Origin of the sequence: Cognatishimia sp. MH4019, from assembly GCF_020177595.1 — a bacterium.
Taxonomy (GTDB): Bacteria; Pseudomonadota; Alphaproteobacteria; order Rhodobacterales; family Rhodobacteraceae; genus JAHTBL01.
The window spans coordinates 221,451-334,210 of sequence record NZ_JAHTBL010000003.1 but is presented as its reverse complement, the minus strand read 5'-3'; the positions used below and the strand labels follow the sequence as shown (position 1 = coordinate 334,210).

Here is a 112,760-nt window from a genome sequence, read left to right as displayed (position 1 = left end):
CTTTTTTCTTTGAGCCGGGTTTATTCGCTGCGAAACCCGTCAAAACATCGCAAAACACCGCGCTTTTGTGACCTGACATCAGTCTCGGGCCATGGTATCTGCCCCCAACATGTAACCACCTTTGGAGACATACGTTGTCTAAAATCACGACCCTCCCGCTGATCGCTCTTCTGGCTTTGTCCGGCCCTGCCTTTGCGCAAGAGGCCACGACCGACACCACCACCGAAGAGGCCACCCCTCCTGCGGAGGACAGCGCAGACGCCCCTGCTGCGGAAGAGGCTCCGACAGACGCTCCGGAGACGGACGGTCTGTCTCTTGGCCAAGAAGTCACCGAAGGCCCCCAGCCCGGCGACACCTACACCCGGTCAGAGCATGGCGATTGGGAGATTCGCTGCGTGAAGATGCAAGAAGGTGAGAACGATCCCTGCCAGCTTTACCAACTGCTGGAAGATGGCCAAGGCAACTCCGTGGCCGAGGTGAACCTCTTTGGTCTGGAAGGTGGTGGCGAGGTTGTGGCGGGCGCCAATATCGTGACCCCGTTGGAGACCCTCCTGACCGAGCAGATGACCCTGCGCATCGACGGCTCGAACCCGCGCCGCTATCCCTTCACCTTCTGCGCACCGATTGGCTGTGTGTCGCGCATCGGGCTGACCGAAACCGATGTCAGCGCTTTCAAGCGCGGCAATGAAGCGGTGGTCAGCATCGTGCCTCTGGGCGCGCCGGACCAGCGGGTCAATCTGAGCATGTCGCTGACAGGTTTCACTGATGGCTACGACACCATCGTGAGCATTGGCGGCACAGTATCTGCTGAATGATATCAAAGACTTGGCGCGCGCTTTTAAAGCGCGCGCCTAGACCTTTCCAAGCGCCAGAACGGCGTTCAGGCCACCAAAGGCAAACGCATTAGAGACGACCACGTCGACCTTTGCATCGCGGGCTTCATTGGGCACCACATCCAAAGCACATTCCGGGTCAGGCTCGTCATATCCAATGGTGGGCGCGATCACCCCGTCGCGCAGCGCCATGACACAGGCCAGCAGTTCGACCGCGCCCGTGCCACCAATCAGATGCCCATGCATCGACTTGGTGGACGAGATCATCAGATTGTCCGCATGCGCCCCGAACACATCCGCCACCGCCGCGCATTCGGTCTTGTCATTGGCCGCCGTCCCGGTGCCATGAGCGTTGATATAGCCGACCCGCTCTTTCGCGATCTGGCCGTCCTTCAACGCGCCCTCAATGGCCCGCGCGGCCCCTTGTTTGGAGGGCATCACGATGTCGGACGCGTCGGAGGTCATGGCAAAGCCGATTACCTCGGCCAGAATGTCTGCGCCGCGGGCGCGTGCGTGCTCGTATTCCTCGAACACGAACACCGCCGCGCCCTCGCCCTGCACCATGCCATTGCGATTGGCCGAGAACGGGCGGCAGACGTCTTTCGACATCACCCGCAGCCCTTCCCACGCTTTCACACCGCCAAAGCACAGCATCGATTCCGACCCGCCGGTGACCATGACATCGCCCATGCCAGAACGGATCATCATATAGGCCTGCCCCATCGCGTGGTTTGAAGACGCGCAGGCCGTGGCCACGGTGAAGGACGGGCCTTTGAGGTTATATTCCATCGAGACATGGCTTGCCGCAGCGTTGTTCATCAACTTTGGCACCACAAACGGATGCACGCGGTTTTTGCCGTCCTCATAGACCGAGCGGTAATTATCATCCCATGTGTTCACCCCGCCCCCGGCGGTGCCAAGAATGACGCCCGCGCGGGCCGAAAGCTCGCCCGCAAAGGTCAGGCCGGATTGGCTTAAAGCCTCTTTCGCGGCGAGAAGCGTGAATTGGGTGAAGCGGTCATACAGAACGATTTGCTGGCGGTTGAAATGCGTGTGCTCATCATAGCCGTGCACCTGCCCGCCGATCTGGACGCCCAGACGGTCCACATCGCGGATTTCCAACGGGCCAATTCCGCACACACCTTCGCGCATCGCGGTCAGGGTCTGCGACACATTATGTCCGAGCGCATTGATTGTGCCTGCGCCGGTAATAACAACGCGTTTCACGACTGCTCTGCCACCAGCTTTTCGACCGCTTTCACGATGCTGTCGACGGACGAGATATCGAACTCGCTTTCGGAAGGGTCATTGGCGTTGAACGGGACCGAGATATCAAAGGCCTCTTCAATGGCGAAAATGCTTTCCACCAGACCCATACTGTCGACACCAAGACTGTCCAGCGTGCTGTCCGGCGTCACGTCCTCGACGTCGAGAACGGCCTGCTCGGCGATGATTTGAATGACGGTGTCTTTGACGCTCATCTTTTCGGCCCTCATCGTGACGTTGCCGATGATTTAGTCCCTCTGATCGCGGTTTAAAACAGCTTTCTTCAGGTCAGCCACATCTCGGAAAAGCCGGGGCAGACGACGCAGGCCCTTATAAGCCTCGACATGGGTGTCCATCTTCATCGCCGGGTAGCCCAGCAAAACACGCCCCTTGGGCGCATTGGTGAAAATCTTGGTCGCCCCGCCAGCGATCACATCGTCGCCCACAAAGATATTGTCGTTCACCCCGCATTGGCCGGCCATGACAACACGGTCCCCGATACGCGCGGAGCCTGCGATGCCCACTTGTCCACAGATCAGGCAATCGCAGCCAATCTGGACGTTATGGCCAATATGCACGAGGTTATCGAGCTTTGTGCCATTGCCAATCGAGGTGTCGCGGATTGTGCCACGGTCGATGGCGACATTCGCGCCAAGCTCCACATCATCACCGATCTGCACCGACCCGAGAGAGTGAATGCGCGTCCAGCTTTGGGCTTTCGCATCGCCTTGATCGCCAAGAGTTTCGCGCACGGCCTCAACCCCGGATTTTTCAGGCGTGACGAAAGAAAAGCCATCGCTTCCGACCACAGCTCCGGGCTGGGCAATGAAGCGATCACCGACGCGCACCCGCGCGCCGATGCGTACCCCCTGACAGAGCAGCGCATCCACGCCAATCACGGCCCCTTCTGCGATGCTGACATGAGAGGCGATCCGTGCGTTTGCGCCGATCTGCGCGCCCCGCCCGATCACCACGAATGGCCCGATGGCGGCCCCTGCACCGATCTGGGCCTCCGGGTGGATCACCGCAGTGGCATGCACGCCTGGCTCGATCTCGGGACCAGGATCCATCAGCGCGGTCAGGCCGCTCATCGCGTAGCGCGGGCGCGGCACGAAAATCGCGGCCTCCAGCCCCAACGCTTCCCAATCAGCCCCGTCCCACAGGATCGCGGCACGGGCTTGGCCTTGCGCCAGACCCTCGCCGTATTTGGGATCCATCGCAAGAGCCAGCTCGCGCGGGCCAGCGGCGGCGGGTTCGGACGCCGCGTCGATCAAAAGATCAACGGCGCCAAAGGCTTGAGCCCCGAGCGCCGTTGCAATGTCTTGAACTGAATAGGCCATGCACCCTCCGCGTGTTGCGGCAGGATTACCCCTGAACAGCGCGCAATGCCACCCCCTCGCGGGCCAAAGCATTCCAGATCTTGGCGTCACGCCCATAGATGTCGCGACGGAACTGGGTGTGGCCTTTGGCGGTGGTGAAAGCCGTGCGGTAAATGATGTGCACCGGCACCGGCTTTTTGAGGTTCACATAGCTTTCCTGCCCTGTGGCCAGCTTGCCCTGAAAGAACGCTTCGGGGTTGGAAACCTCCTTAGCGAGCAGCGCATAGGCAAAATCAAACGGGTCGTTCAGGCGGATACACCCGTGGCTATAAGCGCGGACTTCGCGGCTGAAGAGGTTCTTTGCGGGCGTGTCATGCAGGTAGATGTTGTACTTGTTCGGGAACATGAACTTCACCAGACCAAGCGCGTTACCGCGGCTGGGGGGCTGGCGCATGTTATAAGGAAAGCTGCGCGCCGTATAACTGGCGAAATTGACATTCGCGCGGTTCACCCTGCGGCCCTTGCTGTCGGTGATCTCAAGATGGCTGACGGCGTTACGGTTCTTGCGCAGCATCGGCAGGTATTCCTTGGTCGCGATGGAGCGCGGGACATACCAGCTTGGGTTGATGACCATGAACTCCATCACATCGGAAAACTCAGGGCTGCGACGCTCGCTGTCATTCTTACCGATCACCGAGCGTGTCTCGAACGTGACCTTGCCGTTATCGACGATCTTGGCGGTGAAGTCCGTGAGATTGACCAGAACGTGGCGCTTGCCGCGCTCGCGGTTGACCCAACGCTCGCGCTCCATCGCGACCATGATCGCTTGCAGGCGTGTCTCAAGCGGTTTGTTAACCTCGGCGATGGTGCCCGGGCCTGCGACGCCGTCAGGGGTCAGCCCGTGGGCCAGCTGGAACTGCTGGACGGCTTTCTGAAGCTCGGCGTCATAGGATTGCGAGGCGCTGCGCTTGGCAAAACCCAGCACTTGCAGCCTGTCGCGCAACTGCACGACCGCGCCGCCGCTTTCACCGGGTTTGAGCGCTTTGACCTGCACTTTGGGGCCATAACCGCCACGGGCAAGCTGCTTTTCCATGTCCATCTTGACCTTCATCAGACGCACATATTCGGGCGTCTGGGGTTGCAGCTTCTTGAGCCATGCAGCCGGGGTCGAGCGGGAGAACGTGTCAATCAGCGCGAGGCGGTCACGATAGGGAACTTGCCGAACGATGCCTCTGTCCACTTGCGAGGGCACAAGAACGCCCGTCTGGATGTCGCGGGAATATGCGAGGAAGGCTTTCGACAGCGCCACCTCTACCAGACCGCGGTCACGGGCTGACTTGGCCGCTTTCATCTGTGCTTTGAGAGCATTCGGGTCATACTGGCCCATCGGCAGACCATGGGCAGGTGCCTGATCGAGCGCTTTGAAGAAGGCAGTACGGCGCTTGCGGTCTTTATTCCCTTTGCCCGTCCAGATCGGCTGATAATCGCGCGATTTGTAGAATTTGGCGAGCGCATCATCGCGCGCGGCGGCTTCTGCCACGGCTTGCTTGAACGCGGTAACCTGCGCAAAAGCGGGCTGCGGCGCAGTAAAAAGCGCGACCAATCCCATCATCAGGATCGCGAAAAACGTGGATCTACGTGTCAGAACGGCCATCTTACACCTCGAAAATGCCTGCATTTTTATCAAATCAGCTCAGACAGTCTCGCATCAGCCACAGCCTGTCTACTCACAATTTCGACGCATTAGCCCAGATGTGGTGGCAATGCGACAGGTATTCTCAAAATCTGGAATTTTGCCCCTTTTGCCACGGTGAGCAAATTTTTGCCCAAATTTCTTGTCTTAATGCATTTGAACTAAAACGGACTTGGTTGGCGATTCGACATGTGTCATAGTTGCGATAACTGGGGAAAAAATAGGCAGACGGCACTGTGAAAACACAGGTCAAAACAGGTTTCAGCGACGGGACGACGCAGAGCATGACCGATATTTCGAGCGAGGGATTTACCCGTCGAGGCATTCTTGCTGCATTCGCAGCAACAGCGGTGACAGCCGCACCCACCTACTCCAATGCAGCAGGATTTCTACGTGGTGGTGGCGATATTCGCCGCATCCACATGTATTCGGGCCGCACCGGTGAGACCATCGACATGATCTACTGGATCGATGGCAAATACATCAAGGACGGGCTGCGCGAAGTGAACTACTTCATGCGCGATTGGCGTCAGGATGCCGCCACCAACATGGATACGCGCACCATTGATATCATGGCCGCCGCCCATAACCAGTTGAACACATCCGAGCCGTATCTGCTTTTGTCGGGCTACCGCACTGCCAAGACGAACAACATGCTGCGTGCCCGCTCTGGTGGTGTCGCCAAGAAATCCCTCCATATGAAGGGCCAGGCGGCCGATCTGCGGCTCAAATCGCGCTCTGTCGACCAGATCGCACGGGCCGCCGCCGCCTGTCGCGCTGGTGGTGTCGGGCGCTATTCGTCTTCGAACTTCGTGCATATGGATTGCGGTGCTGTGCGCACATGGGGCCGCTAGGGCCAGAAACGATCCGAAGAATTCGAAACAGGGCGCCATCCGAGGCGCCTTTTTTCATGCCCAGATGCAAAACGATCTGTTCCAAACTGCCAAAATCGGTGAACGTGCTTCGATAGCCGAAAACGGAGCCGATCATGCACAGCCAGCCTCTCTCCAGCGATCCCGATGTCGCCGCCATGACGCGATGGCTGTCCAAGCGACCCGAGACCGAGAGCGTCGCCGCGTTCCACCCCGGCCCCGGCATTCAGAGACTGGCCTTGCGCTTTGACATCGACAAACTGCGGAAGGCGCTGGGCGAATGTCTGGCGCGGATGGACTATCAGGGCGACATGCAGGATCAAGGTTTCGCCGCCCTGCCCCTGACCCAGCGCCCGGGCCAGACCGAGTGGACTTCGAATGACTTATCGGGCCGCTATTGGCTGCGCGGCGATGACCGCTATGTGGAGGAACCGCGGGAGGATCTTGTGCCAGAGCGCCAGTTCTCGGAATTTAATCCCGCATTCAAAAGCACCTATTTCGAATATGTCCACGCAGAGCTGGCCAAACGGTTTCCCATCGGGCGCATGCGGGTGCTGTCGAAAGGGCTATATAACTGCAATTCGTGGCACAGGGATCCCGAGCCGCGCTTGCATATTCCGATCACGACCAATCCGGGCTCGCTTTTCATCGTGAACCACCATGTCACGCATCTGCCTGCGGACGGGTCCGTCTATTTTACCGACACGCGCGGATATCACACTGCCCTGAACGGCGGGGAAACCGCGCGCGTCCATATCGTGGCCGCGTTGGCCTATGAACAGGTGACCAAATGAGTAATGAAGTTTTGTGCGATTTTCGCAGCGACACGCTGACCAAGCCCTGCGCGGGCATGCGCGCCGCGATGGCTGAGGCAGAGGTGGGCGATGACGTCTATGGCGAAGACCCCACGGTGCTGCGGTTGCAGGACCGACTGGCGGGGATACTGGGCAAAGACGCAGCGTTGCTCTTTCCGTCCGGCACCCAAAGCAATCTGGCCGCTTTGCTGGCCCATTGCGGGCGCGGAGAAGAGATTATCGTGGGCGCGCCATACCATACCTACGTCTACGAGGCAGCGGGTGCATCGGTGCTGGGCGGGGTCGCGCTTTACCCGGTGCCGGTGGAGGAAGGTCGCCATATCGCGCCCGATACGGTGACAGCGGCGGTTAAGGAGGACGACAATCATTATGCGATCAGCCGCCTTCTGGCTTGCGAGAACACCGTCAGCGGGCGGGTCATCCCGCTTGATGTTATTGAGGCAAGCACACGCCGCGCGCGCGATCATGGGCTTAACTGCCATCTCGACGGCGCGCGCTTTTTCAATGCGGTGACCGGCTTAGGCATTGATCCGGCGGCCCTCGCGGCTCCGTTTGATACGGTCTCGATCTGTCTGTCCAAAGGGCTTGGCACGCCGATTGGCAGCGTTCTGGTGGGCAATCGCGATCTGATCGCCAAGGCGCATCGGCTGCGCAAGATGCTGGGCGGCGGCATGCGGCAAGCAGGCGTTCTGGCCGCCGCCGGACTTTATGCGCTGGATCACAACGTCGCCCGTCTGGCCGAAGATCACGCCCGCGCCGAAGAACTGGCCGCTTTTCTGCGCGCCCAAGGCGCGACAGGCGTGGTGCAGGACACGAACATGGTTTTCATGGCGGGCAATGACCCGTCGCTCGACGACAAGATGCGCCGCGACGGGATCGAGATCGGCGGGCCCTATGCGACCCGCCGTCTGGTGCTGCACAAAGACATCACCGAGGCGGGATTGGTCGCCGCGATGCAGGCGTTCGGGCGGCACCTCTAGTCGGGTTATTCAGCGGCAAGGCGGATGGCCGTTGCCGGTGGTGTGCCCGACGCCTGCGAGGGGGTTGGTTTTCGGCGATATAGCAGCCGAAACATCGGGGGTGTGAAATAGAACGACACCACCGCAGACAGCAGCACACCGCCCGCAATGGCCACCGCAAAGGGAGGCCAGAAGCCGCCACCACCGAGGATCAAGGGCAGGAACCCTCCGAATGTAGTGATCGTGGTCGAGAAGATGTGGCGGCTTGAGCGGCTCACCACATCGGTCATCGCGGCTTCATCGCCCGCAACGGCGTCGGGGTCGGCCTTGAGGCCGGTCAGAATGATGATCGCCGCGTTGATCGACACGCCGATGGAGCCGATGACCCCTATGATTGCGTTGATCCCGAACGGATATTGCAGCACCGCCAGCGACAGCATCGACAGCCCGGCCGATAGCCCGCAGACAATCAGCGCGATGCCCGTCAGCCGGAACGAGTTGAAGGTCAGCGCGATGGTCGCAATGGTCAGCGTGACGATCAATCCGATGGAGGCCAACAGGTTGCCAACCGTGCTGGAGCGCGCATCGCTGTCGCCGCCCAGTTCGATCCGGTAGCCTGCGGGCAGCGTGAAATCGGCCGCATCAAAGGCGGCAAGCACGGATTGCAGCGCCTCTTCGGGCAGCACATCGGGGACGATAAAGGCCTGCACAGTATTCACCCGCTCGCCATTGCGGCGGTTGATGACGCTTTCGGCGGGCTCCAGGTCTGCTTGCGCGAGTTCGGATAGCGGCACCGCAGGGAAAACTCCGGTGGCCGAGAGAGACGCGGCGCCCGGCAGCAAGACCGGCAGATCGGCAAGCGCGCCGAGATCGGTATAGGCGTCGCGGTCAAAGCGCACGCGGACGGGCAACTGATCGGTGCCTTCCACAAGGCTGCCACCCGTCACGCCGACCATGCCGTTTTCAAGCTGGGCGGCGATATCGGTAATGTTCAGGCCCAGCAGGCGGGCGGCGGTTTCATCTATGTTGAAGCGCACTTGCGGCGCGCCACCCGAAACTTGCGTGCGCACTTGGGTCACGATAGGCACATCAGCCATAAGCGCGCGAGCCTGATCGCCATAGTCGCGCAGCACGTTCAGATCGGGGCCAACAAGGCGGACCTCAACCGGGGCGTCCACGGGTGGGCCTTGCACAAGCCCCCGGACAATGATTGTGGCTTGGGGGAAATTCGCGTCAAGATCAGCCTGCACTTGCGGGACCAGACGGGCGGCATCTTCGGCGGTGTCGGTCTTGATCATGGCGATGGCGTAGGTCGGCTCTTGCGCGCGCCCGCCGGTGATATTGTAATAAAAGGCCGGGCCGGATTGGCCGACGGACCAGTAGATCTGGTCGATCCCGTCGCGCGACAGTAAGTCGGTATCAATGGCGCGGGTGACGGCAGCTGTCTGTTGCAGAGCGGTGCCGGGGGGCATCTCGACCTCCAGATAGAACTGGTCGCGGTCCACGCCCGGAAAGAACTGCGCGGTGAGTGTCGGGAAGGCGGCAAAGCCCATCACCGGCAAGATCAGCGCGAGCGCGATGGATTTCACGGGATTGCCTACAGACCAGCGGATCGAAGCCGTGAAGGCGCGGGCCAGCGGCCCGATGGACAGACCGCCCCGCCCGCCCGGTTTGATAAACCAACCGGCAAAGGCAGGCGTCACGGTCAGCGCGATGAAAAGCGACCAGATCAGCATGATCACCACGGCAATCGCGATAGAGCCGACGAAATCGCCCGCAGGACCGGGCAGCAGAATCATCGGAGTAAAGGACAACGCTGTCGTCACGGTCGAGGCCAGCAACGGCGCGGACAGGCGGCGGATCGCGTCGCCCACAGCATCCTCGCGGGACATGCCGCGCGCCAGCCGTTGGCGGACCTCGTCCACCATGACGATGGCCGCGTCGACCAGCAAACCCAGCGCCACGATCAGCCCTGTGACCGACATCTGATGGATCGGCAGGCCGATGAAATTCATCGTCGCGATCGTCGCCAGCGATACCACTGGCAAGACCAACGCGACGATGGCGGCGGCGCGCAGGCCAAGGGTGATAAAGAGCACGCCCACCACAAGGGCGACACCGATGGCCATGTTCGTGCCAACCTCGGTCAGACGATCGGCGGTGTAGGTGGATTGATCAAAGATCAGCACCTCGCTCAGACCTTGGGGAATTTGCGCTTGGCCCGTCTCCAAATCGTCATGCACGAACCCCATCCAGCGGTCGATCTGCACACCGTCCTGAGCCAACACGCCCACTAGGACGGCGGGGCGACCATTGGCATAGGCAAGCTCGGTCGACGGCGCGCGGGGGCCGCGCGAAATCTCGGCAATGTCGGCAAGGGTCACGGTTGCCCCCTGCCCGCCTTCGCGCACGACAACACGCGAGAGCCGGTCAAGGGCTGCGATCTCTCCTGAAACATTGATGGTTAGGCCAGTTTCGGTGCCGTCAAGACGCCCCGCCTGCACTTTGCCGTCCGCGGCTGAAATCCGTTGCGAAATCTCGGCGGCGGTCAGACCAAGGGCGGCGGCGGCGTGAGGATCAATCTCGACCACAACCTCTTCATCGGGTTCGCCAAAAAGATCCACTGCGCGGGTCGAGGGGATCGCGCGAAGACGATCTGCGAGGCTTTCGGCATAGGCATGGATCAGCGTCTGCGGCACGCCGTCATGATCGGCGGTGATGGCGATCACGGCCGAATAGGCCGAGATGCCTTCCGCATCGAACTCTGGCGCCAAAACACCCTCGGGGAAATTGCGACGGGCGTCTTCGACCGCATCACGGGCTTCGGACCAGACCTGTTCGATTGTGGTCTCGTCCAACGTCTCCAAAAGCTCGACCGAGACGACCGACACGCCGGTGCGCGAGACGGAGGTGACGGTGTCGACCTCTGCGATCTCGCGCAACTCTTCTTCGATTTCCGTCGTGACAAGTGCTTCGACCCGCGCAGGATCTGCGCCCGGAAAGGTCGTTGTCACGGTCGCAAAGATGTTGGTGATCGTCGGGTCTTCCTGCCGCCCGATGGACAGGAAGGCGGACATGCCTGCCGATATCAACACCAAGAGAATCAGGGCAACGACGCGCGGCTGGCGGAACGGAAGCGTGACCATGGGGTTACTCCGCCTCTGCCAGAACGCGGACCTGCTGGCCCGGCACGACCCGGTGTGCGCCAGCGTCAATCATCTGGGTGCCGGGCTGGAACGTGCCGCGCACATAAGCGCGCGCCGCGTCGGCATAAAGCACTTCGACCATGGCGGACCGCACAACGCCCTCGTCCACAACCAGAACGGTCCAGACGCCGCCCACCCCTTCCTGCAAAGCATCAAGCGGCAGCCAGGTGCCGGGCAGCGCGACCCTGTCTTCAAGGATCAAAGTGGCCGTTTGACCAAAGGTCGGCGCATTCGGGGCCTCTATCGCGAAGATCGCGGTGCGGGTGCGGGTCACGGGATCAATATCGGGGCGCACATGCAAAAGGCGTGCGGGATATGTCGCGCCATTCACTGCGATCTCTGCATTGTCCAGGTCATTCAGATCAACGGAGAGCGGCAAGCCCACGCGAACCTGCGGCGTCGCTGTTTCGATCAACGTCAGAACGGGGGCACCCGCCGACAATGTCTCGCCCCCGTCTACATTTCGCAGGCCCACCTGACCGGCAAAAGGCGCAAAAAGCTCGGATTTTTCGAGGTTGATCGCGACGGAGGCGATCAGCGCGTCAGTCTCGCGGATGCGGTTTTGCAACTCGTCGCGTGTGGCGCGGGTCTGATCGACGGCCTCTTCGCTGGCAAAGCCGTCTTCGCGCAAGGCCAAGGCTCGCACAAGGCGGCTTTCGGCCAGTTCCAGCTGCGCGGTTGTGGCCGCGCGGGCGGCGTCAAGCCGGGACCGTTCCGCCAGAAGGAGCGCGGTGTCGAGACGGGCAAGCAATTGGCCTTCGTCAACTTGTGCGCCCTCCTCCACCAAAAGCTCTGACAAGCGGCCGCCAAGTTCAAAGGACAACGCAACCGTCGCAGCGGCTTCAACCTGCCCCACGAATTGGCGCGGCAAGGTGTAGCCGTCAGACAAGGTCAGCTCGGTGACCGTCACGGGAAGGCGCTCTGCCGTGTTGGCGCTTACGCTGGCCTCGGCCCTGTTGGCCAACATCTCGGAACCAAAAACCACGGCGAACCCGGCCGCACCGACAACGCTCAGAGTGAGCGCGGTGTTCAATACCATGCGCGCGGCGCGGCGGCCTGCGCTGGGCTTCTTCGGTTCATCGGCCATGGGTCACCTCTTTGAAGTTAGCATCACTAACATATGTTAGAATCTCTCACTTTGACAAGTTCTACGAAGTCTGAAAGCAATTGGATCATGAAAAAACCAACAGACACCGCCCCGCGCGACAGCTACCACCACGGCGACCTGCGCGCGCAACTGATTGAGGCCACGCGGTTTCTGATCGAGGAAAAAGGCCCTGATCATCTGTCTGTTTCCGAGGCCTGCCGCCGGGCAGGTGTGTCGACGGCGGCCCCTTACAAGCACTTCAAAGATAAGGATGAATTGCTACGTGCCGTCGCCTTTGAAGGCATGCAACGGCAATACGCCCAGATGATCGACGCGCTCGCCCCCCTGCCTGAACGCAGCCTTGCGCGAATATCAGCGCTGGGCCGGGTCTATGTGACATTCGCCCAGACGGAACCGGCGGTCTTTCGCCTGATGTTCGGGCTGTCGAAAGATCACGACACCGATGATGCGCTGGTGGAAAAGGGCGAAGACACGTTCAGTCTGGTCAAGGGCGAGGTCGCGGCCTATCGCGGCAGTGCGCTTGTCGAGGAGATTGACGAGCGCTGCGCCTTTCAGCTGTGGAGCTTCGTTCACGGGCTGAGTTTTCTGTTGATCGACGGCAAGCTCGCGCAGATGGAACTGCCCCTCGATCTGGACGCGATGCTGGATGATATCGGGCGGCGTGTGTTGGCGGAGCTTCCGGCGCACTAGGCGCGAAACGAAAAAAGCGATATGGAAACCCCATATCGCCCTTGTTTTACTGGCGGTCCCTAGAGGATTCGAACCTCTGGCCTCTGCCTTCGGAGGGCAGCGCTCTATCCAGCTGAGCTAAGGGACCTTTCAGCGTTCTATAGCCGCGCGGGTTTCACGCCGCAACGGGCAAATCACGCAAAAAGATCGTGGCAAAGCTCCAGCGCATCGACGAGCGCATCAACGTCGTCGGTGGTGTTATACATCGCAAACGAAGCACGGCAGGTCGCGGGGATGCCCATATGCTCCATCAGCGGCTGGGCGCAATGCTGGCCTGCGCGGACAGCAACGCCCTTCTTATCGAGCACGGTCGAGATGTCATGCGCATGGGCAGCGCCCTGCAAGGTGAACGAGAAAATAGCAGCTTTATCAGCGCTTTGCCCTTGGACATTCAACCAGTTAAGACCGTCTAGCTTGCTGCGCGCATAGTCGCGCAGGCTGTCCTCATAGGCGGCGATATTCGCCATGCCGAGGCTCATAATATATTCCAGCGCGACGCCCAGACCGATGGTCTGCACGATGCCGGGAGTGCCAGCTTCGAACTTCATCGGGGCGTCGTTATAGATCACCTCATCGCGGTGCACATCGCGGATCATGTCGCCGCCACCAATGAACGGGCGCATTTCGGCCATCCGGTCCTTACGGACATAAATCGCGCCAGAGCCGCTTGGTCCATAAAGCTTGTGACCCGTGATCGCGTAGAAATCCACGCCAAGATCCTGCACATCCACAGGCATGTGAACGGCCGACTGAGAGCCGTCGACCAGCACCGGAACACCCTTTTCATGGGCAGCTTGGGTGATGGATTTCACATCAACTTTGGTTCCCAACACATTGGAAAGATGTGTGATTGCAACCAGTTTTGTCTTTGGACCAATGGCGTCAATCACCTTTTGCGGGTCCAGATCGCCGTTGGCATCCACATCAACCCATTTGATCACGATGCCCTGACGTTCGCGCAAAAAATGCCACGGGACGATATTGGCGTGATGCTCCATGATCGAAAGCACGATCTCGTCGCCCGCTTCCATGCGGGGCATGGCCCAACCATAGGCGACCATGTTGATGCCTTCGGTGGTGCCCGAGTTCAAAACGATCTCGTCCTCGGAGCCTGCATTCAGGAACTTTGCAATAACGCCGCGGACGCTTTCGTATTTCTCGGTCGCGACATTAGAAAGGTAATGCAAGCCCCTGTGAACATTTGAATATTCGTATGAATAGGCGTAACTGATCGCATCAATCACCACTTGCGGCTTTTGTGCGGACGCGCCGCTGTCAAGATAGACGAGCGGTTTGCCATTCACTTCACGAGACAGGATCGGAAAATCGGCGCGGACCGCCTGAACGTCAAAACTCATACCGGGCCTCCTCCGGGTACGGCGATGCCGAGGATGGAAAAGATCATGCCCAAGCCAAGGGACAGGCCGACGAGCGTGAGAAGCAACAACACGGCTGCGCGCGTGCGCGAGCCGAAACTGTGGAGCACATCAATGAAATTGATCATCAGCCAAAGGGTGTAGCCAAAGGCCAGCAGGAAGACGATCCCGACAGCTGAGGGCGCGACCAGCAAGACGATATTTTGCACAGCTTGGATCAGCAGCAACACAACTTGCAGCCAGACCATCAACAGGATGGCATCGGGCAAACGCCCCGATCCACCGAATGCACGCCCTGCATAATGCAGGCCTATCGCGGTGCCCAAGATGACGCCGCCAATGGTTAACGCCACGATGCCCGGAGGGGGTCCTGCGGCGGTTGTTCCCGGGATCAGCAACTGAAAGATGCCTGCCATCAGCGCGCTTAGAACGGCAACGATGGCGACCATCAGCATCAGCGCCGATTTCGGGATGCCAAGGCTGAGCACGGCATAGGCCCCCTCCCGCGCGTCGCGGAAGGTCAGGCGCAGCAGCGCGGAGATTGTGTTGAGTGAAAAATCCATAACCGTGACTTAGGGCGTCGCCGCGTCCCGCTCAACCGCAGATTCCGCAACCCGCAAATTGATGAACCAGAAAGCGCCAAAAACGAGCACCCAAAGCAGGCCGACGATCTGCAACTCGAAGCCGGGGCCAACAAAGCCTGCGACCAAACCATTGAGCAACATCAACGGGCTAGCCGACAAAAAGGACCAAAAGAGCGCCAGGCGTGCGCCATACCAAGTGCCTTTGCCTCCCAGTACTTTCGCGACGATATGCGACACTGCGGCGATCCCGTAAAAGATCAGCGGCAGAAAGAAAAGACAGGCGAAAAGCGTATTGGCCATAAGACCGGTCAGGTCTTCGCCTTGTAGATGCGATTGGCGCGAGAGCCTTGGCAATTGAAACAGAAAAGCCAGCAACGCGCCCCCCATGAGGATCGCGAGCGCACGGTCTTCGCGCTGCCCATCAGCCAACAACCGGCGCATCACCTGCGCCGGTCTGCGGTAGCTTTCACGGATATCGCGGGTGACCGGCAATGGTTAACCGCGCCGCCGTGCAAGCCATGCTTCAAGACGGCTCAGGATATCGTCGGCGATGGCCTCATCCTCGATCTCGTCGATGGCTTCAGCAAGGAAAGACAGCACCAACAGATCTGTTGCAGGCCCCTCAGGCACGCCCCGCGAGCGCAAATAGAAAAGCGCGTCCTCGTCAATCGCACCGGAGGTAGAGCCATGGGAACAGGCGACATCGTCGGCGTAAATCTCAAGCTCGGGCTTGGCGAGGAACTGGCTGTCATCGTCCAGAAGCAGGGATTGGCTGATCTGGTAGCCGTCCGTTTTCTGGGCGTCCGGCTGAACCAAAATCTTGCCTTGGAACACGCCCACAGCCCCATTGCGCAGCACCTTCTTGAAGACCTGGCGGCTTTCGCAATTCACAGCGTCATGGGTGATGAACACGGTGTCATCATGGTGAAAATCACCATCACCAAGGGCGGCACCGGCCACATGGGCCTGCGCGTCGTCGCCCAGCAATTCCAGCACGACCTCGTTGCGGGTCAGACGGCCATTAGCGGTCAGCGTGAAGCTCTTGAAGACTGATTCCGTGCCGAGACGCCCGTACAGATGCGTGTTCGCACGACGCTCGTGATCGCGGCCCTGGGCACGGACGTGATGAAACGCGCCTTTGTCGGCGACATCGACCTCCATGACCTTATTGAAGCGTGCAGCAGCCGGGCCGTTTTCCAGAACGGTTACGTCCGCCCCTTCCTCCACGCGGATGACATGATGCAGGATCGCATCGGATGTGGTGCTTTCGTGGCGATAAATCAGCGCGATGGGTTTGGCGACCTGGCCTGTGGCGCGGATCACCAGACCATCCGTCGCATAGGCCGTGTTGAGCGCCGCCATGGGGCGTTCAACCGGCTTCTGCCCCCGGGTTTCCAGCACGCCGTAAAGATCCTTGGCCCAGTGGATATCCATCTGAGAGACCTCGGCCAGACGCTCAATCTCGACGCCCTCAAGGGTCAGATCATCGCTGGCCTCGGCATCGAAGACACCGTCAACAAAGACGACCTTCAGCCGGTCGATCCCGTCATAGAGCGGCACCGCATCATTTTCATGGAGCGCAGCTTCGGGCGCTTCTCTGGCGACAAGGCTGGCCGGGTTTGTGTATTTCCAATATTCGTCACGCGCGGAAGGCAGCCCCATAGCCGTCACCCGCGAGAGCGCGTCTTCGCGCGCCGTTTTGGCCCAGACGCCGCTTTCGGGCAGCGTCATGGACGCCAAACGGGCGTCGGTTGCGTCTTGTTTCTGGGCGGGCAAAGCCATTAGGCGACCTCCTCCAGAATGTCGGCATAGCCGTTGTTTTCAACTTCCAGCGCCAGTTCGGGGCCGCCGGATTTCACGATGCGCCCGTCTGCCATGATGTGCACGACATCCGGTTTGATGTGGTCCAGCAGGCGCTGATAATGCGTGATGACAAGAAACGACCGGCCTTCACCGCGCAGGGCGTTCACACCGTCGGAGACGAGCTTCATCGCGTCCACGTCAAGGCCGGAATCGGTTTCATCCAAGATACACATTTTCGGCTCAAGCATGGCCATCTGCATGATTTCATTACGCTTTTTCTCACCACCCGAGAAGCCCACATTGACCGGGCGTTTCAGCATATCGGCATTGATCTTGAGGCTCTTGGCCTTCTCGCGAACGATCTTGAGGAAGTCACCGGCAGAAAGCTCCTCCTCGCCGCGCGCTTTGCGCTGCGCGTTCACTGCGGTGCGCAGGAACGTCATATTGCCGACGCCGGGGATCTCAACAGGATATTGAAACGCCAGAAAGAGGCCCGCAGCGGCCCGCTCTTCCGGCTCAAGATCAAGGATATCCTCGCCTTCGAGCGTGGCAGAACCGTCGGTCACCTCATAGCCATCACGGCCAGACAGCACGTAAGACAGCGTTGACTTACCAGAGCCATTAGGCCCCATGATCGCGTGGACCTTGCCCGCCTCAAGCGTCAGGTCGACACCTTTGAGGATTTGCTTGTCCTCTTCTTCAAGTTTGACGTGCAGGTTCTTGATTTCCAACATTTTTCTTCGCTCCTTAGACGGTGACAGCAGTGCCGGAGGCCGACACCATCAACATCGAATTTCCAACAACTTCATAATCCAGATCGACACCCACCACGGCGTTGGCACCCTTTTCGCGGGCGCGGTCTTCCAGTTCTGCAAGGGCCGTGTCGCGAGCGTCTTGCAGCTTGCTTTCATAAACGCCCGAGCGACCGCCCACGATATCGGTGATCGACGCGAAAACATCGCGGACCACGTTGGCGCCCATGATCGCTTCGCCCACGACGATGCCGTGATAGCTGGCGATGGGCTTGCCTTCGATTGTGTTCGTCGTTGTGACGATCATTTCTTACTCCATAGGATTGAGGCCAGCAGGCTGCCCAGAAACCCCGATACTCCGCTGACGAGCAAAACCGCCAGACCTGAAAACTCCACCGCAATCAGCTGGATGCCGTAGGCAAATGCGGCGCAAAAGCCCCCTGTTGTGAGGGCGGATATAAATGCTGCGCGGCCCATCTCATCCCACCTTGCGGCGTCTCACCAAGGCCCCCGCGACCATCAAGCCGACGACCCCCATCGCGATCCCGAAAACACATGCGGCCAGAAAGCCGATCTGCCCCAAAAGCTGCATGAAGACAGCCCCGGCGGTCAGCACGAAGCCTAGCACCAGCGCCACCGCAAGGCCGAGCAGCTTATAACCCAGCGGTGCAGTTAGCCCGTCTTGCAGCAGCCGGCTCATTCGGACGGCCCTTCTTGGCGGGCCGCATTTTTGACCACGTCCAGCAACCGCACTGTCAAAGCGCCCCAGCACAGGAAAAGCACAAACCCGATCAACAGCTCGCACCGCTCCGCAAAACCTGCAAGAAACCAGCCATCGGCAACCATTTCCGCCACGATCTCGTCGTGCGACATCGCGATCAAAAACACGATCAGATGCGCCAGAATCAGCAACGTCACACGCCGGGTATCCGGGTCCATCCGCGAGGGATGGCCGAAGCGCGGCGGAAGCACGTTTGGCTTCTTATTGCTGACGGCCGCCGCCATTAACCAACAGAGCCTTCCAGCGAAATCGCGACAAGGGCTTGGGCTTCCATCGCAAACTCCATCGGCAGGGCTTGCAGCACTTCCTTACAGAAACCGTTGACCACCAAAGCGACCGCCTCTTCCTCGTCCATGCCACGCGAGCGGCAGTAGAACATCTGGTCGTCATCCACCTTGGATGTCGTCGCCTCGTGCTCCACGCGAGAGGAATTGTTCTTCACCTCGATATACGGCACCGTATGCGCCCCGCATTTATCGCCGATCAAAAGGCTGTCACATTGGGTATAATTGCGGCTGTCCTTGGCTTTCGGGTGCATCGAGACAAGGCCGCGATAGGTGTTCTGCGCCTTGCCTGCGCTGATGCCTTTCGAGACAATCCGCGACTTGGTGTTCTTGCCCAGATGCACCATCTTCGTGCCGGTATCGGCCTGCTGATAGTTGTTGGCGATCGCGATCGAATAGAACTCCCCTTGCGTATCATCACCGCGCAGGATGCAGGACGGATATTTCCACGTCACGGCCGATCCGGTTTCGACCTGCGTCCACATCACCTTGGCACGGTCGCCACGGCAATCGGCGCGTTTGGTCACGAAATTATAGATACCGCCTTTGCCGTTCTCGTCACCGGGGTACCAGTTCTGAACGGTGGAGTATTTCACCTCGGCGTCTTCTTCGATGATGATCTCGACCACTGCCGCGTGCAGCTGTGCGATATCGCGCTGGGGGGCCGTGCAGCCTTCCAGATAGGACACATAAGAGCCCTTGTCCGCGATGATCAACGTCCGCTCGAACTGGCCGGTGTTTTCGGCGTTGATGCGGAAATACGTGCTCAGCTCCATCGGGCAGCGCACACCGGGCGGCACGTAGACGAAGGATCCGTCCGAGAACACGGCCGAGTTCAGCGTCGCATAGTAGTTGTCGGACACAGGCACGACCGAGCCGAGGTATTTCTTGACCAGTTCAGGATGCTCTTTGATCGCTTCCGAGATGGAGCAGAAGATCACGCCCGCTTTTTTCAGCTCTTCCTGAAAGGTCGTGCCAACAGAAACGGAATCAAAGACCGCATCCACGGCAACCTTACGCTCTTCCTCGGGCATCTCGACACCGGCAAGCATCGCCTGCTCTTTCAGCGGAATGCCCAGCTTTTCGTAAGTCGCCAGCAACTTGGGATCGACCTCGTCCAGGGATTTCGGCTTCTCGACCATGCTTTTCGGACGGGCGTAGTAATACTGGTCCTGAAAGTCGATCTCAGGATAGTCGACCATCGCCCATTTCGGCTCGGTCAGCTTGCCCCAACGCTCGAACGCCTGCAGACGCCATTCGGTCATCCACTCTGGCTCTTCATTCTTCTCAGAGATCAGCTTGACGATATCGGTGTTCAGGCCCTTGGGCGCATATTCCATCTCGATATCGGTGTTCCAGCCGTGCTTGTAGGTGCCGGAAAGTTCCTTGACCGCCTCGACCGTTTCCTGATCGACGCCTTCTTTGACTTCCACATTATCCAACGCAGCCATTCCGGTCTCTCCTCATCTACGCCGCTTGAGGCGCTGTTATCGATGTCACGCGGCTCGCGCGCGAAACTTGTTGTAATGGCGCAGCCAGATCTCGCAGAACCGCTCCACATCGTCCTTTGTCGTCTCCACCCCCAGCGACACGCGGATCGCGCTGCTGGCTGTGGCCTCGTCATATCCCATGGCGCGCAATACGCGGCTGGCGCGGACCTTGCCGCTGGAGCAGGCCGAGCCTGCAGAAATCGCCACACCGGCCAAGTCCATCTGCATCACCTGCGTTTCCCCTTTCCAGCCGGGAACGGCGAAGCAACTGGTGTTTGGAAGGCGACGCGCACCTTTCCCGACAAAAATAGTCGATTTCGCAGACTCTTCTAGAGTTATTTCTAGAATATTTCTAAATTCTTCGATCTGGTCCCATTTTCCAGCCGCCAGATCGCGTGCAGCTACATGAGCTGCGGCCCCGAACCCCGCGATTGCAATGACATTTTCGGTGCCAGAGCGGCGGCCCATCTCTTGTCCTCCACCTTTGATCTGCGCGGCCAAATCCGTGCCGCGCGGCATCACGAGGGCCCCAATTCCCTTTGGACCGCCCAGTTTATGCGCCGAAATCAGCCCCATTCCGACGCCAGACCAATCGAAAGCGAGCGGGATTTTCCCGAACGCCTGAGTCATATCGCTGACCGCAAGGCCCTGCGGCAGGTCCTGCAAGATGCCGGTTTCACTATTGGCCATCTGCAAGGCGGTTTGCTCAGGCGCCGCGACCGAAACTGCGCCCTCCGCGGAAACCGGCAAAGACGGATCAATCCAGGCCGCAACGGCGTCATGCTCGATATCACCGCCGTGGAGGCCCCGCCCGGCACACGCCAATGCCGCAGCTTCGGTGGCCCCGGACGTGAAGACGATATCCGCCGCCATCGCGCCCATCGCCTCGGCAATCTGGCCGCGCGCTTTTTCGACAATGCTTTTCGCGGCACGCCCTTCGGCATGGACGCTGGACGGGTTTCCCACCGCATCCATCGCCGCAATCATCGTGGCGCGCGCCTCGGCCCGCAAAGGCGCGGTGGCGTTATGATCCAAATAGATGCGGGACACGGGCTCAGGTATCGACAATCTCGAACAGGTTCGGCACCGCCGGACAGGGCGTCAGGTCATTGGTGATGACATCCGACAGGCGCGTCTGATGCAGGAACACATAGACATGGGCGCTAAGCCCTTCCCAAAGCCGGTTCGTCATGGATTGCGCCCGGCTGCCCGACAGCGCCCCCGAGGCCCCGGCCCCTTTCTGCATCGCGTCCACCGACTCGTCGACCGCGCTCATGATATCGACCACACGGATCTGCGACGGTTCCCGGCTAAGCCGATACCCACCGCCCGGCCCGCGCACAGACTCGACAAGCTCGGCACGGCGCAGCTTGACGAAAAGCTGCTCAAGATACGGCAGTGAGATATCCTGCCGTTTGCTGATCTCGGCCAGTGTCACAAGATCATCGCCGGGCTGCAGCGCGATATCGGCCAAAGCGACCATGGCGTAGCGCCCTTTCGTGCCAAGTTTCATAGGCCTGCCCCCAAAGTTGATCTGCGCAAATTCATTGACGTTTCACACCTGCCACATTAACTGCACAGCACCGCCGAATGGCCTGCCTGCCGCAATCTTAGAACAATTCTAAGTCTACAGCCAATTCCCGTCAAGCGCCGCGACAGGGCGCAAGGCGCAACAGATAACAAGGGACACCCATGCCCGAAGTGATTTTCCCCGGCCCCGAGGGCCGCCTCGAAGGCCGTTACCACCCCCAAAAGGAAAAAGACGCCCCCATCGCCATCGTGCTGCATCCGCATCCGCAGTTTGGCGGAACGATGAACAATCGTGTGGTGTATAACCTGCACTACGCCTTCTACAATATGGGCTTCACCGTGCTGCGTTTCAATTTCCGCGGCGTGGGGCGGTCGCAGGGCGAATATGATCAGGGCATTGGTGAGCTGTCGGATGCGGCCTCTGCTTTGGACTACCTGCAATCGATGAACAACAACTCCAAGCATTGCTGGGTCGCGGGCTTCTCCTTCGGCGCATGGATCGGGATGCAGTTGCTGATGCGCCGTCCTGAGATTACCGGCTTCATCTCGGTCTCGCCCCCCGCGAATATGTATGACTTCAGCTTTCTGGCGCCCTGCCCCAGTTCTGGCCTGATCATCAACGGCACCGGCGACCGCGTCGCCCCCCCGGCGGATACACATACGCTTGTCAACAAACTGCACGAGCAAAAGGGCATCACGATCACCCATCAGGAACTGGAAGGTGCCGGGCACTTCTTTGAAGACCCGCATATGGACACGATGATCGGTAATGTGACCGATTACGTCCAACGCCGCCTGACAGAAAACACCCGATGAGCGCACGGCTTGAGCAGCAACTGGCCTTTCTGACAGAGGTCGACAAGCTCAAGTCCGTCAACCGTGGCAATATCCTGACCGACCGATCTCGCCCCGAGAACTCGGCAGAGCATAGCTGGCATGTGGCGCTCTTTGCGCTGGTCATGGCAGATCAGGCCGATGCGCGTGTCGATCTCGCCCGCGTCATCCAGATGCTGTTGATTCACGACATTGTCGAGATTGATGCAGGCGATAATCCGATCTTTGATGTGCCTGCCGTCAACGATATCGAAGCCGAAGAGAAGGCCGCCGCGGATCGGCTTTTCGGGATGCTTCCGAAAGATCAGGCCCAGACATTCCGCGCCTTGTGGGATGAATTTGAAGCCGCAGCCACCCCTGACGCAGTCTTCGCCAAAGCCATCGACCGCGCTTTGCCGCCTGTTCTGAACCTCGCCTCGAACGGCGGAACTTGGGCCAAATACAATGTCACCGAGGACCGGGTGGACCAGATGGTCGGCACCAAAGTCGCGCGCGGCGCCCCTGCCCTGTGGGATCATCTAAAAGGTCGCATCCACACCTATTTCCAAAACGCCTCCTAGGCTTCATCTTTGCAAAAATACTCACTCCGTCGGAGATCCCATGTCCAAGATCAAAGTAGAGAACCCTGTCGTTGAACTCGACGGCGACGAGATGACCCGTATCATCTGGGACTTCATCAAAACCAAGCTGATCCTCCCCTATCTCGACATTGATCTGTTGTACTACGATCTGGGGATTGAGGAACGCGACCGCACCAACGACCAGATTACCATTGATGCCGCCGAAAAGATCAAGGAGATCGGCGTTGGCGTCAAATGCGCAACGATCACACCCGATGAACAACGGGTTGAGGAGTTTGGCCTCAAGCAGATGTGGCGCTCTCCCAATGGCACAATCCGCAATATCCTCGGCGGCGTCGTCTTCCGCGCGCCGATCATCTGCAAGAACGTCCCACGCCTCGTGCCCGGCTGGACCCGGCCCATCGTGATCGGGCGGCATGCCTACGGCGATCAATACCGCGCGACGGATATGAAATTCCCCGGCCCCGGTAAGCTGTCGATGAAATTCGTGGGCGAAGACGGGCAAGCGATCGAGCATGAGGTGTTCGACGCCCCCTCCTCGGGCGTCTATATGGGCATGTATAACCTCGACAAAAGCATCGAGGATTTCGCGCGGGCCTCCCTGAATTACGGTTTGAACCTCGGCTGGCCGGTGTATCTCTCGACCAAGAACACGATCCTAAAGCAATATGACGGCCAGTTCCTGCAGATCTTCCAGCGCATCTACGAGGAAGAATTTGAAGCGCAGTTCAAAGAGGCTGGGATCGAATACCAGCACCGCCTGATCGACGACATGGTCGCTTGCGCGATGAAATGGAACGGCGGGTTTGTCTGGGCCACCAAGAACTACGATGGCGACGTGCAATCTGACACGGTCGCGCAGGGTTTCGGCTCGCTGGGTCTGATGACCTCGCAACTGATGACGCCCGACGGCAAAATCGTGGAGGCGGAGGCCGCCCACGGCACCGTCACGCGCCACTACCGCCAGCACCAGAAGGGCGAGGCGACGTCGACCAACTCCATCGCGTCAATTTTTGCGTGGACCGGCGGCCTGAAGCATCGTGCGAAGCTGGACGACAATACCCAACTCACCGCGTTCGCCGAAACCTTGGAAAAGGTCATCGTGGACACGGTCGAAAGCGGTCACATGACCAAGGACCTCGCCCTGCTGGTCGGCCCGGATCAAAGCTGGCTGACGACCGAAGGCTTCCTGGAAAAGATTGACGAGAACCTGAACGCAGCCATGTAAAGAAGGGCTGGTAAGGTCAGCCTTTCTGCCATAAATACGAATTTATGCCAGCACGCGTTCCCTTTCCCGACCCCAAAGCGGTCAGACACAGCCCCTTGGAAGATGCCCAAGGCCTCTCCACGGGCGTGTTTTTCTGCGCTCTGGGGCTGACGATTCTGACCCATCTAGGGCTGATCACCGGGCAGATGGCAGGCATTGCGGTGATCCTCTCCTATTTGACGGGCTATAGCTTCGGGTTGGTATTCCTGCTGATCAACCTTCCGTTTTACTGGCTCGCTTGGACCCGCATGGGCCGCGCGTTCACGCTGAAATCCCTCGGCTGCGTTGCCGCCCTTGCGCTTTTGACCGAACTGATCCCGATGGGTCTGGTCTTTGAGCAGCTGGAGCCTGCACTGGGCGCGCTGATCTTCGGGCTTGTCACCGGCACGGGCCTGTTGGTGATCTTCCGCCATGGCGGCTCCATGGGCGGGCTGGGCGTTGTTGCTCTGCTCATTCAGGATCGCACCAACTTCCCCGCAGGCTGGATGCAATTGGGCGTCGATCTGGTGATCTTCGGCGTAGCCTTCATCCTGTTCCCCGCATCGGTCGTGCTTTATTCGCTGCTGGGGGCTGTGGTGATCAATGTGCTGATCGCGATCAATCATCGCAAAGACCGCTATCTGGGCAGCTAGGGCATTTCAGTCACGCCCACACGGCACACGCCTTTCCCCCTAGCCAATGCTGCATGTGCAGTGTATGCGGCGCGCAACTCCCTTATGAAGGCTGACCCAATGGACCTGCGCAACATCGCAATCATCGCTCACGTGGACCACGGCAAGACGACGCTGGTGGACGAGCTTCTCAAGCAATCCGGCACCTATCGCGAGAACCAGGCGACCACCGAACGCGCCATGGACAGCAACGATCTGGAGCGCGAACGCGGCATCACGATCCTTGCCAAAGCCACTTCGGTTGAGTGGAACAACACCCGCATCAACATCGTCGACACCCCCGGCCACGCCGATTTCGGCGGCGAGGTGGAGCGTATCCTGAGCATGGTCGACGGCGTTGTTTTGCTGGTCGATGCGGCCGAAGGCCCGATGCCCCAGACGAAATTCGTGACCTCCAAAGCGCTGGCCTTGGGTCTGCGCCCGATTGTGGTTCTGAACAAGGTCGACAAGCCCGACGCCGAACCCGACCGCGCGCTGGACGAGGTGTTCGATCTCTTCGCCAACCTCGATGCCAATGAAGAGCAGCTGGATTTCCCCGCGCTCTACGCCTCTGGCCGCAACGGCTGGTGCGACGCTGAACTGGATGGCCCGCGCAAGGACCTCTCTGCGCTCTTTGATCTTGTTGTCGATCACGTCCCCGCGCCCGCGCAAATCCAGCGTCAGGCTGAGCCGTTTACCATGCTCGTCACCACGCTGGGGTCCGACCCGTTCATCGGCCGTCTGCTGACAGGTCGCGTGGAAAGCGGAACGCTGAAAACAGGCGAAACCGTCAAAGCGCTGTCGCGCGAAGGCGACAAGATCGAACAGTTCCGCGTGACCAAGATCATGGCGTTTCGCGGTCTGGCGCAATCGCCCATCGACGTGGCCGAAGCCGGCGATATCGTCAGCCTCGCCGGGATGACCAAAGCCACCGTGGCCGATACGATCTGCGCGCCCGAAGTGGATACGCCGCTCGACGCCCAGCCCATTGACCCACCCACGATCACCGTCACTTTTGGCATCAACGACAGCCCTTTGTCGGGCCGCGACGGCAAGAAGGTCCAATCCCGCGTGATCCGCGAACGTCTGATGAAGGAAGCCGAATCCAACGTCGCCATCCGCATCACCGACACACCGGGCGGCGAAGCCTTCGAAGTGGCCGGGCGCGGCGAATTGCAGATGGGCGTTCTGATCGAAAACATGCGCCGCGAGGGGTTCGAACTGTCAATCTCGCGCCCGCAGGTGCTGTTCCAAGAGATCGACGGTCAGCGCCATGAGCCGATCGAGGAAGTCACGATTGATGTCGATGATGAATATTCCGGCTCGGTCATCGAAAAGATCACTGGCGCGCGCAAAGGCGAGCTGGTCGAGATGAAGCAAAACAGTGGCAAAACCCGCATCATCGCCCATGTCCCGTCGCGCGGCCTGATCGGTTATCACGGCGAGTTTCTGACCGACACGCGCGGCACAGGCGTCCTGAACCGCGTCTTCCACGACTGGGCCCCGCATAAAGGCCCGATCCCCGGCCGTCGCGCAGGCGTGCTGATCTCGATGGAGAACGGGGTGTCCGTGGCCTATGCGATCTTCAATCTTGAGGACCGCGGCAAGTTCTTCATCGGCGCGCAAGAAGACGTCTATCAGGGCATGATTATCGGTGAACACAGCCGCGAAAACGATCTTGAGGTGAACCCGCTCAAGGGCAAGAAGCTGACCAACGTCCGGGCCTCTGGCACCGACGAAAACGTCCGCCTCACGACCCCTGTAAAAATGTCGCTGGAAGAGGCGATTGCCTATATCGACGATGACGAACTGGTCGAAGTGACGCCCAACGCGATCCGCCTGCGCAAGCGCTATCTGGACCCGCATGAGCGCAAGCGCCAAGCCCGCGCAAGCTGATATGAAAAGGGCGCCCGTTGCGGCGCCCTTTACCTATTCCAGTTCTTCAAGGATCATCAGATCCCGTTCGGACGCGCCTTTGGCGTAACTCAACGCCTCTTGATAAGCGTCCGAATGGTAGCAGTCATGAGCCGCCTGAAGGCTTTCGAACCGTGCCACGACATTGCGCGGGCGGTCCCTGCCCTCTAGCTGTTCGTACTTGCCGCCGCGCGCCAGAAACACGCCACCATGCTCAGCAATCGCAACGGTCGCGCGTTTCGCATATTCAGCGTAAGCCGCCTCGTCCGTCACCGTCACATGTGCAATCCACAAAGCACCCATCTTATCCTCCAATGACAGCTTCCGCCGCCTTGATTGCGGCATCTGCGTTGGCGGCGTTCTTACCGCCACCCTGCGCCATGTCAGGCCGGCCACCGCCGCCTTTACCGCCAAGTTCAACCACAGCGGCCTTTACCAGATCGACCGCCGAGACGGTGTCGGTCAGGTCCTTCGTCACACCCGCGGCTACGGCTGCTTTGCCGTCCGCATCCGCAATCAACAACACCGCGCCGCTTTCCAGTTGCGCCTTGTGCTCATCCACGAGCGCAGGCAAATCCTTGCCAGTCACACCAGAAAGCACTTGAGCTATGAACGCCACGCCATTGATATCTTTGGCCTTTACCTCAGCCTGACAACCACCGGACATCGCCAATTCGCGGCGCAACTGAGCGACCTCATTGGCCAGTGCCTTACGCTCGTCCATCAGTGCCTTGACGCGGTCGCCGACCTCCTCAGGCCGTGCCTTGAGCGCCAACGCGACGTCGGACAAACGATGATCCTGATCGCTGAGATAGCGAAACGCCGCCTCTCCAGTCAGCGCTTCGACCCGGCGCACACCCGCACTGGAGGCGCTGTCCCCCAGCGTTACGAAGACACCGATATCGCCGGTTTGCCGCACATGGGTGCCCCCGCAAAGCTCAAGCGAATAGGTCGCCCCGTCGCTGCCTTTGCCCGATCCAACCTCACGCCCCATCGACACGACGCGCACCTCGTCGCCGTACTTCTCACCAAAGAGCGCCTGCGCTCCGAGCTCGCGCGCATCATCGGGCGTCATGATCCGCGTCTCAACCGGCGCGTTCTGACGAATATAGGCATTCACCTCTTCCTCGATGCCCTTCAGTTCAGCGGCTGTCAGCGCCTTGCCATGACTGAAATCGAACCGCAGGCGATCCTCGGCATTCAGCGATCCGCGCTGTGCAACGTGATCGCCAAGCGCCTTGCGCAGCGCTTCATGCAGCAAATGCGTCGCCGAGTGGTTGGCGCGGATCGCGGTGCGGCGACCGTGATCAACCTCCAGTTCCGCGCCCTGCCCTTTGACGACCTCTCCCTCAGCCACTTCACCGATATGAATGAAGACCCCCGCAACTTTGCGCGTATCCGTAATCGTCACGCGACCGGTGTCCGTTTTCAGCACGCCGCTGTCACCAACCTGACCACCGCTCTCTGCATAGAACGGCGTCTGGTTCAGAACGACCTGCACCGATTGACCCGCTTTAGCTGTCTCGACCTCAGCCGCATCCTGCACCAAAGCCACTATCTGACCTTCCGCCACTTCGGTGTCGTAGCCCAGAAAATCCGTTGTCCCGGACGTATCGGCAATATCGAACCATACCGTCGCATCTGCCGTCTCGCCCGAGCCTGACCACGCCGCACGCGCCTTGGCCTTTTGCTCGGCCATGGCGGCATCAAAGCCGTCGGTATCGACCGAACGTCCCTTTTCGCGCAGGGCATCCTGCGTCAAATCCAGCGGGAAGCCGTAGGTATCATAAAGCTTGAAAGCCGCCTCGCCCGGCAACGCCGCCTCTTCTGGCAAGCCGTCCAATTCGTCATCCAGCAAGCGCAGCCCGCGCTCCAATGTTTGTTTGAAACGGGTCTCTTCCAGCTTCAACGTCTCTTCAATCAACGCCTGCGCCTGACCCAATTCAGGATAGGCCGCCCCCATCTGGCCGACCAGCGCAGGGACAAGCCGATACATCAGCGGGTCTTTTACACCCAGCAAATGCGCATGCCGCATCGCGCGCCGCATGATCCGGCGAAGCACATAGCCGCGCCCGTCATTGCTGGGCATCACACCATCAGCAATCAGGAAAGAGGTCGAGCGGAGGTGATCGGCGATCACCCGGTGATGGGTCTTGCCGGGGCCATCCGGATCGGTGGAGGACGCGTTGGCCGATGCCTCGATCAGGCTGCGCATCAGATCCGTCGCGTAATTGTCATTCGTGCCTTGCAACAGCGCCGCGACCCGTTCGATCCCCATCCCCGTATCAATCGACTGATTGGGAAGTGGGTAGCGCGTGCCATCCTCGAACTGCTCATACTGCATGAAGACGAGGTTCCAGATTTCGACAAACCGGTCGCCATCTTCCTCGGGCGAGCCCGGAGGACCGCCCCAGATATGATCGCCGTGATCAAAGAAAATCTCAGAAGACGGGCCACAAGGTCCGGTTGGCCCCATCATCCAGAAATTGTCATCCGTGGCGATGCGAATGATCCGGTCATCGCTGAACCCGGCAACCTTCTTCCAAATATCGGCGGCCTCATCATCATCGTGGTAAACAGTAACGACCAACTTTTCCTTAGGAATATCAAGCTCTTTGGTAATCACGTCCCACGCAAACGGGATCGCCTGGTTCTTGAAATAATCGCCAAACGAAAAGTTGCCCATCATCTCGAAAAACGTGTGGTGCCGCATCGTGTAGCCCACATTGTCGAGGTCATTATGCTTGCCGCCCGCGCGCACGCATTTCTGTGCAGTGGTCGCGCGGGTGTAGTCGCGATGCTCCAACCCGGTAAACAGGTTCTTGAACTGAACCATACCCGAATTGGCGAACATCAAGGTTGGATCGTTGCGCGGCACAAGCGGGCTTGACGGGACGATCCTATGCCCTTGTTTTTCAAAGTAATTCAGAAAGGTCGAACGGATATCATTCAGCGTAGGCATGGGCTTCTTTCGCGGCGGGTCTCGGACCTCCCTGAGATAGCCCTGCTGATGGGGAGTGTCCACAACAAGAAAAGGGCTGGCGCGTGGCCAGCCCTTTCATCATTCATTATGTCACGATCAGCTTTCCAGCACGTCCCCGTCACCGTCCAGGCCTTCGCCCTTGGCTTCTTCCGGGGGCATCTCGAAATCGAGGCCGTGGGCGGCGCGGATTTTGTCTTCGATCTCCAGCGCGGTGCGGCTGTTTTCCTTCAGGAAGGTTTTTGCGTTCTCACGCCCCTGCCCGATCCGCTCGTCCCCATAGGAGAACCACGCGCCCGACTTCTCGACAATCCCGGCCTTGACGCCCAGATCCAGCAACTCGCCCATTTTCGAGATGCCTTCGCCATACATGATGTCAAATTCGACCTGCTTGAAGGGTGGCGCGACCTTGTTTTTGACGATCTTGACACGGGTGGCGTTGCCGACCACTTCGTCACGATCTTTCAGGGCACCAATCCGACGGATATCCAAACGGACCGAACTGTAGAATTTCAGCGCGTTGCCTCCCGTCGTTGTCTCAGGGCTGCCAAACATCACACCGATCTTCATGCGAATCTGGTTGATGAAAATCACCATGCAATTCGAGCGCGCGATCGATCCGGTCAGTTTGCGCATCGCCTGGCTCATCAAGCGCGCATGCACACCGACCGAGCTGTCGCCCATATCGCCTTCCAATTCGGATTTCGGCGTCAGGGCGGCCACCGAATCCACGACGACCATGTTCACCGCACCCGAGCGGACAAGCGTGTCGACAATCTCCAAAGCCTGCTCACCAGTGTCAGGCTGCGAGATCAGCAATTCCTCAAGGTTAACGCCCAGCTTCTTGGCGTATTGCGGGTCCAGCGCGTGTTCCGCATCAACAAAGGCGCACACACCGCCTTTTTTCTGTTCTTCGGCCACACAATGCAGGGTCAGCGTCGTCTTGCCCGAGCTTTCGGGGCCATAAATCTCAACAATGCGGCCCTTGGGCAGACCACCTATGCCCAGAGCGATATCAAGGCCCAGCGAGCCGGTCGATGTCGCCTCAATCTCCTGAATGGCTTGGCCCGCGCCAAGCTTCATGATCGAGCCCTTGCCGAACTGACGTTCGATCTGGGCCAACGCGCTGTCGAGCGCCTTTTGTTTGTCGGTCGCTTTTTTATCGGTCATGCCGGAAATATCTGCCATTGCCATTGGGTTGCCATCCTTATTTCATACCGCCATTGGGGCGGCAATCTTTGCTTTTGTTCGCCTCTTGTTCTCACTCCTTATGAGATCAAAAAGAGAACATTTCAACAATAAATTTACGCAATGACTTTCGCGCGAAGCGGTTAACAGGTAGTTTACGGACCAGATCAACGCGCAGAAAAACTGTGGAGAGCAGACCTAAATGCTTGTTTTCTGGAAAGAAAAACTTGCCTTCCTGGCAACCCCGAAAACTGGCAGCACCGCCTATCAGGAAGCTTTGCGGGAACGCGCGGATATTGTCGTGTCGGATCCGACGACGCTGAAGCACACAACGATCCAGCGCTATAACCGATTTTTTCGCCCGATGTTCAGGGTCGCAGGGGCCGATGACATCGAAACACTGGCCGTTATGCGAGAGCCGATTGAGTGGTTGGGCAGCTGGTATCGCTTTCGCAGCCGACCCTTTCTGGACGGCAACCCGAACAGTACCGCCGAAATCAGTTTCGATGAGTTTGCGCTGGCCTATTGTCAGGGCAACCGCCCTTCTTTCGCAGCCGTCGGATCACAAGCGAGATTTCTTACTGGTGCGAAAGGAGCGGACAGTGTCGATCATCTGTTTCGATACAACGATCAAGACGTGTTGATTGCCTTTCTGAAAGAAAGACTTCAGGTCGATTTCGCTTTGGATCGCCGCAACGTGTCCCCGAAGAAAGAGCTGTCACTCGAACCCAAGACCGAGCGAAAGCTGCGGCGCAAGCTCTCCTCCGAATATGACCTTTGGGAAAGTCTTTCGAACTGAGTTCCGGTGACGTTCCGCTGCCAAACTTTCGCGCGCCGCATCAGTGCAGTTGGTGATGCACTGTCGTGGTCAAATCCGTCAGCGAGAATGGCTTTGGCAGGAAGACCGAATTCGGGATGCTCGCCTGATTGTCCGCGATCGAATCCTCGGCATAGCCGGACACAAAAACCACCCGGACGTCAGGGCGGTCTTCCAGCGCTTTCTTGACCCAGCTCGGGCCGTCCATACCGGGCATGATGACGTCTGTGACAAAGACATCGACCTCAAGATCCTTGTCTGTCAGCAAGTCCAATGCCGCCTCTGCACAATCCGCCTCTATCACCGTGAACCCTTTGAGTTGCAGGGCGCGCGATGCGAATGCACGCACCGGCGCTTCGTCTTCCACCAGCAAAACCACACCATCCGCCCGCGCCCGGAGCGGTTCGACCACAGGTGCCGGGATCGCGCGAGCGGTCAGTTCAGAATGCTCGCGCACGGGAAAATACAGGCTGAAGGTCGTGCCGACCGATGCCACGGAATCGACAAAAATGAATCCGCCAGTCTGTTTGATGATGCCGTAAACTGTCGAAAGGCCAAGGCCCGTCCCTTCGCCGGTTCGCTTGGTCGTATAGAAGGGCTCGAATATCTTGGTCAGCTTGTCCGCGGGAATGCCAATACCTTGGTCATGCACCCGCACGATGGAATATCGCCCCGCCGGCACTGTCGCGCGATCACGGCTCAGGTCGTCTTGAAGAACGACCGCTTCGGTTTCGATCCTGATCTCACCGCCCTGCTCCATCGCGTCGCGGGCGTTCACGACGAGGTTCATCATGACCTGTTCAAGTTGACGCTTGTCAGCGCGGATCGGCATCAGACTGGGATCATGAGAGAACGAGAGCGTTGTCTTCTCTCCCACAAGACGGTTCAACAGATGCGTCAGATCTGCCAACGTATCCCGCAGGTCCATTGTTTGAGGTTGCAGGTTTTGTTTGCGCGAGAAGGCCAGCAGCTGGCCCACAAGAGAGGCCGCGCGATTGGCGTTCTGACTGATTTGCGTCAGATCGCCAAAATCCTCGTCGCCTTGATCGTGGCGCAAAAGCAGCAAGTCGCAATGACCCGAAATCGCAGTCAGAAGATTGTTGAAATCATGCGCCACCCCGCCTGCAAGCTGGCCGATCGCCTGCATCTTCTGGCTTTGCACAAATTGCGCCTCTAGCGTTTTCAGCTCGGTGGCATCGGTCAGCAAGGCGACAAGAGACGCCGTGCCGTCATCCACAACCTTCGTCAGCGTGACTTGCAAAAACACCTCGGGCGAGGCGTTTTTGACGCGCAGGAAAACGGCTTGGCGGCGGGCGCGGCCTTCAAACGCCTCTTGCAGCCATTCCCGCACAGAGCGGCCGAGGCCATCGACAAGGTCCCACATCATACGGTCCGAGACATTCTGACCGTCAAAAATATCGCGCACAAGACGGTTGCAGGCCGTGACCGCCCCGCTTTCATTGATCCGCAGCAGTGGAACGGGAATGTCCTCGAACACGCTGGCCGGGTCTGACATTGCAGCGGAGGAACCTGCATGATCCCCCGGCAGAAGATAGATTTCCTGGCGGTCGGTTGCACCCGGAATAACAGCGACCCGCGCTTTCAGGGTGCCCTTCTCTGTATCGACTTCATGCACTTCGCCTGACACCAAAGGCAACTGGCGAAAGACACGGTCCAAGGATTTGACGCGACCGCCCAGCAATCTGCGGCTCGCCTCGTTCATAAAGAGAATGGTGCCGGATCTGCTGGCCGTCAGCATGGGCAGATTGATACCATCGGCCCCACGCGCACTGGCCGGGCGATCCGCGATATCTTCAAGCCGCCACAAAAAATCTGCGTCCCCGACACGGTGAACGACCAGCCGGACATGCCCCCGCCGGGTCACGATATCTTCGCGCGCGCTGCCGAACCCTTCGGCCTTGTTTTGCATGCGCGAAATCACATTGGCGGGCGTGGTGATCACATTCGCCAACTTACCCGCGACCGTTTCAGACGAGGCGGTAAAACGATCCATCGCGGCCCGGTTGGAGACGTGAACAACCCCTTCGCGATCCGACAGAAGGCTGGGGGCAGGATCTTTGTCGATCAGAACCGCCAAACCATCCTTCAAACTGCCTATCGTGCGCGTGTGGCGCCAGGCGATCAGGCGGATACCTGCGAAGATTACGATCATCGTCATCCCCGCGCCGAGAGCAATCAGGCCAATGAGATTGTTAAGTGCATAAGACGCGGCCACCACCAAAAATCCAATGACGCCCAAAAATGCGGCGCGTGGAGACAGCATCACGGCTGTGCGGGAAATCATGCCCGTTGAGATATCGGTCTGACCCACGTCCAGCCTCCAAATAGAATCATGCCCTTTGTTATCGGGCAGGAAGTGTTAACGCGGCCTTAAGCCGGGTCTTTCAACCTTAGCGGTATTAAGTGCAATTATAAGATGATTTATCTTGGATGCGCGGCATTGCCGCGCCGGGCTTTTGCCACGGATGGCGCTTTGGTCGGCACCCTCGTGCTTTCAACGCACGTTAAAAACTGTCGCGTGAAGCAGTGACACCTCAACAGCCTCGCAATCCCAGCTCACAAAATCAATCCCTTAGAAGAACTGCGCAGTAGAAACCATCACCGCCATTCAAAGGCGTGAACTGCTGTTCGAAAGACATCGAAAATTCCGGGTGCTGCGCCAGAAAGGCCGCGATCTGATCCTGGTTTTCAGCCGCCAACAAGGAGCAGGTTGCATAGACCAGATGCCCCTGCGGTCTGACCAGAGCGGCAGTGGTTTCAAGAATATCTCTCTGAATGCGGATCGTTTGATCCAGTTTTTTGCGCGTCAGGAGCCATTTGCCTTGGGGATCACGGCGCCACGACCCACTGCCCGAACATGGGGCATCAACCAGCACCGTGTCAAAAGGAGCGATCAGGCCCAGCTCAGCCGAGGACACGCGCTTGATGGCGGCCCCTGCCCGGTCGGCCCGTGCAGGCAGATCGTTCATCCTGCGCGGCTCGGCGTCATGCGCGACGAAAACACCGGTAACCCGCCCGGCAATGGCAAGGGTTTTGCCGCCCCCTCCGGCACAGAAATCCAGAAGGGTCTGACCCGGCTTGAGCGGAACCAGATCGGAAACGGCCTGGGATGACGCATCCTGCAGCTCGACCATACCATCCAGATACGCTTTTGCATTTTTGACTTTCCGAGCCCCCTCCACGATCTCGATCGCCGTGGGAGAGAGCGGGTGCGGACGCCCTTCAATACCTTGCTCGGACAAGATGCGGATGGCGCGGTCGCGGGTCAGTTTGGTCAGATTGACCCGAAGATGGATCGGCGCGCGCTTTTGCATCTCGCCTGCGATCTGCTGCGTTCGCGGCCCCAAAGAGGCCTGCAAATCAGGCCAGAGCCATTCGGGAATGTCGGCCTCTTCCGCAGTCCCTTCCGCGGGCAGATGGCCTGCGGATCGCTCGGCCTCTGTCAGCGGATCAGGTGCGTAACGGCCCACCCCAAAGACGGTCTCTGGATCCTGTTCCAAGTCCCGCAGATAGCCCAGCATCAACGCGCGACCATCCGCACCGCCACCACGCGCGGCCAGACTGCGCTTTCGTCTCAGAACGTCATAGATGATGTCGGCAATCGCAGCCCGATCCTTGGACCCGGCATATCGGTTCCTGCGCTCCCACTCGGTTAGAACACGGCTGGCAAGCGCGCCGGTTTGGATGCGGTCCAGCACTTCAATCGCGGCATTGATACGCGCAGCCGGGGTCACGGTCGTTCACTCAATGTCATCACGTCTCACTCTGGTGCAGATCCCGCATCCATCGCTGTTTCTGCCACCAAGTTCAAACGCTGTCTTCCGCTTTACGATCGCGCGACACGCCTTTGGCGTCGCGCTACCCAAATCGCGCCCCGAAACGGACGGCTCAGCTTTGCTCTAACGCCTCTACAGCCTTTGAAATCGCATGCTTCGTCATGTCCAGATCGGCGTCAGTAACGGCCAGCGACGGGTAGAGTTTGCCCGGAGACTTGAAAACCCCGTGGGCGCGCAACGCAGTGTTGTAAACGGCATTCCGGTTCGGATCATCGTGATGAGCCGAGCGGTAGTCCCGACAGGGGGTGGCCGTGAAGAAGATGTCAAAAAGCGTCTCATCACCACAGATTTGATGCGGGATACCGGCGGCGTTCAACGCATCGGATTGCATTTTCTGCAATGCCTGCCCTGTCTCTCGCAGTTGCCCGTAAGCACCGGGCCGGGCCAGCACCTCCATCGTTTTGAGGCCTGCTGCTGCAGCCACAGGATTGCCGGATAAGGTGCCAAGCTGCATCAACCATTTGTCACCGCCCACCACGCCTTTGTCGAAATGGCGCATGATGTCGGCGCTGGCCCCAAGGGCGGCCAAAGGAAAGCCACCGCCGATGATCTTGCCCAGCGTACAGATATCAGGCGTCACACCATAGCGCTCCTGCGCGCCGCCATAGGCAAGACGGAACCCGGTGACGATTTCGTCGAAGATCAACAGGACGTGGTGCTTGTCGCACAGATCACGAAGAGCTTGCAGAAAGCCGGGTTCAGGCGGAACGATGCGCTGCAAAGGCTCTGCGATGATCGCGGCAATGTCGCTATGTTCGGACAAAAGCGCCTCGACCGCGGCAAGATCATTGAACGGCGCGATCAGCATTTGATCAGCGACACTTTGAGGAATACCTGCACTGTCCGGTACGGCTTGCGGGAAATTCACGCGCTTTTCGGGAGCAAGGCTCATCTGGGCCTCGGCACTCATCCCGTGATAGCCACCTTCGAATTTCAGGATTTTGTCGCGGCCCGTATAGGCGCGCGCCAGACGGATCGCATACATATCCGCTTCACCGCCCGAAGCCACAAAGCGCACCTGCTCGCAGCAGGGTACGGCCTCCACGATGGCTTCGGCCAGTTCGATCCCTTTGGCGTTATTGGCAAAAAACGTCATACCAAGGGGAAGCTGCTCCAGAACGGCTTCCATCACTTCGGGATGGCCATGGCCCAACAGCATGGGGCCAGAGCCAATGAGGTAGTCGACATATTCGGTGCCATCCTCATCCCAAACGCGGCTACCCTCGCCTCGTGCGATGATAATGCCGGGATCAAAATTCCCGAATCCGCCAGCAGGCAGAACGGCTTGTGCGCGGGTGATCCATTCGGTTTGCGATGTCATCTTTTGCATCGGTCAGCTTAGCTCCAGCAATGGGCGTCCTAGGACGTCTTTATCAGGTATCACGCCCAGACCGGGGCCTTCGGGCGGCGCAATGCGCCCCTGCGAACGGGTTGGGGCATCCCGGCACAGACGTGGTGCCACATAAGACGACAGATCGCAGGTGTTGAGCAATGCCCCTCGGGGCGTTGAGGCCGCAAAATGAAGGGATGCCGCCGTCACGATATCCGACCCCCATGTGCATTCGGCACAGATTTGCGCGCCCAGATGCACAGTCAGGTCCCGCGCGCGGCGCATGGCAGACAGTCCGCCGAACTTCGACAGTTTCAGCGCAACCGCGTCAAGGCAGCCCAGATCATTGGCCTGTAGAAGCGACGCAAGATCGAAGACCAATTCGTCAATTTTCATCGGCAAGCTGGTCGCTTGGCGCACGGCCGCGCATTCGGGCAATGTCTTGCAGGGCTGTTCGAGCATGATATCGAGATCGCACACAGCGCGCCCGGTACGTGTGGCCTGCAATTTGGATGCGCCGCAATTCCAGTCACCATAGACGATCGGCCCCTCGCCCACAGCCTCACGTACCTTGATAAGCCGTTCGGCATCTGCCTGCCAATCCGCATCCGCACCAAGTTTGACCTGAAACTGGCGAATGCCGGTCGCAAAAGCCTCGCGGGCGATGCGGGCCATCTCGTCCGGGGCGACACAGGTGATAGAATGGTAAAGCGGCATGTCCTTGCGCGTGCGCCCGCCCAGAAGCGTATAGAGCGGTTGATCGGTAGCGCGGCCAAACAAATCCCAAAAGGCCATGTCGACAATAGATTTCGCAGCGCTGTGACCTGGAAGATATCCATCAAGTTTGCGCATCGGAGCATCGACACCAAAGGGCGAGACGCCCAAGATTTCCGGAGCCATTTCCGTGAGCGCGCTGGGGATGCCATCGGCAAATGCGGGCAGATAATGCGGGATCGGGCAGACCTCGCCCCAACCGCGCAGGCCGGTATCGGTCTCAAGACACAGCACATGGGTTTTGACCGTTGCGCATGTCTTCCCGTCGGCCATGTAGTAGGTCTCGTGACTGCTCAGATCGACGGACCAAAGGGTGATCTTGGCGACTTTCATGAATAGACCGCGACCGGATCGCCAAGCGCGTCTTCATCGGGATGCACGCCAAGGCCGGGGCTTTCGGGCAGATGCAGGTGGCCATCAATGTTGCGTGGTCCCCGGCCGCCTGCAATCTCGGTTGTGATCATGTCCTGACAGGCCCAAACCGCGTGGCAATGCGCATCAGGGATCGTGGCCGCAAGATGGAGCGCTTCGGTATCGGCCAACACCGTGCCACCGGTCGCCATCACGAACATGTCGATGCCATGGGCCAGCGCCACATCGCGAAGCCGCGCGGCCTTGGTAAGCCCACCGACCCGATTGAGTTTGATGCCGAACACTTCGGCCAACCCGTCGCGAGCGATCCGGGCAGCGTCTTGCAAGGTGACAAGGCTTTCATCGACGCTGACGGGGGCTGCGTGTTTGCCCGAGATGGCGGCGATATCATCAAGGGTCTCGCAAGGTTGCTCGAACATCACCGTCAGGTCTTGCGTGGCAGAGATGACTTGCAAGGCCTGCGCCCGGCTCCAGCCCCGATTGACGTCATAAAGCACAATCTCGCCATCGCGGCGGATCGCTTCAACGTCGCGGATGCGGGCGATATCGCGGGCCACATCGCCGCCAATCTTGACTGAATGCGCGACATAGCCGCGCTGGCGATAGCGCTCAATCACCGCGCGGGTGTCCGCGACTGTCCTGGCCCCGACAGAAGATGCTATGGGACGCGGTGTGCGTGATCCACCGCCCATCAGATCAGCGATGGGCAGACCAGCAGCTTGGCCCGCGATATCCCAGCAGGCCATGTCGAGAGGGCTTTTTGCATAAAGATGGCCGGGCAGCGCGAGATCCATCGCGCGTTCCACATCCAGCACGCGCCGCGGGTCCAGCCCCAATACGAAAGGCGCCATAGTCTCGATCCCTGCGCGGATGCCGGGACCGTGGGCAGGCACATAGGTATGACCCCAGGGCGTGCCTTCGCCCCAGCCGATCAAACCCGCATCTGTCTCCATCTTCACGAATGTCGCGTCGAGCACTTCATGTTTAAGCCGCCCACCGGAGATCCAGTAAGGATGCTCCAATGGAAGATCGACATGGTAGACCGAAAGACGCGTGATCTTCATCGTGCACACTCCGCTGCAGGCGTGCCGCGGGCTTCAAAATCACGAATATCTGGCACGCGAAGCTGGCCATTGTGCCGCTTCGCCCCATGGGCGGCAGAGATGCCGCCGAGGATCACGGCGTCACCACGATATTGCCGGTATGGGTCTTGGCGATAAACGCCGCTTGAGCCTCGCGAAGATCGGTCAGCTTGTAGGTCGCGGCCAACGCGGGTCTGATCTCTCCCGCTTCGATATAGCGGATCAGGTTCGGCATGACCTCAGGCGGGATCACGGTGGAGCCCAGAAAGCTGAGATCGCGCAAATAGAAAGTGCGCAGATCAAGCGTGACCATAGGCCCCGCAATCGCACCCGAGCACGTGTAACGCCCACCGCGTTCGAGAATGTCGATCAATTTGGGCCAATACGGCCCGCCGACAATATCGGCAACCACGGTGATCTGTTCGCCTTTCAGGGCGGCGCGCAGGTCGTCTGGCGCGCGGGGCAGCAACATGTCGGGACCGAAAGCGGCAACCTGCGCATGTTTTACCTCGGACGCCATGGCGATAACGCGCGCGCCGCGGCGTTTGGCAAGTTGCACCAGCGCGCCGCCAACCCCGCCGGACGCACCGGGAACAAGAACGGTATCTTTCGCGGTGACCTTGGCGCGGGTCAGCATCCCTTCGGCCGTCGAGTAAGAGCATGAAAAAGTCGCAAGCTCGACATCAGTCATCTGCGAGCGGACCGCAAGCGCGTTGCGCGCGGGGATCGTGGTGAACTCTGCAAAGCCACCGTCGCGCTCAGAGCCGAAATAGCCTGTTTTGCCAAGATCATCCGGCGCGTCCGCGTCGCGCAGCCAGTTATCGGTGATGACCCGTTCGCCCACGCGCGCGGGATTGACCCCCGCACCCACAGCGACGATCACGCCGCAGACATCCGCACCCTGAATGCGCGGAAAACTGATCGGCGCACCACCCCATGTGGGGTCATCTTCACCAACCTCATCGAAAGCTCCGCCGGTTGTGGCCTCGGTCACCGTCTTGGAATACCAGCCGGACCGGGTGTTCACGTCAGTGTTGTTCAGCCCGCAGGCGCCGACGCGGATCAGCACTTCACCAGATGCAGGGGTCGGGCGCGGCCAGTCGGTGTGCAGCACGATCTGGTCAAGATCGCCATGACCCATCGTGACCATGGCCGTCATGGTGTCCGGCACGCTCATGCCAGCACCGTCGCATCGACCCGCGGCTTGAGACCTTGAGGGTCATAGGCCGGCTCTGCGAGAACCCGCGCAGGGCGCGGGGTGCCGTGGATCACAACCTCCAAAGCGGTGCCGGGCTTTGCGGCGTGCGGCTTGATATAGGCAAAGGCAAGGATCTTGCCGACGGTCGGGCCATAAGCCACAGACGCGGTAGAGCCGACGACGTCGCCCTCCATCAGCACCGCTTCGCCGCCATGGCCATCGGCCTTCCCGTCAGGCTCGATTTCGAGATAGGCGCAGACCCAAGGCAGGTCGGTGTTCAGCGTCTTGTCCTTGCCCAGATAGGTCTTGTCGCTGCGCGCAAAGCGCAAGACATCAGCCTCGGCAAGCGTCACTTCATTGGTCAACTCGCCTGCGCCTTTAAAGCCTTTCTCCATCCGCATGACATTCATTGCGAAAGAGCCGTAGTCGATCAGCCCGTGCGATTGCCCCGCGGCCCAGAGCGCGTTGTAGACGTCAAGACAGGCGACGTTGGGCATGTGAAACTCCCATCCCAACTCGCCCGCATAGGACATCCGAAAGGCCCAGATATCATGGCCTGCAACAGTGATTTCCTGCGCCGAAAGCCAGCGAAACCCGGCATTGCTCAAGTCCGCATCGGTGCAGACCTCAAGAATATCGCGGGCGTTCGGGCCATTCAGTGCAAGGGCCGCCCATTCGGCAGAGCGCGCGGTGATGGTAACCGCATCCCCGTCGCGCTGGGTGTCCAGATGATCCAGCAGGCGTTGCTCGAAAAAGGCAGCGCAGACCAGATAGAACTGATCATCGGCCATCCGCACAATCGTGGTTTCCAGCTCGATCCGGCCCGCGCGGTTGAGCATATGGGTCAGCGTGATTGAGCCTTGCTTTTGGGGCATCCGATTAGCGGTGAGCCGGTCGAGCAGCGCATAGGCGTCAGGGCCTTCGACAAGAACCTTGGTAAAGGCGGTCACGTCAATCAGGCCGGCCTTTTCGCGCACGGCTTTGACCTCTGCCGCGACGATGGCGTCCACAATGGTGCGGTTGAAGGAATAGTGATCCTCTTGCGGCACGCCTCCTTTGGCAAACCAGCGCGGGCGTTCGAACCCGTAAACCTCTTCATACACGGCGCCCTTCGATTTGAGCACCTCATGAAGGGGCGACGGTTTGATCGGGCGACCTGCAAGGCGGTTGAAATGCGGAAACGGGATTTCGTGACGCAGGCAGTAGTCTTCTCGCGCCTTCACGACCTGCCAGTCCTTTGTCGCATAGCTGCCAAACCGGCGTGGATCGTATTCGCGCATAGAGATATCGGCGGCCCCGTGGACCATCCAGCGGGCCAGCTCACGGGTCAGCCCCGGCCCCCAGCCAATGCCGATTTGCGTGCCGCAGCAGCACCAGTAATTGCGCACCCCCGGTGCGGGGCCGATCAGCGGGTTGCCATCGGGCGGATGACTGATCGCGCCATGAACCTCGCGCTGGATGCCCAGTTCGGCAAAGATCGGCATGCGGTTCAGGCTTTCCTCAAGATACGGCATGACCCGGTCATAATCGGCGTCAAAGAGCCAGTTTTCATAGTCCCACGGACAATGATCGTGCCAGACAGAGTTTGGATTCTCTTTCTCGTAGATGCCGATCAATCCGCGCTTTTGCTCCATGCGGATGTAACCCGAGACTTTCTTGTCATCGCGGATCACCGGCAGTTCCGTGCCGAGCGCTTCAAACTCCGGCACCGGCTCGGTGACGAAGTAGTGATGCGTCATCGACGTCATTGGCAGTTGCAGCCCCGACCATTCGCCCATCTGACGCGCATAGGTTCCACCTGCGTTGACGACATGTTCACATGTGATCGTGCCTTTCGGGGTCTCGACCTGCCAATCGCCCGACGGCAGCTGCGTAATGTTCGTGGCGCGACATTGGCGGATGATCCTCACGCCGTTCTGGCGCGCACCTGCAGCCATCGCCATGGTGACATTCGTCGGATCGACATGGCCGTCATCAGGCGTGTGCAGCGCACCCAAGACGCCGTCGAGATTGTAGAACGGATGCATCTGAGCCACGCGCTCAGGCCCGACCAGGTCGATATTGAACCCAAGGGCACGACCGACCGAAAGCGTATGGCGCAGCCAGTCCATCTCGTCCTCGGTATAGGCAAGCCGAAACGAACCGCAGCCATGCCATGTGACGGGCTGGCCCGTCTCGGCCTCCAGGCCGCCAGAATAAAGACCGATGTTATAGTCGACGCATTTGCCCAGCCCGAAGTTGGACGTGGAATGCGTGATCTGCCCCGCCGCGTGCCATGTGCTGCCGCTGGTCAGCTCTGCCTTCTCCAGCAGAACTGTCTCGGCTCCCCACCCTTCGTGGCCAAGATGGTAGGCAAGGCCGACGCCCATGACACCGCCACCGACAATGACGACACGAGCCTGCGTGGGGAAATCCTGGGGCACGGGGCGACCCTCCTTTTTCGAGTCGATTTTCTCTCGACACGGTAAGCAAACAAAAATACCATCGTCAATCATGAATGGGACAAATGTATCAAATACGATTCTGGAGCGGTTGGCGGGCGAGTTGTCGGTCCTGACCCCCGAAGCACGCAAAGCCGCCACCTACGTCTTGGAAAACCCCCGCGATGTCGGTGTGTCGACCGTGCGCGAGATTGCCGAAGCCGCCAACGTGAAGCCGAACACCGTCGTGCGCATGGCGCGGCAAGTGGGCTTCGACGGCTACGAGGATTTCCGCGCCCCCTTCCGTGACGCAATCCGGCGCGGGGCGGCGGATTTTCCCGATCGTGCACGCTGGCTGCAAGACATCCGCAAATCCGGCGATCTGGGCGGGCTTTATGCCGACATGGTGCAAGCCACCCTGCGCAATATCGAAGAGACGTTTGCGGGCATCTCGGCTGATGATCTGAAATGCGCTGCGGAAACGATCTGGAACTCGGAAAATGTGTTCACGCTGGGGGTCGGCGTGAACAATTCCAGCGCCCGCAACTTCACCTATCTGGCGTCAACGGGCATGGTTCGGTTTCATGCGATCCCGAAAGCGGGATCAAATGCGATTGATGATCTGGCCTGGGCCGACGGCAAAGACGTGCTGATCGCCATCACCTGCCGCCCCTACCGCGCCGAAGTGGTCGAGGCCGTGAACCGCGCAAAAGCGCAAGGGATGCGGGTGGTCGCGATTTCCGACAGCCCGGCCAGCCCGATCATTCGGTTGGCTGATCATGGCTTTGTCATCACCTGCGACACACCGCAGTTCTTTCCATCATCCGTGACAACCGTCGCCCTTCTGGAAACGCTGCTCTCTTTCGTCATTTCCGTGGCGAGCGATGAGATCGTTGAACGGGTCGAGACATTTCACAAAAGAAGACATCAGCTTGGCATGTATCACGAGGACAACACATGACCGCTCCGCTGCGCTCTCTAGAGGCCCGGTACTATACCGACCCACAGATGTTTCAGATCGAACGGCACGGGCTTTTGGCAAAGACCTGGCAGTTTGGCTGCCATATGTCCGAACTGGCCAAGACCGGCGATTATGCAACTTTCGAGATCGCGGGCGAAAGCCTGTTCGCGATCCGGGGGCGCGACGACAAGGTGCGCGTTTTCTACAATGTCTGCCAACACCGCGCGCATCAGCTTGTCAGCGGCACAGGCACCACTCGCGTGGTCGTTTGCCCTTATCACGCGTGGACCTATGAGTTGACCGGACAGCTTCGCGCCGGACCGAACCTGAAGGCTGTGGAAGGGTTCGACAAATCTTCTGTCTGCCTCACCGAAGTGCGCGCAGAGGCCTTTCTGGGATTTCTTTTCGTCAATCTGGACCCGGAGGCCGCTCCCATGGATGATTGGTTTCCCGGCACGCGGGCCGAGCTTGAAGACTGGGTGCCCAACTGGGCGGATCTGGCCCCGCTGGAATGGGTGGAAATCGAAGAGAACTGCAATTGGAAAGTCTCGGTCGAGAATTATTCCGAATGCTATCATTGCGCGCTAAACCACCCGACATTCGCCAATGGCGTCGTCAAGCCCGAGACCTACGACATCCAGCCTCAAGGCATGTGCCTGCGCCACACGACACAATGCCAAAGCCTTGATGACATGACCTATGACATCCGCTCGGGCTTTGCGCATTTTGACGAATATTCCAGTTGGTTCCTGTGGCCGATGTTCTCGTTTCAGGTCTATCCGGGCAATGTGCTGAACACCTATCACTGGCGCGCGGTCGATGCGGAAAACGTGGTCGTCTGGCGGGGCTGGTATTCGCTGCAAGGGGCCGATGACGAGAAGGTGCGCCGCTTGGCGGTGCAGGACCGCGCCACAACCGTCGAGGAAGATATCTCTCTGGTCGAAAGCGTGCAGCGCGGGCTTGGCTCGCGCGGATACCGGCCCGGGCCTTTGGTGGTTGATCCGAAAGGCGGTGTGAATTCCGAACATCCGGTCATGCATCTGCAACGCTGGATGCGGGAGGCGATTGATGGCTGAGATAAAGCCGTATTGGCAAAACTACATTGACGGCGCCTGGGGCGACGGCGGCGCAGGGCGGATTGACGTAATCAACCCCGCCACAGGCGCGCGGCTGGCCACGCAGGCACTGGCAGACTCCGCGGATGTCGACCGCGCCGTGCAAGCCGCAAAGCGGGTGCATGTGTCAGGCGCGTTGTCGGACCTGCGCCCGGTAGAGCGGGGCCGCATGGTGCAAGCGATGGGGCGCTATCTGCTGGACCATATCGACGCCATTGCCGAGGTGCTGACGCTGGAGCAAGGCAAGCCGCTTTGGGAGGCGCGGATCGAGATCGAAGGCGCTGCGCGGTATTTCGAGTATTACGGCAATCAGGCAGAAACGGTCGAGGGGCGCTCGATCCCGTTGGGAAAGGGCTATTTCGATTTTACAACCTACGAGCCATTCGGCGTATCGGCGCAGATTATCCCGTGGAACTACCCGATTGAAATGACGGCGCGGTCGCTGTCGGCGGCTTTGGCCACCGGCAATGCCTGCGTGATCAAAACGCCGGAGCTGACCCCGCTCAGCACGGCATGGCTCGCCCAAGCTGCAGAAGCGGCGGGTTTGCCAGACGGCGCCGTCAATATCCTGTGCGGATTGGGGAAAGAGGCCGGTGCCGCCCTCTCGGCCCATCGGGATGTGAACCAGATCGTCTTTACCGGATCCGTGCCCACGGGGATCGCCATCGCCACGGCGGCTGCGCAGAACGTGGTGCCTTGCGTGCTGGAACTGGGCGGTAAATCCGCAGCGATTGTCCATGATGACGCCGATCTTGAGGCGTTCGAGAATGACGTGCGTTGGGGCATTTACTTCAACGCGGGGCAAGTCTGCTCGGCCATGAGCCGGGTCATCGTGCATGACAGCATCCATGACGCGCTGGTCGAGCGGATGGTGGGCGTGGCGAAATCGCTGAGCGTGAAACCGGGCATTGAGCAGCCGGAGTTTGGCGCAACCATGGGCGCGATGGTGTCAGAGGCGCAGCGCGACCGCGCGGCCGCCATGGTCGGCCAGGCCCAAACCGACGGGGCGCGCGTGGCAACCGGCGGACGCAAGCCAAACATTTCCGGCGCGTTTCTGGAGCCCACGATTATCACCGATGTGACGCCGGATATGGCCATCGCAAGTGAAGAGGTGTTCGGGCCTGTGCTGTCGGTGCTGAGGTTTTCCTCGGATGACGAGGCGATCGGGATGGCCAACGGCACATCTTACGGGCTGGTCGGCGGTGTTTTCACGCGTGATCTTGACCGGGCCACCCGTGCCGCCCGTCAGCTGCGCGCAGGTCAGGTCTTTGTGAACGAATGGTATGCGGGCGGTGTGGAAACCCCCTTCGGCGGTTACGGCAAATCAGGCTATGGTCGCGAGAAAGGCCGTGAGGCCTTGTGGAATTACGTGCAGACGAAAAACGTCGCAATCAAGCTGGGAGCGTAGCGCATGAGCACTTTTGACGAAGACCTGTTTCTCAAGGGTCTGGAACAGCGCAAGGCGACGCTTGGCGCTGAATATGTCGAGAAGAACCTGGCCAAGGCCGATGACTTCACCCGCCCCTTTCAAGAAGCGATGACAGCGTGGTGCTGGGGGTTTGGCTGGGGCGATGATGTGATCGACGCCAAGACGCGCTCAATGATGAACCTGTCGATGATCGGCGCTTTGGGTAAAATGGCAGAATGGGAAACCCATTGCCGCGGCGCGATCAATAACGGCGTCAGCCAGGACGAGATCCGCGCGATCATCCATGTGATCGGCATCTATTGCGGGGTGCCGCAAGCGCTGGAATGCTTTCGCGTGGCGCGCAAGGTGATCGAGGACAGCTAACCACCCTGGAATCTGCATAAAGATCGCCCTGTAAAGTCCTAAGATCCCCGGTAATTCGGGCTTTCGCGGGTGATCTGCACATCGTGGACATGGCTTTCTTTCAGCCCGGCCCCGGTGATCTTCACGAACTCGCATTTGGTGCGCATCTCTTCGACAGTGGCGCAGCCAGTATAGCCCATGGCGGCACGCAGGCCGCCGACGAGTTGGTGAATGACCGCCCCGGCAGAGCCTTTATACGGCACCTGCCCTTCGATCCCTTCCGGCACCAGCTTGTCGCTGGCCGCATCCTTCTGAAAATACCGATCCGCCGAGCCGCGCGCCATCGCACCAAGTGAACCCATGCCACGATAGGATTTGAACGACCGACCCTGATAAAGGATCACCTCGCCTGGGCTTTCATCCGTGCCCGCGATCATCGAGCCAACCATGGCGCAATGGGCGCCTGCTGCTATGGCCTTGGCGAAGTCCCCGGAAAACTTGATCCCACCATCGGCAATCACGGGTGTGCCTGTCGCAGAGGCCGCCTCGGCGCAATCTGAAATTGCGGTGAGTTGCGGAACGCCCACCCCCGCCACCATGCGCGTTGTGCAGATGGAACCGGGACCAATGCCCACTTTGATCGCGTCTGCACCAGCGCCGATCAGCGCGCGGGTCGCCTCGCCCGTGGCGACATTACCTGCCACGATCTGCACTTCATTGGACAGCGACTTGGCACGCTCCACCGCGGCGGCAACGCCTTCGGAATGGCCGTGCGCGGTGTCTATTACCAACAGGTCGACGCCTGCATCCACCAACGCCTCAGACCGCTCAAAGCCCGCATCACCCACAGTAGAGGCCGCCGCCACGCGCAACCGGCCCAGACTGTCCTTGCAGGCTTGGGGGTTCAGCACCGCTTGTTCGATGTCCTTGATGGTCAGCAGACCGGTCAGCTTGCCCGCCGCGTCCGTCACCAGAACCTTCTCGATCCGGCGCTCGCGCATCAGAGATTTCGCATCCTCAAGCGAGGCAGGCTCTTGCAGGATCGCCAGATTGTCAGAGGTCATCATGACGGCCACGGGTGTATCGTCATCCGTGGCAAAACGCATATCGCGATTGGTCACGATGCCCAGCACGCGGCCATCGCTATTCACGACCGGAAAACCGGTGATCTTGTAGCGCTCTTGCAGGGCTTTGGCATCGGCCAGGGTCTGATCGGGGGTCAGGGTGATCGGGTTATAGACGATCCCGGATTCAAAGCGTTTGACACGGCGGACCTGGCGGGCCTGTTCTTCGACATCAAGATTACGGTGGATCACGCCCATGCCGCCTGCTTGCGCCATGGCAATCGCCATGCGCCCTTCGGTCACCGTGTCCATCGCCGAGCTGAGCAGCGGGATGTTCATCCCGATTGTGCGGGTCACCATTGTGGCCGTGTTGGCGGTCGATGGCAGCACATTGGAGGCCGCCGGAACCAGTAGGACATCATCGAATGTGAGGGCCTCGCGAATGTGCATGGGGGGTCTCCTTGGCGCGTTCGTTTGGCAAGGCCATATCTCATGGATATTCGCCTCGTGAAAGAGCAAAAGCGCGCCTTGCGTCTTGCCGGGTCGAAATATTCGGACCAGACTTCCCGCATGAGCATAAAAGAGCCACCGCGCACCCGCCTTGATCTGCCTTTCGTCGGCATCGCCACGTTCGGCAAACGCCCCTATGTGGCCGATTGGACCGCGATTGACGCCGATGCCGCGATCCTTGGCGCGCCGTTTGATTGCGGCACGCAGTATCGCCCCGGCGCACGGTTCGGACCGCGCGCGATCCGGGAGGCCTCGACCCTGTTCAGCTTTGGCCATGCGGGCGCCTATGACCATGAAGATGACGTCACCTATCTGGGCGGCGATGTGCGGATCGTAGATATGGGCGATGCGGATATCGTGCACACCGATACCGACGCCGGCCATGCCGCGATTGAGGCGGGCGTGCGCGCGATCACAGCCGCCGGTGCCTTGCCAGTGGTGCTGGGCGGCGATCATTCGGTGAATATCCCGTGCGTAAGGGCGCTGGACGATCAGGGGCCGTTCCACATTCTGCAAATCGACGCCCATCTGGATTTTGTCGATGAGCGGTTCGGCGTGCGAAATGGCCATGGCAACCCCATGCGCCGCGCGGTGGAGCAGCCTTATGTCACCGGGATTTCACAAGTGGGCATTCGCAATATCTCCTCGACCCACCGGGAGGGGTATGAGGATGCGCGGGCGCATGGCACGCATATCTTCTCGGTCCGGCAGATGCGGGACAAGGGGCGTGCGGCGGTTCTGGAAACGATCCCGAAGGGCGCAAAGATCTATATCACGATTGATATCGACGGGTTTGATCCGTCGATTGCGCCGGGCACCGGCACGCCGAGCCATGGCGGGTTCCTCTATTACGAGGTGTTGGAACTGCTCCAAGAGGCGGTGCAGCACCACGAAGTTGTGGGGATTGATCTGGTGGAGGTCGCCCCGGATTACGACCCAACTGGCAGCACGGGCATTCTGGCCGCGCAGGTGCTTTTGAACACGTTGGGCTTTATCTTTCACGCCCGCGCATCTGACTAAGGGCGGATGCCTCCGGCGGAGGTATTTGGAGACAAAAGAAAGCGGCGCGCCTGATCTCTCCAACGCGCCGCGTTCTCGTTGGAGTGCCCGTTAGTTCCAGATCATGATCGAGAGCAGATCGGCGAAGTCGTCCGTCCAGATGCGTTTGCCGTCGCTTTGCAAAGGCTCCCAACGGGGGTCGCTGGTCAGCGTGCCAAAGGCGCCCTCGTTGCGGGCCATCATCACGACGAGCGAACGGGTGTCACCAGCTTCGGGCTCCTCACCCGGGTTATAATCCTGAATATAGGCTTTCAGACCCAGCGCTTCGGCGGCGCGGCCCAAGGGCAGCGACACGTCGTAATAGCGGTTTGAGATATGGAAGACGAGGACACCATTGTAATCAAGCCGGTCCAGATAGACCTCAAGCGCTTCAAGCGTGGTCAGGTGAACCGGCACTGAATCCGAGCTGTAGGCGTCGATCACCAGCGTGTCGAAGCGGTGGTCCTGCTGCTCCAGCACGATGCGGGCGTCGCCCAGATGTGTGGGCGCATTTGGCGTGCAGGTCGTCACGAAGCTGAAAAGCTCAGGCGTGCGCGCGATCTGATCGACGGTTGGGTCGATCTCGTAGAAATGCCAGTCCTGGCTGGGCTGCGCATAGCACGCAAGCGCTCCAATGCCGAGGCCGACGATGCCGACGCTATGGCCCTCGCCTGCGCGCGGCGCGGTCAGCACCTGCGCCATAGGGCCGTTCTGGTGGTAATAGAACAGCGGACGCGGACGCTCTGCCCCGATATCTTCGACGAATTGTGCGCCATGCACGGTGGTGCCGTTGGCGTATAGGCGCATCTCGTCGCCGTTGAAAATACGGTGCGTGCCGAAGAAGGAGCGGTCCCGGTGGATCGCATCGCCTTGCGTGTGCAGCGATCCGACGATGGTGACGCTGACCAATGCGACGGTGATCGCCAGCGGTGTGCGGCGCAGCAGGACCAGCGATGCGATCAGCAGGATCACGGTCAGCATGCCCAAAGTCTCGGGCGTCATCTGGACATAGGTTTTCGAGCCGATCAGCGGCAGCAGCACAATCAGAGCCGCGCCGAGGCCGATATAGCCATGGCGTGGGGAGAGACGCGCACCGCCCACAAAAAGAAGCGCCGCGGCGATCAAAACGGTCACGCGGCCTTCCTGAATTTGATCGAAAAGCGCAGGTGCGAGGATCGAGTTGAAGAGCCCTCCCAAAGCGCCGCCCACGGACATGATCACATAGAAGAGCGTCAGGCCAGAGCTGTCCGGGCGCGTCTCATAAAGTTTGCGGTGGGCGTAGGTTGCCACGACGAAAAAGGCCAACAGGAGCAGGCCAGAGAGCGTCCATGTCATGGCTGGGGCTGCAAGGCCCGAGAAGGCGGCGGCGATCAGCGCGAGGCTTGCCAGAAACGCCACTTTCAGCGTTGACGGTCCGACGATCATTTTGTCACGGAACGCCACGACGAAGGTCACCAGATAAAGCGACAAGGGCAGCACCCAGATCAGCGGGACGGAGCCGAGGTCCTGGCTGAGTTTTGTGGTGAGTGCCAGCATCAGCGAGGATGGCACGAAGGCCAGCGCAAGCCACCATGCGATGGATTTGGACGATGGCACGGTGAAAGTCTTGGAGGAGCGCACGGGCACCTCGCCTCGGGCGGTCAGGCCGGAGATCAGAAGGCCTGCGCCCAGCACAACAAAGCCCATGGCCCAGCCCCACCCGATGGTGGACGCGCCGACAAGTGGCTCTGCCACAAGGGGGAATGCCAAAAGGGCGATCAGCGAACCGAGGTTTGAGGCGCCGTAAAGGAAATAAGGGTCATCCGCCGAAGGGCCGCCGGACTTGGCATACCACGACTGGATGAGCGGCGCGTTGGCTGACAGAACCGCGAAAGGCAGACCGACACCGAGGGCGAACAGGATCAGGGTTTGCAAGGCTGGGGACGCGTTAGGATCATAGCTCCACGTGTCAGGAACAGAGAGCGGCAGGAAAAAGAGCGCCAGTGCCCAGAGCGCCAGATGCAGACCGATTTGCGCCTTTACAGGCAGGTATTTCGTCGACAGATGCGCATACAGATAGCCCGCGATCAGCACGGTTTGAAAAAACAACATCGCCGTGGTCCAGACCGCCGGTGCGCCGCCGATATGGGGCAGCACAAGCTTTGCAAACAAGGGCTGCACGAAGAACAGCAAGGACGCGCTGAGAAAGATCGTGGAGGTGAAAAGGACCGGGATCAGCCAGCGCCATTGCGCTGCGGGTTTATCTGACTGGTTTTTATCTGCCTGTGCGAACATCTTTGATCGTCCTACCTGTCGAAATCTGTCCAGAGTTATTGTCTCTGATCCGTAATCAATCAGGCGGAATTAGGGCGAACTGATGGTGGAAAATGCTCAAATATTGCGCGTTTGGTGCGATTAACGAAAAATGAGCGCCCCGTGACGGACGCTCATTGCAGAGAACTGACTAAAAATCAGGCGTCTTGCGGGATGCGCAGAACCTGACCGGGATAGATTTTGTCGGGGTGCGACAGCATCGGTTTGTTGGCCTCAAAGATCGCGTGATACTTGTTAGCCGAGCCCATCGTCTTGAGGGCAATCGCAGACAGCGTGTCGCCTTTTTCAACGGTATGAAAGACGGCCTCGTCCTCCACTTCGGCCTCGACCGAGGCGACGCCGGCGACGTTGCCGACGGCAAGGATGATCTTCTCTTTCATCGACTGGGTCACGCCAGCGGCGTTCACTTTGACCTTGTCGCCATCGACTTCGATATCGACACCCTCGGCGTCCAGACCCAGATCAGCGACTTCCTTTTTCAGCGCGTCTGCATCGGGCGCGTCATCACCGCCGAACAGTTTCTTGCCGCTGTCTTTCATGAAACTCCACAAACCCATAACCAATCTCCTTTTCTGGTTATCCGCAGCCTTCCTTGCCCGCCCCATGTCTGCAAGGGGAAAAATCCCGATTTAAACGCTGCGCGCGAGATCGCGCAGAGAGGCGGCAAGGCTGGTCACGTCGCTGCCCATGCCGAGGAAACCGGCGCCCATGTCGAGGTAACGCGGGAAATCATCGGGGTTAAAGAGGACGATCCCGGCAACCTTGCCAGCCGCACGGATGCGGCTGATGGCGTGGGCGATAACCTCTTCGACCTCAGGCGCATCGAGCTGGCCGAGATAGCCCATATCCGCACTCAGATCGGCCGGACCGATAAAGACGACATCGACACCCTCTGTCCCTGCGATCGCGTCGATATTGTCGATGGCCGCGCGGCTTTCGGCTTGCACCATGACGCAAATCTGGTCGTTGGAAGTGGTGGGGTAATCGGAGATTGCGTTGTAGCCGGACGCCCGCGCGAGCGCCGAGCCAAGGCCACGTATGCCGTGGGGCGGATAGCGGCAGGCCGCGACGGCTTTGGCGGCCTCTTCGCCGGTGTCGATCATCGGGATCAGCACGTTTTGCGCGCCCAGATCGAGCACTTGTTTCAGCATCCAATCCTCGGCCACCGGGACACGGACCACGGGGGCCGCAGGCGCGCCGTTCATCGCTTGAAGCTGGTTTTGGATGCTCAGCAGATCGTTCGGCCCATGTTCGGCGTCAATCAGGCACCAATCAAACCCGGCATGGGAGGCAAGCTCGGCCACGGTGGGGCTGGCTAGCCCCATCCACAGGCCTTTTTGGACCGCGCCCTGCAACAGGGCTTCTTTCAATTTATTGGCAGGTGCTGGCATTTTAATCTCTCCCTCACCCGCACCCTGCCCCGCACCAAAGCCATTCGCAAGAACGGCTGGACACTTTTGTCGCAGGCGTTAGGGTTTGGCTCAAGGGCCGGTGAGGCCCGTATCAAACGCCTCGACCCGAGGCCATCTGGGAGGATGCTATGAACAAACTATTGGGCCGCACGGCCATTGCTGCACTGTCGCTTGCCTTTGCTGGCGAGGCTTTGGCCACCGAGTGGAACGTCTCGCTTTGGGGCAAGCAACGCGCCTTTACCGAGCATGTGGAAAAGCTGGCCGAGCTGGTCAGCGAAAAGACCGGCGGTGAGTTTACCCTGAACATCAGCTATGGCGGTCTGTCCAACAACCGCGAGAACCTTGATGGCATTTCCATCGGCGCGTTCGAGATGGCGCAGTTCTGCGCGGGCTATCACCGCGACAAGAACCCCTCGATCACAGTGCTGGAGCTGCCGTTTCTGGGCGTGACCTCGCTGGAGCAGGAACGCAAAATCTCGCAGGCTGTTTATGCGCACCCTGCCGTGCAGGCGGATCTGGCGCGCTGGAACGCGACGCTGCTGATGCCCTCGCCCCTGCCCCAGTATAACCTTGTCGGTGTCGGCGACGCGCCCACAACGCTGGCCGATTTCGAAGGCATGAGCGTGCGCGCAACCGGCGGCATTGGTGCGGCGATGGAGACCGTGGGCGCTGTGCCGACGTCTATGTCGGCCACCGAAGTGCGTCAGGCGCTGGACAGCGGCGTTGTGCAAGCGGTCAGCTTTGCGCCTCACGCGCATATGTCCTTCGGCACGGTTGAGAACGCCACCTACTGGACGACCAACCTGAACCCCGGCACCGTGAACTGCCCCGTTGTGGCCAACACCGATGCGCTGGACGCGCTGAGTGATGAGCACCGCGAGGCGCTGCTGGGTTCCATCGACGAGGCGCTGGATCACTACGTCGAATATTACGAAAACCAGACCATGGCCGCGTGGGGTCCGCTGCTGGAGGAAAAAGGCATTACGCAAGTGACCTTCACCGATGAAGAGATCGCCGCTTTCCGCGAAGCCGCTGCCGCCCCTGCCGCAGCTGCCTGGATCGAGCAGAACACAGCTGCCGGTCTGCCTGCGCAAGAGCTCTATGATCTTGTGACCGGAATGGTTGCCGAAGGCATGTAAGCCCTCTCGCCGCTCCGGGGTTTCTCGGGGCGGCGCTTCTATCTAGGATATCGCCATGGCCGGATCGGCAAGCGTTCTTGAGGATGGCTCAACACTCAGCCGCCTCGACCGCACCCTTTTCAAACTAGAGACGTTTTTTGCACTGCTCAGCGGATTGGCCATCTTTGGACTGATGTTGCTGGCTGTGGTGTCTGTTGGCGGGCGCAATCTTCTGGGCCAGCCCGTGCCGGGCTATGTCGACTGGATCGAACAGGCGATGCCGCTGATCGCGTTTATGGGCGTGGCCTATACCCAGCGGCTGGGCGGGCATATCCGCATGGATATTCTTGTGGGCCAGTTGAAAGGCCGCGCTTTGTGGCTGGCTGAGTTTACCACGGCCTTCTTCATGTTGCTTTTGATGATCCTGCTGGTGTGGGGCACGTGGGCGCATTTCGAACGCTCATTCGACTTCGCCGCCCCGCTGTGGAGCCGCGACAGTTCGATGGATATTGCCTTGCCAATCTGGCCTGCGAAACTGCTGGCGCCGGTCGCGTTCTCGGTCTTGTGTCTGCGCTTGGTGCTGCAATTGGTGGCTTACGGGCGCGCGATTGTGTTGGGGCTTGAGGCCCCTGTCGCCGTACCGCTGATCGAGAGCGCCGCAGAGCAAGCCGCGCGCGAAGCCGAAGCCATGCAGGGAGCCGACTGATGGATCCGATTGAGATCGGCCTGTGGGTGTCGGGCGGTTTGCTGGTGATGGTTGTGCTGGGCATGCGGGTTGCCTTTGCCGCCGCTTTGGCGGGCATGATAGGGCTGATCTGGATCTTCTGGGCGCGCAAGGGCATGGCGGGGGACGAGTTCTGGTGGGCTTTAACAGTGGCCACCAAGACCGCCGGGCAGGTGCCGCATTCGAAGGTGGCCTCCCAAGCGTTGTCCCTGATCCCGACCTTCATTCTGATCGGATATCTGGCGTATTACGCCAAGCTGACACAGGCTTTGTTCGAGGCCGCCAAGCGCTGGATCGCATGGGTGCCGGGGGGCCTTGCCGTCTCGACGGTCTTTGCGACGGCGGGCTTTGCCGCCGTGTCGGGCGCTTCCGTGGCGACGGCGGCTGTCTTTGCCCGGATCGCGATACCGGAGATGCTGAAGATCGGGTATGACAAGCGCTTCGCAGCGGGTGTCGTTGCGGCAGGCGGCACGCTGGCCTCGCTGATCCCGCCGTCGGCCATCCTTGTGATCTACGCGATCATCGTCGAACAGGACGTGGGCAAGCTGCTTCTGGCGGGCTTCATCCCCGGTGTCTTCTCCGCCTTTATCTACGGGCTGTTGATCATTGGAATGGCGCTCAGCTTCAAGAATTTCGGACCACCGGTGGGCGGCTTCACTTGGGGCCAGCGCTTCACCTCGCTGATCCCGGCCTTGCCTATCGTGCTGGTCGTGCTGATCATCATCCTGTTCGTCTACAACCCCTTTGGCGGCGACGCGTGGGGCACGCCCACGGAAGGCGGTGCCATCGGCGCGTTCATCGTGTTCTGTGTGGCGCTGGCCCGCGGGATGCGGTGGGCCGAGTTGAAATCAGCGCTGCTGGAAACGGCCAAGCTGACGGTGATGATCTTCACCATCATCTGGGGCGTGTTGATCTATGTGCGGTTTCTGGGCTTTGCAGACCTGCCCGGAGCATTTTCGGACTGGATCACATCGCTTGAGATGTCGCCGATGCTGATCCTTGTGTGCATCCTGCTGGCCTATGCCGTGCTGGGCATGTTCATGGACGCCATCGGGATGCTGCTGCTGACCCTGCCCGTGGTCTACCCCGCCGTGATGGCCCTGAACGGCGGTGAATTCGTTTCCGCCGCCGATTCAGCTTTCGGCATGTCCGGCCCGATGTGCGCGATCTGGTTTGGTATCTTGGTGGTCAAGATGGCCGAGTTCTGCCTGATCACCCCTCCCATCGGCCTGAACTGCTTTGTGGTCGCGGGCGTGCGGGACGATCTGAGCGTGCAGGACGTCTTTAAGGGCGTCACGCCGTTCTTTATCGCAGACGGGATCACCATCGCCCTGCTGGTCGCGTTCCCGATGATTGTGCTGTGGCTGCCTTCGCTGGCGTAGCAAAGCCCCTATATGATCAAAGTCAGGCTAAAGGAGACCCCATGCCCATCTTGATCGTTTTGTTCCTCGCAGGGCTTGCCCTGAGCATTTTTGGCCAAGGCTGGGTGCGCTATGCCGGGATCGGCGTAACGCTGGCCGTGGCGGCTCTGGCATTCCTGTTTCTCGGAATGAGCCCCAGCGGGATGGAGCAGCCCGGCAACTAGACCTCGCCGGTATACTCGCCACGCGCGGGGTAATTGGCCTTGATCGCAAAATCCAATGCGCCGACCAGCTCGCTGAAATGCGGGCGCACGAAGGGCATGGTCTGGACCGAGCCGTAGTAAAGCGTCTGTTCGGGCGTCACCATGAAAAGGCCGGGTTCGGAAAAGAGCGCAGGTTCTTCGATGCCAATGGACGTCGTGCCGCGCGAGGTGGAGATATAGAGCCCCCATTCGCGGGCCTTTGCCAGCGGCAAGTCATAGGCGAACCGCAGGGTGTCCGCACCGATCTTGTCGGCCATGGCGCGGGTGCGCTCTTCGCCGTCCGAAGAAACGGCAACTGTCTTCACACCGCGCTCAGCAAAATCCGCGACGCGCTTTTGGAATTCGGTCAGATAGGTCGCGCAGATCGGGCAATGCAGACCGCGATAAAAGCAGATCACCGTGCCGCGCTCGCTGCCATCGGTGGTCAGGTCAAAATCGCCATGATCCAGCGTGGGCAATTGCAGGTCGGGGGTTTTCTGGCGGGGCATCAGCATTGGGGTCGTCCTTCTGGGTCGCATTGATATGGCGTGACCCTACGCCCCTGCCTTGCAGTGTCACCTGCATTTCACTCGGGACACGCGCACGTGAGCGACGCAAACGAAAGGCCCCGCGTTTCCGCGAGGCCCCGCACTCTTGAACCCGTCTTACCGTCTACCGGTACAAAAGCGATTTGCCTTCATGGAAGACCTGGATCTTGTCAGCGGGCGCATTCAGCTTGACCAGATTGCCGCGCAGATCGCCATGGATGCCCGGCAGCTTGCCGATCACGGGGTCAACGCCGTCCGCTTCGGGGGCAAAATATAGAATCGTCACTTCGCCCAAGGCTTCGGTGATGTTCACCTTGCCTTCGTAAAGATAATCGCCCGTCGTCTCGATCAAATCCTCTGGGCGCACGCCGATATTGACCTTCATGCCTTTGTCGGCGGTTTGCGTAGGTACGGCTGAGACCGCTGTCCCGCCGCCGTCTAGCTTTACGGTGGTCTGCTTGCCGGTCTTCTCAATCACGCCGGGCAGCAGGTTCATCGACGGGGAGCCGATGAACTGCGCGACAAATTCATTCTCGGGACGCTCGTAAAGCTCAAGCGGGCTGCCCACCTGCGCGATGCCTTTATTGGCGAGCACCACGATGCGGGAGGCGAGCGTCATGGCTTCGACCTGATCGTGGGTCACGTAGATCATGGTGCTTTCCGGCATCGCCTCTTTCAGCTGGGCGATCTCGATCCGGGTGGCGACGCGGAGCGAGGCGTCGAGGTTCGAGAGCGGTTCGTCAAAGAGATACACTTTCGGGTCGCGCACAATCGCGCGGCCGATGGCGACACGCTGGCGCTGACCGCCAGAAAGCGCCTTTGGCAAGCGGTCGAGGTATTCGTCGAGTTGCAGCACCTTGGCGGCGCGATCCACGGCGGCGTCAATCTCGGACTGGCTTTTCTTGGCCAGCTTCAGCGCGAACGCCATGTTATCGCGCACTGTCATATGCGGATAAAGCGCGTAGCTTTGGAACACCATCGCGATGCCGCGCTGTGCGGGCGGCATGTCGTTCATGCGCACGCCGTCGATTTCCAGCGTGCCGCCGGTGATCTTTTCCAGCCCTGCGATCATCCGCAAAAGCGTGGACTTGCCGCAACCAGAGGGGCCAACGAACACGATCAGTTCGCCCTGTTTGATATCGAGGTTGATGTTCTTGAGAACATCCACCGTGCCGCCATAGGTCTTGGCGACATCTGTCAGTTTGAGATCAGCCATGGGTCCCTCCTCCCGTGATTTTTATTGCTTGAGCGCGAGGCACGGCTGCCACGGCCCAAGATGCATTTTGCCGTCCGCCATCGGTCCGGCGCTTCCCAGCTCGGCCCCGATGGGCAACCAGTTGCCCGCAGGCAATGCGCAGATGCTGGGCGTGTCGCTGAGATTGAACGCGCAGAAGATCGTCTGACCTTCGTGAACGCGTGTAAATCGGATGATGTCGCCCTCGGCGCGCACATCCTCATGGGCGCCTTTGGACAGCGCGGGATGCGTGCGCCGGAACGCGATGGCGCGGCGGTAATGGTGCAGCAATGCGGCGGGGTCGTCTTCTTGCGCGGCGACCGAGCTTTGCAGATGCTCATGGCTGACGGGCAGCCACGGGTTGCCTGCGGTGAAGCCGCCATTTTGATTGCTGGGCTCCCAGACCATCGGGGTGCGGCAGCCGTCGCGGCCTTTGAATTCGGGCCAGAACTCAATCCCATAGGGGTCTTGCAGATCCTCGAACGGCACATCGGCCTCGTGAAAGCCCAGCTCTTCGCCTTGATAGAGGCAGACAGAACCGCGCAGACACAGGATCAGCGTCGCCAGGCAGCGCGTGGCAGCAGGCGTGAGGTTCCAGCGTGTCGTGTGACGCATGACGTCGTGATTGGAGAACGCCCAGCAGGCCCAGCCTTCGCCCGCGACCTCGTCGAGCTTGTTCATGACGTCGGAGATGCGCGTCGCGGTCAGCTTGTCTTTTGCGAGGAACTCGAAGGCATAGCACATCTGCACGCCGTCCTCGCCTTTGGTGTATTGGCCCAAAAGCTCTAGCCCGAACTGGGCGTCGCCGACCTCGCCCACGGCAGCGGCGCCGGGGTATTCTTCCAGCAGGGACCGGAAGCGTTTGAGAAAGTCGAGGTTCTCGGGTTGATTCTTGGAATAGAGGTGGCGCTGGTGGTTATAGGGGTTCACCGAAGGCGCAATATTGGCGTTGCGTTCTTCAATGGGCAGCGCGGGGTTATCGCGCAGTTGGGCATCGGCGAAGTAGAAGTTGATCGTGTCGAGGCGGAAGCCGTCCACGCCGCGATCCAGCCAGAAGCGGGTGACATCAAGCAGCGCGTTTTGCACCGCGTCGCTGTGAAAGTTCAGATCGGGCTGAGAGCTGAGGAAGTTGTGCAGGTAATACTGCTCGCGCCGGGCATCCCAATGCCAGGCCGGCCCGCCAAAGATCGACAGCCAGTTGTTGGGGGGCGTGCCATCGGGCTTGGGGTCGGCCCAGACATACCAGTCGGACTTGGCATTGTCGCGGCTGGCGCGGCTTTCCGTAAACCAAGGATGCTGATCGGAGGTGTGGCTGAGCACCAGATCAATCATGACCCGCACGCCCAACTGGTGTGCCGTGTCGATCAGCGCGTCGAAATCAGCCAAGCTGCCGAACATCGGATCGACGTCGCAATAGTCGCTGACGTCATAGCCGAAGTCTTTCATGGGCGAGGTGAAGAAGGGCGAAATCCAGATCGCATCCACGCCGAGCGACGCGATATAGGGCAGCCGCTGAACGATGCCCAGCAGGTCGCCAATCCCGTCGCCATTGCTGTCCTGAAAGCTGCGCGGATAGATCTGATAGATCACGGCTCCGCGCCACCAATCCTTATCGGCCTCAAGACCCTTGAGGGTCTGCATATCTGTGACTGCGTTCATAGTCGCCCTTACTTGACCGAGCCGGCCAACAGGCCGCGCACGAGGTAGCGTTGCATTGTGAAGAAAACGACGAGCGGCACGGCGATCGACACGAAAGCCGCCGTCGCGAGGATGCCCCAGTCGCCACCGCGCGAACCCAGCAGGTCGTCCGCAATCTTGACGGTCATCACCTTTGAGGCGTCGTCAGAGGGCAGGAAGACCTTGGCCACCAGCAGATCGTTCCAAGTCCAAAGGAATTGGAAGATCGCGAAAGAGGCCAGTGCGGGGAAGCTAAGCGGCAGGACGATTTTGACGAAGACCTGAAAGTCTGTTGCACCGTCCACCTTGGCGGACTCGATGATGTCGCGCGGCAGGCCGACCATGTAGTTGCGTAAGAGATATATCGCGAGCGGTAGCCCGAAGCCCGTATGAGCAAGCCAGATGCCCACGAAGCTCTGCCCGATGCCCACTTGGTTGTGCAGGTTCAGCAGTGGCACGAGGGCCAGTTGCAACGGCACCACCAAAAGGCCGACCACAGCTGCGATTAAAAGCCCCCTGCCCGGGAAATCCATCCATGCCAGCGCATAGGCCGCAAAGGCCGCGATCAGGATCGGAATAACCGTCGCCGGGATCGTCACGGTCAGCGTGTTGATAAAGGCCACGTCCATATTGTCGGATGTCAGGACGGTTTCATAATTGCCCAGACTGAACTCTGGCGGTGTCTCAGAGGCGAAATAGATGCGCGGATCGCGACTGAACTCCGCCGGGGAGGTAAAGGTGTAGCTGCCATCCTCCAGCACCGACAGGGTGCGGTCGCGGCTGAGTTCAGCCACTTCACCCGGCGCAAACGCCGTGGGCGCGGCACGGGTGCCACCGAACGCGGCAACGGGAGGCGTTTCACTACCGAAGGCTGAGGCGATGTCTTCGTCCTCATAGACGTTGCCTTCGATGACAAACAGATCGCCTTGCGGCACCGCATCGTCACCGGACGCACGGATGGAGAAGTTCTGCTCTACCGGGAAAGGCGAGAGCCACCAACCGCTGGCGCTGATCTGGTCGCGGTCCCGGAAGGACGACACAAGCAGGCCAATCGTCGGGATCAGCCACAGAAGGACCAGCACCACGACGGTGATGTTCATCACCCAGGAAAGGCTCGTTTTGGTTCCAGCAATATTGTCCATCGGTCCCCTCCTCAGCGCATTTCTTTGCGCGCTTGCGCGATGTTCCAGATCATCACAGGCAGCACGATCAACATGATGACAAAGGCTACCGCTGTGGCGCGCCCGTCATCGCGGAACATGTATGACATCATGTAACTGGGCAGAATTTCAGTGCCGAAATTGCCCCCTGTCATGGTGTAGACAATGTCGAAGACCTTCAGGACCAGAATGGTAATCGTGGTCCAGACCACCACGATGGTGCCCATGATCTGTGGCACTTTGATCTTGAAGAAAATCTGAAACGGGTTTGCGCCGTCGATGATCGCGGCCTCGACCGTTTCTTCGGGAATGCCGCGCAAGGCCGCCGACAGGATCACCATGGCAAAGCCGGTTTGGATCCAGATTAGAATGACCATAAGGAAGAAGTTGTTCCAGAACGGCAATTGCAGCACATCCACCGGGGCCAAGCCGAAGACATCGCGCACCGCGTTGATCATCCCGATATCGGGGTTGTTGGCGTATACGAACTTCCAGATCAGCGACGCGCCCACGAACGAGATCGCCATCGGCATGAAGATCAGCGATTTGGCGATATTGCCCCATTTCATCCGGTCCGTCAGTTGCGCAACCAGCAGGCCAAAGAACGTGGCTGCGGCAGGCACAACGAGGACCCACAGGAAGTTATTGAAAAGCGAGATACGGAACTGGTCATCACCGAACATGGTGATGTAGTTGCCAAACCCGATGAATTCGTCGCCCGCGCGATTGAAGAGCGAGCGCCAGAACGAGCCGATCACCGGATAGACCAGATAAAGCCCCAGCGCGAGGATCGCAGGCAGCAGAAAGAGCCACGGGCGCACCATATTGGCGCGGTTGATGTTACGCCCGGGATTGTCCCCCTTGGGCGGGAAGATCACCTTGTCGAGGATCAGGTTGGAGGCGAAGAAGTAGCCGATACAGCCGCCGACGCCGATGATGATCGTCAAGACACCTTGAATAAGTGGTGACATGAGAGTTCCCCCCTAAGTGCTGTTTTTACAGCGTTTTTCTTGGGCATTGGCCTCGCGCAGGTGAGTGGTTCTGCACGAGGCCTTGGTCTCAAGCCGCGAAATTGCGGCTTGGGGTTGTTCTTACTGGATCGAGTCCCAGCGTTCCTGAATGCCAGTGGCAACCTCAGACGCATCTGCACCCGTGGTGTAGTCCACCATGCCGGTCCAGAAGGCACCCGCACCGATCTCGCCCGGCATCAGGTCAGAGGCGTCAAAGCGGAAGGTCGTGGCCCCCAGCAGGACGTCGCCCAAGGCCTTCAGCGTCTCGTTGGCATACATGTCGGTGTTGACGCCGGTATGCGGTGTCAGGAAGCCCGACTGCGCCATCCAGACCTCATGCGCGATGGGGGTCTTGATGAACTCCATCAGGCCACGGGCGGCGGGGCTGTCATTGGTGATCGCGAACAGCGTGCCCGCACCCAGAACCGGCTTGCCGAGGTCTTTTTCAGCGTAAGCGGGGAAGTAGAAGAAATCGACGTCCTCGCCCACTTCGGTGCCTTCGGGGAAGAAGGTCGGGATGAAGCTGGCCTGACGGTGCATGTAGCACTTGGGCGGAATGTCGAAGAGGCCCGTCGGGCTTTCGCGGAAGTCGGTATTGGCAACCGCTTGCGATCCACCGTCGACATAGTCGTCGTTCAGGGCAAAATAGCCGAACTCTTCGATAGCCGCGACGACGGCGGGATCGTTGAAGGGCAGCTCGTTGGCGACCCACTGGTCATAGACCGCGGGTTCCTGCGTGCGCAGCATCATGTCCTCGACCCAGTCGGTTGCGGGCCAACCAGTCGCGGCACCTGATCCCAGACCGATGCACCATGGGGTGCCGCCATCTTCGACGATCTGATCGGTGAGCGTTTTCAGCTCTTCCATCGTTTCGGGGATGTCATAGCCTGCCTCGTCAAAGGCTTCGGGGATGTACCAGACCAGCGATTTTACATCGACCTTGTAGAAAAAACCGAACAGCTCATCAGTGCCGTCAGCGTTGGCATAGGTGCCAAGATCAACCCAGGATTGTCCCGCCGCGTAGTTTTCACGCACCCATGCGGCAGTTTTCTCACCCAAAGGCAACAGGAAGCCACGCCCTGCCATGTCCGATGCCAGACCCGGCTGCGGAAAGACGGCGACATTGGGGGCCGATCCGGCCTGTGCGGAGATCATGATGTCCTGCTCGAAGCTGTCAGAGCCCGAATAGTTGACTGTCGCACCTGTCGCTTCCGAGAAATATGCCATGACCGAGTTCACAAGCTCTGCGTCCACGCCCGTCCATGGGCCGGTCACTGTGATCTCTTCGCCCGAAAAGTCATTGGCGTCCGCAAAGGCAGTGAAGCTGTCCCAGTTGAAATCCCCATCGCCGGGTGCAAAGGGCAAGTCTGCACCATGCGCGGTTCCAGCCGTGAGGGCAGCAGCGGCCACGCCAGCCAACAGATACGTCTTCATAGATTCTCCTCCCAAGTCGCGCCATTTGCGGCGCTTACCAGTTTCCCTGCGCCCGGAATCATTTCCAAAGCGCTTTGGATGGACTTACAAAACCGACAAATCTGATTTCTGTCAATTGATGATCGTTAAACCTCAGCGTTTATTATGATTTTGCTGCAAGTGCGAAGAAGCCAGCCCTGTTGGCTTTGTCTTTGACCGGCGCGCATCTGATCGCTACCGTTCCGGGAAATTGAAAGCGCTTTGAAACGAAGAACACCATGAATCTCAGGGAACTGGCACAGAATCTTGGGTTGTCCCAAACCACCGTCAGCCGGGCTTTGAACGGCTATCCGGAGGTCAATGAGGCCACCCGCGCCCGCGTCGTTCAAGCTGCAGAGCAGCATAACTATCGCCCCAATACGCGCGCCAAAGGGCTGGCCACGGGCCGTGCAATGGCCATCGGTCATGTGATCCCGATGTCGAAACAGCACGAGATGGTGAACCCGGTTTTTGGTGATTTCATCGCCGGTGCAGGCGAGACCTATTCGCGCAACGGCTATGACATGGTTTTGTCGCTCGTTGAGGACGGTCAGGAGGAAAAGACCTACCGCGACCTGCGCGGCAAAGGTGCTGTAGACGGGCTGATCGTACATGGGCCCAAAAGCGGCGATGCGCGGATTGCGATGCTGGACGATCTGGGCGTGCCGTTTGTCGTGCATGGCCGTGCCAGCGCCGTCACCACGCCCTATGCGTGGCTGGACGTGAACAACCGCAAGGCGTTTCAACGCGCCACCGATTTCCTGCTTGATCTGGGCCACCGCCGCATCGCGCTGATCAACGGTCTGGAAGAGCTGGACTTCGCCAGCCGCCGCCGCGCGGGCTATGAAGAGGCGTTGACGGCGCGCGGGCTGCCCGTCACCCCCGACTATCTGCATAGCGATGAAATGACAGAGCGGTATGGCTATGACACGGTCCGCCACCTGCTGGACAGTGATGCCGCGCCAACGGCGTTTCTTGTCTCGTCCATGATCACCGCCATCGGGGTGCGCCGCGCGATCGAGGAACGGGGATTGCGCATGGGGCGCGATATCTCGGTCATCACCCATGACGACGCGTTGAGCTATTTCAAAAACGGTGAAGAAGCGCCGATCTTTACGGCGACCTGTTCGTCGGTACGTGAGGCCGGGCGGCAAGCCGCGCAGATGCTGCTTGAGCGGATCGCCAACCCCCATTTGCCGCCGCCCAACCGCCTGCTTGAAGCGCAGCTTGTGGTGGGCGGATCGACCGGCCCTGCCCCCACTTCCAGAACGGACTGAAGATGGATTTCAAACGCTCGGACTTTCCTGAAGGCTTCCTTTGGGGGGCCGCCACGTCGTCGTATCAGATCGAAGGCCACCGCTTTGGCGGCGCGGGCCTGACCCATTGGGACAGCTTCGCCGCCACGCCCGGCAATGTGGTGCGGGCCGAGAATGGCGACCGCGCTTGCGATCACTATCACCGGTTCGAGGACGACCTTGATCTGTTGGCCGCCGCGGGCTTTGACGCCTACCGTTTCTCGACCAGCTGGGCGCGGGTGCTGCCCGAAGGGCGCGGCACGCCCAATGCCGAAGGTCTGGATTTCTACGACCGCCTGACCGACGCGATGCTGGAGCGCGGGCTGAAACCCTGTGCCACGCTTTATCATTGGGAGCTGCCGCAACCGCTGGCCGATCTGGGCGGCTGGCGCAATCGCGATATTGCCGGGTGGTTCGGTGATTTCACGGAAGTGATTATGGGGCGCATCGGGGACCGGATGCATTCAGTCGCGCCGATCAACGAGCCGTGGTGCGTCGCATGGCTGAGCCATTTCATGGGTCACCATGCGCCGGGGATGCGCGATATCCGCGCCGCTGCGCGCGCTATGCATCACGTCTTGCTGGCCCATGGCACAGCGATCCAGCGCATGCGGGGGCTGGGCATGAGCAACCTTGGGGCGGTGTGTAACTTCGAATGGGCCGATCCGGCGGATGACAGTGACGCCGCGCGCGAAGCGGCGCTGGATTATGACGCCATCTACAACCGTTTCTTTCTGGGCGGGATGTTCCACAAGGCCTATCCGGAGCGTGTCCTAAGCGGGCTTGAGCCTCATCTGCCCGAGGGTTGGCAAGACGATTTCGATACCATCGCCGCCCCGGTCGATTGGGTCGGGCTGAACTACTACACCCGCAAGCTCATTGGCCCCACCGTGGGCCCTTGGCCCGCCCACGAGGAGGTGGACGGCCCGCTTCCCAAAACCCAGATGGGCTGGGAAATTTACCCGGATGGCCTTTACAATTTCCTGACCCGCACCGCGTCTGAATACACCGGCGATCTGCCGCTCTATGTGACCGAAAACGGCATGGCAAGTGCGGAGCCGCACGAAGACCAAGACCGCATTGCCTATCTGAACGCCCATGTTGCCAAGGCCCAACAAGCGATGGCCGAGGGCGTGCCGCTAAAGGGCTATTTCATCTGGTCGCTGCTGGACAACTATGAATGGGCCTTGGGCTATGAAAAGCGCTTTGGCCTTGTGCATGTCGACTTCGAGAGCTTGCAGCGCACCCCGAAAGCGTCTTATGAGGCATTGAAGTTAGCGCTATCAAAATAAGGCAGACCTCATGGCCAAACGCATCCTCGTGGCAGATATCGGCGGCACCAATACGCGGGTGGCGATTGCCCATGACACCGCTGTGGACACCGGCTCGATCCAGCGCTTTCGCAACACCGATCATCCCGGCATCGCAACCGTGCTGCGGGCGTATCTGGCAGCCCATGACACGACACCCGATGCCGTTTGTGTCTGCGTCGCTGGCCCTGTACGCGACGGCGTGGGTGCGCTGACCAATCTGGATTGGACGATGGATGGCGACCTGTTGCGCGACGCCACAGGCGCACCGGAGGCCGCCCTTTTGAACGATCTGCAAGCGCAAGGCCACGCGATTGATGCGCTTGATCCTAAAAGCGTGGCAGAGGTGACGACCGGCATCACCGCCAAGCCCGATGCCAGCCAATTGGTGATTGGGTTGGGCACAGGCTTTAACGCGGCCCCGATCCATATCACGCGCCATGGCCGCCATGTGGCACCTTCGGAATGCGGCCACGCGAACCTGCCGATCCGCACCGAAGAAGAGCTGCGCCTGTGTCAGTTCGTTGAAACCGCGCACGGCTTTCCGGCCATCGAAGACGTCCTGTCGGGCCGCGGGTTGGAGCGGGTCTATCACTGGTTGGCTCATGAGGCTGGCCAAAGCTCGGAGAAATCCGCGAAAGACATCATGGACGGCGCCGCCACTGACCCGCGCGCGCAGGAGGCGTTGCGCGTCTTTATTCGTATTCTGGGCACTGTGGCGGGCAACCTGTCGCTGGTGCATCTGCCTTTTGGCGGCGTCTTTTTGGTCGGTGGTGTGGCCCGCGCGATGCTGCCGCATCTGGGCCAGCACGGCTTTACCGAAGCCTTCCGCGACAAGGGCCGGTTCGCCGGTTTCATGGGCAACTTCCCTGTCTCTGTCGTGTTGGATGACTATGCCGCGCTGACCGGGAACGCCGCCTATATGTGTGACCCGGCGTAACCATCACGGGCCTCTTGAACGGCTGTCATACGTTGCACATCTTTAAGGTGTTACTCCCGTGCCCAGCGAAAGGAGGACACTTATGCTGACGTTTGACCGTATCTCTGCAGATCTTCTGGAAATCACCGCTCGTGGGACGATTACCGAAGATGAAGTGCGCCGTTTTTATGCCGAGCTCTGGCCTGCGATTGCCGATGCCAAGAAAATTGGCCTTATCATTGATCTGAGCGGATTTGGCGACATGACGGGCCGCGCGATCATCGAAGACCTGACCCATGAGGCCGGCGCCCTGCCCCAGCTCAAGCGGTTTCCGCGCATTGCGATCCTGACCGACAAGCAATGGATCCGCACAGCCGAGCGGTTCATGGACCCGATCCTGCCGATGACGAAGATGGAATGCTTTGATCCCGCAGACCGCGACGCCGCGCGCGCTTTTGCGCAGGACCTCACGGAGCATCCCAAGCCCAAAGGCAAAGGTCTGCGCTTGATCGACAGCGAGATCGAGGGCGTTCTGGCGTTTGAACTGGACGGCTATATGAGCGACGCTCAGGCCGATGCCGTCGCCGCCGCTTTCCGGGCCAAGATCGAGACCAGCACGCCATTTGACGCCTTTGCCCGGATCAAGCGCTTTGGCGGGTTCGACCCGCAGGCGCTGGTGCAAAAGGACTTCATCCAGATGAAGATGGGGGCGGCCAAGCAAATGCGCCGCTATGCGATTGTCACCGATGAGCGTTGGATCAAGCCGATGGTCGGTATTGCCCGCGCGGTGACAGGCATCGAGATTGAGGTCTTCGCAGAGGCCAATGAGCCCGCCGCGTGGGACTGGCTGCGCGGTATTTCCGAGGCCTAGCGCCGACCTTCAAACGGGGCGATGGTGATGCCGTCGCCCTCAAGCGCTGCGCGGACGGATTTGGCGATTTCCAACGCGCCTGCGGTGTCGCCATGCAGGCAAACCGTGTCGATGGGCGTCTCGATCCGTTTGCCGCTTTCAGCGATGATGGCCCCTTCGCGCACCATTTTGGCAATCCGCGGCCCGGCGATTGTGGCGTCATGGATGACAGCACCCTCCAGCTTGCGGTTCACCAGCGTAGCGTCGTCATTATAGGCGCGATCGGCGAAAATCTCTGCCGCCCAGAGGCAGCCTAAGTCTTGCACCGCAACCTGTTGCTGCGTGCCTGCAAGCACCATGACGATGATCTCGGAGTTGACCGACAGCGCGCCTTCATAACAGGCGCGCGCCATCCCCGCGTCGACCGCGCACATATTGGCCAGCGCGCCGTGGAGCTTGAGGTGACGCACCTGCCCGCCTGCAGCCGTCGCCATCGCTTGGGCGGCCCCCAGTTGGTAGGCCACAAGATTGCGCAGGCTCTCATGGCTCACGTCCATGTTGCGACGGCCAAAGCCTTGCAGATCGGGAAAGCCCGGATGCGCACCTAGGCCCACATTGTTTTGCACGGCGAGCGCCATAGTCTGGGCCATGACATCGGGATCGCCTGCGTGAAATCCACACGCGATATTGGCTGAGCTGATGACTTCGAGCAAAGCCGCATCCTGACCCATTGGCCACGGCCCGAAGCTTTCGCCCATATCCGCGTTCAGATCGACTTGACCGGTCATTTAGTGCTCCTCATCGCCGCGGGCCACGCCGCTGATCAATTGATATGTCAGAAGATCCGGCACGTCACCCGGCGCACGGACCAAAGGCGTGATATGGCGTGGCAAGTCGATCAGATGCGCCGCGAAAGCGCGCTCAGCGGCGAGCGCTTCCTCCATCTCGACAAAGACAAAGCGCAAGGGCGCATCAGGGCGTGCTTGCACCAGTTTTGGCAGATCACAGGGCAGCACCGATCCGATCCGAGGATATCCCCCTGTCGTCTGCGCTTCGGGCAGCAAAACGAAGGGCGCGCCGTCGCCGGTCATCTGAACATCGCCGATCATGATGATCTCGGACAGAACGGTCAGCCCACCTTCGGCCTGAAAACCCGCGCCGTCGGGGTTTAGCTGCACGCCCATCCGGTTGCCGCGCATGTCGCGGTGAAAGACCGTGGCCTCGAACCGGGTCAGTTCGTCGGGCGCAAACAGCGGTGTCTGGAAGGAGCGCACCATGCGGACCGTGCCGCCATCTTCACGCGTCGCTACGTCCAGCACCTGTCCGACAGGGCCACCGGGATCTTCCCCCACAGGCAGCAGATCGCCCTCTGCCACGCGGTCACCGATCTGCGAATTGAGATGGGTCGAGCGCGCGCGCATCACCACAGGCGCATCTATCCCGCCGCCCAGATGCAGATAGCCGTAGCCGCCAGAGCTGGCCGCGCCGATGCGCAGTTCGGCACCCTTCGGCACTGCGTGGCTGGCGTTCCAGCGCAACGCCGCGCCGTTCAAACTGGCTTGCATAACAGCCCCGGTCAACGCGATGCGCAGATCGCATTCCGCTTGGAAAACCCCGCCGAAGCCCGCCATTTCAAGGGCCGCCAGATCATCGCCCTGCCCCAGCAACGCCGCCCCTTCGGAAAGGGCCAACAAATCCACCGCACCCCCACGCGACAGGCCGCTGGCGACAAAACCAAGCCGTCCTTGATCCTGCACGGTGACCGACGGACCAATGCTCTGCACGCGCAAGCCGGTCATTTGATCGGCTCCACTGTAGCACCACCATCGCCGCTTTTGTCGCGGGTGCGGATCGCCTCGAACTCTTCGCGGGAGATGGAAACAAACTGCACCTCGTCGCCTGCACGCAACGCGAAAGGCGTGTCGCTTTCGGGCCGAAAACAGGTGAATGCAGTCTGGGCCACATGACGCCAGCCGGTCGGTGCGGAGGTTGCAAACAAGACAAACTGCCGGATCGCCACAACCAGCGCGCCGACAGGCACTTTCGGTGTAAGCCCTGATTGGCGGGGTAAATTCCACGCCTCGGGCAATTCGCCAAGGTAAGGCTGCCCGGCCGCAAAGCCGAGTGTCGTCACCCGAACGCGGGACGCGGAGAGCGAGGTAACCGCCTCCGTCGCGCTCATTCCTGCGGCTTTGGCCGCTTCATCCAATTGCGGGGCGAGCGGGCCGCCATAAACAGCCGGGATACGCCAAAAACGCCGCCCTTCTGGTGGGGCGGCGTCAAACCAATTGGCCTCTGACAAGAGGGTCTTGAGCCGGGTGTGCAACTCTGAATGGCTCAGCACAAAGGGGTCAAACCGAACGAAGGCGGAGGCCAGAGTGGATGACGTCTCGATCACGCCATCCCACCCTTCCCGCTCGAGCCGGGCACGAAACGCCAGAGCCGCCCGATTGGACGGCTCGCTCAGCGCATCTGCAAAACTGACCAGCATGCCGTTGATGCCAACGGTTCGAATTTGCGGCCAGTTTTGCGAGGTGGGTGTGGTCATGGCCGCACCCTAGGCGGGTGCAGTCATGCCTGCAATCACGCAGCGCCCGGAGCAACCTGCGGACGCGTGCCGACAAAGCTCCATGCGGCGTCGGTTTCGTCGGCGTCAAAGGCGCGGGCCTCGACCGGAATGATCTTGTCCATGAACTCGATCATCTTGGCGGCCTTCTCGGGCGCGCCAACGACCGCATACCGCTCCACATGGCTCAGCGCCTTGAAGCGCGAGGCGATCACGTCGCCGTCCAACATGCTGTCCCAGTCGCTGCCGGTGAACCCGGTCAGATCGAGCAGCATGTTGACCTTGTCATGCTTGTCGAAAGCCGCGAGCATATATTCGGCAAGCGCCTCGGAGGCGTCATCGTCGATGTGACCGGCCACGCTGAACGCGTAGACCTTCGGGTCGGAGGTCGGAATCTGGTTGATGGGCGGGTGAGCAAATTGGGTCATGGCATGTCCTTTCGAGCTTACAAAAGGTGAACCGCCAAACCGAACCACAAGTTCCGGGTCAATTGTCCAAACAACATGCAGAAAGGAAAATGGCGGAGCGACAGGGATTCGAACCCTGGAGACGGTTTCCCGCCTACACACTTTCCAGGCGTGCGCCTTCGACCACTCGGCCACCGCTCCGTGAGGGGGTGCATACAATCGTGCGGGCGCGATGCGCAAGCGGAAACTAGGGGGCTTTGTTACGGACCGAGAAAAGAGCGATGGCGAAAGGGATTTCCACGGCCACGCCGACCAGAATTTTCGGCCCCACGGCCCCGGTCGCAAGTGAGTAAAGCCCCGTCGCGGCGATCCCCAAGAGCAGGATCGCCGTGCCATCTGTGACAGCGCTGCGCGCAGGCGACGGCGCCAGATCGCGGATCGCCCACATCATATAGGTCAGCCCCAGAAACATCGGTGACGCGCGGCGTGTGATGAACTGCGCGCTGTCTTCGGTCGTGATGCCATAGCCGGTCAGATAAACGGTCGGCACAAAGCACAAGACGAGGAAAAGCCCCGCAAAAAGCAAACCGTTCAGCGTGATGGCAAGCCGGAAGCTCACGCGGCGACCAGATGCAGATTGACCCGGCGGTTCTGCTTGCCTTTGTTCTCGATCTTGCCCAACCGGACGGTGCCTATCTCGGCGGTGGAGGCGACGTGGGTGCCGCCACATGGCTGTAGATCGACCTGATCGGCCCCTTCGCCAATCCCGATCAGCCGCACCTTGCCGCTGCCCATGGGGGGCATCACAGACATGGTCTTGACCAGTTCGGGGTTCGCCTGAAGCTCGGCATCGGTGATCCAGCCTTCGGTGACACGCAAGTCCCGCGCGATAAGGGCGTTCAGCTCTGCCTCCAGCGCGTCGCGATCCTCGGGCGGCTCGGGCATCATGAAATCCAGACGCCCCTTTTCGACCCCGATCGCCCCGCCCGTTACAGGCAAAGGGATCACGACCGAGAGCAAATGCAGCGCCGTGTGCACGCGCATGTGACGGTGCCGGCGGTCCCAGTCGAGATGCTGCGTGACCTCAGCGCCCACCGTGGGCATCGGCGCGGGTTCGGCGGGGACCAGAACAACCGCGCCGTCTTCGCCTTTGACGGCTGTGGCGATTTCCAGCGTGCCGCCCTCCCACACGAGACGACCATTATCGCCGGGTTGCCCACCGCCCGTGGGATAGAAAATCGTCTGATCCAGCACGATACCGCCTTCATCGGTCAGCCCTGTCACCACACCGGGGGCATCGCGCAGATAAGGCTCTGTGCGAAAGAGCAGATCAGTCATCAGAGGTGCCTCCTTTCAGCGTTTCGGGATTACGCAGCCACAGATCACGCTGCGCGAAGGGAATTTCGATCCCTTCTTCGGCGAAACGTTTGGCGATGGCATGGTTCAAATCGGATTTCACGCTGAGAACCCAGTTCACATCCCGCAGGATCGCCCGGATTTCAAAGTCGAGGCTATCTGCCCCGAACCCCTGAAAGATCACCGCAGGTGCGGGATTGGCCAAGACCATCGGATGCGCTTTGGCGATCTCCATCAGGATGCTGTCGATCCATTTGGTATCCGTGCCATAGGCCACGCCCACCGGTACGATCACCCGGCCAACAGAGTTGCCATGGGTCCAGTTTGTCACCATCCCCGAGACCAGATCGGCATTCGGAACAATCACATCCGTGCGGTCAAACGTCTCGATCCGGGTGGAGCGCACAGAGATATCGCGCACAATGCCCATCTGGCCGCCCACCTCGATCCAGTCGCCTTCAGAGATCGGGCGCTCGATCAGCAAAATGATACCGGAGACGAAGTTGGAGACGATGTTTTGCAGGCCAAAACCAATGCCCACCGATAGCGCACCTGCAACGATCGCAAGCGAGGACAGATCAATGCCCGTAGCCGTGATTGCGATGAGGGCTGCAAGGAAAATACCCACATAGCCCAGGCCCGAGACAACCGCGTTCTGCCCGCCCAGATCCAGTCTTGTCTTGGGCAGAACCGAGTTCCGCAACGTGCCCTGGATCAGTCGGGTGGCTGCGTAGCCAGCGCTGAAGATCAGCGCAAAGGCCAGGAAATTACTGGGGGAGATGCGCGTCTCTCCGATGCGGATGCCGTTCTGAAACTGCGTCCAAAGCTCGGTCAGATCGGCGACCCGTGCGCCCCAGATCAGCGCCAGAAGCGGCAGGGCCGCAATGGTGACGCACAGCCCGATCAGGACCGGTGTCAGAGAATCGCTGGGCACTTCGCGACGCCGGGTGACGATTGCATAGAGCTGGCTGATCATGTCCTGCACGACAACGATCAGCACCAGCAAGCCAAGCGACAGAAGCGACGGGTACACCAGGAAACGCGCGGCTTGCGTGTAACCAATGGCACCCAGCACGGGGCCTACAATCCCGACCAAAATGATGGCGCGGCCCAGCAAGCCAAGCACGCGATTGCGATATGGTTGCGGGTCATCCGATCCGGCACTGGCGTCCCGCGTGCTTGCAATCCGAATGAAGCGGCCCAGCCGGGTAAGTGCGAAACCAAGCGCCAGAAGGAATGGAAACGCGACGATGCTGCGGGTGGCATCGCTCCAGTTTTCGAACTCGGCAAGGCTGACCAGAAGCGCCTGCACAAAGAAAATACCGCCTGCCAGTTGCACATAGAAACGACCGGCGCGGCGCATCTCGACAGGAACATCCAGAAGGCCTTCGACTTCGACGCGGCGCGGGAAAGTCAAACGCCCCAACCAGCGGGCAGCCAGATAGACGGCCCCTGCCACGGGAACGATATCAAGGATGACATTGCCGCGCAGACCGACGAGGCCGCTGTCAAAAAACGCCTCGACCAGAAGAACGAGCCCGAGGAAAGGGATCACCGCTTGCCCCAGCGAAATTGCGTAATGCGTCACTCGTTGCCGCGCGGGGGATTTGCGCCGGTCCAGCCATTGCTGCAGCCGGTCCAGCCAATGCCATCCCCGAAAGAGCGCAAGCATCGCCAGCACCAGATAAAGCAGGATCGTTGGCAGGTTCTCGCGAAATTCCCGGCGCTGCACCGAGGTGCCATAGGTTGCCACGACCTCTTCGCCCACATCGCGCAGGCTGGTCCCAAGCGATGTCAACGCAGTGCCCCAAAGCGCAGGATTGAGCGGTGATGGCCCCAACTCCATCAGCGCATCGGTCTGCCTTTCACGAATGACGCGGTCGATCTCGAAGATGAGACTGTCGGCTCGGCTGAATGCGTCTTCGGCCTGCACGCGCGGCGCACGCAGCGCGCTGAGCTGCTCGGTGAGTTCGGCGCGGCGCTCGGCAACCTCGTCGGGTTCCGTTTCGCCATCCGGCGGAGGAGGCCCCAGCGCCGACAAGCGCGACTGCACCGTTCGGATTTGTGCTGCGTTGACGTTCTGACCCTCGTCGAAATCTTCGCGCCATCCGACAAGATCCGTGCGCAACTGTTCCAACGCCGCGTTGGAGGCGCGCCCGGCGGCAATCGCCTCTTCTGCGCGCTCAGCCGTGTCCGACCACGCGCGATACTGCTCGGCCGTCAGCGATTGCGCCCACGCCAAGGGCGCCAGCGCGATAAACACAATCGCCAGACACAGACGCAACGCAGTCATACGTCCTCGAACACGGTGGGGATTGACGCGGGCTCGGCTGTCATCCAGTCCGGCACCGGCAGGTCTTTGGAGCGCAAGAACTCAGGGTTATAGAGCTTGGATTGATAGCGCGTGCCATAGTCGCACAGGATCGTCACGATCATGTGGCCCGGCCCCATCTCTTTGGCCATGCGCACAGCCCCCGCGATATTCACTCCGGTGGAGCCACCCATCACCAACCCTTCGTCACGCAGCAGATCAAAGATGATCGGCAGCGCCTCGGCGTCAGAAATGTTGAACGACATATCCGGTGTGAACCCTTCGAGGTTCTTGGTGATACGACCCTGCCCGATGCCTTCGCTGATTGAGCTGCCTTCGGATTTAAGCACGCCTTCGGTGTAGAACGAGTGCAGCGCCGCCCCGTCCGGATCGGCCAAACCGACCTTCACGCCTTTTGGCTGGAGCACCGCACCAACGCCCGCGACCGTGCCGCCCGAGCCTGCGGCACAAATGAAGCCGTCGACCTCGCCGCCGGTCTGCTCCCAGATCTCAGGAGCCGTGGTTTCGATATGCGCCTGACGGTTGGCAGTGTTATCGAACTGATTGGCCCAGATCGCGCCATTAGGTTCGGTTTGTGCTAGCTTTTCCGCCAAACGCTGGGAGTATCGGACGTAATTATTCGGATTTTTATAGGGCGCAGCGGGCACTTGAACCAGTTCTGCGCCTGCAAGCGTCAGCATATCCTTCTTTTCCTGGCTCTGCGTCTCGGGGATGACGATCACCGATTTGAACCCCATAGAGGCCCCGACCAGCGCCAACCCGATGCCGGTATTACCCGCCGTGCCTTCAACAATCGTGCCGCCCGGCTTCAATGCGCCGCTGGCGATGGCGTCGCGAATGATGAAGAGAGCCGCGCGATCCTTGACCGATTGGCCGGGGTTCATGAATTCGGCCTTGCCATAGATGTCACAGCCCGTCGCTTCGCTGACCGCGTTGAGCCGGATCAGTGGCGTGTTGCCGATGGCCGAAGCCAGATCTTTGTGAAGTGTCATGCGCCCTGCCCTTTTCGCGTCTGTGTTCTAAGATGTAGCGGGGCCGTGTCGCGACCTCAAGCGCGCAGTCATGCGCATGTATCAGACGCGTAGCGCTGCGCGATGCGCGGCCAGCCACCACGCGGCCATCACCAGTGGCGCGTTCGACACTGCGTCTGCGCGCGCCATTTTCATCAAGCTATCAAAAGAGACCAATGTGGAGCGGATATCCTCCTGCTCGCTTGCCAGTCCGCCGATGCCGGTCACGTCATCCGGCAAGTCCGCGATCCCAAGAAAACTGGTAAAATGCTCGGTTGTGGCACCTGGGCTGGGGTAGCATGAGGCAATCAGATGGAGCGCGCCCAGTTCCAGCCCCGCCTCCTCTCTCGCTTCGCGGCGTGCTGTTTCTTCGGCTGTTTCAACCGTGTCGATCCGGCCCGCAATAGGTTCCAGCGACCAAGGATGTGCATCCCCGCGCGCAAACGGCCCCATGCGGAACTGCTCGACCAGCAGCACCCGGTCGCGCACCGGATCGTAAGGCAGCACGATGGCCACATCGGTGGCGACAAACACCGCGCGCTCCACCTGCGCGCTCATCGCGCCGTCGTAACGACGATGGCGCAGTGTCATCTCTTGCAGGGAAAAGTAATGGGTATAGGGCCACCGGGTCTCGCTCACCTCAACGTCGGCGGCTGTCAGCCCCGACGCACTGGCCTCAGATGGCTGACGCCGGGCATTCACAACCGCCCCGGCCCGTGCGCGGATCATGCCAAAGCGCTGCGCGACGGTTTCAGGGCTGATATGGCCAAAGCCTTCCATCACTTCACGCGCCGCTTGCAGAGTGAGTTCGCCATATGTGGCAATCCAGTCTTGCAGTGACCAGGGCGCGCCAATCTCGAACGTCTGATCGCTGCGATAGACCTGTGCTGCGACCGGCCCTTTCGCCGTCTCGACCGTGATATCGACCAGACGATAGCCAAAGCCGCCTTCATAAAAATCGAGCCGCGCGATGTCGGCGGCGATCGCATCGCGCAGCAATAACCCGTCTGCAGCGCCGCCGTCCTGCAAGGTTGGAAAGGATTGTCCGGCGACCCAATAGGCCGACATGCCTTGTGCATGGGCGACTTCGACCGAAACGGAACGACCCAACACCTGCTCTAGCAGAGGCAAATGGCAGAGCGTTCCGAAGAAAAAGAGCGGTGTGCCCATCGCCAAGCGCGTCTTAATAGGCGCGCCGGCTGGCCCATTCGGTCACCATGCCGATGGCCAGACCGCCCACCAGCAGCGTGCCGATGACCGTCGGATCCAGCATGATCTTGCCATGGGTTGCCATCAGATCGACCACGCCGACCACCGCCTCGACCGCGCCATCATAGCTTTTGCGCAAGGACAGTTCGACCATCACGATGGTTGAGTTCAGCAGCAAGCCCCAGAACACAACGGCCGCCACTGTCGTCAGGCTGATCCCGATCGCTGCGTTATAACCATTGCCTGCGCGCGCACCCTGAATGCGCCATCCCATGACCAGACCAACTGCGGCGTTGATAATTGCGAAATAGCCCATGGGTCGCTCGTTCGGCATCAGCGGCACGATCAATTGCGAGACCCACCACGCAAGCGCTGCAAAGAGAACGGCGGCCACAAGGCGGGCGAATGTAGGCATGGGCTTTCCTGACCCTGCTCAGGCAGGGCGCGTCACTGTTATTTGCGTCACGTCGCAGTTTCCGCTTTGAAAGGTGGACGCACAAGAGGTCAGGTAAAAATTCCACATCCGGCGGAACCGATCATCAAATCCGAGCGCCGCAACCTGATCCCATTTATCGTTGAAGTCCTGATACCAGCGGCGCAGCGTCAGGTCATAGCTGGGACCAAATTCGATGGAATGCGAGACCGTCAAACCAGAGGTCTCGACGGCGTTTCGCAAGGCTGTCGGGCTGGGCAGCATACCCCCCGGAAAGATATATTTCTGAATGAAATCAACGCCGCGCTTGTAGACGTCCCAGCGGCGATCCTCGACCGTAATGATCTGGAGCGTGGCATTGGCCCCCGGTTTCAGACAGGTTTTCACACTATCGAAATAAACCGGCCAATACTTCTCGCCCACGGCCTCGAACATCTCGATAGAGGCGATGCCATCATAGGTGCCTTTTTCGTCACGGTAGTCCTGCAATTTGATCTCGACCCGGTCCGACAGCCCGGCTTTTTCGATCCGTGCGACCGCGTAGTCATGCTGTTCCTGGCTGATGGTCAGCCCGGTGACGCGTAATCCACGCTCTTTGGCGGCGTATTCGGCGAACCCACCCCAGCCACAGCCGATCTCAAGCACATGATCGCCTTCCTTGGCCCCCATCTGATCGACCATGCTGGCGTATTTCTTGATCTGGGCGGCTTCCGTGCTTTCCTGTCCAGTCTCGAACAGGGCCGATGAATAGGTCATCGTGTCGTCCAGCCAGAGGGCATAAAATTCATTGCCCAGATCATAGTGGTGGCTGATGTTCTTGCGCGCCTGCTTTTTGGAGTTGGATTGAAGCCAAAAGCGCAATTGTTCATAGGCGCGCACAAAGCGTTGGCCCGGAAAACCGTCATACATGTCTTCATTATCGGCATGCACCAGATCCATGAAGGCTTGCAGGTCAGGCGTGCTCCACCAACCGTCAAGATAGGCGTCGCACAGGCCAAGATCGCCTTCACGGATCATGCGGGCGAACAGGTCGTCGTTGTGGATACGCACCTCGGCAACAAAACCCGGGTTCTTGCCATCGGCGCGGAAGTGGCGGCCATCGGACAAGATTACGTCAAGACGGCCATTGTTCATGTCCTGAGCCATCTCGAACACTTGAGTGAAATAGCGCGGCAGGTTGTCCTGCCCTTTTGTCGTTGTCAGAATTGTCACGAATGGGCCTCTTGCAGTGTCATCTTTGGTTACATGCGCAATCATGGGCGAACAAGCGCCATCAAGTTGATCTTGCGTCAGAAATCGCGGTTCTCATAGGCCTCAAGCGCGCGTTTGCGGCCTTCGTCGGGGGGCACGATGGGCGACGGGTAGCTGTCGGATGACGCCATGCCCCAATGCTGTGGGATGGCGTCGAAGTAAGACAAGGCGGTCTTTGACGGGTTCGAGCGCCCCTCGGCAATCCACGCGCCGATATAGTCGCGGTTCTTATCGAATTTATCGAGCTGGGTGACCGGATTGAATACCCGGAAATAGGGTGTCGCGTCCGGGCCGGAGCCTGCAGACCATTGCCAGCCCATCGCGTTGCTGGCCGGGTCCCAGTCGATCAGACAGTCCTCGAACCAGTTCAGGCCGATTTTCCAATGACACAGCAGATGCTTGGTCAGATACGAGGCGACGATCATCCGCCCGCGATTGTGCATCGTGCCTGTCACATACATCTCGCGCATGGCGGCGTCGACAAATTCGATGCCTGTGCGGCCTTGCTTCCAAGCCTTCACCTCGGCTTTGCGCTCGTCCTCATTCCACGGGAAGGCGTCCCAATCCTCTTTCCAGTTATCCGACACGATCCGCGGCGTGTGGTGCACCAGATGATAGGCAAACTCGCGCCAGACCAGCTCTTTCAGGAACACCTCTGCGTCATCTTTGCCTTCGTGGAGGGCGCGCATCCCGGCGTGCCAGCACCGGCGCGGGCTGATCTCGCCATAGGTCAGGTTCTCGCTGAGACCGGAGGTGCCTTTGACGGCGGGCAGATCGCGGTTGGTGTTATAATCAGCCACCCAATTGGAGATGAAGTTGCCCAAACGTGAAGAGGCTGCGGCCTCGCCCACGTTGGTATGGGGCAAGACAATTTCGGCCCCCCGCTGCATCGCGGCGCCCATCTGCCAATCGTCAAGCGCGTCCGATTTCGGCCAGCTTTCCGGGGCGGGGATGCGGCCCGGTGCAGAGATATCAGACGGCACATCGCGATCTTTCACCATGCGCCACATCGGCGTGTAGACCTTATAGAAGCCGCCTGTCTTCGTCTCCACGGTCCAGGGCTCAAACAGCAAATGACCCGCGAAAGACTGCGCGTCGATACCGTCATCTTTCAGGACAGACTTGATATCGGTGTCGCGCTCTTTGGCTTCGGGATCGTAAAGACGGGACCAATAAACCGCGCCCGCCCCGGTTTCAGAGATCAGATCGCGCAGCACCTGAAGCGCATTGCCGCGTCGCAGGATAAGGCGGCTGCCTTTTTCCTGGAGCGCTTTGGCCAGCTTGGCCACACCCAGACCCAAACGCCATTTGGGCGCAGCGCCGTGCCGTTCGACCACTTCGTCGTGAATGAAGACCGGAATCACCGGGCGTCCGCTTTCGCAGGCCGCCACCAGCGCGGGGTGATCCCCCAGCCGCAAGTCGCGGCGAAACCACATCAATACCGGAGCCGTGTCGTTGCCCATACCCATCATCCTGCTCATGGCGGGGCGAGCCCCCGCGCGTGTCACTTGATGTGATCTAGGGCGTCGATCAGACGTTCAACCTCTTGAGCGGTGGTGTAATGCACAAAACTTAAGCGCAGCACGCCCGGATCAGGTGCAATACCCAGCGCTTCCAAGGGGCGGACTGCATAAAAATCACCCGATCCCGCCATGATCCCGCGCTTGGACAGGATGCGCACGGCATGCGCCGGATCATCGGGAAGTTTCAGCGCAAAGGTCGGAACGCGATCAGCCGCGTTCCTGGGGCCCAACAAGCGCCATTCAGGCCGGGTCTCAAGATAGGCCAGCAAAGGCGACATGAGCGCCTGCTCATGCTTGCGTATGACCGCCGCGACGCTTTCCGCGCGCCCCGCCCCGTCGCGCCCGGTTTTGAAGTGGTGCCGGTAGAGCGTGTCCAGATAATCCGCGATCCCCGCGCTCGCCGCGATTTCGGCATGGGCGGGGCCTGCGGGGGTGAACCGCTTGTAAAGCGCCTCGCTGTTGAAATGATGCGCCTGGTTGGGCAGCGCCGTCCCAAGCGCGCGGCGGATCACCATCAGCCCCTGATGCGGGCCATAGGTCTTGTAGGCGGAAAAGAGATAGATATCCGCTTCCAGCTTCTCGACATTGGGAAGCCCGTGGGGCGCGTAGCTGACCCCGTCCACGCAGGCGAAGGCCCCGGCCTTATGCACCCGCTGACAGATCGCCTTCACCGGGTTGATCGCCCCGATCACGTTCGAGCAATGGGGGAAACAGACCAGTCGCACCCGCCCTTCCAGAAGCGGCTCAAGCGCGTCGAGCTCCAGAAGGCCGGTTTCGGGATCAACTTCCCATTCCCGGACCTCAATGCCCCGCGCGGCCAGTTTGCGCCATGGGCCGGTATTGGCCTCATGATCCTGATTGGTCACGACAATCGCATCGCCGGGGTTCAGCCACTCGCCAAAGGCTTGCGCCAGCACGTAGACGTTCTGAGTGGTGGAGGGGCCGAAGGACAGCTCGTCGGCGGTCACGCCCAGCATTCGCGCAAGACGCTCGCGCGCCTCGTCCATCTCGTCGCCCGCCATCATCGAGGCGTGGAATGCGCCATAGGGCTGCACATTGCGTTCCTTGAAGTATCGCGAGAAGCGCCAAATCACTTGACGGCACATGTAAGACCCCCCCGCATTCTCGAAGAACGCGTGGCTTCTGAGCGAGGGCTCAGTGAACGATGGGAACTGTGCTCGGACGAATGACGTGTCCAACACTTGTCGGAGCATTTCGCCTCCACAAACGAAACTTTTGCACCAGGTGGCTATCCTCGGTAGACGAAGGCATACCGAAAAACGGCTGTTGTCACAAGTTTGAGGCCCGGTCACTCTCTGCGTCAAAAGCTCGCTCAGGGCGGATGGATTGTCTTTGAAGGAGCTTCACATGCGGATGTTGATCATCACAGGGATTATGATCGCGCTGGTCGGGTGCGCGCCGGTTGCCCCACGCCCGCCGCTGCCGCAAAGCTATGTCACGCAGGCGGTCGCGTTTCTGGATGGCCTGCAACCCCGTTCGATCGCGGAAAACCGCGAATATTGCGGTTATTTCGGGCGCGATGCCACGGCGGCTTTCGTGGCCTCACAGCCCAATCCGGGCGGCAGCGATTACTGCGATCTCGACATCACCGAACATGGGTTTGAGGTTCTGGCCTCTTACCACACCCATGCCGCTTTCGACACCGAGGCCGAGAACGAGGTCCCGAGCGACATCGATCTGCTTTCTGATATCGGAGATGACGTCTACGGCTTTGTCGCCACGCCGGGCGGGCGTGTCTGGCTGACCAATCCGGACACAAGACGTGCACGTCAGGTTTGCGGCATCGGGTGCGTGACCTCTGACCCGCAGTTCATTCGCGGGGATGCTGGCCCCATCGCGCAAAGCTATTCCTTGCGCGAGTTGCAACGACGCTTCTAGCTGGGGCGCTGATACTTGATGAAGGGCGTGAGCGTGCCGATCCGGTCATAGAGCTTGCGCGCGGCGTGGTTGAACTCTTGCGTCATCCAGTAGACAGAGGGCGCGCCATCCTTGTCCGCTTGCGCATAAACCGCCTCGATCAATGCAGCCCCGACGCCCTGCCCGCGTGCGGCAGGATCAGCGTAGAGATCTTGCAGATAGCAGACCTGTTCCACCTTCCAGCCATGGGCATGATAGAAGTAATGCACCAGACCAATGAGCGTGCCGTCATCTTCGGCGACAAAGCCCTGAACTTGGTTCCGGTCGCCGCTGATCAACCGCGCGAAGGTGGTCTGGTAGACCTCCTCCGGCACGGTGCTGTTGTAGAACTCGAGATATCCGGTCCAAAGCGCGCGCCATTGCGCCTCGTCCGCAGAGGTCAGCCGCCGGATAATCATGCGTTCACGTCGACAACGACCCGGCCTTTGACCTGACCTTTGAGGATATCGCGGCCTAGCCCCGGCAGATCGGCCAGCGTCGCGGGCTGCACCATCGCTTCGAGCTTGTCCATCGGCAGGTCTTTTGCGATCCGCTCCCACGCGCGCAGGCGATTATCATAGGGCTGCATGACGCTGTCGATGCCCAGCAGGTTCACACCGCGCAGCAGGAACGGGATGACCGTCGCAGGCAGCGCCGCGCCGCCCGCCAGACCGACAGCGGAAACGGAGGCACCGTATTTCATCTGCCCCAACACGCGGGCGAGCATGTCGCCGCCCACCGCATCGACGCAGCCTGCCCATGTTTCGGCCTCCAAAGGTCGCTTGGTCGTCTCGTTGATCTCGTCGCGCGGCACGATTTGCGTGGCCCCGAGGCTTTTGAGGTAATCCGCCGTTTCAGGCCGACCGGTCACACCGGCAACCTCATAGCCCAGATTGGCCAGAATGGCCGTCGCGACCGATCCGACACCGCCCGCAGCGCCCGTCACCAGAACAGGGCCATTGCCGGGTTTCAGACCGTGATCCTCAAGCGCCATGACCGCAAGCATGGCTGTGAATCCAGCCGTGCCAACAGCCATCGCCTGACGTGTGTCCAGACCGTCGGGCAGCGGCACAAGCCAGTCCGCCTTGACGCTGGCCATCTGCGCATATCCGCCCCAATGGGCCTCGCCCACGCGCCAGCCGGTCAGAACGACCTTGTCGCCGGGCTTATAGCGATCATCGTCAGAGCTCTCGACGGTGCCCGCAAAATCAATGCCCGGCACGTGAGGGTAGTTCCGCACCAACCCGCCACCCGGACCGATGCACAGACCGTCCTTGTAGTTCACGGTCGAGTATTCGACAGCGACCTTCACATCGCCATCGGGAAGCTGACTGCTTTCGATTTGCTGCACCGACGCGCTGGTCTTGCCCTCGTCGTCCTTCTCCACCACCAAAGCATTGAACGTCATCGCGTCTCTCCCTCAAATCCAGAATTGGTCCAGAACGGTTGCGTCGCGCATCCCGTCTGTCGTTTCAACTTCCACCTTGGTGCCCGGATCCCAATGGGTCATGCGCACCATGCCGATGGCCACGTTCGTCTCAAAATCCGGCGACCACGCCGCCGAGGTGACGGCCCCCACCTTCTTGCCATTGCCATAGATCGGCCAGGCCCGGTCACTGGGCGGCACTGCATCCCCATGGATCGAGATGGGCCGCACCTGTTTGACCGGCCCTTCCTTGGCCACCCGCAACAGCGCGTCGCGCCCAACACAGCCGATGGCCGTCTGCGTGTTGCAGAACCGCCCGAGCCCGCATTCGTGCGGCGTATTATCGTCGTCCATATCGTTGCCGTAGGACAGCAAGCCGCCCTCGATCCGCTCGATCCCGTTGGGGCAGCCGGCGCGGACGTCCAGATCTTCGCCCGCCTCCATCAGCGCATTCCAAAGCGGCATGCCAAGGGCGGTGTCGGGCATGTAAATCTCGAACCCGCCTTGCTTGGAGTAGCCAGAGCGCGCGATGACCATGGGCGTGTCCTGAAAGTCGAACCATCCAAAGCGGAAGAAACGGACGTTGCGGATATCCTCGCCGAAGAGGCGCGCCATCAATTCGTCAGCCTTGGGGCCTTGCACGGCCAGCGGCGACACGTCGGGCTCGTCCACCAATACGTCGAGGCGATAGCCATAAGCGATGCCTTTGACCCACAACAGCAAGTCGCTGTCGGCGATTGAGATCCAGTAATGATCCTCGGCCAGCTTTACGGCCACTGGGTCATTCAGCATGCCACCCGTCTCATCCACGATGGGCACATAATAGCACTGCCCCGCCAGCATCCCGCGCAGATCGCGGGGGGTGAGCATTTGCATCAGACGGCCCGCATCGGGGCCTTTCACCTCGATCTGACGCTCGACCGACACGTCCCAGACCTGCACGGCGGTCTTGAGGTGGCGGTAATCGGCCTCCACGCTTTCAAAGACCGTGGGCAGCATCATGCGGTTGTAGATCGTGTAGTTTTTGACACCCGCAGCTTCGACACCGTCTGAAAACGGAGTCCGCCGCAAACGGCGCGACGGAGAGATATTGGCCATGTCAGTCGTCCTCAGGCATGAAGGGAATATCGGTTGCAGCGGTGCTCAGCCCGGCCTGCGTCATCATCGCGTGGACCTGCCCGCGATGATGTGTCTGGTGGTTGAAGAGTTGCATCACACAAAGCGCCTTGGGCTTGCTCATCTCTTGTTTGGACAGCCCGGAATACCAGCTCAGATCGCCCAACAGATCGATGCTTTTCAGATTCTCTGCCCAGAGACGGATACGTCCATCGGTCCGAAATCTCTCGGCCCCCCAAACGGCCAGCGTTGGTGTCATCTCGAGACCTGCCATGCCATCCATTCCCGGACCGGCACCGCCATCAAAGCGGCTCATCCAAAGCTGATCGCCCCAGAGAAGGTGGTTCAGCGTCTTGAAGATCGAGCCGAAGAACGCGCCGCGCTCCTGTGTCAACTCATCAGGGCTGAGGCCTTCCAATGCCTTGAGGACTTCGCGGTTCTGCCAATGGTTATACCGCGCCATTGTTACGCAATACTCCCGATCAATCATGGCTTGGGACCTTTCCAGTCAATCGGGCAAATTTCGGCGGATTTGCCGCCGAAATCCCAGATCCGGCCATAATCGCGGACCTTGGATTTCACGCCTTGGGCCGCGATAATGTCAGGGCCCATCCAGTATTTCGAATTGCTGACCATGACCGGGTGATCAGGGGATGCGCCGTCAATCATCTCGATCTCGCCCGCGATCTTGCGCCCGATATAAAGCCCGCGTTTTTTGCCCTCGCGCACGATCTCGACCTTCTCACGCTCGGCGCCGATAATCTCGGACACAAGCATGGTGAAAAGACCCGTTGTGCCGCCTGCGGCCCCGCTGAAAATCTTCAGTAGGCCATCATAGGCTTTGGGGGTGGAGCGCTCATCCACATAGGCCGCAACCTTCCAGTTGCCCTCGCCCATCCGGCCAGGAATATCGACCAGAAGGCCAACATTCAGGCCCGACAGGTCTTCGCCCTCAAAGTGGCCTTCATCAATGGCAATCGCCATCCACGCATGGCAATGCCCTTCGGTTGGGGGATGCGCGCCAAGGCTGACCACGCAAGGGCAAAAGACGGTGCAGGAGCAGTTCAAAAACAGCTCACCCTTGATGGCCCAGTTTGTCGGGGTCATCTTGCGCCGACCGGGATTTGGCATCCGCTGGTCGATCCGTTGGCTGATCGGAAGTCGATCCGCCGGTGTTCTGGTCTCAGCTTTTGTGTTCGCCATATTATCCTCCGTTCACGAGGGGCCACGCCATCACTGCGACACCTGCGAGTGACAGCGCAAAGCCCATCGGTTTTGTGACCACATGTCCGATCTGTGGCAGTTTTTCGAGCACCATGAAGAGCGTCGCCAGACCCATCCAGGCCAGGTTCATCACACCGCCCACAAAGCCAAGCGCCATGAAGCCCCAACAGCAGCCGACGCAGAACGCGCCAAGGCCCAGCCCCATGCGCAGCCCACCGGCAAAGCCGGTTTTCCAGTGGCCAAGGTAATAGGTCATGGGGGAATGGCAGACGCCGTGGCAGATTTCCTTGGCGCGGGTGAACTGGAAAAGGCCCACGATCAGCAGCAGACCGCCCGCGACCCAAGGGCTTTTCGCGATGCCCAGCATGTCGACGACACCGCCGAAGAGCAGGCCCAGTTGCACCGCCGTGATAATCGCCGCAAAGCCGACCCAGACGATGAAGTAGCCCAGCAGGACGCCCAGCCATCCTGCTCGCGTTCCATCGGCGCTGACCATCAGGTCTTCATAGGCGCGCAAGGTCGGGATCAGCGTCGGCAGCATCATCGCGGCCATCATGATCGCCCACATCGCAAATAAAGGCCCGAACCGCGCCATGGGCATGTCCATCGGCATGCGTGGGTCCATCGCGGCCATGCGTGCGCCCATCTCGCCGGGACGGCCCAGCAGATCAAGATCCATGTCGATGGCCATGGCGAACATCATCCACCACGACAGAAGGATGGCGATGAAGAAGCCGAGCCAGAGGATCGTGCGTAAGGGCGCATGCAGCATCGACAGGTCCTCCCAAACCCACCGGAACAAATCGTTGCAATTCAAATGTCAGACTTTTAATTGTCTGACAAATGAAAATTGACCCGACCAGTTCCAAGGACCTCTCTGCGCAGATCGCCGCCGCCATTCGCGATGCGATTGTGTCAGGTGCGATGCCTGTGGACGAACGATTGCCGTCGGAGGCCGAATTGGCCGAGCAATTCGACGTCTCCCGCTCGACCGTGCGGGAAGCGTTGAAGCGGTTGGCGGCGCAAAGCCTGATCCGCACCCAGCGCGGCGCGACAGGTGGGGCATTTGTGAACCGCTTGCGCTATGCGGATGCGTATTCGCAGCAAATCACGACCTCGACGCTTTTGCTGTCAATGAACGCGGTGTCGTTTGAGACCGCTTGCGAGGCGCGCTACGCGTTGGAACGCGCCTGCGCGCCGTTGTCAGCCTCGCGGCGGACGCCGGATCATCTGGCAACCATGCGGGTTGAGATCCACCGCCAAGGTCAACCCGGCCTGACGGACGAGGCGTTCTGCGCCTCCGACGTGGCTTTTCACAGGGCGCTTGTGGATGGTGCGGGCAACCCGGTGCTGTCTTATCAGCTGGCAGGTGCTGTTGAGGCGATGCAGCCGCTGATGAACATGATTACCTTCACCGCCCGGTCGCGCGAACGGATCATCGCGCTGCATGGTGGGATTGCCGATGCGATTGAGGCGCAGGATGGCGGGGCAGCGGATGCGGCGCTGGTGGAACTGGCGGAATATACCGTCGAATTGGCGCGCAGCGTGTTCGAGGCGCGGGCTGTAAAGGGCTAGTCGGGCGTTGCCAGACCGAGGGATGGCGATCTGACGGCATTTCTAAAGTGCTTTATGGCCGCCAAGTACATCTTTCGTATGGGCGAAGCACGCAGCGAAACCAAATCGCCAGACCGTGGGGCGGTCTGGCAATGCCCGGCGCCTTCGGCTTGTATCCGGGCTGGGTGAGATCAGCAGAGCGCATTGATCTGACTCACCCGTCCCAAGCTTGACCCGCGCCCCCGGCGGCATGAGGCCCCGGATCAGGTCCGGGGAGCGGCACACTGACAAGAACCCGCTTGCACCCTCCCCCTACCGCGCATAGCGTTTTCGCGATTTCTGTTTGGGAGCACATGACATGAAACATCTTCTTCTCACGGGCGTGGCCACGCTCGCCCTGTCCACCGCAGCCTTTGCCGAAGACAGCGAGTTGCTGGTCTTTGACTATTCAGGCTTCGAGATGCCCGCCTTTCACCAAAGCTATATCGACAAGCACGGCACCAGCCCGACCTTCGCCTTTTTCGGCGATGAGGACGAAGCGCTGCAAAAGATCCGGTCGGGCTTCAAGGCCGATGTTAGCCATGTCTGTGCGGGCTCTGTCACCAAATGGGTCGCCTCGGACATTCTGGAGCCTTGGGATCTGAGCCGCATCGACGAGTTGGAGAACCTCGATGCCAATCTGGTGGGCGAGGACATCTCTGCCGCAGCCTCGGACACGTATTTCATCCCGGTCGATTTCGGCTCCACCGCGATTGCCTATAACATGGACGAAGTGCCTGCCGAAGACGTGGCCTCGCTCAATGTGTTCAAGAACCCCGCCTATGCAGGCCGCATGACGCTGCCCGATAATGTCGATGACGCTTATGCGCTGGCCTATCTGGCAACCGGCACGACGGACTGGACAACAGCCACAGACGAGCAGTTCGAAGCTGCCTCGGCGTGGCTGCGCGAAGTGCATGGCAACCTGCGCACCTACTGGACCGATCCGGGCGAGCTGGCGCAATTGATGGCCACGGGCGAAGTGCTGGTCGCTTGGGCGTGGAACGAAACCTACCCCACGCTGGTCGATGAAGGCTTCCCGGTGGGCTTTCAGCGCGAAGCCGCGGAAGGCTCGTCGCTGTGGCTGTGCGGCTATGTGAACCTCAAGGATGGCGAAGGCTCGGAAGACAAGGCGTATGATTATATCAACGCGTTCCTTGATCCGTCCTCGACCGAGGCGCTGATGGCGGATGGCTATGGCCACTCCAACGCGGCATCGATGGCCAATTTCGGCGCAGAAGCGCTGGAGGCTGCCGGTCTGGGTGAGATCAGCGCACCTGTTTTGGCGCAATTGCCGATGGACAATGCGCTGCGCGAAAAGCAGGGCGAGATGTTCGAGCGGATCAAAGCAGGCTTCTAAGCCCTTCTAAAGATGTAAAGAAAAAGCCATCTCACCTGAGGTGGCTTTTTTTGTGAACCAGTTGGGTGTCAGCCACGTAATACAGTTAAACTGTCAATCAGAGGCACATAATGGTCGATCTTATCAACATCTCGCTGGCGCTCTTTAGCATTGTTCTGGGGCTCTTCGGCTGGCTCGCACCGAAATACACAATGCAGGTCGTGGACCTGCAGCGCGGTGCGACCACAATGGGTGTGTCGGAAATCCGCGCCGCCTCAGGCGCGCTCTTCGTGGGTCTGGGCGTCGGCGCGCTCTTTCTGGGCTCACCCGTGGCCTATGCGATGATCGGTTTCGCATGGGGGTTTGCGTCGATCGGGCGACTGACCTCGATCATCGCGGACGAGGCCCCGACCCGTAAAACATGGGGCTTTTTCCTGTGTGAAGCGGCGGTCGGGATCACACTTGTCGGCATTAACGTCTTTTAAACACCTTGCGAAGCACGCGGCGAATTCCCTTTAAATCGCCGCGCCTTCCCCCTATATTCAGGTTTGTCCTTCGGGACTATGGACATAAACGCGCTCGTAATAAGCGGATCGGACCCGGGGGCGGTACCCGGCGGCTCCACCATAATCCTTCGTTTGAGGATCGCGGGGCCGAAATAGGATCGACGAACGTCTAAAGGGGTTAGCTTTGTCTCGGTGAGATACCACCGTTATCGGTTCACTTAAGCTAGTTGCAAACGACAACAAAGCTCCGATGGCTCTGGCTGCGTAAGCAGTTCGAGGTATCGAAATCTTAAGCCCTAGCCCCTAGCAGGGTTAGGCGGGGTTCGCAGGCACCTGGCAACAGAAGCCTGCATTTTCATTTTAGGGCTGAGCGTCTCACGAGCGGGCGGTGGAAGATGCTTTGCGGATGGCTGCTTTGCGGGATGGAGCTGCCGTTGTGTTTTTGCGTTAATCACTTCACCTTGCTGCAATGATTTATGTCCTTGGATATCCGGTTTTCGAGCCTTCTTGCGGCAGGCGAATAGCCAAATTTCGCGCGAAACATGAGCGCCGAAGGGCAGAGCTTGTTCCTGCGCACATCACATTGGTGTTCGGAGTGCCAGAGCAACATCTAGAAACCATTGCTGAGTTGGTCGACAAATCATCAAGTCGATTTCAAGAGTTCAAAGTCTCGTTCAACAAATACGTAGTTGAGTTCGATCCCTTTGAGGAAAAACACAAAATCTTCCTGCTTTGTAGGACAGGAAGCGATAAAGCGCGAGCTTTGCATGAACAATTATACGATGGCTCCCACCGCTCTGCACTTAGCTCGGAGCACCCCTTTCGTCCCCATATGACCGTAGCAACCTATGAAACCCGCGCGGATATTGAACGGGTAGACGTTTCACATGTCGGAGAGTTTCCGATTGAGGGAATACTGGGCGCTTTAGAGGTGGTTCAACTGAAGGACGGCAAGCTAACGACGCTCAAATCAGTTCCCTTTTTGGGATAGGTATGGCCTCAAACCAGACCTCTGCTGCCTTAAGCTCCATCACCTGGAAGGCGGCACAAGGCGGTCACTATGCCAAAAGTCGGGCTTAATTTGAAGGTTTTGCCATCATCATACGCCAGCCCCGTGTGTGCTCTGCTGCAGTATAAAACAGATATGGTTCGTCGGTTTGCGGATCGAAAGTGATGGAGGGCGCGATGATTTCATCTACCTCCCATTTGTCTCCTGCCAGCGACAAAAGAGGCCCCGGGAGTGCGGTCCAAGGGCCAAGGGGATTGTCCGCACAAAATGCAAATATACCTTCGCGACCCGTATCTGTTTCCTGAGTGGCAACCGCGACAAAGCCGCCATCCGGCCGCGCCGTGATCTGTCCTTCCATGCCAATCGGGATCGCGGTTTCCCTGAGGTTTTCCCAAGCAAGACCATTCAGATCGGACGTTGCGCTGAAACTCCAGACTGCCGTGACATCCTCGAACCCATTCCAGCCAAGCCACGCCATGATCAAGCGGCCTTGATGCTCTACAACCGAGGGGGATGTGATCAGATAGACCTCTCTTCCGGCGGTCTGCCCTCTGTCCATGACCGGTTCGGGCATGATCTTCCACGGTCCCGTCAGCGCCGGTGCTTGCGCCATGTAGAGGCGTGATTGGTAGGTCGTTTCGTCAGAATATCCGATAAAATAGAGCCGATGATCCGTAGAAGAAACGCGATGATAGAATGCTGTTTCCTTAAACGGGACCGCATCTGATTGCTTGGATGGACCCAGCAAAACACCCCACTCCTCCCATTCGTCCCAATCGGAACCGAAGGCGAGTTTGATCGAGATCTGGCCGCTATCGTCACCGCTATAGATCATCGCCAACTGGTTATCCTGCGTGACAAAGACATGCCCGTCACTGGCCGCTTCGTAGAGGCCCAGGAACAGCCTGTCTCGAAACACGGGGCCATCATGCCGAACCCACTCTGTTGGGATACAAGCCAAGGCCGGAGAGGAGAACGCCAGAGCGAGGATCAAGAAAGGCGCACGAAAGATCATGTCTGAAAATATCATTGGCTCGGGATCGCTTTAAGAAAACGGCAAGAACTCGGGTGTTGCGCCTATGGGAAAGCGTCGATCCATCGTCACCTCCCTGTTGCAATCCACCCCTACCCCATGCGTCATGCGTTTCATGACTGCGCCATCGCTGCCCCATCTCATCCGTGTTTTCGCCCGTATCGGGGTTCTGTCCTTCGGAGGTCCCGCCGCGCAGATCGCGTTGATGCATGACGCGCTGGTCGAGAAAGAGAAATGGCTGACAGAGCAGGACTTCCTCCGCGCGCTGTCGTTTTGCATGCTGCTCCCCGGCCCCGAGGCGATGCAATTGGCGACCTATGCCGGGTGGCGGCTGCATGGCACGGTTGGCGGGCTTATCGCAGGGGCGCTTTTTGTGCTGCCCGGCGCGGCGGTGGTGCTGGCTTTGGCCATTGGATACGCGTTCTATAGCGATCTGAACTGGGTGCAGGGGGCTTTTTTGGGCATCAAATCTGCCGTCATCCTGATCGTGCTGCAGGCCTTGCTCAAACTGTCGAAAAAGGCGCTGGCCACGCCGCTGAGCTGGGCGCTGGCCATTGCTGCGTTCATCGCGATCTTCGCCATTGGCGTGCCGTTTCCAATCATCATCGGGGTGGCAGCGCTGGTTGGGTTAAGCCAAGCGCACAAAGGCACCGGGCTGGCCACGCCGATGTCACATGTGCATTTGCCGCGCACGATCATGCTTTGGGGCGCGCTGTGGAGTGCCCCCATTGCGGCGGCATTCGCCTTGCAGGCGGAGTTTCTGACCGACATTGGCCTTTTCTTCTCGAAAATGGCTGTTGTGACCTTTGGCGGGGCTTACGCGGTGCTGGCCTATATGACCCAAGAGGTCGTGCAGAATTACGGCTGGCTCAGCACAGCGCAGATGATCGACGGGCTGGGACTGGCCGAAACCACCCCCGGCCCACTGATTCTGGTGACCGAGTTCGTGGGCTTTCTGGCGGGCTTTCAGGAGCGCGGCCTTGGGCTGGGGATCACTGCGGCGGCACTGACGCTTTGGGTGACGTTTATTCCCTGCTTTTTATGGATCTTCGCAGGCGCGCCTTATGTCGAACATCTGGCACGTGCACCGCGCATCGAGGCCGCGCTGAAGGCCGTCACCTCAGCGGTCGTCGGTGTCATTGCCAACCTGTCGGTCTGGTTCGCGCTGCATGTCTTTTTCACCACGCTGACGCCGACACCGTTTCTGGGCACGCAATTGCCTGTCCCCGTGCCGGGCAGCCTGTCGCTTGCGGCCCTTGGACTGACAGTCGTGGCCGCGATTTTGATCTTCGGGTTGCGTCTGTCGCTGCCGCTGGTGCTGCTTGTCATGGCGCTGGCCGGGGTTGCGGTGCAGGGGCTGGCGATGTGAGCGGACCCGCCCTTTAATCTCGAACCGAATCCGCTATGGTTAAAAAGAAGCCAAGCCGAGGGGCCTTTGATGTCGTCCAGCATTGACTACGGAAATCTGATGCACCACGCCATGCGCGGGCTGATCCAGCAGGTGCTGACAGATGTGGCCGAGACCGGATTGCCCGGCGAGCATCATTTCTTCATCACCTTTGACACAATGCACCCGGATGTAGAGATCGCCGACTGGCTGTCGGATCGCTATCCCGGCGAGATGACGGTGGTGATGCAGCATTGGTTCGACAATCTGACCGTGACCGATGAAGGCTTTGCGGTGACGCTGAATTTCGGGGATAGCCCTGAGCCGCTTTATATTCCCTATGACGCGATCCTGACCTTTGTGGATCCGTCGGTTGAATTTGGTCTGCGCTTTGAGACGCAAGACGGCGATGACAGCGATGCGCCCCCTGCCCCGATGATCGTGGCCGAGGATATCGAACTGCCCGAAGACGACACCAAGGAAACGCCCAAGGGCGAGGCAGAGGTTGTCAGCCTCGACAGTTTTCGCAAGTAAACCCTTGGTCGCCCCCTGCGCCAAACTGCCGATTGCAGCACTGGCCGCGGCACGGTAAACGGCATGCAACTGCATACCGGAGAGCATATTATGGCCCAGACCCGCACCGAAACCGACAGCTTTGGCCCGTTGGAGGTTCCCTCCGACAAGTATTGGGGCGCGCAGACGCAGCGCTCGATTATGAATTTCCCCATTGGGTGGGAAAAGCAGCCAGTCGCCATCGTGCGCGCGCTGGGTGTCATCAAGAAGGCCTGCGCGCAGGCGAATATGGAGCTGGGATCGCTGGACGCAGAGCGTGGCGCGGCCATTGTGCAGGCCGCAGGCGAGGTGTTTGAAGGCAAGTTTGACGACAACTTCCCGCTTGTGGTCTGGCAGACCGGGTCTGGAACGCAATCCAACATGAACTCCAACGAGGTGATTGCGAACCGCGCGATCGAGATCATGGGCGGCGAGATCGGATCGAAAGACCCGGTGCACCCCAATGACCACTGCAATATGGGGCAGTCGTCCAATGACACCTTCCCCACGGCGATGCATATCGCGACAGCGATGACCGCCCATGACGTGCTGATCCCCGGTCTGGAAAAGCTGCACGCTGCCCTGCAAGCCAAGGTCGAGGAGTTCGACGGCATCATCAAGATCGGTCGCACCCATACGCAAGATGCGACGCCCTTGACCCTGTCGCAGGAGTTTTCGGGCTACACCCATCAGGTCGCTATGGGCATCGCGCGGGTGAAGGACGCTTTGGGCCGTATCTATGAGTTGGCCCAAGGCGGCACGGCGGTCGGCACCGGGCTGAACACCAAGGTCGGCTGGGACAAAATGGTCGCCAAGAACATGGCGGAGATCACAGGTCTGCCCTTCGTGACCGCTCCGAACAAATTCGAGGCGCTGGCCGCCCATGACGCGATGGTCGAGATTTCAGGGGCGTTGAAAGTTGTCGCCGCGTCGCTTTTCAAGATCGCGAATGACATCCGCCTGCTGGGCTCTGGCCCCCGCTGCGGGCTGGGCGAGTTGATCTTGCCGGAAAACGAGCCGGGATCGTCGATCATGCCCGGCAAGGTAAACCCCACCCAATGCGAGGCGCTGACGCAGGTCTGCGCCCATGTCTTCGGCAATGACGCCGCCGTTGGATTTGCCGGATCGCAAGGGCATTTCGAGCTGAACGTCTACAAACCGATGATGGCCTATAACGTGCTGCAGAGCATGCAATTGCTGGGTGATGCGGCGTCGACCTTCACCGACAATCTGGTCGTCGGTCTGAAAGCCGATGCGGACCGGATCGAGCGGTTGATGCGCGAAAGTCTGATGCTGGTCACCGCATTGGCGCCCGAGATTGGCTATGACAACGCCACCAAGGTCGCCAAAACGGCGCATAAGAACGGCACGACCCTAAAGGAAGAGGCGATTGCGCTTGGGTTTGTCGATGAAGAGACCTTCGACCGCGTCGTGCGGCCCGAAAATATGGTAGGCCCAAAGTAATGGCGCAGCCGGTCAATCTGAACCGGTTTCGCAAGGATAAGGCGCGGGCTGCGAAGAAGGCCCGTGCGGATCAGAACGCCATTTTGCATGGCCGCTCCAAGGCCGAAAGGGAGCTCGATCGCGCGCGGACTGAGAAAGCGGCGCGCGATCTGGATGGGGTCAAGAAGACATGAGCCTGCGGCCCACGAAACGCTCGGTCACGTTGAAAGGCCACCGCACCAGCGTATCTTTGGAGGATCCCTTCTGGGACGCGTTCCGGCATATCGCAGAGGAAAAAGGCAAGCCGATCAATGCATTGGCTGTTGAAATTGATGCAGATCGCGGGTTGGAAATAGGCCTCGCGTCAGCCATTCGGCTTTATGTTCTGCGCTATTATCAAGATCTTAACCAAGACGGCTAAGGATCACGGGTATGAGTTATGCCGTCGCCCTTCTCCCGCCCGATCTCTGGTTACAGCAAATTTTCGATAGCAAAGCCGCGCGCCAAGGTGGCATCGTGCGCCGTAAGGCGCGGGATGTGGAGCGCACGGTTGGACGCGAGAGGTTTGTGCGTGAAATCAAGCGCCGCGGATTTCATTGCGTGGAGAACGGGGGCCAGTTTGTTGTCTTTTGCAACAATGAGCAGGTTCATGTCTTGTGCTGAAAAGTTTTCAGAAAACTTTTCAAAGGCTTTTCTGAAAAGCCTTTCTACCGTCGCGAGACGCGCAACCGGATGCCGTCCTTTGAACGCACGGTGAGATGCGCGACCGGGACAGGCACCTCCCCCGCCACCAGCTCGAAGCGGTAGGCTTTGAGAAGCATCGACAAGAGCAATGGTCCCTCCACCATCGCAAAGCCGGCGCCGGTGCAGACCCGCGCGCCGCTGGAAAACGGCATATACGCCTCGCGCAGGCAGGTCTTGCCATTCTCGGTTTCAAACCGGTCGGGATCGAAGGCGTCCGGGTTGTCCCAAAGACGCTTGTGACGATGCTGATGCCATGGGCTGAGCACAATCTGCGCGCCCTTTGGGATATCGCGGTCGCGGAACCGCTCGGGACAGGTTGTCTCGCGCACCATCATGGGGACCGGCGGGTAGAGCCGGAGGGCCTCACGAAAGACGTTGCGGCTGAGTTCGAGTTTCGAGACCTCACTGAAAACGCCCTCTTGGAGGGCCGCTGCCTCCGTCGCGACACGGTCTTGCCAGTCGGGATAAAGCGCCATCAGATACAGCGTCCAGGCCAGCGCCGAAGCGCTGGTCTCATGACCCGCAAGGAAGAAAATCGCGACCTGATCGACCATTTCCTGCGTCGTGAAGGTTTCTCCTGTTACGGGATCGGCGGTGGTCATGATCTTGGTCGCCAGATCATCGGGCGCGCTGCCATCAGTAATCGCCGCCATCCGTGCCTCTGTCAGCCGCGTGATCAACGCGCGGATTGAACGCGCTGTGTCCTTTGTGCGCCTGCGATGGCCACGTGGCACCCACGAGGGCAACGGTACAAACGCGGCAAGGTTCAAAATCGGCTGGGTGCGTTGATAATCGCGAAACTCGGTGAAGACCTGCGCCGCGATCTCATGCTCAATCGGGATCGAGAAGAGCGTGCGAAAGATCACGTCCGCGGCGGCGTGGGATGTCTGCTCCTCCATCTCCACGATACCTTGGGGAAAGCGCGTCACCGCCGCCTGCCCCGCAGCCCACATCGCGGGAAACGTATCGCGCAAGCGCCCGCCTTCGAAAGCTGGATCAATGATGCGCCGCTGCCGCTTCCATGTCTCGCCATTGGTCAGAAACACGCTGTCGCCCAGCAAAGGGCGCAAGCCTTCGCTGATTCGGTCGGATTTCGGAAAATCATCGGGACGGTCTTTCAGAACCGTCTTCACCAGATCGGGCTGGTTTACCAGATAGCTGCGAAAGAACGGTGTGCGAAACTCGGCCATCCACGCGCGGTAGAGCTTGGCTGGCTGCGCCGACAGAATGTCTTGGCGGAACAGTCGCAGATAGCGCCATAGCGAGACCTTATTGGGGCGTGACGCGGGCTTGGGCGGGATCATGCGGCCATCGACGTAAACTTGGACGCTGGCGCGTCGATCCGGGACCGCGACGGTGGGCGATCTGCATACCGTTCGGACAGGCTGATGGGGCCAGCGGTGATCTGGAAATAGTCGTAGTCCTTTGGGCGATCAAACGCGCAAAGATACTGGAAATGCAGGCGGAAGAAGCGCCAGCGGAGCTCTTTCCAGCGCGCGGGGCTAAGCGTCTGGGTGAAAGCGGCTGAAAAGACCAGCGGCCAGCGCTTTTCATCGGGTGCGACGCCACTGACCGACACCGGATCGCACAGCGCAAAGGCGCACCCATCGCCAGGCGCGGTCACGTCGACCCAAGTGAGTTCGTCGCGCGCGGAGAGATAATTCAGATCGGCGCGCAAGCGGTGCGCCTCGGGCAAAAATGACACCATGGGAACAACTTGGCCGAGCGATAGAAACGCCAGCTTTGGGCCTGTCTCAGGCACCCGCCCGGCGCGGATTAGATCCGCTAGGATCGAGACCGCGAGATGCGCACCGGAGGAGTGACCGACGATCAGCACCTCGTCTGCGTCGCTCTGTAGTGCCTCGGCGATCAGATCTTCGAACTCGGCCATCCGCGCTTCAAGTTCGGGCGGGTTCGCGCCACGCCAGCGCGCCGAATAAGCGTAGTCATGCATCAGGTAATAGGCAAAAAACCGATTGTCGTGTTTGCGAAACCAGTGCAGCCCAGCCGCTGTTCCGCCAGCCAGAACGCCCCATTCGATCAAGGTGCCAAGAAGGCCGACATCACCTGCGATCCATTCCAGAGCGTCAACCAAAAGCCCTCCGACCAGCGAACTGAGCGACAGCGCCACGGCCAGTTGTAAGAGCAACATCCCGACCGGGTAGAGCGCGGCAATCACCGGGCCTTTGCGCAGCCACATCAACCGCCTAAGCGTCCCGGTGGAAACATAGACCCAAGCAGTGCGCACAAGCTGGCCATAAGTCGCCAGAATGCCTTGCGCCATCGAGCCGCGCACGATGTCGGACCAGACCAGCACGTCGATATCGGCCTGCACCTGTTGCCCGTCAATGCGCGCGGCAACCTGCCAGCCGTAAGGGCCGCCGCTCGTCTTCGGAGAGATGCCGATCTCATACCCACTGATCGCGGCCTGAGCGGCACTTTCCTTACGGTAAAGCTCGCGGTAACGGCGGGGATGAATCGGATCATAGCCGGGGATATACATCACCCGACGCCGCGCGACCTGACCTGTTGCACCGGTTACCATGCCACAAAGCTAGCCCAGAATTTGGTCGAAAATAAGCCCTATCCGAAGGCTTGTAGCGCTGGGAATTGCTCGTTCAGCCACCAGGCCAGATCTGTAAATTGCCCGGTCAGCATCATCAGACCCACCGTCCAAAGTAACAATCCCATAACCCGCTCGATCCGCTCCATATGGCGTTTCATCCAGGCCATCAGGCCCGTCATGGAGGGGAAGAAAGCAGCGACCAACAGGAACGGGATGCCCAACCCGATGGCGTAGACGCCCAGCAACGTGGTGCCACGGGTGACGCTGGCCTCCGACGCGGCGAGTGACAGGATCGAGCCGAGGATCGGGCCAATGCAGGGCGTCCAGCCAAAGGCGAAGGCGAGGCCCAGAATATAGGCCCCGAAGGCGGAACCACCGCGGTCGCCCGCATCCACGCGCATCTCGCGGTCCATGAAACCGATGCGGAACACGCCCAGAAAATGCGCGCCGAAGATCATCACAATGGCGCCTGCGATGCCAACAAACCATTCCTGTTTCATCAGGAAAAACCGCCCGAAAACCGAGGCGGTGAAGCCTAAAAACAGGAAAACCGTCGAGAGGCCCAACACGAAGAAGCTGGCTGATATCAAAGCCTTGCGACGCGCAGCTGACGTGCTGGACATGTCATTGACCGACACGCCGCTCATATAGGCCAGATAAGGCGGCACGATGGGCAACACGCAGGGCGACAGGAACGACAGGATACCCGCGAAAAGCGCGATGCTCATGGCCGGCACAAGGCTGGCGTCTATGATGTCAAATCCGAACATACCTTCCCCAATAGGCCATCGTGCCGGGCGCGTCACGCACCGCTCGCTCACAACTTGGTGGACAAGTTGTAACACCCGCGCCATATCGCAAGACATGAGCGACGATCTGACCCTGGATGCCACCGGGCTTCTTTGCCCCCTGCCCGTCCTTAAAGCCCGCAAGCGCCTGAAATCGCTTGCGAAAGGCGATGTGTTGACCGTGCTTGCCGATGATCCAGCGGCCATTGTCGATATTCCGCATTTCTGTGTCGAGAGCGGGCATGAGCTTGTGCAGCAAACCGACGCAGAGACCCACCAGGTCTATGAGATCCGAAAAACCTGACGCGCGCGCTGGCTTTCTCCATTGAGGCAATGGTCGACGCCGCTGTGCTTTTTCAGGATCTTTTACTGGAAGCCGCTTCGCTTTTTTTGACTCTTTTACCGGAAGCCGCTTCGCTTTTTTTTGACTCTTTTATTGGAAGCCGCTTCGCTTTTTCCAAGTATCCGCGCCGCAGGCAAATCCCTAAGCCAGCCCATCCTTGAACCGCTGCACGATCTCGCGCACAGACCGATCACCTTCAAAACCAAGGCCGCCGGCCAACGCAGTGTCAAACGCAGACGGCCACGTCCCGACAATGGCTTCAATCTTCGCGTCCGGTTGCATCGTAACGCGCGCGCGGGCTTCAGCGCCGCCCACAGCCTCCAAGGCGTCCAGCATCTGCGCGACTGACGCGGTCACGCCAGGCACGTTGAGGGCACTGAAGGCGGGCCAGTCTGCGGCAGGCACTTCTGCAGCGCGGATCAGCGCGGCGATGGCGGTTTCTGGTGAAGCCAGCCACATTTTCAGGTCGGGCGAGACCGGACAGACTGAGGGCTGGCCCATCAGCGGCTCGCGGAAGATGCCCGACGCGAAGGACGAGGCTGCTGCGTTTGGTGCGCCGGGACGCACGATGATTGTCGGCAGACGCAACGTACGCGCTTCTGCAAAGCCTTTGCGGCGATAGTCGCTCATCAACATTTCGGACATCGCCTTGGCCATGCCGTAAGAGTTGCCCGGATGGGTCGCGGTGGTCTCGGTCAGAACATCTGGCAGCGCTCCGCCAAAGACGGCGAGCGAGGACGTGCCAATCACCGGGACGTTGCGCTGCAGCGCGCGGGCGGCGTCCAGCACATTGCGGGTGCCGTCGAAATTAACCGTCAGACCCAAATCAAACTCGGCTTCTGCCTGCCCGCTGACGACAGCGGCAAGGTGGTAGACCAGTGCCGTATCCGCGTCGATCAGCGCGCCCACTTGTGCCGCATCCGTGATGTCCACCGGGACGACGCTGACCTGCCCTTCCAGCGCAGCCACAAGCGACGCGCCGGGGCGGTCGGCCAGAGCGATGTCGGAGGTTTCAATCGACGTTCCATCCGGAAGCGTCAGGTGCTCTTTTGCAAGAAGGGCCAGCGCAAGACGCTGGCCCAAAAATCCACAGCCACCTGTGATGACGATGCGCGCCATCAGCGACCCATCGACCACCAGCCCTTCTTCTTGGGCTTGTCGTCCTTGGCAGGCACCGGTTCAGGCGCAGCTGTCGCCACTTCCGCCACCGGTTCAGGCGCGGGAGCGGGCTCCGGTGCAGGCTCTGCCGCTTTTGTCTCAGGTGCGGCTTCAGCCATTTCCGGCACGGGGGCCGTCTCTTCTGCGGCCTCCTTTTTGGCAGGCGCTTTGCGTTTGCGTGGTGCGCGCTTCTTTGGCTTTTCCTCGGCGGTCTCCTCTGCAGGCGCGTCCTCGGGCTTTGCTTTCTCAGGTGCCGCTTCTGCCTCAGCCGCCTCGCTGGGGGCGTCTTTGGGCGCGTCATCGGATTTCTTGCGGCGCGTACGAGTGCGTTTCTTCGGCTTTTCCTCAGCCTCAGTCGCCTCGACCGCTTCGGCTTTTGGAGCTTCCGCATCCGCCGCCTGCTCTCGCGCAGGCTCGCCTTGCGGCGCGCCATCGGGCGATTGATCCTCAGAATGCTGGTGCTCGCCATTGCCGCCACCACCGCGCCGACGGCGACGCCGACGGCGGCGTTTGCGGGGCTGCTGTTCGCCGTCTGCGGTTTCCTCGGTTGCGGGTGCGCCCTGAGGGGCCGGAGCCTCCTCTGCGTCGACTACAACCGAATCGTCGATATCATCCATGATTGAGGAATCGACCGACACAACTGGAGCCACACGTTCAGCAACACGGCGCGTCGCGGTCTTGTATTTCTCAATCGAGAAGTCAGGCGAGACCATCATCGGATCGCCTTCCAAGCGCACGGACAAACCGTAGCGCGCCTCGATCTGGGCGATGTGTTCACGCTTGTCGTTGATCAGGAAGTTCACGATCCCCATAGGCGCTTTCAGCAGCACCTCTTTGGAGCGGCCGCGCACGCCTTCCTCTTCCAACTGCCGCAGGATCGACAAGGCGAGGTTGTCATCCGAACGCAGCAGACCCGTGCCGTGGCAATGAGGACAAGGCTGGGTCGTCGCTTCGATCATGCCGGGACGCAGGCGCTGGCGCGACATCTCCATCAGGCCGAAGCCCGAGATGCGGCCAACCTGAATACGGGCGCGATCCGTCTTGAGCTTGTCCTTCATCCGCTTTTCAACGGCAGTGTTGTTGCGGCGCTCGTCCATGTCGATGAAGTCGATCACGATCAGGCCCGCAAGGTCGCGCAGACGCAGTTGGCGGGCGACTTCCTCGGCGGCCTCAAGGTTGGTCTTGAGAGCGGTTTCCTCGATCGAGCCTTCCTTGGTAGCCCGGCCCGAGTTCACGTCGATCGCCACCAGCGCTTCGGTCACGCCGATCACGATGTAGCCACCGGATTTCAGCTGAACGGTCGGGTTGAACATGCCCGCAAGATAGCTTTCCACCTGATAGCGCGCGAAGAGCGGCAGCGGGTCGGTGTAATGCTTCACGTTCTTGGCGTGGGACGGCATGATCATCTTCATGAAGTCCTTGGCCACGCGGTAGCCCGCCTCGCCTTCGACAAACACCTCGTCAATCTCGCGGTTATAAAGATCACGGATCGAGCGTTTGATCAGGTCGCCTTCCTCGTAAATCTTTGCAGGCGCGATGGATTTGAGGGTCAGCGCGCGGATCTCTTCCCAGAGCCGCTGCAGGTACTCGTAGTCGCGCTTGATCTCGGACTTGGTGCGCTTGGCACCCGCCGTGCGCACGATCAGACCGGCGCCATCGGGCACTTCGATCTCGTTGGCGATTTCTTTCAGCTTCTTGCGGTCAGCGGCGTTGGTGATCTTGCGAGAGATGCCACCACCCCGCGCGGTATTCGGCATCAAGACGCAGTAGCGACCGGCCAGCGACAGATAGGTCGTAAGTGCGGCCCCCTTGTTGCCACGCTCTTCCTTGACGACCTGCACCAGCAGGATCTGACGGACCTTGATGACTTCCTGAATTTTATAGCGGCGCGGACGCGGTTTGCGCGCGGGGCGGATATCTTCGCTATCGTCCTCATCGGCGACAGATTCGATGCTGTCATCCTTGGCCGTGGCATCGGATTTCGCGTCAGTCGCATCATCGTCATCATCATTGTCGTCGGACGGTGTGTCCGCACTGTCATCCTCGCCCACTTCGGGGGTTTCGACAGGCGTCTCGGCGACGGTTTCCATCGGTGACAGCCCCTCGTCAGAGCTGTCCAGATCAATGGTTTCCATACCGCTGGGCGCATCTTCATCAACGGCCACTTCGGCGGTTTCAACTGCGTCCTCGACCTTGACCTCTTCGGCCTTGGCCTTGCCGCCCCGACGACGGCCACGGCCGCGCTTGGGCTTGTCTTTCTCTTCCTCGGCGTCGGCTTTCAACTGCTCAGCATAGGCCTTTTCTTCGGCCATTAGCGCTTCGCGGTCGGCGACGGGAATCTGGTAGTAATCCGGGTGGATTTCCGAGAACGCGAGGAAACCGTGCCGGTTCCCTCCGTAGTCCACGAAGGCCGCCTGCAGCGACGGCTCGACCCGTGTTACTTTTGCAAGATAGATGTTGCCAGCAAGCTGGCGTTTGTTTTCGGATTCAAAGTCGAACTCCTCGACCTTGTTTCCGTCAACCACCACGACGCGGGTCTCTTCCGCGTGGGTGGCGTCGATAAGCATTTTCTTAGCCATGTTTTCTCTGTGCACCGCGGCAAATCACCCTCCCCTGGGGGAGCGAGCGTTTGCGGGTGGTGTCTGGTGATGGCGAGCACGCGCATAGGGAGCGCATGGGCGGTTTCGCCCCCTGCTGCGTCCCTCATATCTGTCGCGCGTTGCATCGCGTTTCTTCTCCGACAGGGGTGTCCCCCGCCCATTTACGACCCGGCGCTGAGCGTCTCGGGCATTTCACGGGCCTCACCATTGAGAGGTGAAACCAGAACTTACATCCGTCTCCGAGGGCGTGATTTCGCACGCAAAACGCTCAGGACGGCAAATCTGTCTAAAGCGCAGAGGTGTCACAAGACACTTGTCACTTACCGCTAACATAAGGGACGTTACGCAATCATTACAATGGCCAATTCCCTACAAGAAGGAATTGAGCGCCAAAGCCCTGCAAAATAGCAGGACTTTAGCAATTCAACCTGAGGATGTGCGCTGTTTCCGTCCGCGTCAGAGGTAATCTGACCGCTGAAGACCGTATTTCGCCATCTTCTCGTTCAGGGTCCGGCGTGGTAATTGCAGCTCGTCCATGACGTTCACGATAGAGCCCTTATGCCGCCGCATCGTGTTATCGATCAGCATCCGCTCGAATGCCTCGACATATTCTTTCAGCGGCTTGCCTTCGGTCGTCATCGTGGGGGCAGCTTCTTCGTTGTCTGCCATCAGCAGGCTGGCGATGGAGCCTGATCCACGGCGATTTTGCAGCACGGCGCGCTCGGCCACGTTGATCAGTTGGCGCACATTGCCGGGCCAAGGAGCCTGCAACAATTGAGCTGCCTCCTGCGCGCTGATCTCAGGCGCGTCGCAGCCGTAGTCATCGGCGTATTGCTCAGAAAGCCGTGTGAAGAGCGTCAGGATGTCCTCACCGCGCTGGCGCAGCGGCGGCACGGTGATCTTGAGGGCCGCCAATCGGTAAAAGAGGTCGCCACGCAGCACATCTTCAGACGTTTTACCCCGCTCTTGCAGGTTCGAGATCGCGACGATCCGCGTTTCAGCTGGTGTGCCCTGGTCGTTGATGACCGTCAGCAGCTTGGCTTGCAGCGGATCGGACAGCGCTTCGACATCCTCCAGAACAAGAGTGCCCCCACGGGCTTCTTCAATGGCAGGGATCGGGCTGTCATCCTCGACCGGGCCAAAAAGCCGATGGGCCAGCGCGTCTTCATCATAAGCGCCACAGCTGACCAGAACGAATTTCTTGGACGCGCGCGCGCCAACCGCGTGAAGCGCGTGCGCCACAAGGGTCTTGCCGGTGCCGGTCTCACCTTCGATCAAGACGTGACCATCAGCCTGCCCCAGATCGAGGATATCCTCCCGCAGCCGCTCCATCACCGGGGACGAGCCAATCAGCTTGCGCATCAGCGCGCCGCCATCGGACAGCTCTTTGCGCAGCACACGGTTGTCCAGCGTCATGCGCCGCATTTGGGTGGCCTTCTTGGCCAGTTCGGTCATGCGGTCTGGGTTGAACGGCTTTTCCAGAAAATCGAACGCACCAACGCGCATCGCCTCAACGGCCATGGGCACATCGCCATGGCCGGTAATCATGATGACCGGCAGCCCGCTATCGACGGACATCAGCCGCTTGAGAAACTGCATCCCGTCCATGCCGGGCATCTTGATGTCACTGACGACAACGCCGGGATAATCATTGCCCAGACCCTTCAGCGCATCCTCGGCGCTCGCGAAGGTTTCGGTGTCATAACCCGACAGCGCCAGCCACTGGCTGATCGACTGACGCATATCCTGCTCGTCGTCTACAATCGCAATCTTCATCGGACGTGCCATGCTGCACCTCTCATTCTGCGGCCTCGGCTGAGGCCTCCAATAATGGCAATTGGACGTCAAAGACGGCCCCCTTGCTGGCGGCGTTCCTTGCGGTCAATCGCCCGCCCAAGTCCTTGACGATGCCCGAGGAGATGGCAAGGCCAAGCCCGACCCCATCTCCGGGGCGTTTCGTGGTGTAGAAGGGCTCGAACAGCTCATCAAGGTCATCAATCCCCTGCCCGTTATCGCGCACGGTCAGTGTCGCGGTCTCGCCGACCGAGAGCAGGATATCAATGCGCGGCTCAGCCTCTGCCTGGGTGGCGTCCAGCGCGTTGCGCAGCAGGTTGATAATCACCTGTTCGATCCGCAGCGCGTCGCCCATCACCATCACGGGTTCTTGGGGCAACGTCTTGCTTATTTCGACCGTGCGGCGGCGCAATTGCGGTTCCATCATCGTCAGCGCACCTTTCACCGCATCCCTTAAATCCAAGGGTTCAAGCACGTCCCCGGACTTGCGGGCATAGGATTTCAGCTGACGGGTAATCGCCCCCATCCGACCGATCAGATCGTCGATCCGCTGGAACGAACTCAGCGCCTCGTCCGGGCGTTTGCGTTGCAGCAACAGCTTGGCCCCGGCGAGATAGGTCTTCATCGCTGCAAGCGGTTGATTCAACTCATGACTCACCGCCGCTGACATCTCGCCCAAGGCCGCCAGCTTGGAGCTTTGCGCAAGCGTCTGTTCCGCACTTTGGAGGTTCTTTTCAACCCGCTCCCGTTCGGCAATTTCCCGCTGCAGGCGCGCGTTCAACTGGCGAAGTTCAGCCGATTCCTGGCGCACCGACACCAGCCGAGACGTGGCTTTTCGGCTGACCGAATAAAAGGCCAACGCGAGCAGAATCGAAAAGCCCATGATCTCTAGTGCGAGCACCCCGTTGACCCGTTCGCGCACCGACGCATAGGTGGTGAAAGAGGCGATTTTCCAGCCTTGGAACGGGAGGCGGTTTTCCAGCCGCATAACCGCGCGACCACTGATATAGGCGTCCACCGATTGGTTCGTCCAATCGCCCGCCGCCCAGATCGCGCGCTCAATGGCCGAGGGGGCCGATTGCAGCGCCAGCGCTTCTTCTTCGGTGCGGCCCCGCCAGCGCGGTTCGGTCGCCAGGATCACAGTGCCTTCTGAGTTGGTGACGATGACGGCGTCGGAAATGCCGGCCCAGCTGAGCTCGAACTGGCGCAGATCAACCTCGACCACGATCACCCCAAGCGTGAGCGCGTTGAACTCGATCTTGCGCGAATAAGTAAAGCGGTAAGCGCCCGCTTCAGTCGGGATGATGCTGAACACCGTGTCGCTGGAGCGCAGGGCATTCACGAAATACGGCTCGCCGCGATGGGTAGAGCCCAACTGCTCGCGTTGCGATACCGCCACAGCACGGCCGTCGGCATCCAGCAGCATCAAAGATTTCGCCTCGATCTCCTCCACGAACGACAGCAAGCGCTGGGTGGATTGTGAGTAATCCGATGAGGCCAGTGCCCCGATCAACGCAGGATCCCGCGCAAGCAATTGCGGCACGATGGAGTTGCGCTGAATCTCTGACATCAGGTTGCCTGCATACAGGGCCAAACGCAGCTCGGCCCGGTTTTTGGTGCTTTCGGTAAACCGTTCAGTCAAAAGGGAATTTGTCAGCCAGACCGTGGTGCACGCAAAGATCGCAAGCACCAGAAGCGCCAATCGTGCACGCCACGACAACGGGCGCGTCATGTCACGCTCTGCTCGCGTGGGGTCGCGCTTGGCGTCAGGGTTGGCTGGCAGGCTCATTGCCAGAGATTACGCGCCCTGCCCGCCCCGCTCAAGTCACACGTTTTCGAGCTGTCCAACCAATGTGCGGAAAAGCGCTTGCCCATCGGTGCCTCCATGGGCCGCATCAACGGCCCGTTCAGGATGCGGCATCATCCCTAGAACACGGCGGTTTTCCGACAAAATGCCCGCGATATCGGCGGTCGAGCCATTGGGATTTTCGGTGTAGTGAAACGCCACGCGGTCCTGATCGCGCAGCTTCGCCAATGTCGCGTCATCGGCCACGTAATTGCCGTCGTGATGGGCCACCGGGATGCTAAGAACGTCGCCCGCACTATAACCTTCGGTAAAGGCCGAGCTTGAGGTGGCAACCTCCAAGCCAATGGTTTTGCAGACAAATTTCAGCCCCGCATTACGCATCAACGCGCCGGGCAACAGGCCTGTTTCGGTGAGAACCTGAAAGCCATTACAAACGCCAAGCGCATACCCGCCCCGCTCCACATGCGCGACAAGCGCCTTGCAAATAGGCGATTGCGCGGCGATGGCCCCGCAACGCAAATAATCCCCGAACGAAAAGCCACCCGGAACAGCGACGACATCAACGCCCAAGGGCAGATCGGCGTCCTTGTGCCAGACCATTTCGACCTCGGCACCCGCCGCTTTCAGCGCCACCGCCATGTCGCGGTCGCAGTTGGAGCCAGGAAAAACCAGGACCGCCGCGCGCATCAGACCAGCTCGACCGAGTAGCTTTCGATCACCGTATTTGCGAGCAGCTTTTCGCACATCTCGGTCACGGTCGCCTCGGACGTGCCATCAGCCAGATCAAGCTCGATCACCTTGCCTTGGCGGACCCCTTCGACACCGTCGAAGCCCAGTGTGCCAAGCGCGTGCTTCACCGCCTCGCCCTGCGGGTCCAGAACCCCGTTTTTCAGCATGACATGAACCCGTGCTTTCATGGCCCTGTTCCTTAATTAATCAGTGTCGGCTTTGGCATATGGGTGGCATTCGAAGGCAAAACCCCCAAACGACGCGCCACTTCGGTATAAGCATCCGCGAGCGATCCCAAATCCCGGCGGAAGACATCCTTGTCGAGCTTCTGACCGGTCTCGATATCCCAGAGGCGGCAGCTGTCGGGGCTAATCTCATCCGCGACGACAAGGCGCTGGAAATCATTGTCCCAGATGCGCCCGATCTCGATCTTGAAATCGACCAGCTTGATGCCCACGCCATACATCAGGCCCGACATGAAGTCGTTGACGCGCAGCGCCAGCGCGACCATGTCGTCCAGATCCTGCTGGGTTGCCCAGTTGAATGCGATGATATGCTCTTCCGCGACGAGCGGATCACCAAGGCTGTCATCCTTATAGCAAAACTCGACGATCGGGCGCGGCAGGCGCGTGCCCTCTTCCAGCCCCAGACGTTTGCTCATCGTGCCGGCGGCGTAATTACGAACGATCACTTCCAGCGGGATAATCTCGACCTGGCGGATCAATTGCTCGCGCATATTGATGCGTTTCAGAAAATGCGTCGGCACACCGATATTCTCAAGACCGATCATGAAGAACTCGGACAGGCGGTTGTTGAGCACACCCTTGCCTTCGATCACGTCCTTTTTCTCGGCGTTGAAGGCGGTGGCATCATCCTTGAAATATTGCACGAATGTGCCGGGCTCGGGGCCTTCATAGAGGACTTTTGCCTTACCCTCGTAGATCTTCTTGCGACGCGCCATGGAAACTCCGTTCTCGCGTGGGCTTGATGGCTCCACACGCCTGGCGCCCGTATAAGACAAGGGCGCGACACCCGCAACTGCGGATAAAGCAGGGTGACCAAGGGCTTGCAGGATCGCTTTGAATCGCTTGCAGTTTTGCGCCCGCGAGAACGAGCGGCTTATACCCGCTTGGCCTCATTTTTCTTATGCGAATCCTAACTGAGGGAAAGACCGATGACGGCTTTTGGCAGCCGATGCGTGACGCAGACGGCCACCCATGACCAATCAAGAGGCAAAACGGGCAAAGCTGACGCATATACAAACGACAAGATCGTCCCTACATAGAGGTCAACAGTATTCTAAGAGGACACCCTAATGACCACGTTTGATGACCGCGAAAACGCCTTTGAAAACAAATTCGCCCATGATGCGGAAATGCAGTTCAAAGCCGAAGCCCGCCGCAACAAGCTGCTGGGCCTTTGGGCGGCAGAGCTTCTTGGCAAATCTGGCGATGACGCGGCTGAATACGCCAAGGAAGTCGTAAAAGCCGATTTTGAAGAGGCGGGCCACGAGGATGTCGTGCGCAAGGTTGCAGGCGATCTGGGTGACAAGTCTGACCCCGATACGATCCGAGCCAAAATGGCGGAGTTCTTGATTGAGGCGAAAGCCCAACTGCTCGCCGAACACTAGCAAAAACATTTCTGTTTTCGCATGACCGTTAATCGGACGGTAATCGCGGCCCGCTAGTCAGAGCGAGCCGGAAAAGGAACCTGTCTGCTGCTTCGCCTCATTTTTACGCCACGCATGTTGCTGCCGCCAGTGGCCGCCATCGCCTGTCTGTGGTTGCTCAGCCACCGATTGGACGCGGTTGATCTGCCTCGGGTTTGGGACGCGGTTGCAAATCTCAGCCTGTATCAATGGGTGCTGGGCGCGCTGGCCACATTGGGCAGTCTGGCTGCCGTCGGGCGGTATGACGTCGTGATCCATCGCGCCCTTGGCACCGGGATTTCCGCACGCGCGGCAGGCCGCTCAGGCATGGCGGCTATCGCTTTGTCGCAAACCATCGGGTTTGGCATGCTCAGTGGCGCGCTGGTGCGTTGGCGCATGTTGCCCGGTTTAAGCCTGTGGCGCGCAACCAAGCTGACGGCAATAGTTGCGGGCTCGTTTCTGGCGGCCTGGGCTGTCTTTACGGCCGTTACCGTGCTGGTATTGCGCCCCGGATTTGTCCGTTATGAGGCCTATTTGGGCATGGCCCTTCTGCTGGCTTTGGCAGCTGTCTTCTATGCTGCAAGCCGCGGATACAAAATCGGACGTTTTGCGATGCGCGTGCCGAACCTGTTGGTGATCGGCCCGCTTCTGCTGTGGGTCGCCGTGGATACGGGGTTGGCCGCCGCCGCGCTCTATTGGCTTTTACCGGACGGCACGATAGTCAGCTTTGCGCTTTTGCTGCCCGCTTTTCTGGTCGCGTTGGGCGTTGGCATGATTTCAGGCAGCCCTGCAGGATTGGGCGCGTTCGAGCTGACATTGCTGGCGTTGCTCCCGACAGAGCTGATGGCCGAATTGCTTGCGGCGATTCTGGCCTTTCGGCTGATCTACTATGCCGCCCCGGCGGTGATTGCCCTGATCCCCCTGGCCTTCGCTGGCCGTCAAATCAGCGCGGCGCCTCAACCCTTCACCATACGAGGCGCCGCGCTTGGGGTGCCAACGCACAGCAACCCCGAAGCTGCCGTTTTGCGGCAAGATAGCGGGCTCATCCTATCGGCACGCGGCGTGACATGGGGCTTGCGCCACACCCCGCATACGCTGACAGCATTAGGCACACCGCTTTTGGGCCGCGAGACCGATACGCTGGCCGTTTTGACGACCGCCGCCCGTGAAACCGTGCGCTTACCTGTCCTTTACAAAGCACCGCCCCGCCTTGCCGTAAAGGCCCGAGCTTCGGGTTGGGCAGTCAGCTGTATCGCTCATGATGCGATCCTGTCACCGCAGAGCTTCTCCACTAACGGCGCGTCCCGCCGCCAACTGCGCCGGGCACTGCGCAAAGCCCAAAGCGCCGGTTTGCGCACAGAGCTGGCCCTAGGCAGCTTGCCTGAGGACGCGATGACCCGCGTTCATAACGCGTGGGAACACCACTCGGGCCGCGAGCGCGGCTTTTCGATGGGACGGTTCGACCTGCCCTATCTTTATGGACAAAGGGTATATCTTGCCTATAGCGGCGACACGCTGGTTGGCTTTATCAGCCTGCACGCGGCGCCGCAGCTTTGGGTGCTGGACCTGATGCGTCAAAGCGAGGCCGCGCCGACCGGGACGATGCACGCCTTGATCTGTCACGCGCTGCACGACGCAGAACAGGCCGGGGTCAGCCAGTTTTCACTGGCGGCTGTGCCTTGCGAAACAGGGGACGCGACGGGGCTTGAGCGCTTTGTGCGGCATCAGGTTCAAAAGGCCAGCGGTGCAGACGGGTTGCGTCGGTTCAAGGCGAGCTTTGCGCCAGACTGGCAACCGCGCTACTTCGCGACGCGTCTCAAATGGCATGCGGCACTTGCGGTTCTTGAGATTGCCCGCGCGATTAAAGACCCGCAAGCCATGCGCGGCTTGCCCTCACCGGCAGCACACGCGCATCCAGCTCAAGAAGATTATGAGAATTATGAAATTGATTCATATCCACGCGCGTGCGAGACGGCCCCTAGATAACGGCGCTGCGCTGCATTGCGACCGCCTTCATTGATGGACTTATGCATGTCAAACGCGCTCAGCAAACTTCTTGAAACTCGCGACTGGCTTCTGGCCGATGGGGCGACAGGAACGAATCTTTTCAATATGGGGCTGTCATCGGGCGACGCCCCCGAGCTGTGGAATGTCGAGCAAACCGACAAGATCCGCGCGCTTTACAAAGGGGCGGTCGATGCGGGGTCTGATCTGTTCTTGACCAATACGTTCGGCGGCAATGCCTCTCGGCTCAAACTGCACGATGCGCAATCGCGGGTCCATGAGTTGAACAAAGCCGGGGCGGAACTGGGCCGCGATGTGGCCGACGCCGCAGACCATCCGGTTGTGGTTGCAGGGTCGGTTGGCCCGACAGGCGATATCATGGCCCCGATGGGCAGCCTGACCCACGAAATCGCCGTCGAGATGTTCCACGAACAAGCCGAAGGTTTGAAAGCGGGCGGTGCGGATGTGCTGTGGCTCGAGACAATCTCGGCCCCCGAAGAATACGCCGCCGCGGCAGAGGCTTTTGCGCTGGCCGATATGCCCTGGTGTGGCACGATGAGCTTTGACACCGCCGGACGCACGATGATGGGCGTTACATCAGCCAATATGGTGAAAATGGTCGGCAAGCTCGACACGCCGCCGCTGGCATTCGGCGCCAATTGCGGCGTCGGCGCGTCCGATTTGTTGCGCACTGTGCTGGGCTTTGCGAGCCAAGGCCCGGAGGTCCCGCTGATTGCCAAGGGCAATGCCGGCATCCCAAAATACCATGACGGTCATATTCATTACGACGGCACGCCTGAACTGATGGCCGATTACGCCTGCCTGGCCCGCGATTGCGGGGCCACGATCATCGGCGGTTGCTGTGGCACCACGCCCGAGCACCTGGAAAAGATGCGCGCAGCCCTTGAGACACGCCCGAAAGGCGACCGCCCTAGTCTTGAGCAGATCGCCACGGCTCTTGGTGGCTTCTCCTCGGCTCAGGACGGCACAGAAGAAGGCGCTGCCCCGCCGCGTCGTCCGCGCCGCCGCAGCCGTTCGGCCTGAAGGCTCAAAGCCTGTTCGGGTCGGTCGCAAATCAACCAATGTCGCAATTAAACCACTTGAGCTGCGACAAAAAAGGCATGTTGCCGATAGGAAACGTGCCGATCGAATTTTGATCTGGCCTTGTGAAGGACCGCCGCGATGTCTGACGAAGACGATATCATCCTGTCTGAACTGAACGACGAAGAGCTTGTTCAACAGATGTTTGACGACCTTTACGACGGTCTCAAGGAAGAGATCGAAGAAGGGGTCAACATTCTTCTGGAGCGCGGCTGGGCGCCCTACCGGGTTTTGACCGAAGCGCTGGTGGGCGGTATGACCATCGTCGGAAACGACTTCCGCGACGGGATCCTGTTTGTGCCCGAGGTGCTGCTGGCGGCCAACGCAATGAAAGGCGGGATGTTCATCCTCAAGCCGCTTCTGGCCGAAACGGGCGCACCGCGTGTGGGCAAAATGGTGATAGGCACCGTAAAAGGCGACATCCACGACATCGGCAAAAATCTCGTGTCGATGATGATGGAAGGCGCAGGTTTTGAAGTGGTCGATCTGGGCATCAACAACGCGGTTGAGGCCTATCTTGAAGCGCTGGAAACCGAAAAACCGGATATCCTGGGCATGTCTGCCCTGCTGACCACGACCATGCCATACATGAAGGTCGTGATCGACACGATGGTCGAGAAGGGCCTGCGCGATGACTATATCGTGCTGGTGGGTGGTGCTCCTCTGAACGAGGAGTTTGGCAAGGCGATCGGCGCGGATGCCTATTGTCGGGATGCCGCCGTGGCGGTTGAGACGGCGAAGACCTTTGTGGCGCGCAAGCACAATCAGATGGCGGCTGGATAAACTCCGGGATGCCTCCGGCGGGAGTATTTGTGCAAAAGTGAAAGCCTGACCTTGTGCCGGGCCAAACGGCTGTTGGAAACGCGATGCAGCTTGATGACGAGAGCCTGACGCAAGATGGATTGGCCGCTGAGACCACGCGCGGCAAGGTCTTGCTTTTGGCGTGTGGTGCCTTGGCCCATGAGATCGTTGCCCTGATCAAAGCCAATGGCTGGCAGCATATGACGCTGGCCTGTCTGCCTGCCATTTTGCACAACCATCCTGAGCGGATCGCCCCTGCCGTTGAACAGGCCATTGCCAAACACCGCGCGCAATTTG

Annotated in this window: 109 protein-coding genes, 2 tRNA genes and 1 other RNA gene (1 of these 112 only partly in view); 42 read left to right on the top strand and 70 right to left on the bottom strand. The window is 59.9% G+C overall.

All coding sequences use genetic code 11. The annotated features are described in order from the left end of the window. Window positions 1–134: 134 nt before the first annotated feature. Window positions 135–815, top strand: coding sequence for an invasion associated locus B family protein (locus tag KUW67_RS07740; RefSeq protein WP_224824720.1), 681 nt, complete (start codon window positions 135–137; stop codon window positions 813–815). A 36-nt stretch (window positions 816–851) separates the two neighbouring features. Here KUW67_RS07740 and KUW67_RS07735 read toward each other — a convergent pair whose 3' ends face one another. The 4 genes from KUW67_RS07735 to KUW67_RS07720 are packed head-to-tail and all read right to left on the bottom strand — an operon-like array spanning window position 852 to window position 5,072. Next, window positions 852–2,060, bottom strand: coding sequence for a beta-ketoacyl-[acyl-carrier-protein] synthase family protein (locus KUW67_RS07735; RefSeq protein WP_224824719.1), 1,209 nt, complete (start codon window positions 2,058–2,060; stop codon window positions 852–854). Continuing rightward, complete coding sequence (locus KUW67_RS07730; protein ID WP_224824718.1) at window positions 2,057–2,314, bottom strand: acyl carrier protein; 258 nt, start codon at window positions 2,312–2,314, stop codon at window positions 2,057–2,059. The genes KUW67_RS07735 and KUW67_RS07730 overlap by 4 nt, the downstream gene beginning before the upstream one ends. Before the next feature lie 33 nt (window positions 2,315–2,347). Next, window positions 2,348–3,439 (bottom strand): UDP-3-O-(3-hydroxymyristoyl)glucosamine N-acyltransferase, encoded by a 1,092-nt coding sequence (gene lpxD, locus KUW67_RS07725; protein WP_224824717.1) that lies wholly within the window; start codon window positions 3,437–3,439, stop codon window positions 2,348–2,350. Between the two features lie 25 nt (window positions 3,440–3,464). Continuing rightward, window positions 3,465–5,072, bottom strand: a complete 1,608-nt coding sequence (locus KUW67_RS07720; protein ID WP_370634930.1) for a murein L,D-transpeptidase — start codon at window positions 5,070–5,072, stop codon at window positions 3,465–3,467. A 323-nt stretch (window positions 5,073–5,395) separates the two neighbouring features. Here KUW67_RS07720 and KUW67_RS07715 point away from each other — a divergent pair, with 323 nt between their 5' ends. From KUW67_RS07715 to ltaE, 3 genes are all read left to right on the top strand, one after another. Beyond that, window positions 5,396–5,965: a DUF882 domain-containing protein gene (locus tag KUW67_RS07715; RefSeq protein ID WP_224824716.1), complete on the top strand. Its 570-nt coding sequence runs from the start codon at window positions 5,396–5,398 to the stop codon at window positions 5,963–5,965. 134 nt (window positions 5,966–6,099) lie between these two features. Beyond that, window positions 6,100–6,777 (top strand): hypothetical protein, encoded by a 678-nt coding sequence (locus KUW67_RS07710; RefSeq protein ID WP_224824715.1) that lies wholly within the window; start codon window positions 6,100–6,102, stop codon window positions 6,775–6,777. Beyond that, on the top strand, window positions 6,774–7,778 hold the full coding sequence (ltaE, locus tag KUW67_RS07705) for a low-specificity L-threonine aldolase (protein ID WP_224824714.1): 1,005 nt from the start codon (window positions 6,774–6,776) through the stop codon (window positions 7,776–7,778). The genes KUW67_RS07710 and ltaE overlap by 4 nt, the downstream gene beginning before the upstream one ends. Window positions 7,779–7,783: 5 nt before the next feature. Here ltaE and KUW67_RS07700 read toward each other — a convergent pair whose 3' ends face one another. Together KUW67_RS07700 and KUW67_RS07695 are read right to left on the bottom strand one after the other, a co-directional pair. Continuing rightward, window positions 7,784–10,903, bottom strand: a complete 3,120-nt coding sequence (locus KUW67_RS07700) for an efflux RND transporter permease subunit (RefSeq protein ID WP_224824713.1) — start codon at window positions 10,901–10,903, stop codon at window positions 7,784–7,786. Window positions 10,904–10,907: 4 nt separating this feature from the next. Beyond that, complete coding sequence (locus KUW67_RS07695) at window positions 10,908–12,050, bottom strand: efflux RND transporter periplasmic adaptor subunit (protein WP_224824712.1); 1,143 nt, start codon at window positions 12,048–12,050, stop codon at window positions 10,908–10,910. Between the two features lie 87 nt (window positions 12,051–12,137). On the opposite strand from KUW67_RS07695, the gene KUW67_RS07690 reads away from it, so the two are divergent. Then, a complete protein-coding gene (locus KUW67_RS07690; RefSeq protein WP_224824711.1) occupies window positions 12,138–12,761 on the top strand; it encodes a TetR/AcrR family transcriptional regulator in 624 nt (207 codons plus the stop codon). Window positions 12,762–12,811: 50 nt separating this feature from the next. On the opposite strand, the gene KUW67_RS07685 is transcribed toward KUW67_RS07690, so the two are convergent. The 13 genes from KUW67_RS07685 to KUW67_RS07625 form a co-directional block, all read right to left on the bottom strand. Then, window positions 12,812–12,888: transfer RNA gene (locus KUW67_RS07685), tRNA-Arg, on the bottom strand. A gap of 46 nt (window positions 12,889–12,934) precedes the next feature. Beyond that, on the bottom strand, window positions 12,935–14,158 hold the full coding sequence (locus KUW67_RS07680; protein ID WP_224824710.1) for a cysteine desulfurase: 1,224 nt from the start codon (window positions 14,156–14,158) through the stop codon (window positions 12,935–12,937). Continuing rightward, complete coding sequence (locus tag KUW67_RS07675; protein WP_224824709.1) at window positions 14,155–14,739, bottom strand: YIP1 family protein; 585 nt, start codon at window positions 14,737–14,739, stop codon at window positions 14,155–14,157. Before KUW67_RS07675 ends, KUW67_RS07680 begins: the two co-directional genes overlap by 4 nt. A 9-nt stretch (window positions 14,740–14,748) precedes the next feature. Continuing rightward, complete coding sequence (locus tag KUW67_RS07670) at window positions 14,749–15,252, bottom strand: YIP1 family protein (protein ID WP_224824708.1); 504 nt, start codon at window positions 15,250–15,252, stop codon at window positions 14,749–14,751. A gap of 3 nt (window positions 15,253–15,255) precedes the next feature. After that, a complete protein-coding gene (locus KUW67_RS07665) occupies window positions 15,256–16,542 on the bottom strand; it encodes a SufD family Fe-S cluster assembly protein (protein ID WP_224824707.1) in 1,287 nt (428 codons plus the stop codon). Then, complete coding sequence (gene sufC / locus KUW67_RS07660) at window positions 16,542–17,297, bottom strand: Fe-S cluster assembly ATPase SufC (RefSeq protein ID WP_224824706.1); 756 nt, start codon at window positions 17,295–17,297, stop codon at window positions 16,542–16,544. The genes KUW67_RS07665 and sufC overlap by 1 nt, the downstream gene beginning before the upstream one ends. Before the next feature lie 13 nt (window positions 17,298–17,310). Next, window positions 17,311–17,622, bottom strand: coding sequence for a heavy metal-binding domain-containing protein (locus KUW67_RS07655; protein ID WP_224824705.1), 312 nt, complete (start codon window positions 17,620–17,622; stop codon window positions 17,311–17,313). Then, entirely contained in the window at window positions 17,619–17,792 is a 174-nt protein-coding gene (locus KUW67_RS07650) for a hypothetical protein (RefSeq protein WP_224824704.1), read from the bottom strand. Before KUW67_RS07650 ends, KUW67_RS07655 begins: the two co-directional genes overlap by 4 nt. Before the next feature lies 1 nt (window position 17,793). Continuing rightward, a complete protein-coding gene (locus KUW67_RS07645) occupies window positions 17,794–18,015 on the bottom strand; it encodes a hypothetical protein (RefSeq protein WP_224824703.1) in 222 nt (73 codons plus the stop codon). After that, on the bottom strand, window positions 18,012–18,287 hold the full coding sequence (locus KUW67_RS07640; protein ID WP_224824702.1) for a hypothetical protein: 276 nt from the start codon (window positions 18,285–18,287) through the stop codon (window positions 18,012–18,014). Before KUW67_RS07640 ends, KUW67_RS07645 begins: the two co-directional genes overlap by 4 nt. Before the next feature lie 32 nt (window positions 18,288–18,319). Then, window positions 18,320–19,831 (bottom strand): Fe-S cluster assembly protein SufB, encoded by a 1,512-nt coding sequence (sufB, locus tag KUW67_RS07635; RefSeq protein ID WP_224824701.1) that lies wholly within the window; start codon window positions 19,829–19,831, stop codon window positions 18,320–18,322. A gap of 45 nt (window positions 19,832–19,876) precedes the next feature. After that, entirely contained in the window at window positions 19,877–20,920 is a 1,044-nt protein-coding gene (locus KUW67_RS07630) for an aminotransferase class V-fold PLP-dependent enzyme (RefSeq protein WP_224824700.1), read from the bottom strand. Window positions 20,921–20,924: 4 nt separating this feature from the next. Then, a complete protein-coding gene (locus KUW67_RS07625) occupies window positions 20,925–21,383 on the bottom strand; it encodes an Rrf2 family transcriptional regulator (RefSeq protein ID WP_224824699.1) in 459 nt (152 codons plus the stop codon). 179 nt (window positions 21,384–21,562) lie between these two features. Between KUW67_RS07625 and KUW67_RS07620 the strand changes: the two genes are divergently transcribed. From KUW67_RS07620 to typA, 5 genes are all read left to right on the top strand, one after another. Continuing rightward, window positions 21,563–22,216, top strand: a complete 654-nt coding sequence (locus KUW67_RS07620) for an alpha/beta hydrolase (RefSeq protein ID WP_224824698.1) — start codon at window positions 21,563–21,565, stop codon at window positions 22,214–22,216. Next, on the top strand, window positions 22,213–22,794 hold the full coding sequence (locus KUW67_RS07615) for an HD family hydrolase (protein WP_224824697.1): 582 nt from the start codon (window positions 22,213–22,215) through the stop codon (window positions 22,792–22,794). The genes KUW67_RS07620 and KUW67_RS07615 overlap by 4 nt, the downstream gene beginning before the upstream one ends. 40 nt (window positions 22,795–22,834) lie before the next feature. Next, complete coding sequence (locus KUW67_RS07610; protein ID WP_224824696.1) at window positions 22,835–24,043, top strand: NADP-dependent isocitrate dehydrogenase; 1,209 nt, start codon at window positions 22,835–22,837, stop codon at window positions 24,041–24,043. A 95-nt stretch (window positions 24,044–24,138) separates the two neighbouring features. Next, the gene (locus KUW67_RS07605; protein WP_370634928.1) at window positions 24,139–24,714 is read left to right on the top strand and encodes a YitT family protein; all 576 of its coding nucleotides are present in this window, start codon (window positions 24,139–24,141) and stop codon (window positions 24,712–24,714) included. A 99-nt stretch (window positions 24,715–24,813) separates the two neighbouring features. Beyond that, complete coding sequence (typA, locus tag KUW67_RS07600; RefSeq protein ID WP_224824694.1) at window positions 24,814–26,628, top strand: translational GTPase TypA; 1,815 nt, start codon at window positions 24,814–24,816, stop codon at window positions 26,626–26,628. Between the two features lie 33 nt (window positions 26,629–26,661). Here typA and KUW67_RS07595 read toward each other — a convergent pair whose 3' ends face one another. From KUW67_RS07595 to recA, 3 genes are all read right to left on the bottom strand, one after another. Then, on the bottom strand, window positions 26,662–26,949 hold the full coding sequence (locus KUW67_RS07595) for a DUF1330 domain-containing protein (RefSeq protein WP_224824693.1): 288 nt from the start codon (window positions 26,947–26,949) through the stop codon (window positions 26,662–26,664). A gap of 1 nt (window position 26,950) precedes the next feature. After that, window positions 26,951–29,608, bottom strand: coding sequence for an alanine--tRNA ligase (gene alaS / locus KUW67_RS07590; RefSeq protein ID WP_224824692.1), 2,658 nt, complete (start codon window positions 29,606–29,608; stop codon window positions 26,951–26,953). A 117-nt stretch (window positions 29,609–29,725) separates the two neighbouring features. After that, a complete protein-coding gene (gene recA / locus KUW67_RS07585; RefSeq protein ID WP_370634927.1) occupies window positions 29,726–30,820 on the bottom strand; it encodes a recombinase RecA in 1,095 nt (364 codons plus the stop codon). 196 nt (window positions 30,821–31,016) lie between these two features. Between recA and KUW67_RS07580 the strand changes: the two genes are divergently transcribed. Beyond that, a complete protein-coding gene (locus tag KUW67_RS07580) occupies window positions 31,017–31,613 on the top strand; it encodes a gamma-glutamyl kinase (RefSeq protein WP_224824691.1) in 597 nt (198 codons plus the stop codon). Between the two features lie 40 nt (window positions 31,614–31,653). Here the strand turns inward: KUW67_RS07580 and KUW67_RS07575 are convergent, their stop codons facing one another. The 7 genes from KUW67_RS07575 to KUW67_RS07545 form a co-directional block, all read right to left on the bottom strand. Next, the gene (locus KUW67_RS07575) at window positions 31,654–33,936 is read right to left on the bottom strand and encodes an ATP-binding protein (RefSeq protein WP_370634934.1); all 2,283 of its coding nucleotides are present in this window, start codon (window positions 33,934–33,936) and stop codon (window positions 31,654–31,656) included. A 280-nt stretch (window positions 33,937–34,216) separates the two neighbouring features. After that, window positions 34,217–35,386, bottom strand: coding sequence for an RsmB/NOP family class I SAM-dependent RNA methyltransferase (locus tag KUW67_RS07570; protein WP_224824690.1), 1,170 nt, complete (start codon window positions 35,384–35,386; stop codon window positions 34,217–34,219). Between the two features lie 154 nt (window positions 35,387–35,540). Then, on the bottom strand, window positions 35,541–36,818 hold the full coding sequence (locus KUW67_RS07565; RefSeq protein WP_224824689.1) for an aspartate aminotransferase family protein: 1,278 nt from the start codon (window positions 36,816–36,818) through the stop codon (window positions 35,541–35,543). A gap of 3 nt (window positions 36,819–36,821) precedes the next feature. Continuing rightward, entirely contained in the window at window positions 36,822–37,925 is a 1,104-nt protein-coding gene (locus KUW67_RS07560; protein ID WP_224824688.1) for a mandelate racemase/muconate lactonizing enzyme family protein, read from the bottom strand. Continuing rightward, window positions 37,922–39,028 (bottom strand): mandelate racemase/muconate lactonizing enzyme family protein, encoded by a 1,107-nt coding sequence (locus tag KUW67_RS07555; RefSeq protein ID WP_224824687.1) that lies wholly within the window; start codon window positions 39,026–39,028, stop codon window positions 37,922–37,924. Before KUW67_RS07555 ends, KUW67_RS07560 begins: the two co-directional genes overlap by 4 nt. A 112-nt stretch (window positions 39,029–39,140) precedes the next feature. Continuing rightward, window positions 39,141–40,223 (bottom strand): alcohol dehydrogenase family protein, encoded by a 1,083-nt coding sequence (locus tag KUW67_RS07550; protein WP_224824686.1) that lies wholly within the window; start codon window positions 40,221–40,223, stop codon window positions 39,141–39,143. Continuing rightward, window positions 40,220–42,667 (bottom strand): FAD-dependent oxidoreductase, encoded by a 2,448-nt coding sequence (locus KUW67_RS07545; RefSeq protein ID WP_224824685.1) that lies wholly within the window; start codon window positions 42,665–42,667, stop codon window positions 40,220–40,222. Before KUW67_RS07545 ends, KUW67_RS07550 begins: the two co-directional genes overlap by 4 nt. A gap of 70 nt (window positions 42,668–42,737) precedes the next feature. On the opposite strand from KUW67_RS07545, the gene KUW67_RS07540 reads away from it, so the two are divergent. From KUW67_RS07540 to KUW67_RS07525, 4 genes are read left to right on the top strand one after another with little or no spacing between them, the layout of a single operon-like run. After that, on the top strand, window positions 42,738–43,625 hold the full coding sequence (locus tag KUW67_RS07540; RefSeq protein WP_224824684.1) for a MurR/RpiR family transcriptional regulator: 888 nt from the start codon (window positions 42,738–42,740) through the stop codon (window positions 43,623–43,625). Beyond that, window positions 43,622–44,701 carry an aromatic ring-hydroxylating dioxygenase subunit alpha gene (locus tag KUW67_RS07535; RefSeq protein ID WP_224824683.1) on the top strand — a complete coding sequence of 360 codons (1,080 nt, stop codon included), beginning with the start codon at window positions 43,622–43,624 and terminating at the stop codon, window positions 44,699–44,701. The genes KUW67_RS07540 and KUW67_RS07535 overlap by 4 nt, the downstream gene beginning before the upstream one ends. Further along, window positions 44,694–46,148, top strand: coding sequence for an aldehyde dehydrogenase family protein (locus KUW67_RS07530; RefSeq protein WP_224824682.1), 1,455 nt, complete (start codon window positions 44,694–44,696; stop codon window positions 46,146–46,148). The genes KUW67_RS07535 and KUW67_RS07530 overlap by 8 nt, the downstream gene beginning before the upstream one ends. Window positions 46,149–46,151: 3 nt before the next feature. After that, entirely contained in the window at window positions 46,152–46,532 is a 381-nt protein-coding gene (locus tag KUW67_RS07525) for a carboxymuconolactone decarboxylase family protein (protein ID WP_224824681.1), read from the top strand. A gap of 38 nt (window positions 46,533–46,570) precedes the next feature. Here the strand turns inward: KUW67_RS07525 and guaB are convergent, their stop codons facing one another. Next, complete coding sequence (guaB, locus tag KUW67_RS07520) at window positions 46,571–48,025, bottom strand: IMP dehydrogenase (protein ID WP_224824680.1); 1,455 nt, start codon at window positions 48,023–48,025, stop codon at window positions 46,571–46,573. A gap of 120 nt (window positions 48,026–48,145) precedes the next feature. Here guaB and speB point away from each other — a divergent pair, with 120 nt between their 5' ends. After that, complete coding sequence (gene speB / locus KUW67_RS07515) at window positions 48,146–49,105, top strand: agmatinase (protein ID WP_224824783.1); 960 nt, start codon at window positions 48,146–48,148, stop codon at window positions 49,103–49,105. A gap of 90 nt (window positions 49,106–49,195) precedes the next feature. Here speB and KUW67_RS07510 read toward each other — a convergent pair whose 3' ends face one another. The 3 genes from KUW67_RS07510 to KUW67_RS07500 all read right to left on the bottom strand — a co-directional run bounded on the left by KUW67_RS07510 (window position 49,196) and on the right by KUW67_RS07500 (window position 52,827). Next, window positions 49,196–51,397: a fused MFS/spermidine synthase gene (locus KUW67_RS07510; RefSeq protein WP_224824679.1), complete on the bottom strand. Its 2,202-nt coding sequence runs from the start codon at window positions 51,395–51,397 to the stop codon at window positions 49,196–49,198. A gap of 176 nt (window positions 51,398–51,573) precedes the next feature. Beyond that, window positions 51,574–51,993, bottom strand: coding sequence for a peptidoglycan-binding protein LysM (gene lysM / locus KUW67_RS07505; RefSeq protein WP_224824678.1), 420 nt, complete (start codon window positions 51,991–51,993; stop codon window positions 51,574–51,576). A 72-nt stretch (window positions 51,994–52,065) separates the two neighbouring features. After that, window positions 52,066–52,827 (bottom strand): HpcH/HpaI aldolase/citrate lyase family protein, encoded by a 762-nt coding sequence (locus tag KUW67_RS07500; RefSeq protein ID WP_224824677.1) that lies wholly within the window; start codon window positions 52,825–52,827, stop codon window positions 52,066–52,068. A gap of 149 nt (window positions 52,828–52,976) precedes the next feature. Here KUW67_RS07500 and KUW67_RS07495 point away from each other — a divergent pair, with 149 nt between their 5' ends. Genes KUW67_RS07495 through KUW67_RS07480 form a run of 4 tightly spaced genes read left to right on the top strand, consistent with a single transcriptional unit; the run spans window position 52,977 to window position 56,275 of the window. Continuing rightward, window positions 52,977–53,987, top strand: a complete 1,011-nt coding sequence (locus tag KUW67_RS07495) for a C4-dicarboxylate TRAP transporter substrate-binding protein (RefSeq protein ID WP_224824676.1) — start codon at window positions 52,977–52,979, stop codon at window positions 53,985–53,987. Between the two features lie 55 nt (window positions 53,988–54,042). Then, window positions 54,043–54,672 carry a TRAP transporter small permease subunit gene (locus tag KUW67_RS07490; protein ID WP_224824675.1) on the top strand — a complete coding sequence of 210 codons (630 nt, stop codon included), beginning with the start codon at window positions 54,043–54,045 and terminating at the stop codon, window positions 54,670–54,672. After that, window positions 54,672–56,072, top strand: a complete 1,401-nt coding sequence (locus KUW67_RS07485; RefSeq protein WP_224824674.1) for a TRAP transporter large permease — start codon at window positions 54,672–54,674, stop codon at window positions 56,070–56,072. The genes KUW67_RS07490 and KUW67_RS07485 overlap by 1 nt, the downstream gene beginning before the upstream one ends. A 41-nt stretch (window positions 56,073–56,113) precedes the next feature. Continuing rightward, window positions 56,114–56,275, top strand: a complete 162-nt coding sequence (locus KUW67_RS07480; RefSeq protein ID WP_224824673.1) for a hypothetical protein — start codon at window positions 56,114–56,116, stop codon at window positions 56,273–56,275. Here KUW67_RS07480 and KUW67_RS07475 read toward each other — a convergent pair. The 6 genes from KUW67_RS07475 to KUW67_RS07450 form a co-directional block, all read right to left on the bottom strand. Then, window positions 56,272–56,808 carry a peroxiredoxin-like family protein gene (locus tag KUW67_RS07475; protein ID WP_224824672.1) on the bottom strand — a complete coding sequence of 179 codons (537 nt, stop codon included), beginning with the start codon at window positions 56,806–56,808 and terminating at the stop codon, window positions 56,272–56,274. The two genes, KUW67_RS07480 and KUW67_RS07475, sit on opposite strands and share 4 nt — an antisense overlap. A 157-nt stretch (window positions 56,809–56,965) precedes the next feature. Then, complete coding sequence (locus KUW67_RS07470; protein ID WP_224824671.1) at window positions 56,966–58,057, bottom strand: ABC transporter ATP-binding protein; 1,092 nt, start codon at window positions 58,055–58,057, stop codon at window positions 56,966–56,968. A 21-nt stretch (window positions 58,058–58,078) separates the two neighbouring features. Then, window positions 58,079–59,734 carry an alpha-amylase family glycosyl hydrolase gene (locus KUW67_RS07465; protein WP_224824670.1) on the bottom strand — a complete coding sequence of 552 codons (1,656 nt, stop codon included), beginning with the start codon at window positions 59,732–59,734 and terminating at the stop codon, window positions 58,079–58,081. A gap of 8 nt (window positions 59,735–59,742) precedes the next feature. After that, the gene (locus tag KUW67_RS07460; RefSeq protein ID WP_224824669.1) at window positions 59,743–60,894 is read right to left on the bottom strand and encodes a carbohydrate ABC transporter permease; all 1,152 of its coding nucleotides are present in this window, start codon (window positions 60,892–60,894) and stop codon (window positions 59,743–59,745) included. Window positions 60,895–60,905: 11 nt separating this feature from the next. Continuing rightward, window positions 60,906–61,883: a carbohydrate ABC transporter permease gene (locus KUW67_RS07455; protein ID WP_224824668.1), complete on the bottom strand. Its 978-nt coding sequence runs from the start codon at window positions 61,881–61,883 to the stop codon at window positions 60,906–60,908. Window positions 61,884–62,003: 120 nt separating this feature from the next. Beyond that, window positions 62,004–63,356 carry an ABC transporter substrate-binding protein gene (locus KUW67_RS07450; protein ID WP_224824667.1) on the bottom strand — a complete coding sequence of 451 codons (1,353 nt, stop codon included), beginning with the start codon at window positions 63,354–63,356 and terminating at the stop codon, window positions 62,004–62,006. 257 nt (window positions 63,357–63,613) lie between these two features. Between KUW67_RS07450 and KUW67_RS07445 the strand changes: the two genes are divergently transcribed. The 4 genes from KUW67_RS07445 (at window position 63,614) to KUW67_RS07430 (ending at window position 67,769) form a co-directional block, all read left to right on the top strand. Then, window positions 63,614–64,651: a LacI family DNA-binding transcriptional regulator gene (locus KUW67_RS07445; protein ID WP_224824666.1), complete on the top strand. Its 1,038-nt coding sequence runs from the start codon at window positions 63,614–63,616 to the stop codon at window positions 64,649–64,651. Between the two features lie 2 nt (window positions 64,652–64,653). Beyond that, window positions 64,654–65,961 carry a GH1 family beta-glucosidase gene (locus KUW67_RS07440; protein ID WP_224824665.1) on the top strand — a complete coding sequence of 436 codons (1,308 nt, stop codon included), beginning with the start codon at window positions 64,654–64,656 and terminating at the stop codon, window positions 65,959–65,961. A 10-nt stretch (window positions 65,962–65,971) separates the two neighbouring features. After that, complete coding sequence (locus KUW67_RS07435; RefSeq protein WP_224824664.1) at window positions 65,972–66,919, top strand: glucokinase; 948 nt, start codon at window positions 65,972–65,974, stop codon at window positions 66,917–66,919. 82 nt (window positions 66,920–67,001) lie between these two features. Next, entirely contained in the window at window positions 67,002–67,769 is a 768-nt protein-coding gene (locus KUW67_RS07430) for an STAS/SEC14 domain-containing protein (RefSeq protein WP_224824663.1), read from the top strand. On the opposite strand, the gene KUW67_RS07425 is transcribed toward KUW67_RS07430, so the two are convergent. The 14 genes from KUW67_RS07425 to KUW67_RS07360 form a co-directional block, all read right to left on the bottom strand. After that, window positions 67,766–68,536, bottom strand: a complete 771-nt coding sequence (locus KUW67_RS07425; protein ID WP_224824662.1) for a LamB/YcsF family protein — start codon at window positions 68,534–68,536, stop codon at window positions 67,766–67,768. The two genes, KUW67_RS07430 and KUW67_RS07425, sit on opposite strands and share 4 nt — an antisense overlap. Next, the gene (locus KUW67_RS07420) at window positions 68,537–69,547 is read right to left on the bottom strand and encodes a biotin-dependent carboxyltransferase family protein (RefSeq protein ID WP_224824661.1); all 1,011 of its coding nucleotides are present in this window, start codon (window positions 69,545–69,547) and stop codon (window positions 68,537–68,539) included. It abuts the gene before it with no gap. Next, window positions 69,544–70,296 carry an allophanate hydrolase subunit 1 gene (locus tag KUW67_RS07415; protein WP_224824660.1) on the bottom strand — a complete coding sequence of 251 codons (753 nt, stop codon included), beginning with the start codon at window positions 70,294–70,296 and terminating at the stop codon, window positions 69,544–69,546. The genes KUW67_RS07420 and KUW67_RS07415 overlap by 4 nt, the downstream gene beginning before the upstream one ends. Window positions 70,297–70,331: 35 nt before the next feature. After that, on the bottom strand, window positions 70,332–70,742 hold the full coding sequence (locus KUW67_RS07410) for an STAS/SEC14 domain-containing protein (RefSeq protein ID WP_224824659.1): 411 nt from the start codon (window positions 70,740–70,742) through the stop codon (window positions 70,332–70,334). 90 nt (window positions 70,743–70,832) lie between these two features. Then, window positions 70,833–70,922: transfer RNA gene (locus tag KUW67_RS07405), tRNA-Ser, on the bottom strand. A gap of 46 nt (window positions 70,923–70,968) precedes the next feature. Further along, complete coding sequence (locus KUW67_RS07400) at window positions 70,969–71,340, bottom strand: hypothetical protein (RefSeq protein ID WP_224824658.1); 372 nt, start codon at window positions 71,338–71,340, stop codon at window positions 70,969–70,971. Further along, a complete protein-coding gene (locus KUW67_RS07395) occupies window positions 71,337–72,059 on the bottom strand; it encodes an alanyl-tRNA editing protein (RefSeq protein WP_224824657.1) in 723 nt (240 codons plus the stop codon). Before KUW67_RS07395 ends, KUW67_RS07400 begins: the two co-directional genes overlap by 4 nt. After that, window positions 72,052–74,370 (bottom strand): DUF3772 domain-containing protein, encoded by a 2,319-nt coding sequence (locus tag KUW67_RS07390; RefSeq protein WP_224824656.1) that lies wholly within the window; start codon window positions 74,368–74,370, stop codon window positions 72,052–72,054. The genes KUW67_RS07395 and KUW67_RS07390 overlap by 8 nt, the downstream gene beginning before the upstream one ends. After that, complete coding sequence (locus KUW67_RS07385; protein ID WP_224824655.1) at window positions 74,367–75,401, bottom strand: cysteine synthase A; 1,035 nt, start codon at window positions 75,399–75,401, stop codon at window positions 74,367–74,369. Before KUW67_RS07385 ends, KUW67_RS07390 begins: the two co-directional genes overlap by 4 nt. An 81-nt stretch (window positions 75,402–75,482) precedes the next feature. Further along, window positions 75,483–76,589, bottom strand: coding sequence for an NUDIX domain-containing protein (locus KUW67_RS07380; RefSeq protein ID WP_224824654.1), 1,107 nt, complete (start codon window positions 76,587–76,589; stop codon window positions 75,483–75,485). Window positions 76,590–76,602: 13 nt separating this feature from the next. Beyond that, on the bottom strand, window positions 76,603–77,043 hold the full coding sequence (locus tag KUW67_RS07375; RefSeq protein WP_224824653.1) for a TrgA family protein: 441 nt from the start codon (window positions 77,041–77,043) through the stop codon (window positions 76,603–76,605). Between the two features lie 18 nt (window positions 77,044–77,061). Further along, window positions 77,062–78,273: a cyclopropane-fatty-acyl-phospholipid synthase family protein gene (locus KUW67_RS07370; protein WP_224824652.1), complete on the bottom strand. Its 1,212-nt coding sequence runs from the start codon at window positions 78,271–78,273 to the stop codon at window positions 77,062–77,064. Between the two features lie 77 nt (window positions 78,274–78,350). Continuing rightward, window positions 78,351–79,775, bottom strand: coding sequence for a deoxyribodipyrimidine photo-lyase (locus KUW67_RS07365; RefSeq protein WP_224824651.1), 1,425 nt, complete (start codon window positions 79,773–79,775; stop codon window positions 78,351–78,353). Between the two features lie 41 nt (window positions 79,776–79,816). Next, complete coding sequence (locus KUW67_RS07360) at window positions 79,817–81,049, bottom strand: aminotransferase class V-fold PLP-dependent enzyme (protein ID WP_224824650.1); 1,233 nt, start codon at window positions 81,047–81,049, stop codon at window positions 79,817–79,819. Between the two features lie 154 nt (window positions 81,050–81,203). Here KUW67_RS07360 and KUW67_RS07355 point away from each other — a divergent pair, with 154 nt between their 5' ends. Next, window positions 81,204–81,734 carry a DUF4329 domain-containing protein gene (locus tag KUW67_RS07355; protein ID WP_224824649.1) on the top strand — a complete coding sequence of 177 codons (531 nt, stop codon included), beginning with the start codon at window positions 81,204–81,206 and terminating at the stop codon, window positions 81,732–81,734. On the opposite strand, the gene KUW67_RS07350 is transcribed toward KUW67_RS07355, so the two are convergent. Genes KUW67_RS07350 through KUW67_RS07325 form a run of 6 tightly spaced genes read right to left on the bottom strand, consistent with a single transcriptional unit; the run spans window position 81,731 to window position 86,290 of the window. Next, entirely contained in the window at window positions 81,731–82,171 is a 441-nt protein-coding gene (locus KUW67_RS07350) for a GNAT family N-acetyltransferase (RefSeq protein ID WP_224824648.1), read from the bottom strand. The two genes, KUW67_RS07355 and KUW67_RS07350, sit on opposite strands and share 4 nt — an antisense overlap. Continuing rightward, window positions 82,168–83,160 carry an acryloyl-CoA reductase gene (gene acuI, locus KUW67_RS07345; RefSeq protein ID WP_224824647.1) on the bottom strand — a complete coding sequence of 331 codons (993 nt, stop codon included), beginning with the start codon at window positions 83,158–83,160 and terminating at the stop codon, window positions 82,168–82,170. The genes KUW67_RS07350 and acuI overlap by 4 nt, the downstream gene beginning before the upstream one ends. Window positions 83,161–83,172: 12 nt before the next feature. Then, on the bottom strand, window positions 83,173–84,276 hold the full coding sequence (locus tag KUW67_RS07340; protein WP_224824646.1) for a dimethylsulfoniopropionate demethylase: 1,104 nt from the start codon (window positions 84,274–84,276) through the stop codon (window positions 83,173–83,175). A gap of 1 nt (window position 84,277) precedes the next feature. Continuing rightward, entirely contained in the window at window positions 84,278–84,784 is a 507-nt protein-coding gene (locus tag KUW67_RS07335) for a DinB family protein (protein WP_224824645.1), read from the bottom strand. Then, a complete protein-coding gene (locus KUW67_RS07330; RefSeq protein WP_224824644.1) occupies window positions 84,781–85,497 on the bottom strand; it encodes a DUF1326 domain-containing protein in 717 nt (238 codons plus the stop codon). The genes KUW67_RS07335 and KUW67_RS07330 overlap by 4 nt, the downstream gene beginning before the upstream one ends. 1 nt (window position 85,498) lies before the next feature. Then, the gene (locus KUW67_RS07325) at window positions 85,499–86,290 is read right to left on the bottom strand and encodes a DUF2182 domain-containing protein (protein WP_224824643.1); all 792 of its coding nucleotides are present in this window, start codon (window positions 86,288–86,290) and stop codon (window positions 85,499–85,501) included. A gap of 71 nt (window positions 86,291–86,361) precedes the next feature. On the opposite strand from KUW67_RS07325, the gene KUW67_RS07320 reads away from it, so the two are divergent. The 5 genes from KUW67_RS07320 to KUW67_RS07300 all read left to right on the top strand — a co-directional run bounded on the left by KUW67_RS07320 (window position 86,362) and on the right by KUW67_RS07300 (window position 89,947). After that, entirely contained in the window at window positions 86,362–87,093 is a 732-nt protein-coding gene (locus tag KUW67_RS07320) for a FadR/GntR family transcriptional regulator (RefSeq protein WP_224824642.1), read from the top strand. A 337-nt stretch (window positions 87,094–87,430) separates the two neighbouring features. Further along, entirely contained in the window at window positions 87,431–88,471 is a 1,041-nt protein-coding gene (locus KUW67_RS07315; RefSeq protein ID WP_224824641.1) for an ABC transporter substrate-binding protein, read from the top strand. 110 nt (window positions 88,472–88,581) lie between these two features. Then, window positions 88,582–88,935: a DUF4345 family protein gene (locus tag KUW67_RS07310; RefSeq protein WP_224824640.1), complete on the top strand. Its 354-nt coding sequence runs from the start codon at window positions 88,582–88,584 to the stop codon at window positions 88,933–88,935. Window positions 88,936–88,960: 25 nt separating this feature from the next. Continuing rightward, window positions 88,961–89,310: a transfer-messenger RNA gene (gene ssrA, locus KUW67_RS07305) on the top strand. 115 nt (window positions 89,311–89,425) lie between these two features. Beyond that, window positions 89,426–89,947: a 2'-5' RNA ligase family protein gene (locus KUW67_RS07300; protein WP_224824639.1), complete on the top strand. Its 522-nt coding sequence runs from the start codon at window positions 89,426–89,428 to the stop codon at window positions 89,945–89,947. 85 nt (window positions 89,948–90,032) lie between these two features. On the opposite strand, the gene KUW67_RS07295 is transcribed toward KUW67_RS07300, so the two are convergent. Then, window positions 90,033–90,980 carry a hypothetical protein gene (locus tag KUW67_RS07295; protein ID WP_224824638.1) on the bottom strand — a complete coding sequence of 316 codons (948 nt, stop codon included), beginning with the start codon at window positions 90,978–90,980 and terminating at the stop codon, window positions 90,033–90,035. 133 nt (window positions 90,981–91,113) lie between these two features. On the opposite strand from KUW67_RS07295, the gene chrA reads away from it, so the two are divergent. From chrA to KUW67_RS07265, 6 genes are all read left to right on the top strand, one after another. Beyond that, on the top strand, window positions 91,114–92,367 hold the full coding sequence (chrA, locus tag KUW67_RS07290) for a chromate efflux transporter (RefSeq protein WP_224824637.1): 1,254 nt from the start codon (window positions 91,114–91,116) through the stop codon (window positions 92,365–92,367). Window positions 92,368–92,436: 69 nt separating this feature from the next. Further along, window positions 92,437–92,919, top strand: coding sequence for an SspB family protein (locus KUW67_RS07285; protein ID WP_224824636.1), 483 nt, complete (start codon window positions 92,437–92,439; stop codon window positions 92,917–92,919). A gap of 90 nt (window positions 92,920–93,009) precedes the next feature. Next, complete coding sequence (gene fumC, locus KUW67_RS07280; protein ID WP_224824782.1) at window positions 93,010–94,401, top strand: class II fumarate hydratase; 1,392 nt, start codon at window positions 93,010–93,012, stop codon at window positions 94,399–94,401. Continuing rightward, entirely contained in the window at window positions 94,401–94,574 is a 174-nt protein-coding gene (locus KUW67_RS07275) for a DUF4169 family protein (protein ID WP_224824635.1), read from the top strand. Before fumC ends, KUW67_RS07275 begins: the two co-directional genes overlap by 1 nt. Continuing rightward, window positions 94,571–94,801 carry a ribbon-helix-helix domain-containing protein gene (locus KUW67_RS07270; RefSeq protein WP_224824634.1) on the top strand — a complete coding sequence of 77 codons (231 nt, stop codon included), beginning with the start codon at window positions 94,571–94,573 and terminating at the stop codon, window positions 94,799–94,801. Before KUW67_RS07275 ends, KUW67_RS07270 begins: the two co-directional genes overlap by 4 nt. Window positions 94,802–94,812: 11 nt before the next feature. Next, entirely contained in the window at window positions 94,813–95,043 is a 231-nt protein-coding gene (locus tag KUW67_RS07265; RefSeq protein WP_224824633.1) for an N-(5'-phosphoribosyl)anthranilate isomerase, read from the top strand. Window positions 95,044–95,087: 44 nt separating this feature from the next. Here the strand turns inward: KUW67_RS07265 and KUW67_RS07260 are convergent, their stop codons facing one another. From KUW67_RS07260 to KUW67_RS07250, 3 genes are read right to left on the bottom strand one after another with little or no spacing between them, the layout of a single operon-like run. Then, entirely contained in the window at window positions 95,088–96,428 is a 1,341-nt protein-coding gene (locus KUW67_RS07260; protein WP_224824632.1) for a cytochrome P450, read from the bottom strand. Then, on the bottom strand, window positions 96,425–97,669 hold the full coding sequence (locus KUW67_RS07255; protein ID WP_224824631.1) for a hypothetical protein: 1,245 nt from the start codon (window positions 97,667–97,669) through the stop codon (window positions 96,425–96,427). Before KUW67_RS07255 ends, KUW67_RS07260 begins: the two co-directional genes overlap by 4 nt. Window positions 97,670–97,707: 38 nt before the next feature. Then, window positions 97,708–98,460: a cytochrome c biogenesis CcdA family protein gene (locus KUW67_RS07250; protein ID WP_224824630.1), complete on the bottom strand. Its 753-nt coding sequence runs from the start codon at window positions 98,458–98,460 to the stop codon at window positions 97,708–97,710. A 94-nt stretch (window positions 98,461–98,554) separates the two neighbouring features. Between KUW67_RS07250 and KUW67_RS07245 the strand changes: the two genes are divergently transcribed. Continuing rightward, the gene (locus KUW67_RS07245) at window positions 98,555–98,782 is read left to right on the top strand and encodes a sulfurtransferase TusA family protein (protein WP_224824629.1); all 228 of its coding nucleotides are present in this window, start codon (window positions 98,555–98,557) and stop codon (window positions 98,780–98,782) included. 180 nt (window positions 98,783–98,962) lie between these two features. Here KUW67_RS07245 and denD read toward each other — a convergent pair whose 3' ends face one another. The 7 genes from denD to purC form a co-directional block, all read right to left on the bottom strand. Beyond that, a complete protein-coding gene (gene denD / locus KUW67_RS07240) occupies window positions 98,963–99,940 on the bottom strand; it encodes a D-erythronate dehydrogenase (protein WP_224824628.1) in 978 nt (325 codons plus the stop codon). After that, window positions 99,940–102,558 (bottom strand): ribonuclease E/G, encoded by a 2,619-nt coding sequence (locus KUW67_RS07235; RefSeq protein ID WP_224824627.1) that lies wholly within the window; start codon window positions 102,556–102,558, stop codon window positions 99,940–99,942. The genes denD and KUW67_RS07235 overlap by 1 nt, the downstream gene beginning before the upstream one ends. Window positions 102,559–103,035: 477 nt before the next feature. Beyond that, entirely contained in the window at window positions 103,036–104,367 is a 1,332-nt protein-coding gene (locus KUW67_RS07230; RefSeq protein ID WP_224824626.1) for a sigma-54 dependent transcriptional regulator, read from the bottom strand. Between the two features lie 10 nt (window positions 104,368–104,377). Beyond that, window positions 104,378–106,162 carry an ATP-binding protein gene (locus tag KUW67_RS07225; RefSeq protein WP_370634925.1) on the bottom strand — a complete coding sequence of 595 codons (1,785 nt, stop codon included), beginning with the start codon at window positions 106,160–106,162 and terminating at the stop codon, window positions 104,378–104,380. Between the two features lie 36 nt (window positions 106,163–106,198). Beyond that, entirely contained in the window at window positions 106,199–106,867 is a 669-nt protein-coding gene (gene purQ, locus KUW67_RS07220) for a phosphoribosylformylglycinamidine synthase subunit PurQ (RefSeq protein WP_224824625.1), read from the bottom strand. Then, on the bottom strand, window positions 106,867–107,097 hold the full coding sequence (purS, locus tag KUW67_RS07215; RefSeq protein ID WP_224824624.1) for a phosphoribosylformylglycinamidine synthase subunit PurS: 231 nt from the start codon (window positions 107,095–107,097) through the stop codon (window positions 106,867–106,869). Before purS ends, purQ begins: the two co-directional genes overlap by 1 nt. Window positions 107,098–107,108: 11 nt before the next feature. After that, window positions 107,109–107,870 carry a phosphoribosylaminoimidazolesuccinocarboxamide synthase gene (gene purC, locus KUW67_RS07210; RefSeq protein WP_224824623.1) on the bottom strand — a complete coding sequence of 254 codons (762 nt, stop codon included), beginning with the start codon at window positions 107,868–107,870 and terminating at the stop codon, window positions 107,109–107,111. A gap of 354 nt (window positions 107,871–108,224) precedes the next feature. On the opposite strand from purC, the gene KUW67_RS07205 reads away from it, so the two are divergent. From KUW67_RS07205 to KUW67_RS07185, 5 genes are all read left to right on the top strand, one after another. Then, window positions 108,225–108,539, top strand: a complete 315-nt coding sequence (locus tag KUW67_RS07205; protein ID WP_224824622.1) for a DUF1476 domain-containing protein — start codon at window positions 108,225–108,227, stop codon at window positions 108,537–108,539. 114 nt (window positions 108,540–108,653) lie between these two features. After that, window positions 108,654–110,543 carry a phosphatidylglycerol lysyltransferase domain-containing protein gene (locus KUW67_RS07200; protein WP_224824621.1) on the top strand — a complete coding sequence of 630 codons (1,890 nt, stop codon included), beginning with the start codon at window positions 108,654–108,656 and terminating at the stop codon, window positions 110,541–110,543. A 45-nt stretch (window positions 110,544–110,588) separates the two neighbouring features. Next, entirely contained in the window at window positions 110,589–111,605 is a 1,017-nt protein-coding gene (bmt, locus tag KUW67_RS07195; protein WP_224824620.1) for a betaine--homocysteine S-methyltransferase, read from the top strand. A 138-nt stretch (window positions 111,606–111,743) separates the two neighbouring features. Further along, window positions 111,744–112,445: a B12-binding domain-containing protein gene (locus KUW67_RS07190; RefSeq protein ID WP_224824619.1), complete on the top strand. Its 702-nt coding sequence runs from the start codon at window positions 111,744–111,746 to the stop codon at window positions 112,443–112,445. An 83-nt stretch (window positions 112,446–112,528) separates the two neighbouring features. After that, on the top strand, window positions 112,529–112,760 hold the beginning of the coding sequence (locus KUW67_RS07185; RefSeq protein WP_224824618.1) for a DUF1638 domain-containing protein. Its footprint extends 407 nt past the window's final position; 232 of the gene's 639 nt are visible here — the first part of the coding sequence; the start codon lies at window positions 112,529–112,531; its stop codon lies off the right edge, out of view.

What these genes read in the sequence shown, in the direction of transcription:
- KUW67_RS07730 (WP_224824718.1), bottom strand. Translation starts at nt 2,314, where the DNA reads ATGAGCGTCAAAGACACCGTCATTCAAATCATCGCCGAGCAGGCCGTT.
- lpxD (WP_224824717.1), bottom strand. Translation starts at nt 3,439, where the DNA reads ATGGCCTATTCAGTTCAAGACATTGCAACGGCGCTCGGGGCTCAAGCC.
- KUW67_RS07720 (WP_370634930.1), bottom strand. Translation starts at nt 5,072, where the DNA reads ATGGCCGTTCTGACACGTAGATCCACGTTTTTCGCGATCCTGATGATG.
- KUW67_RS07715 (WP_224824716.1), top strand. Translation starts at nt 5,396, where the DNA reads ATGACCGATATTTCGAGCGAGGGATTTACCCGTCGAGGCATTCTTGCT.
- KUW67_RS07710 (WP_224824715.1), top strand. Translation starts at nt 6,100, where the DNA reads ATGCACAGCCAGCCTCTCTCCAGCGATCCCGATGTCGCCGCCATGACG.
- ltaE (WP_224824714.1), top strand. Translation starts at nt 6,774, where the DNA reads ATGAGTAATGAAGTTTTGTGCGATTTTCGCAGCGACACGCTGACCAAG.
- KUW67_RS07700 (WP_224824713.1), bottom strand. Translation starts at nt 10,903, where the DNA reads ATGGTCACGCTTCCGTTCCGCCAGCCGCGCGTCGTTGCCCTGATTCTC.
- KUW67_RS07695 (WP_224824712.1), bottom strand. Translation starts at nt 12,050, where the DNA reads ATGGCCGATGAACCGAAGAAGCCCAGCGCAGGCCGCCGCGCCGCGCGC.
- KUW67_RS07690 (WP_224824711.1), top strand. Translation starts at nt 12,138, where the DNA reads ATGAAAAAACCAACAGACACCGCCCCGCGCGACAGCTACCACCACGGC.
- KUW67_RS07680 (WP_224824710.1), bottom strand. Translation starts at nt 14,158, where the DNA reads ATGAGTTTTGACGTTCAGGCGGTCCGCGCCGATTTTCCGATCCTGTCT.
- KUW67_RS07675 (WP_224824709.1), bottom strand. Translation starts at nt 14,739, where the DNA reads ATGGATTTTTCACTCAACACAATCTCCGCGCTGCTGCGCCTGACCTTC.
- KUW67_RS07665 (WP_224824707.1), bottom strand. Translation starts at nt 16,542, where the DNA reads ATGGCTTTGCCCGCCCAGAAACAAGACGCAACCGACGCCCGTTTGGCG.
- sufC (WP_224824706.1), bottom strand. Translation starts at nt 17,297, where the DNA reads ATGTTGGAAATCAAGAACCTGCACGTCAAACTTGAAGAAGAGGACAAG.
- KUW67_RS07655 (WP_224824705.1), bottom strand. Translation starts at nt 17,622, where the DNA reads ATGATCGTCACAACGACGAACACAATCGAAGGCAAGCCCATCGCCAGC.
- KUW67_RS07650 (WP_224824704.1), bottom strand. Translation starts at nt 17,792, where the DNA reads ATGGGCCGCGCAGCATTTATATCCGCCCTCACAACAGGGGGCTTTTGC.
- KUW67_RS07645 (WP_224824703.1), bottom strand. Translation starts at nt 18,015, where the DNA reads ATGAGCCGGCTGCTGCAAGACGGGCTAACTGCACCGCTGGGTTATAAG.
- sufB (WP_224824701.1), bottom strand. Translation starts at nt 19,831, where the DNA reads ATGGCTGCGTTGGATAATGTGGAAGTCAAAGAAGGCGTCGATCAGGAA.
- KUW67_RS07625 (WP_224824699.1), bottom strand. Translation starts at nt 21,383, where the DNA reads ATGAAACTTGGCACGAAAGGGCGCTACGCCATGGTCGCTTTGGCCGAT.
- KUW67_RS07620 (WP_224824698.1), top strand. Translation starts at nt 21,563, where the DNA reads ATGCCCGAAGTGATTTTCCCCGGCCCCGAGGGCCGCCTCGAAGGCCGT.
- KUW67_RS07615 (WP_224824697.1), top strand. Translation starts at nt 22,213, where the DNA reads ATGAGCGCACGGCTTGAGCAGCAACTGGCCTTTCTGACAGAGGTCGAC.
- KUW67_RS07610 (WP_224824696.1), top strand. Translation starts at nt 22,835, where the DNA reads ATGTCCAAGATCAAAGTAGAGAACCCTGTCGTTGAACTCGACGGCGAC.
- typA (WP_224824694.1), top strand. Translation starts at nt 24,814, where the DNA reads ATGGACCTGCGCAACATCGCAATCATCGCTCACGTGGACCACGGCAAG.
- KUW67_RS07595 (WP_224824693.1), bottom strand. Translation starts at nt 26,949, where the DNA reads ATGGGTGCTTTGTGGATTGCACATGTGACGGTGACGGACGAGGCGGCT.
- alaS (WP_224824692.1), bottom strand. Translation starts at nt 29,608, where the DNA reads ATGCCTACGCTGAATGATATCCGTTCGACCTTTCTGAATTACTTTGAA.
- recA (WP_370634927.1), bottom strand. Translation starts at nt 30,820, where the DNA reads ATGGCAATGGCAGATATTTCCGGCATGACCGATAAAAAAGCGACCGAC.
- KUW67_RS07580 (WP_224824691.1), top strand. Translation starts at nt 31,017, where the DNA reads ATGCTTGTTTTCTGGAAAGAAAAACTTGCCTTCCTGGCAACCCCGAAA.
- KUW67_RS07575 (WP_370634934.1), bottom strand. Translation starts at nt 33,936, where the DNA reads ATGATTTCCCGCACAGCCGTGATGCTGTCTCCACGCGCCGCATTTTTG.
- KUW67_RS07565 (WP_224824689.1), bottom strand. Translation starts at nt 36,818, where the DNA reads ATGCAAAAGATGACATCGCAAACCGAATGGATCACCCGCGCACAAGCC.
- KUW67_RS07560 (WP_224824688.1), bottom strand. Translation starts at nt 37,925, where the DNA reads ATGAAAGTCGCCAAGATCACCCTTTGGTCCGTCGATCTGAGCAGTCAC.
- KUW67_RS07555 (WP_224824687.1), bottom strand. Translation starts at nt 39,028, where the DNA reads ATGAAGATCACGCGTCTTTCGGTCTACCATGTCGATCTTCCATTGGAG.
- KUW67_RS07550 (WP_224824686.1), bottom strand. Translation starts at nt 40,223, where the DNA reads ATGAGCGTGCCGGACACCATGACGGCCATGGTCACGATGGGTCATGGC.
- KUW67_RS07540 (WP_224824684.1), top strand. Translation starts at nt 42,738, where the DNA reads ATGAATGGGACAAATGTATCAAATACGATTCTGGAGCGGTTGGCGGGC.
- KUW67_RS07535 (WP_224824683.1), top strand. Translation starts at nt 43,622, where the DNA reads ATGACCGCTCCGCTGCGCTCTCTAGAGGCCCGGTACTATACCGACCCA.
- KUW67_RS07530 (WP_224824682.1), top strand. Translation starts at nt 44,694, where the DNA reads ATGGCTGAGATAAAGCCGTATTGGCAAAACTACATTGACGGCGCCTGG.
- KUW67_RS07525 (WP_224824681.1), top strand. Translation starts at nt 46,152, where the DNA reads ATGAGCACTTTTGACGAAGACCTGTTTCTCAAGGGTCTGGAACAGCGC.
- guaB (WP_224824680.1), bottom strand. Translation starts at nt 48,025, where the DNA reads ATGCACATTCGCGAGGCCCTCACATTCGATGATGTCCTACTGGTTCCG.
- speB (WP_224824783.1), top strand. Translation starts at nt 48,146, where the DNA reads ATGAGCATAAAAGAGCCACCGCGCACCCGCCTTGATCTGCCTTTCGTC.
- KUW67_RS07510 (WP_224824679.1), bottom strand. Translation starts at nt 51,397, where the DNA reads ATGTTCGCACAGGCAGATAAAAACCAGTCAGATAAACCCGCAGCGCAA.
- lysM (WP_224824678.1), bottom strand. Translation starts at nt 51,993, where the DNA reads ATGGGTTTGTGGAGTTTCATGAAAGACAGCGGCAAGAAACTGTTCGGC.
- KUW67_RS07500 (WP_224824677.1), bottom strand. Translation starts at nt 52,827, where the DNA reads ATGCCAGCACCTGCCAATAAATTGAAAGAAGCCCTGTTGCAGGGCGCG.
- KUW67_RS07495 (WP_224824676.1), top strand. Translation starts at nt 52,977, where the DNA reads ATGAACAAACTATTGGGCCGCACGGCCATTGCTGCACTGTCGCTTGCC.
- KUW67_RS07490 (WP_224824675.1), top strand. Translation starts at nt 54,043, where the DNA reads ATGGCCGGATCGGCAAGCGTTCTTGAGGATGGCTCAACACTCAGCCGC.
- KUW67_RS07485 (WP_224824674.1), top strand. Translation starts at nt 54,672, where the DNA reads ATGGATCCGATTGAGATCGGCCTGTGGGTGTCGGGCGGTTTGCTGGTG.
- KUW67_RS07480 (WP_224824673.1), top strand. Translation starts at nt 56,114, where the DNA reads ATGCCCATCTTGATCGTTTTGTTCCTCGCAGGGCTTGCCCTGAGCATT.
- KUW67_RS07475 (WP_224824672.1), bottom strand. Translation starts at nt 56,808, where the DNA reads ATGCTGATGCCCCGCCAGAAAACCCCCGACCTGCAATTGCCCACGCTG.
- KUW67_RS07470 (WP_224824671.1), bottom strand. Translation starts at nt 58,057, where the DNA reads ATGGCTGATCTCAAACTGACAGATGTCGCCAAGACCTATGGCGGCACG.
- KUW67_RS07465 (WP_224824670.1), bottom strand. Translation starts at nt 59,734, where the DNA reads ATGAACGCAGTCACAGATATGCAGACCCTCAAGGGTCTTGAGGCCGAT.
- KUW67_RS07460 (WP_224824669.1), bottom strand. Translation starts at nt 60,894, where the DNA reads ATGGACAATATTGCTGGAACCAAAACGAGCCTTTCCTGGGTGATGAAC.
- KUW67_RS07455 (WP_224824668.1), bottom strand. Translation starts at nt 61,883, where the DNA reads ATGTCACCACTTATTCAAGGTGTCTTGACGATCATCATCGGCGTCGGC.
- KUW67_RS07450 (WP_224824667.1), bottom strand. Translation starts at nt 63,356, where the DNA reads ATGAAGACGTATCTGTTGGCTGGCGTGGCCGCTGCTGCCCTCACGGCT.
- KUW67_RS07445 (WP_224824666.1), top strand. Translation starts at nt 63,614, where the DNA reads ATGAATCTCAGGGAACTGGCACAGAATCTTGGGTTGTCCCAAACCACC.
- KUW67_RS07440 (WP_224824665.1), top strand. Translation starts at nt 64,654, where the DNA reads ATGGATTTCAAACGCTCGGACTTTCCTGAAGGCTTCCTTTGGGGGGCC.
- KUW67_RS07435 (WP_224824664.1), top strand. Translation starts at nt 65,972, where the DNA reads ATGGCCAAACGCATCCTCGTGGCAGATATCGGCGGCACCAATACGCGG.
- KUW67_RS07430 (WP_224824663.1), top strand. Translation starts at nt 67,002, where the DNA reads ATGCTGACGTTTGACCGTATCTCTGCAGATCTTCTGGAAATCACCGCT.
- KUW67_RS07425 (WP_224824662.1), bottom strand. Translation starts at nt 68,536, where the DNA reads ATGACCGGTCAAGTCGATCTGAACGCGGATATGGGCGAAAGCTTCGGG.
- KUW67_RS07420 (WP_224824661.1), bottom strand. Translation starts at nt 69,547, where the DNA reads ATGACCGGCTTGCGCGTGCAGAGCATTGGTCCGTCGGTCACCGTGCAG.
- KUW67_RS07415 (WP_224824660.1), bottom strand. Translation starts at nt 70,296, where the DNA reads ATGACCACACCCACCTCGCAAAACTGGCCGCAAATTCGAACCGTTGGC.
- KUW67_RS07410 (WP_224824659.1), bottom strand. Translation starts at nt 70,742, where the DNA reads ATGACCCAATTTGCTCACCCGCCCATCAACCAGATTCCGACCTCCGAC.
- KUW67_RS07395 (WP_224824657.1), bottom strand. Translation starts at nt 72,059, where the DNA reads ATGACTGATCTGCTCTTTCGCACAGAGCCTTATCTGCGCGATGCCCCC.
- KUW67_RS07390 (WP_224824656.1), bottom strand. Translation starts at nt 74,370, where the DNA reads ATGACTGCGTTGCGTCTGTGTCTGGCGATTGTGTTTATCGCGCTGGCG.
- KUW67_RS07385 (WP_224824655.1), bottom strand. Translation starts at nt 75,401, where the DNA reads ATGACACTTCACAAAGATCTGGCTTCGGCCATCGGCAACACGCCACTG.
- KUW67_RS07380 (WP_224824654.1), bottom strand. Translation starts at nt 76,589, where the DNA reads ATGGGCACACCGCTCTTTTTCTTCGGAACGCTCTGCCATTTGCCTCTG.
- KUW67_RS07375 (WP_224824653.1), bottom strand. Translation starts at nt 77,043, where the DNA reads ATGCCTACATTCGCCCGCCTTGTGGCCGCCGTTCTCTTTGCAGCGCTT.
- KUW67_RS07365 (WP_224824651.1), bottom strand. Translation starts at nt 79,775, where the DNA reads ATGGGCAACGACACGGCTCCGGTATTGATGTGGTTTCGCCGCGACTTG.
- KUW67_RS07360 (WP_224824650.1), bottom strand. Translation starts at nt 81,049, where the DNA reads ATGCTCCGACAAGTGTTGGACACGTCATTCGTCCGAGCACAGTTCCCA.
- KUW67_RS07355 (WP_224824649.1), top strand. Translation starts at nt 81,204, where the DNA reads ATGCGGATGTTGATCATCACAGGGATTATGATCGCGCTGGTCGGGTGC.
- KUW67_RS07350 (WP_224824648.1), bottom strand. Translation starts at nt 82,171, where the DNA reads ATGATTATCCGGCGGCTGACCTCTGCGGACGAGGCGCAATGGCGCGCG.
- acuI (WP_224824647.1), bottom strand. Translation starts at nt 83,160, where the DNA reads ATGACGTTCAATGCTTTGGTGGTGGAGAAGGACGACGAGGGCAAGACC.
- KUW67_RS07340 (WP_224824646.1), bottom strand. Translation starts at nt 84,276, where the DNA reads ATGGCCAATATCTCTCCGTCGCGCCGTTTGCGGCGGACTCCGTTTTCA.
- KUW67_RS07335 (WP_224824645.1), bottom strand. Translation starts at nt 84,784, where the DNA reads ATGATTGATCGGGAGTATTGCGTAACAATGGCGCGGTATAACCATTGG.
- KUW67_RS07330 (WP_224824644.1), bottom strand. Translation starts at nt 85,497, where the DNA reads ATGGCGAACACAAAAGCTGAGACCAGAACACCGGCGGATCGACTTCCG.
- KUW67_RS07325 (WP_224824643.1), bottom strand. Translation starts at nt 86,290, where the DNA reads ATGCTGCATGCGCCCTTACGCACGATCCTCTGGCTCGGCTTCTTCATC.
- KUW67_RS07320 (WP_224824642.1), top strand. Translation starts at nt 86,362, where the DNA reads ATGAAAATTGACCCGACCAGTTCCAAGGACCTCTCTGCGCAGATCGCC.
- KUW67_RS07315 (WP_224824641.1), top strand. Translation starts at nt 87,431, where the DNA reads ATGAAACATCTTCTTCTCACGGGCGTGGCCACGCTCGCCCTGTCCACC.
- KUW67_RS07310 (WP_224824640.1), top strand. Translation starts at nt 88,582, where the DNA reads ATGGTCGATCTTATCAACATCTCGCTGGCGCTCTTTAGCATTGTTCTG.
- KUW67_RS07300 (WP_224824639.1), top strand. Translation starts at nt 89,426, where the DNA reads ATGATTTATGTCCTTGGATATCCGGTTTTCGAGCCTTCTTGCGGCAGG.
- KUW67_RS07295 (WP_224824638.1), bottom strand. Translation starts at nt 90,980, where the DNA reads ATGATCTTTCGTGCGCCTTTCTTGATCCTCGCTCTGGCGTTCTCCTCT.
- chrA (WP_224824637.1), top strand. Translation starts at nt 91,114, where the DNA reads ATGACTGCGCCATCGCTGCCCCATCTCATCCGTGTTTTCGCCCGTATC.
- KUW67_RS07285 (WP_224824636.1), top strand. Translation starts at nt 92,437, where the DNA reads ATGTCGTCCAGCATTGACTACGGAAATCTGATGCACCACGCCATGCGC.
- fumC (WP_224824782.1), top strand. Translation starts at nt 93,010, where the DNA reads ATGGCCCAGACCCGCACCGAAACCGACAGCTTTGGCCCGTTGGAGGTT.
- KUW67_RS07275 (WP_224824635.1), top strand. Translation starts at nt 94,401, where the DNA reads ATGGCGCAGCCGGTCAATCTGAACCGGTTTCGCAAGGATAAGGCGCGG.
- KUW67_RS07270 (WP_224824634.1), top strand. Translation starts at nt 94,571, where the DNA reads ATGAGCCTGCGGCCCACGAAACGCTCGGTCACGTTGAAAGGCCACCGC.
- KUW67_RS07265 (WP_224824633.1), top strand. Translation starts at nt 94,813, where the DNA reads ATGAGTTATGCCGTCGCCCTTCTCCCGCCCGATCTCTGGTTACAGCAA.
- KUW67_RS07260 (WP_224824632.1), bottom strand. Translation starts at nt 96,428, where the DNA reads ATGATCCCGCCCAAGCCCGCGTCACGCCCCAATAAGGTCTCGCTATGG.
- KUW67_RS07255 (WP_224824631.1), bottom strand. Translation starts at nt 97,669, where the DNA reads ATGGTAACCGGTGCAACAGGTCAGGTCGCGCGGCGTCGGGTGATGTAT.
- KUW67_RS07250 (WP_224824630.1), bottom strand. Translation starts at nt 98,460, where the DNA reads ATGTTCGGATTTGACATCATAGACGCCAGCCTTGTGCCGGCCATGAGC.
- KUW67_RS07245 (WP_224824629.1), top strand. Translation starts at nt 98,555, where the DNA reads ATGAGCGACGATCTGACCCTGGATGCCACCGGGCTTCTTTGCCCCCTG.
- denD (WP_224824628.1), bottom strand. Translation starts at nt 99,940, where the DNA reads ATGGCGCGCATCGTCATCACAGGTGGCTGTGGATTTTTGGGCCAGCGT.
- KUW67_RS07235 (WP_224824627.1), bottom strand. Translation starts at nt 102,558, where the DNA reads ATGGCTAAGAAAATGCTTATCGACGCCACCCACGCGGAAGAGACCCGC.
- KUW67_RS07230 (WP_224824626.1), bottom strand. Translation starts at nt 104,367, where the DNA reads ATGGCACGTCCGATGAAGATTGCGATTGTAGACGACGAGCAGGATATG.
- KUW67_RS07225 (WP_370634925.1), bottom strand. Translation starts at nt 106,162, where the DNA reads ATGAGCCTGCCAGCCAACCCTGACGCCAAGCGCGACCCCACGCGAGCA.
- purQ (WP_224824625.1), bottom strand. Translation starts at nt 106,867, where the DNA reads ATGCGCGCGGCGGTCCTGGTTTTTCCTGGCTCCAACTGCGACCGCGAC.
- purS (WP_224824624.1), bottom strand. Translation starts at nt 107,097, where the DNA reads ATGAAAGCACGGGTTCATGTCATGCTGAAAAACGGGGTTCTGGACCCG.
- purC (WP_224824623.1), bottom strand. Translation starts at nt 107,870, where the DNA reads ATGGCGCGTCGCAAGAAGATCTACGAGGGTAAGGCAAAAGTCCTCTAT.
- KUW67_RS07205 (WP_224824622.1), top strand. Translation starts at nt 108,225, where the DNA reads ATGACCACGTTTGATGACCGCGAAAACGCCTTTGAAAACAAATTCGCC.
- KUW67_RS07200 (WP_224824621.1), top strand. Translation starts at nt 108,654, where the DNA reads ATGTTGCTGCCGCCAGTGGCCGCCATCGCCTGTCTGTGGTTGCTCAGC.
- bmt (WP_224824620.1), top strand. Translation starts at nt 110,589, where the DNA reads ATGTCAAACGCGCTCAGCAAACTTCTTGAAACTCGCGACTGGCTTCTG.
- KUW67_RS07190 (WP_224824619.1), top strand. Translation starts at nt 111,744, where the DNA reads ATGTCTGACGAAGACGATATCATCCTGTCTGAACTGAACGACGAAGAG.